The 115,343-nt window shown below is 71.6% G+C and carries 94 protein-coding genes (2 of these 94 only partly in view); 49 read left to right on the top strand and 45 right to left on the bottom strand.

All coding sequences use genetic code 11. The features are described from left to right. Positions 1–2,083, top strand: partial view of a pullulanase-type alpha-1,6-glucosidase gene (pulA, locus tag IR212_RS15210; protein ID WP_194396696.1) — the final stretch only. Its footprint begins 3,632 nt before the window's first position; the window shows 2,083 of its 5,715 coding nt (coding positions 3,633–5,715); its start codon lies beyond the left edge, outside the window; its stop codon occupies positions 2,081–2,083. A 104-nt stretch (positions 2,084–2,187) separates the two neighbouring features. Here pulA and IR212_RS15205 read toward each other — a convergent pair whose 3' ends face one another. Further along, positions 2,188–2,367 (bottom strand): hypothetical protein, encoded by a 180-nt coding sequence (locus IR212_RS15205; RefSeq protein WP_194396695.1) that lies wholly within the window; start codon positions 2,365–2,367, stop codon positions 2,188–2,190. A 277-nt stretch (positions 2,368–2,644) separates the two neighbouring features. Here IR212_RS15205 and IR212_RS15200 point away from each other — a divergent pair, with 277 nt between their 5' ends. From IR212_RS15200 to IR212_RS15190, 3 genes are all read left to right on the top strand, one after another. Continuing rightward, on the top strand, positions 2,645–3,787 hold the full coding sequence (locus IR212_RS15200; RefSeq protein ID WP_228479361.1) for an acyl-CoA dehydrogenase family protein: 1,143 nt from the start codon (positions 2,645–2,647) through the stop codon (positions 3,785–3,787). Between the two features lie 28 nt (positions 3,788–3,815). After that, positions 3,816–4,712 (top strand): 3-hydroxyisobutyrate dehydrogenase, encoded by an 897-nt coding sequence (mmsB, locus tag IR212_RS15195; RefSeq protein ID WP_194396693.1) that lies wholly within the window; start codon positions 3,816–3,818, stop codon positions 4,710–4,712. Between the two features lie 196 nt (positions 4,713–4,908). Then, the gene (locus tag IR212_RS15190) at positions 4,909–5,685 is read left to right on the top strand and encodes an enoyl-CoA hydratase (protein WP_194396692.1); all 777 of its coding nucleotides are present in this window, start codon (positions 4,909–4,911) and stop codon (positions 5,683–5,685) included. A gap of 226 nt (positions 5,686–5,911) precedes the next feature. On the opposite strand, the gene IR212_RS15185 is transcribed toward IR212_RS15190, so the two are convergent. Next, complete coding sequence (locus IR212_RS15185) at positions 5,912–6,448, bottom strand: MarR family winged helix-turn-helix transcriptional regulator (RefSeq protein ID WP_194396691.1); 537 nt, start codon at positions 6,446–6,448, stop codon at positions 5,912–5,914. A 143-nt stretch (positions 6,449–6,591) separates the two neighbouring features. Here IR212_RS15185 and IR212_RS15180 point away from each other — a divergent pair, with 143 nt between their 5' ends. The 6 genes from IR212_RS15180 (at position 6,592) to IR212_RS15155 (ending at position 13,105) form a co-directional block, all read left to right on the top strand. Next, positions 6,592–7,368 (top strand): electron transfer flavoprotein subunit beta/FixA family protein, encoded by a 777-nt coding sequence (locus IR212_RS15180; protein WP_194396690.1) that lies wholly within the window; start codon positions 6,592–6,594, stop codon positions 7,366–7,368. 12 nt (positions 7,369–7,380) lie between these two features. Then, complete coding sequence (locus IR212_RS15175; RefSeq protein ID WP_194396689.1) at positions 7,381–8,346, top strand: electron transfer flavoprotein subunit alpha/FixB family protein; 966 nt, start codon at positions 7,381–7,383, stop codon at positions 8,344–8,346. A gap of 557 nt (positions 8,347–8,903) precedes the next feature. Then, positions 8,904–10,184 carry a cytochrome b/b6 domain-containing protein gene (locus IR212_RS15170; RefSeq protein ID WP_228479360.1) on the top strand — a complete coding sequence of 427 codons (1,281 nt, stop codon included), beginning with the start codon at positions 8,904–8,906 and terminating at the stop codon, positions 10,182–10,184. 100 nt (positions 10,185–10,284) lie between these two features. Next, complete coding sequence (locus IR212_RS15165; RefSeq protein WP_194396687.1) at positions 10,285–11,550, top strand: sensor histidine kinase; 1,266 nt, start codon at positions 10,285–10,287, stop codon at positions 11,548–11,550. Then, positions 11,538–12,242: a LuxR C-terminal-related transcriptional regulator gene (locus IR212_RS15160; RefSeq protein WP_194396686.1), complete on the top strand. Its 705-nt coding sequence runs from the start codon at positions 11,538–11,540 to the stop codon at positions 12,240–12,242. Before IR212_RS15165 ends, IR212_RS15160 begins: the two co-directional genes overlap by 13 nt. Next, on the top strand, positions 12,239–13,105 hold the full coding sequence (locus tag IR212_RS15155) for a DUF4097 family beta strand repeat-containing protein (RefSeq protein WP_194396685.1): 867 nt from the start codon (positions 12,239–12,241) through the stop codon (positions 13,103–13,105). The genes IR212_RS15160 and IR212_RS15155 overlap by 4 nt, the downstream gene beginning before the upstream one ends. An 89-nt stretch (positions 13,106–13,194) precedes the next feature. Here the strand turns inward: IR212_RS15155 and cofE are convergent, their stop codons facing one another. Together cofE and IR212_RS15145 are read right to left on the bottom strand one after the other, a co-directional pair. After that, positions 13,195–13,977 carry a coenzyme F420-0:L-glutamate ligase gene (gene cofE, locus IR212_RS15150; RefSeq protein ID WP_194396684.1) on the bottom strand — a complete coding sequence of 261 codons (783 nt, stop codon included), beginning with the start codon at positions 13,975–13,977 and terminating at the stop codon, positions 13,195–13,197. A 90-nt stretch (positions 13,978–14,067) separates the two neighbouring features. Further along, a complete protein-coding gene (locus IR212_RS15145) occupies positions 14,068–14,574 on the bottom strand; it encodes a GNAT family N-acetyltransferase (protein WP_194396683.1) in 507 nt (168 codons plus the stop codon). Positions 14,575–14,801: 227 nt separating this feature from the next. Here IR212_RS15145 and IR212_RS15140 point away from each other — a divergent pair, with 227 nt between their 5' ends. Both IR212_RS15140 and IR212_RS15135 read left to right on the top strand, forming a co-directional pair. Next, positions 14,802–16,247: an HNH endonuclease signature motif containing protein gene (locus tag IR212_RS15140; protein WP_194396682.1), complete on the top strand. Its 1,446-nt coding sequence runs from the start codon at positions 14,802–14,804 to the stop codon at positions 16,245–16,247. 84 nt (positions 16,248–16,331) lie between these two features. Then, positions 16,332–16,892, top strand: a complete 561-nt coding sequence (locus tag IR212_RS15135; RefSeq protein WP_194396681.1) for an acyl-CoA thioesterase — start codon at positions 16,332–16,334, stop codon at positions 16,890–16,892. A gap of 54 nt (positions 16,893–16,946) precedes the next feature. Here IR212_RS15135 and IR212_RS15130 read toward each other — a convergent pair whose 3' ends face one another. Then, entirely contained in the window at positions 16,947–17,261 is a 315-nt protein-coding gene (locus IR212_RS15130; protein ID WP_194396680.1) for a DUF7882 family protein, read from the bottom strand. A 135-nt stretch (positions 17,262–17,396) separates the two neighbouring features. Between IR212_RS15130 and IR212_RS15125 the strand changes: the two genes are divergently transcribed. Next, the gene (locus IR212_RS15125; RefSeq protein ID WP_194396679.1) at positions 17,397–18,182 is read left to right on the top strand and encodes an EAL domain-containing protein; all 786 of its coding nucleotides are present in this window, start codon (positions 17,397–17,399) and stop codon (positions 18,180–18,182) included. Between the two features lie 15 nt (positions 18,183–18,197). On the opposite strand, the gene IR212_RS15120 is transcribed toward IR212_RS15125, so the two are convergent. After that, the gene (locus IR212_RS15120) at positions 18,198–18,467 is read right to left on the bottom strand and encodes a hypothetical protein (protein ID WP_194396678.1); all 270 of its coding nucleotides are present in this window, start codon (positions 18,465–18,467) and stop codon (positions 18,198–18,200) included. Between the two features lie 42 nt (positions 18,468–18,509). Between IR212_RS15120 and IR212_RS15115 the strand changes: the two genes are divergently transcribed. Beyond that, positions 18,510–18,812 carry a DUF7882 family protein gene (locus IR212_RS15115; RefSeq protein ID WP_194396677.1) on the top strand — a complete coding sequence of 101 codons (303 nt, stop codon included), beginning with the start codon at positions 18,510–18,512 and terminating at the stop codon, positions 18,810–18,812. Here the strand turns inward: IR212_RS15115 and IR212_RS15110 are convergent. Continuing rightward, positions 18,804–20,756, bottom strand: coding sequence for a bifunctional diguanylate cyclase/phosphodiesterase (locus tag IR212_RS15110; protein WP_194396676.1), 1,953 nt, complete (start codon positions 20,754–20,756; stop codon positions 18,804–18,806). The genes IR212_RS15115 and IR212_RS15110 overlap by 9 nt on opposite strands. Positions 20,757–20,971: 215 nt before the next feature. Between IR212_RS15110 and IR212_RS15105 the strand changes: the two genes are divergently transcribed. Next, on the top strand, positions 20,972–21,613 hold the full coding sequence (locus IR212_RS15105; protein WP_194396675.1) for a hypothetical protein: 642 nt from the start codon (positions 20,972–20,974) through the stop codon (positions 21,611–21,613). A 59-nt stretch (positions 21,614–21,672) separates the two neighbouring features. On the opposite strand, the gene IR212_RS15100 is transcribed toward IR212_RS15105, so the two are convergent. Further along, positions 21,673–22,572: a LysR family transcriptional regulator gene (locus tag IR212_RS15100; protein ID WP_194396674.1), complete on the bottom strand. Its 900-nt coding sequence runs from the start codon at positions 22,570–22,572 to the stop codon at positions 21,673–21,675. Between the two features lie 147 nt (positions 22,573–22,719). Here IR212_RS15100 and IR212_RS15095 point away from each other — a divergent pair, with 147 nt between their 5' ends. Continuing rightward, positions 22,720–26,451 carry a proline dehydrogenase family protein gene (locus tag IR212_RS15095; protein WP_194396673.1) on the top strand — a complete coding sequence of 1,244 codons (3,732 nt, stop codon included), beginning with the start codon at positions 22,720–22,722 and terminating at the stop codon, positions 26,449–26,451. A gap of 24 nt (positions 26,452–26,475) precedes the next feature. Here IR212_RS15095 and IR212_RS15090 read toward each other — a convergent pair whose 3' ends face one another. Further along, a complete protein-coding gene (locus IR212_RS15090) occupies positions 26,476–27,525 on the bottom strand; it encodes a LacI family DNA-binding transcriptional regulator (RefSeq protein ID WP_194396672.1) in 1,050 nt (349 codons plus the stop codon). Positions 27,526–27,835: 310 nt separating this feature from the next. On the opposite strand from IR212_RS15090, the gene IR212_RS15085 reads away from it, so the two are divergent. The 5 genes from IR212_RS15085 to IR212_RS15065 all read left to right on the top strand — a co-directional run bounded on the left by IR212_RS15085 (position 27,836) and on the right by IR212_RS15065 (position 33,748). After that, on the top strand, positions 27,836–29,200 hold the full coding sequence (locus tag IR212_RS15085; RefSeq protein WP_194396671.1) for an ABC transporter substrate-binding protein: 1,365 nt from the start codon (positions 27,836–27,838) through the stop codon (positions 29,198–29,200). Positions 29,201–29,269: 69 nt separating this feature from the next. Next, on the top strand, positions 29,270–30,214 hold the full coding sequence (locus IR212_RS15080; RefSeq protein WP_194396670.1) for a carbohydrate ABC transporter permease: 945 nt from the start codon (positions 29,270–29,272) through the stop codon (positions 30,212–30,214). Then, positions 30,211–31,137: a carbohydrate ABC transporter permease gene (locus tag IR212_RS15075; protein WP_194396669.1), complete on the top strand. Its 927-nt coding sequence runs from the start codon at positions 30,211–30,213 to the stop codon at positions 31,135–31,137. The genes IR212_RS15080 and IR212_RS15075 overlap by 4 nt, the downstream gene beginning before the upstream one ends. Before the next feature lie 52 nt (positions 31,138–31,189). Further along, on the top strand, positions 31,190–32,701 hold the full coding sequence (gene arfA / locus IR212_RS15070) for an arabinosylfuranosidase ArfA (RefSeq protein WP_194396668.1): 1,512 nt from the start codon (positions 31,190–31,192) through the stop codon (positions 32,699–32,701). A gap of 39 nt (positions 32,702–32,740) precedes the next feature. Continuing rightward, complete coding sequence (locus tag IR212_RS15065) at positions 32,741–33,748, top strand: LacI family DNA-binding transcriptional regulator (protein WP_194396667.1); 1,008 nt, start codon at positions 32,741–32,743, stop codon at positions 33,746–33,748. 101 nt (positions 33,749–33,849) lie between these two features. On the opposite strand, the gene IR212_RS15060 is transcribed toward IR212_RS15065, so the two are convergent. Both IR212_RS15060 and IR212_RS15055 read right to left on the bottom strand, forming a co-directional pair. Continuing rightward, entirely contained in the window at positions 33,850–35,421 is a 1,572-nt protein-coding gene (locus IR212_RS15060; protein WP_194396666.1) for an alpha/beta hydrolase, read from the bottom strand. A 223-nt stretch (positions 35,422–35,644) separates the two neighbouring features. Continuing rightward, on the bottom strand, positions 35,645–36,313 hold the full coding sequence (locus tag IR212_RS15055) for a DUF4386 domain-containing protein (RefSeq protein WP_194396665.1): 669 nt from the start codon (positions 36,311–36,313) through the stop codon (positions 35,645–35,647). A gap of 99 nt (positions 36,314–36,412) precedes the next feature. On the opposite strand from IR212_RS15055, the gene IR212_RS15050 reads away from it, so the two are divergent. The 5 genes from IR212_RS15050 (at position 36,413) to rocD (ending at position 40,408) form a co-directional block, all read left to right on the top strand. Then, complete coding sequence (locus IR212_RS15050) at positions 36,413–36,847, top strand: hypothetical protein (protein ID WP_194396664.1); 435 nt, start codon at positions 36,413–36,415, stop codon at positions 36,845–36,847. Next, positions 36,847–37,062: a helix-turn-helix transcriptional regulator gene (locus IR212_RS15045; RefSeq protein WP_194396663.1), complete on the top strand. Its 216-nt coding sequence runs from the start codon at positions 36,847–36,849 to the stop codon at positions 37,060–37,062. The genes IR212_RS15050 and IR212_RS15045 overlap by 1 nt, the downstream gene beginning before the upstream one ends. Position 37,063: 1 nt before the next feature. Next, entirely contained in the window at positions 37,064–38,092 is a 1,029-nt protein-coding gene (locus IR212_RS15040; RefSeq protein WP_194396662.1) for an NAD(P)-dependent alcohol dehydrogenase, read from the top strand. Positions 38,093–38,303: 211 nt separating this feature from the next. After that, positions 38,304–39,158: a dimethylargininase gene (ddaH, locus tag IR212_RS15035; protein ID WP_194398716.1), complete on the top strand. Its 855-nt coding sequence runs from the start codon at positions 38,304–38,306 to the stop codon at positions 39,156–39,158. A gap of 23 nt (positions 39,159–39,181) precedes the next feature. Continuing rightward, positions 39,182–40,408: an ornithine--oxo-acid transaminase gene (gene rocD / locus IR212_RS15030; RefSeq protein ID WP_273542103.1), complete on the top strand. Its 1,227-nt coding sequence runs from the start codon at positions 39,182–39,184 to the stop codon at positions 40,406–40,408. Positions 40,409–40,484: 76 nt separating this feature from the next. Here rocD and IR212_RS15025 read toward each other — a convergent pair whose 3' ends face one another. Continuing rightward, the gene (locus IR212_RS15025; RefSeq protein ID WP_194396661.1) at positions 40,485–42,059 is read right to left on the bottom strand and encodes a molybdopterin-dependent oxidoreductase; all 1,575 of its coding nucleotides are present in this window, start codon (positions 42,057–42,059) and stop codon (positions 40,485–40,487) included. 85 nt (positions 42,060–42,144) lie between these two features. Here IR212_RS15025 and IR212_RS15020 point away from each other — a divergent pair, with 85 nt between their 5' ends. The 3 genes from IR212_RS15020 to IR212_RS15010 are packed head-to-tail and all read left to right on the top strand — an operon-like array spanning position 42,145 to position 45,685. Then, the gene (locus tag IR212_RS15020) at positions 42,145–43,917 is read left to right on the top strand and encodes a circularly permuted type 2 ATP-grasp protein (RefSeq protein ID WP_228479359.1); all 1,773 of its coding nucleotides are present in this window, start codon (positions 42,145–42,147) and stop codon (positions 43,915–43,917) included. Next, a complete protein-coding gene (locus tag IR212_RS15015) occupies positions 43,911–44,843 on the top strand; it encodes an alpha-E domain-containing protein (RefSeq protein WP_194396660.1) in 933 nt (310 codons plus the stop codon). The genes IR212_RS15020 and IR212_RS15015 overlap by 7 nt, the downstream gene beginning before the upstream one ends. Continuing rightward, complete coding sequence (locus tag IR212_RS15010) at positions 44,840–45,685, top strand: transglutaminase family protein (RefSeq protein WP_194396659.1); 846 nt, start codon at positions 44,840–44,842, stop codon at positions 45,683–45,685. The genes IR212_RS15015 and IR212_RS15010 overlap by 4 nt, the downstream gene beginning before the upstream one ends. Before the next feature lie 109 nt (positions 45,686–45,794). On the opposite strand, the gene IR212_RS15005 is transcribed toward IR212_RS15010, so the two are convergent. From IR212_RS15005 to IR212_RS14970, 8 genes are all read right to left on the bottom strand, one after another. Then, positions 45,795–47,408, bottom strand: coding sequence for an MFS transporter (locus IR212_RS15005; protein ID WP_194396658.1), 1,614 nt, complete (start codon positions 47,406–47,408; stop codon positions 45,795–45,797). A gap of 59 nt (positions 47,409–47,467) precedes the next feature. Further along, positions 47,468–47,614 carry a hypothetical protein gene (locus tag IR212_RS15000; protein ID WP_194396657.1) on the bottom strand — a complete coding sequence of 49 codons (147 nt, stop codon included), beginning with the start codon at positions 47,612–47,614 and terminating at the stop codon, positions 47,468–47,470. A gap of 58 nt (positions 47,615–47,672) precedes the next feature. Further along, on the bottom strand, positions 47,673–48,662 hold the full coding sequence (locus IR212_RS14995) for a serine hydrolase domain-containing protein (RefSeq protein ID WP_194396656.1): 990 nt from the start codon (positions 48,660–48,662) through the stop codon (positions 47,673–47,675). Between the two features lie 112 nt (positions 48,663–48,774). Further along, on the bottom strand, positions 48,775–50,199 hold the full coding sequence (locus IR212_RS14990; RefSeq protein ID WP_194396655.1) for a rhamnulokinase: 1,425 nt from the start codon (positions 50,197–50,199) through the stop codon (positions 48,775–48,777). A gap of 118 nt (positions 50,200–50,317) precedes the next feature. After that, the gene (locus tag IR212_RS14985) at positions 50,318–52,354 is read right to left on the bottom strand and encodes a bifunctional aldolase/short-chain dehydrogenase (protein ID WP_194396654.1); all 2,037 of its coding nucleotides are present in this window, start codon (positions 52,352–52,354) and stop codon (positions 50,318–50,320) included. A 54-nt stretch (positions 52,355–52,408) separates the two neighbouring features. Next, positions 52,409–53,302: an alpha/beta hydrolase fold domain-containing protein gene (locus IR212_RS14980; RefSeq protein ID WP_194396653.1), complete on the bottom strand. Its 894-nt coding sequence runs from the start codon at positions 53,300–53,302 to the stop codon at positions 52,409–52,411. A 103-nt stretch (positions 53,303–53,405) separates the two neighbouring features. After that, positions 53,406–54,572 (bottom strand): L-rhamnose isomerase, encoded by a 1,167-nt coding sequence (gene rhaI / locus IR212_RS14975; RefSeq protein WP_194396652.1) that lies wholly within the window; start codon positions 54,570–54,572, stop codon positions 53,406–53,408. Beyond that, positions 54,569–54,982 (bottom strand): L-rhamnose mutarotase, encoded by a 414-nt coding sequence (locus IR212_RS14970; RefSeq protein ID WP_194396651.1) that lies wholly within the window; start codon positions 54,980–54,982, stop codon positions 54,569–54,571. Before IR212_RS14970 ends, rhaI begins: the two co-directional genes overlap by 4 nt. A gap of 187 nt (positions 54,983–55,169) precedes the next feature. Between IR212_RS14970 and IR212_RS14965 the strand changes: the two genes are divergently transcribed. Then, positions 55,170–56,177, top strand: coding sequence for a LacI family DNA-binding transcriptional regulator (locus IR212_RS14965; RefSeq protein ID WP_194396650.1), 1,008 nt, complete (start codon positions 55,170–55,172; stop codon positions 56,175–56,177). 103 nt (positions 56,178–56,280) lie between these two features. Here IR212_RS14965 and IR212_RS14960 read toward each other — a convergent pair whose 3' ends face one another. Further along, positions 56,281–59,136: an FAD-binding and (Fe-S)-binding domain-containing protein gene (locus IR212_RS14960; RefSeq protein WP_194396649.1), complete on the bottom strand. Its 2,856-nt coding sequence runs from the start codon at positions 59,134–59,136 to the stop codon at positions 56,281–56,283. Positions 59,137–59,198: 62 nt separating this feature from the next. Between IR212_RS14960 and IR212_RS14955 the strand changes: the two genes are divergently transcribed. Further along, complete coding sequence (locus IR212_RS14955) at positions 59,199–62,345, top strand: glycoside hydrolase family 2 TIM barrel-domain containing protein (protein WP_228479358.1); 3,147 nt, start codon at positions 59,199–59,201, stop codon at positions 62,343–62,345. A gap of 18 nt (positions 62,346–62,363) precedes the next feature. Here IR212_RS14955 and IR212_RS14950 read toward each other — a convergent pair whose 3' ends face one another. From IR212_RS14950 to IR212_RS14935, 4 genes are all read right to left on the bottom strand, one after another. Then, positions 62,364–64,670 (bottom strand): transglycosylase domain-containing protein, encoded by a 2,307-nt coding sequence (locus IR212_RS14950; RefSeq protein WP_228479357.1) that lies wholly within the window; start codon positions 64,668–64,670, stop codon positions 62,364–62,366. 140 nt (positions 64,671–64,810) lie between these two features. Then, positions 64,811–66,073, bottom strand: coding sequence for a four-carbon acid sugar kinase family protein (locus IR212_RS14945; RefSeq protein ID WP_194396648.1), 1,263 nt, complete (start codon positions 66,071–66,073; stop codon positions 64,811–64,813). Next, positions 66,066–67,337 carry a RuBisCO large subunit C-terminal-like domain-containing protein gene (locus tag IR212_RS14940; protein ID WP_194396647.1) on the bottom strand — a complete coding sequence of 424 codons (1,272 nt, stop codon included), beginning with the start codon at positions 67,335–67,337 and terminating at the stop codon, positions 66,066–66,068. The genes IR212_RS14945 and IR212_RS14940 overlap by 8 nt, the downstream gene beginning before the upstream one ends. A gap of 5 nt (positions 67,338–67,342) precedes the next feature. Then, a complete protein-coding gene (locus tag IR212_RS14935) occupies positions 67,343–69,334 on the bottom strand; it encodes a glycoside hydrolase family 127 protein (protein ID WP_194396646.1) in 1,992 nt (663 codons plus the stop codon). A gap of 242 nt (positions 69,335–69,576) precedes the next feature. Between IR212_RS14935 and IR212_RS14930 the strand changes: the two genes are divergently transcribed. The 4 genes from IR212_RS14930 (at position 69,577) to IR212_RS14915 (ending at position 73,464) form a co-directional block, all read left to right on the top strand. Then, positions 69,577–70,920 (top strand): ABC transporter substrate-binding protein, encoded by a 1,344-nt coding sequence (locus IR212_RS14930; RefSeq protein ID WP_194396645.1) that lies wholly within the window; start codon positions 69,577–69,579, stop codon positions 70,918–70,920. 66 nt (positions 70,921–70,986) lie between these two features. Next, positions 70,987–71,868: a carbohydrate ABC transporter permease gene (locus IR212_RS14925; RefSeq protein ID WP_194396644.1), complete on the top strand. Its 882-nt coding sequence runs from the start codon at positions 70,987–70,989 to the stop codon at positions 71,866–71,868. A 1-nt stretch (position 71,869) separates the two neighbouring features. Next, complete coding sequence (locus tag IR212_RS14920) at positions 71,870–72,784, top strand: carbohydrate ABC transporter permease (RefSeq protein WP_194396643.1); 915 nt, start codon at positions 71,870–71,872, stop codon at positions 72,782–72,784. 20 nt (positions 72,785–72,804) lie between these two features. Next, positions 72,805–73,464 (top strand): aspartate/glutamate racemase family protein, encoded by a 660-nt coding sequence (locus IR212_RS14915; protein ID WP_194396642.1) that lies wholly within the window; start codon positions 72,805–72,807, stop codon positions 73,462–73,464. A gap of 30 nt (positions 73,465–73,494) precedes the next feature. On the opposite strand, the gene IR212_RS14910 is transcribed toward IR212_RS14915, so the two are convergent. Then, positions 73,495–74,472, bottom strand: coding sequence for a sugar-binding transcriptional regulator (locus tag IR212_RS14910; RefSeq protein ID WP_194396641.1), 978 nt, complete (start codon positions 74,470–74,472; stop codon positions 73,495–73,497). A 188-nt stretch (positions 74,473–74,660) separates the two neighbouring features. After that, positions 74,661–77,255 (bottom strand): alpha-L-rhamnosidase, encoded by a 2,595-nt coding sequence (locus tag IR212_RS14905; protein ID WP_194396640.1) that lies wholly within the window; start codon positions 77,253–77,255, stop codon positions 74,661–74,663. A gap of 110 nt (positions 77,256–77,365) precedes the next feature. Here IR212_RS14905 and IR212_RS14900 point away from each other — a divergent pair, with 110 nt between their 5' ends. From IR212_RS14900 to IR212_RS14885, 4 genes are read left to right on the top strand one after another with little or no spacing between them, the layout of a single operon-like run. Continuing rightward, positions 77,366–78,196 carry an NAD-dependent epimerase/dehydratase family protein gene (locus IR212_RS14900; protein WP_194396639.1) on the top strand — a complete coding sequence of 277 codons (831 nt, stop codon included), beginning with the start codon at positions 77,366–77,368 and terminating at the stop codon, positions 78,194–78,196. A 1-nt stretch (position 78,197) separates the two neighbouring features. After that, positions 78,198–79,229: a LacI family DNA-binding transcriptional regulator gene (locus IR212_RS14895; protein ID WP_194396638.1), complete on the top strand. Its 1,032-nt coding sequence runs from the start codon at positions 78,198–78,200 to the stop codon at positions 79,227–79,229. Between the two features lie 37 nt (positions 79,230–79,266). Then, entirely contained in the window at positions 79,267–80,784 is a 1,518-nt protein-coding gene (locus IR212_RS14890; RefSeq protein WP_194396637.1) for an apiosidase-like domain-containing protein, read from the top strand. Between the two features lie 5 nt (positions 80,785–80,789). Further along, complete coding sequence (locus tag IR212_RS14885) at positions 80,790–82,904, top strand: beta-galactosidase (protein ID WP_228479356.1); 2,115 nt, start codon at positions 80,790–80,792, stop codon at positions 82,902–82,904. A gap of 94 nt (positions 82,905–82,998) precedes the next feature. Here the strand turns inward: IR212_RS14885 and IR212_RS14880 are convergent, their stop codons facing one another. From IR212_RS14880 to IR212_RS14845, 8 genes are all read right to left on the bottom strand, one after another. Next, complete coding sequence (locus IR212_RS14880; protein ID WP_194396636.1) at positions 82,999–84,732, bottom strand: D-apionate lactonase family protein; 1,734 nt, start codon at positions 84,730–84,732, stop codon at positions 82,999–83,001. A gap of 63 nt (positions 84,733–84,795) precedes the next feature. Continuing rightward, the gene (locus tag IR212_RS14875) at positions 84,796–85,551 is read right to left on the bottom strand and encodes an SDR family NAD(P)-dependent oxidoreductase (RefSeq protein ID WP_194396635.1); all 756 of its coding nucleotides are present in this window, start codon (positions 85,549–85,551) and stop codon (positions 84,796–84,798) included. A 32-nt stretch (positions 85,552–85,583) separates the two neighbouring features. After that, positions 85,584–86,483: a phosphogluconate dehydrogenase C-terminal domain-containing protein gene (locus IR212_RS14870; RefSeq protein ID WP_194396634.1), complete on the bottom strand. Its 900-nt coding sequence runs from the start codon at positions 86,481–86,483 to the stop codon at positions 85,584–85,586. Beyond that, a complete protein-coding gene (locus tag IR212_RS14865; protein ID WP_194396633.1) occupies positions 86,480–87,274 on the bottom strand; it encodes a sugar phosphate isomerase/epimerase family protein in 795 nt (264 codons plus the stop codon). Before IR212_RS14865 ends, IR212_RS14870 begins: the two co-directional genes overlap by 4 nt. Beyond that, entirely contained in the window at positions 87,271–88,170 is a 900-nt protein-coding gene (locus IR212_RS14860; RefSeq protein WP_194396632.1) for a triose-phosphate isomerase family protein, read from the bottom strand. Before IR212_RS14860 ends, IR212_RS14865 begins: the two co-directional genes overlap by 4 nt. After that, positions 88,170–88,640 (bottom strand): ribose-5-phosphate isomerase, encoded by a 471-nt coding sequence (locus tag IR212_RS14855; RefSeq protein WP_194396631.1) that lies wholly within the window; start codon positions 88,638–88,640, stop codon positions 88,170–88,172. Before IR212_RS14855 ends, IR212_RS14860 begins: the two co-directional genes overlap by 1 nt. After that, positions 88,633–90,381: a dihydroxyacetone kinase family protein gene (locus IR212_RS14850; RefSeq protein ID WP_194396630.1), complete on the bottom strand. Its 1,749-nt coding sequence runs from the start codon at positions 90,379–90,381 to the stop codon at positions 88,633–88,635. The genes IR212_RS14855 and IR212_RS14850 overlap by 8 nt, the downstream gene beginning before the upstream one ends. After that, on the bottom strand, positions 90,378–91,796 hold the full coding sequence (locus IR212_RS14845; protein WP_194396629.1) for an MFS transporter: 1,419 nt from the start codon (positions 91,794–91,796) through the stop codon (positions 90,378–90,380). The genes IR212_RS14850 and IR212_RS14845 overlap by 4 nt, the downstream gene beginning before the upstream one ends. A 154-nt stretch (positions 91,797–91,950) precedes the next feature. On the opposite strand from IR212_RS14845, the gene IR212_RS14840 reads away from it, so the two are divergent. Further along, positions 91,951–92,688, top strand: coding sequence for a FadR/GntR family transcriptional regulator (locus IR212_RS14840; RefSeq protein ID WP_194396628.1), 738 nt, complete (start codon positions 91,951–91,953; stop codon positions 92,686–92,688). A gap of 24 nt (positions 92,689–92,712) precedes the next feature. Beyond that, entirely contained in the window at positions 92,713–93,966 is a 1,254-nt protein-coding gene (locus IR212_RS14835; protein WP_228479355.1) for a D-arabinono-1,4-lactone oxidase, read from the top strand. Positions 93,967–93,978: 12 nt separating this feature from the next. Here the strand turns inward: IR212_RS14835 and IR212_RS14830 are convergent, their stop codons facing one another. Further along, positions 93,979–95,748 carry a sulfatase gene (locus IR212_RS14830; RefSeq protein WP_194396626.1) on the bottom strand — a complete coding sequence of 590 codons (1,770 nt, stop codon included), beginning with the start codon at positions 95,746–95,748 and terminating at the stop codon, positions 93,979–93,981. Beyond that, a complete protein-coding gene (locus IR212_RS14825; protein ID WP_194396625.1) occupies positions 95,748–96,017 on the bottom strand; it encodes a hypothetical protein in 270 nt (89 codons plus the stop codon). Before IR212_RS14825 ends, IR212_RS14830 begins: the two co-directional genes overlap by 1 nt. A gap of 181 nt (positions 96,018–96,198) precedes the next feature. Between IR212_RS14825 and IR212_RS17170 the strand changes: the two genes are divergently transcribed. The 6 genes from IR212_RS17170 to IR212_RS14795 all read left to right on the top strand — a co-directional run bounded on the left by IR212_RS17170 (position 96,199) and on the right by IR212_RS14795 (position 100,819). Beyond that, a complete protein-coding gene (locus tag IR212_RS17170) occupies positions 96,199–96,498 on the top strand; it encodes a sulfatase/phosphatase domain-containing protein (protein WP_228479354.1) in 300 nt (99 codons plus the stop codon). Between the two features lie 17 nt (positions 96,499–96,515). After that, positions 96,516–97,490 carry a formylglycine-generating enzyme family protein gene (locus IR212_RS14815; RefSeq protein WP_194396624.1) on the top strand — a complete coding sequence of 325 codons (975 nt, stop codon included), beginning with the start codon at positions 96,516–96,518 and terminating at the stop codon, positions 97,488–97,490. Further along, on the top strand, positions 97,487–97,852 hold the full coding sequence (locus IR212_RS14810) for a YidH family protein (RefSeq protein WP_194396623.1): 366 nt from the start codon (positions 97,487–97,489) through the stop codon (positions 97,850–97,852). Before IR212_RS14815 ends, IR212_RS14810 begins: the two co-directional genes overlap by 4 nt. Next, a complete protein-coding gene (locus tag IR212_RS14805) occupies positions 97,849–98,190 on the top strand; it encodes a DUF202 domain-containing protein (RefSeq protein WP_194396622.1) in 342 nt (113 codons plus the stop codon). The genes IR212_RS14810 and IR212_RS14805 overlap by 4 nt, the downstream gene beginning before the upstream one ends. A 77-nt stretch (positions 98,191–98,267) precedes the next feature. Beyond that, positions 98,268–99,332, top strand: a complete 1,065-nt coding sequence (locus tag IR212_RS14800; protein WP_194396621.1) for a nucleoside hydrolase — start codon at positions 98,268–98,270, stop codon at positions 99,330–99,332. Next, on the top strand, positions 99,329–100,819 hold the full coding sequence (locus IR212_RS14795; protein WP_228479352.1) for a DUF1593 domain-containing protein: 1,491 nt from the start codon (positions 99,329–99,331) through the stop codon (positions 100,817–100,819). Before IR212_RS14800 ends, IR212_RS14795 begins: the two co-directional genes overlap by 4 nt. 58 nt (positions 100,820–100,877) lie before the next feature. On the opposite strand, the gene IR212_RS14790 is transcribed toward IR212_RS14795, so the two are convergent. The 8 genes from IR212_RS14790 to IR212_RS14755 all read right to left on the bottom strand — a co-directional run bounded on the left by IR212_RS14790 (position 100,878) and on the right by IR212_RS14755 (position 114,122). Beyond that, positions 100,878–103,742, bottom strand: a complete 2,865-nt coding sequence (locus IR212_RS14790; RefSeq protein WP_228479351.1) for an alpha-L-rhamnosidase — start codon at positions 103,740–103,742, stop codon at positions 100,878–100,880. After that, positions 103,739–105,247, bottom strand: a complete 1,509-nt coding sequence (locus IR212_RS14785) for a glycoside hydrolase family 43 protein (RefSeq protein WP_194396620.1) — start codon at positions 105,245–105,247, stop codon at positions 103,739–103,741. The genes IR212_RS14790 and IR212_RS14785 overlap by 4 nt, the downstream gene beginning before the upstream one ends. Positions 105,248–105,267: 20 nt before the next feature. Then, the gene (locus IR212_RS14780) at positions 105,268–106,404 is read right to left on the bottom strand and encodes a serine hydrolase domain-containing protein (protein WP_228479350.1); all 1,137 of its coding nucleotides are present in this window, start codon (positions 106,402–106,404) and stop codon (positions 105,268–105,270) included. Then, positions 106,401–108,845 (bottom strand): beta-glucosidase, encoded by a 2,445-nt coding sequence (locus IR212_RS14775; RefSeq protein WP_420488625.1) that lies wholly within the window; start codon positions 108,843–108,845, stop codon positions 106,401–106,403. The genes IR212_RS14780 and IR212_RS14775 overlap by 4 nt, the downstream gene beginning before the upstream one ends. Before the next feature lie 9 nt (positions 108,846–108,854). After that, on the bottom strand, positions 108,855–109,697 hold the full coding sequence (locus IR212_RS14770) for an ATP-binding cassette domain-containing protein (RefSeq protein ID WP_194396618.1): 843 nt from the start codon (positions 109,695–109,697) through the stop codon (positions 108,855–108,857). Beyond that, positions 109,694–111,580: a dipeptide/oligopeptide/nickel ABC transporter permease/ATP-binding protein gene (locus IR212_RS14765; protein ID WP_194396617.1), complete on the bottom strand. Its 1,887-nt coding sequence runs from the start codon at positions 111,578–111,580 to the stop codon at positions 109,694–109,696. Before IR212_RS14765 ends, IR212_RS14770 begins: the two co-directional genes overlap by 4 nt. Beyond that, entirely contained in the window at positions 111,577–112,518 is a 942-nt protein-coding gene (locus tag IR212_RS14760; protein WP_194396616.1) for an ABC transporter permease, read from the bottom strand. The genes IR212_RS14765 and IR212_RS14760 overlap by 4 nt, the downstream gene beginning before the upstream one ends. 74 nt (positions 112,519–112,592) lie before the next feature. Further along, a complete protein-coding gene (locus tag IR212_RS14755; protein WP_194396615.1) occupies positions 112,593–114,122 on the bottom strand; it encodes an ABC transporter substrate-binding protein in 1,530 nt (509 codons plus the stop codon). A 195-nt stretch (positions 114,123–114,317) separates the two neighbouring features. On the opposite strand from IR212_RS14755, the gene IR212_RS14750 reads away from it, so the two are divergent. Together IR212_RS14750 and IR212_RS14745 are read left to right on the top strand one after the other, a co-directional pair. Continuing rightward, positions 114,318–115,070 (top strand): TetR/AcrR family transcriptional regulator, encoded by a 753-nt coding sequence (locus IR212_RS14750; protein WP_194396614.1) that lies wholly within the window; start codon positions 114,318–114,320, stop codon positions 115,068–115,070. Then, on the top strand, positions 115,067–115,343 hold the 5' portion of the coding sequence (locus IR212_RS14745) for a glycoside hydrolase family 2 TIM barrel-domain containing protein (protein ID WP_194396613.1). 2,156 nt of this gene lie beyond the right edge of the window; 277 of the gene's 2,433 nt are visible here — the first part of the coding sequence; its start codon is at positions 115,067–115,069; its stop codon lies off the right edge, out of view. Before IR212_RS14750 ends, IR212_RS14745 begins: the two co-directional genes overlap by 4 nt.

The following is a 115,343-nucleotide window of genomic DNA, read 5'->3' as shown; positions in this document are numbered from 1 at the left end:
GAAGGGCGACGAGTACCTGTGGGAGGTCGTCGTCTACGCCCCCACCACGGGCGCGGTCGAGACCAACCGGGTCACCGATCCGTACTCCGTCGCACTCACGATCAACTCCGAACGCTCGGTCGCGGTCGACCTCGACGACAAGGCGTGGCGCCCGAAGGCGTGGGAGAAGACGAAGTCCCCGGTCATCGACCGTCCGGTGGACCGCGCGATCTACGAGCTGCACGTGCGCGACTTCTCGGTCACCGACGAGTCGGTGCCCGAGGCCGAGCGCGGCACCTACGCGGCGTTCTCACGCAAGAGCGCGGGCACGGCCCAGCTGCGCGAGCTCGCCGATGCGGGCATCAACACCGTGCACCTGCTGCCGACCTTCGACATCGCCACGATCGAGGAGGACCGGTCGAAGCAGGCCGTGCCCGCGTGCGACCTCGCCTCGTACGGTCCGGCCGACACCGCGCAGCAGGCGTGCATCGAGGAGGTCGTGGACGCGGACGGCTTCAACTGGGGCTACGACCCGTACCACTACACCGTCCCCGAGGGGTCGTACGCGGTCGACCCCCAGGGCGGCGCGCGTGTCGCGGAGTTCCGGTCGATGGTCGGCGCCCTGCACGGCATGGGACTGCAGGTCGTGCTCGACCAGGTCTTCAACCACACGGCCCAGTCCGGACAGGAGGCGAAGTCCGTGCTCGACCGGGTCGTGCCCGGCTACTACCACCGCCTCAACCTCGCCGGCGGCGTCGAGACCTCGACGTGCTGCCAGAACGTGGCGACCGAGCACGAGGTCGCGCAGAAGCTCATGGTCGACTCCGTCGTGACCTGGGCGCGCGACTACAAGGTCGACGGGTTCCGCTTCGACCTCATGGGCCACCACTCGAAGGCGAACATGCTCGCGATCCGCGAGGCGCTGGACGAGCTCACGCTCAAGCGCGACGGCGTCGACGGCAAGGCGATCTACCTGTACGGCGAAGGCTGGAACTTCGGGGAGGTCGCGAACAACGCCCTCTTCGAGCAGGCGACGCAGGGGCAGCTCGGCGGCACCGGCATCGGCACGTTCAGCGACCGGCTGCGCGACGCTGTGCACGGCGGGAGCCCCGTCGACGGTGACTCGAAGTTCTATCAGGGGTTCGGCACGGGCCTTGCCACCGACCCGAACGGCAGCGACCGGCCGGCGCCGGGCGATCCCTTCGCCGATCTTGCGCACAAGACCGACCTGGTCAAGCTGGGCCTGGCGGGCAACCTGCGGGACTTCTCGTTCACGGCCTCGGACGGCACGGTGAAGGCGGGCGACGAGCTGGACTACAACGGTTCGCCCGCCGGCTACGCCGATCAGCCCGACGAGATCATCACCTACGTCGACGCGCACGACAACGAGACGCTGTACGACCTGGGCGTGCTGAAGCTCCCCGCCGACACGCCGATGGCCGACCGCGTCCGCATGAACACGCTCTCGCTGGCGACGACCGCGTTCGCGCAGACCCCGTCGTTCTGGCATGCCGGCACCGAGCTGCTGCGGTCGAAGTCGCTCGACCGCAACAGCTACAACTCGGGCGACTGGTTCAACCGGATCGACTGGACCGGGCAGGAATCCACATTCGGCTCCGGTCTGCCGCGCCAGGCCGACAACGGCGGCCACTGGGACGACCTGGCTCCGCTGCTGGCCGATCCCGCGAACAAGCCCGGTGCTGCCGACATCGCCGCGGCCGAGGCATCCGCTCTCGATCTGCTCCGCGTGCGCGAGCAGGTGGGCCTGCTGCGCCTCGGGTCTGCCGCGCTCATCGAGCAGAAGGTCTCGTTCCCGAACAGCGGGACGGATGCCGCCCCCGGCGTCATCGTGATGCTGATCGACGACCTCGTGGGCAAGGACGTCGACCCGAAGCTGAAGGGCGCACTGGTGGTCTTCAACGCCGGTACCGAGGCGACGACGCAGAGCGTGACGCAGCTCGAGGGACGCGCGTTCGCGCTGGCTCCCGCCCTCGCCCAGGGCTCGGACGCGGTCTTGAAGACGACGACGTGGGATGCGGCCACCGGCACGGTGACGGTTCCGGCGCGCACCGCGGTCGTGCTGGTCGAGAACCAGCGCCGCTGAGACCGCTCCGACGCCCGCCCGCCCGCCGTCAGGCGCCAGGCGGGCGGGCATCGGTGTTTCGGCGCGGGACTCGGGGGTTCCGGCGCGGGACCCGGGCGCGCCCGTCAGAGCGCGTCGAGGACCGCCCCGCCGAACACCGCCACCGCCGCGGCCCCGACGCCGAGCACCGCGAGGGTCGCGATCGCCACGACCACGATGTTCCCGCCGATCGTGAGCAGCAGGGCTGCCGCTGGGGACAGCTCGCGGCGGGCGGAGACGGGGATCGACGAGGTGGGGAGGGCCATGACTCGACGCTACGAAGCGGGCGCCTGCCGGCGCGTCCGCCGCGAGTCCCATCCCGCTCCGTCGCGAGGATGATCCGTCGTCGGCGCCGTCTCCGCCGACGCCCGGTGTGCGGCGAGGACGCCGCCTCCGCGGGACATGACTGGGTAACCTCGCAGATACATGGACGTCCATGTAAAATCAGGATCGTGCCGATGACGGCGCGATCGCGCTGATCAGGATGCCTCACGAGGGCGTCGCTGCATCACTGAAGGAGCAATGGTGTCCACGATCACCCCCATGACCCCGTCCCTGACGACCGAGGAGCGCGAGGCGATCCTCGAGGCCGTCCGCGACTTCGCCCAGACGGAGCTCGCCCCCAACGCCCTGGAGTGGGACGCCACGTCGCACTTCCCCCGCGAGGAGCTGCAGCGCGGCGGTGAGCTCGGGCTCGGCGGCATCTACGTGCGCGAGGACGTCGGAGGCTCGGGCCTGTCGCGCTCGGACGCCGCCGCCATCTTCGAGGAGCTCGCACAGGGCGACACCGCCGTCGCCGCCTTCATCTCCATCCACAACATGGTGGCGTGGATGATCGACACGTACGGCACCGACGCACAGCGGCAGGAGTGGCTCCCGCTGCTGACCTCGATGTCGGGCTTCGGCAGCTACTGCCTCACCGAGCCCGGGGCCGGGTCCGACGCCGCCGCGATCACGACCAGCGCCATCCGCGACGGCGACGAGTTCGTGCTGACGGGCGTCAAGCAGTTCATCTCGGGCGGCGGCGAGGCGTCCGTCTACATCGTCATGGCGCGCTCGGGCGAGCCGGGGGCGCGCGGCATCACGGCGTTCCTCGTGCCCGCCGGCACCGCGGGGCTGTCGTTCGGGTCGCTCGAGCACAAGATGGGGTGGAACGCCCAGCCGACGAGGCAGGTCATCCTCGACGAGGTGCGCGTTCCCGCCGCCAACGTGCTCGGCGGCGAGGGCCAGGGCTTCAAGATCGCGATGTCGGCGCTCGACGGCGGTCGCATCAACATCGCCGCGTGCTCGCTGGGCGGTGCGCAGTGGGCGCTCGACCGCGCCGTGCGCTACGTGCACGAGCGCTTCACCTTCGGCGAGCCGCTGGCCGAGAAGCAGGCCGTCGTCTTCGCCCTCGCCGACATGGCCACCGAGCTCCGCGCCGCGCGCGCGCTCGTGCGCGACGCGGCGGCGGCGCTGGACGCGAAGGCGCCCGACGCGTCGATGCAGTGCGCGATGGCCAAGCGGTTCGCGACCGACGCCGGCTTCTCGGTGGCGAACCAGGCGCTGCAGCTGCACGGCGGCTACGGCTACCTCCACGAGTACGGGATCGAGAAGGTGGTGCGCGACCTGCGCGTGCACCAGATCCTCGAGGGGACCAACGAGATCATGCGCGTGATCATCGGCCGCCAGCTGCTCGCCGGCTGATCCGCGTGCGACGAGGAGGGTGCGAACGATGAAGATCGCGTTCCTGGGCCTGGGACACATGGGCCTGCCGATGGCGAGGAACCTCGCCGCCACCGGACACGAGGTGGTGGGGTTCGATGTCGCTCCGGCCGCCGTGGCCGCCGCCGCTGACGCCGGGCTTCGCACCGCCGGGTCGGGGACGGATGCCGCCACCGGCGCTGACGTCGTCCTCACGATGTTCCAGACCGGCGCGCAGGTGCTCGACGCCTACCGCGGCGCCGACGGGCCGGGGCTGCTGGAGGTGGCGGCATCCGGAGCCCTCTTCATCGACTGCTCCACCATCGCCGTCGACGAGGCCCGGGCCGCGCATGCGCTCGCCGAAGCGGCGGGGCACCGCTCGCTGGACGCCCCCGTCTCGGGCGGGGTCGTCGGCGCCGAGAACGCCACGCTCGCCTTCATGGTGGGAGGCACCGACGAGGACTTCGAGGCCGCCCGCCCGCTGCTGGAGGCGATGGGCCGCCGCGTCGTGCACTGCGGCGGGGCCGGTCTCGGGCAGGCCGCCAAGGTGTGCAACAACATGATCCTGGCGGTGTCGCAGATCGCGGTTGCCGAGGCGTTCGTGCTCGGGGAGCGGCTCGGCCTCTCGCACCAGGCCCTGTTCGACGTGGCATCCAACGCGTCCGGACAGTGCTGGGCGCTGACGACGAACTGCCCGGTGCCCGGTCCCGTGCCCACGAGCCCCGCCAACCGCGACTATCAGCCGGGTTTCGCGGGGGCTCTGATGAGCAAGGACCTCGGCCTCGCCGAGCACGCGATCGCCTCCACCGGCGTGGAGGCCCGGATGGGCATGCTGGCGCGCGAGCTCTACCGCGACTTCGCCGCCGGCGAGGGCGCGGGGCAGGACTTCTCGGGCATCATCAACACCATCCGCGCCGAGTCCGCCTGACCCCTTCCCTTCACCCCCCGTTCAGCTCCCGTGTTCTCGCGGCGCCGTCGGTCGAGTCGCCAGAACACGCCGAGCGGCCGCGGGCCATCCGGCGTGTCTTGGCGAGTCGCGGGGGACCCGGGGGAGGGAGAAGCGGGCCATGAGGTCGCGCATAACATCAGAGAGGCCGCGCCGAGGCGGCCGGGACGGAGCACAGATGACCGACTACGAGACGATCCTGGTGGAGACGCGCGGTCGCGTCGGCTGGATCACCCTCAACCGGCCCCAGGCGCTCAATGCCCTGAACACCCAGGTCTGCCGCGAGGTGGTCGCGGCCGCCGAGGCCTTCGACGCCGACGAGGGGATCGGCGCGATCGTGGTCACCGGCTCGGAGCGCGCATTCGCCGCGGGCGCCGACATCAAGGAGATGGAGGCGAAGTCCGGGCTCGACATGGTGATGACAGACCACTTCGGCGGATGGGCGGACTTCGCGAAGGTGCGCACGCCCGTGATCGCCGCCGTCGCGGGCTACGCGCTGGGCGGTGGGTGTGAGCTGGCGATGATGTGCGACATCATCCTCGCCGCCGACACCGCGAAGTTCGGCCAGCCCGAGATCAACCTCGGCGTGATTCCCGGCATGGGCGGCTCGCAGCGCCTCGTGCGCGCCGTCGGCTACTACAAGGCCGCCGAGCTCATTCTCACGGGCCGGATGATGGATGCCTCCGAAGCCGAGCGCTCCGGACTCGTCTCGCGCGTCGTGCCCGCGGCCGAGTTGCTCGACGAGGCGCAGCAGACGGCCCAGGCGATCGCCGCGAAGAGCCTGCCGTCGCTGTACGCCGCGAAGGCGGTGCTCGACGCCGCGCTGGAGTCGTCCCTCGCCGAGGGCCTGCGTCTCGAGCGCCACGTGTTCGCCGGGCTCTTCGACACCGCCGACCAGAAGGAGGGCATGGCCGCCTTCCGTGAGAAGCGTGCGCCCGACTTCCACGGCCGCTGACCGGCGCCGCGGTGGCGCCGCCGGCCGCGCCGTCGCCGCCCGCCCGCGCCGTCGCAGCGCTGGCCCGCGGTGTCGCTGCGTTGAGACCGGGCGTTTCGGCCGAGGCCGGGGACGTCGCTCCTTGTCTCAGCCGCAACGCCCTGTTTCGCGGCCGGGCGGGGCGCGCGGCCGGCCTGGGACTCGGGCCGCGCGGCGCCGGGCGCTCGCGCGGGCGCTCGCGCGGGCGTCAGAGCGGGTCGGGCTGCGGCCGGGGGTCGGTGAAGTCGCCGGCGTCCTTGCGGAACCGCGCGATGATGCGCACGAGCTCGGTGGTGTCGTCGTCGCTGAGGCCCGGACTCTCGAACACCTCGGTGTTGAGGGCGGTCGTCGCCCGTTCGACGAGCTCGCGCCCCGAGTCGGTGAGCACCAGCATCGCCGCCCGCCCGTCGTCGGGGTGCGGCTCTCGCGACACCAGCCCGTCGCGGGCCAGCCGGTCGACCGTGTTCGTCACGCTGGTCGGATGCACCTGGAGGCGGGCGATGGCGCTGGCCATCGGCATCCGTCCCTCCCGCGTGAACCCCAGCAGGCGCAGCATCTCGTACCGGGCGAACGACAGCCCGAACGGCCTCAGGGTCGCGTCGATGCGCGCGAACATCAGCTGCTGCGCCCGGATGATCGAGGTCACTGCGGTCATCCCCGCCGCCGCCGGCTCCCAGCCGTGGGCGATCCACTGGCGCTTGGCCTCGGCGATCGGGTCGACCGGAAGACGCTTGGGTGCTGCCATGACGACCTCCTGCCTCCACCGTACCGGCCGGGCTCTATGTATACACACAGCGGCTGTGCGCGCGGCCCAGCGGGGCCCGCGTCCGCGGATTGGGTACATTCCGTGCCGCACCTTAGACTCGTGCCCAGCGTGAGGAGATCGTCATGAAGATCGTCGTCCTGGTCAAGGAAGTCCCGGATACGTACGGGGATCGCAAGCTGTCGCTGGAGACCGGGCTGGCCGATCGCGCGGCGAGCGACCGGGTCCTCGACGAGATCGGCGAGCGGGCGCTGGAGGTCGCGCTGTCGTACGCCGACAAGACGCCCGGGACCGAGATCGTCGTGGCGTCGATGGCGTCCGAGGCGGCCTCGGCGACGGTGCGCAAGGGCCTCGCGATGGGCGCCACGTCGGCCGTGCAGGTGATCGACGATGCGCTTCTCGGCGCCGACATGGGCCTGACGGCAGAGGTGCTCGCGGCGGTGCTGCAGCGCACCGGCTTCGACCTCGTCATCACCGGCAACCAGTCCACCGACGGTTCGGGCGGGATGATGGCGTCCATGATCGCCGAGATCCTCGACGTGCCGAGCGCTACGTCCCTCCTCTCCGTGGAGATCGGCGCCGACGCGGTGTCGGGCACGCGGGCGTCCGACGGCGCGACCATGCAGGTCTCGGCGGCGCTGCCGGCGGTCATCTCGATCACCGAGGCGCTGCCCGATGCCCGGTTCCCGAACTTCAAGGGCATCATGGCGGCCAAGAAGAAGCCGTTCGAGACGCTGTCGCTCGCCGAGCTCGAGATCGATGCCCACGACCCTGGGGTGTCGCGATCGATCGTGATCGCGCTCAGCGAGAAGCCGGCCCGTGAAGCCGGCGTGAAGATCGTCGACGAGGGCGACGCGGGCGAGAAGCTCGCGGAGTTCCTCATCCAGAACCGGCTCGCGTGAGGGTGGCGTGTGATGACGTTTGCAGATGACTCGATCCTGGTCCTCCTCGACACCACGCCGTCGGGGGGTCTGGCCAAGTCCGCCGCCGAGGTGCTCGGCGCAGCCGCCTCGGTGGGCACTCCCGTCGCGGTGGTCGTGGGCGACCAGGCGCTGGCGACGGATGCCGCAGCCCTCGGCGCGACCCAGGTGCTGGTCGCCCCTCCGGGCGACGGGCTGACGGTTCCGGTCGTCGACGCCCTCACCGCTGCGGCCGATCTCGTCCGTCCGGACGCGGTCCTGATCTCGCACTCGATCGAGGGGCGCGATGTGGCCGGTCGCTTCGCGGTCCGCACCCGCTCGGGCGTCGCCGTCGATGCCGTCGGCGTCTCGCGCGATGCGGAGGGCGTGGTCGCGCACCACTCGGTCTACGGCGGCGCGTACAACGTCGACTCCGCCGTGACCTGGGGCGCGCCGGTGATCACGATCCGGCAGGGATCGGTGGATGCCCGCGCCGAGGCGGTCTCCGGCGTCGAGGCCGAGCCGCTCGAGGTGCGACCGTCCGGCCGCAAGGCGGCCACGGTGACCTCTGTCGACGAGGCCGTGGTGTCGTCCTCGCGCCCCGAGCTGCGCGGGGCGGTGAAGGTCGTCTCGGGCGGGCGGGGACTCGGATCGGGCGAGAAGTTCGCGCTCGTCGAGCAGCTCGCCGACACGCTCGGCGCCGCTGTGGGCGCCTCCCGCGCCGCAGTCGATGCGGGCTATGTGCCCCAGACGTACCAGGTCGGCCAGACCGGCGTGTCGGTGTCTCCTCAGCTGTACGTCGCGCTCGGAATCTCGGGAGCGATCCAGCACAAGGCCGGCATGCAGACCGCGAAGACGATCGTCGCGATCAACAAGGACGCCGATGCCCCGATCTTCGAGATCGCCGACTTCGGCGTGGTCGGCGACGTGTTCCAGGTCGTGCCGCAGCTGATCTCCGCGCTCGAGGCGAAGAAGGCGTAGCCCGGATGGCGACGTACGGTTCTGCGGTGCGGCGCGGCCTGCCGCGCGTGCCCGGTGGCGAGCCCTGGCCCCCGGCCGGCGCCGCGCCGGTCTCGAACGGACATGGGGCAGCCGACACGGTGACCACCGCGTCCGCCTCGCCGTCTGCGCCGTCCATGACCCCCGAACCCGCCGGTCCCGAGGTCCACATGGCGCAGACGGCGGGAACGGATGCCTCGACTCCGCCGATCGTGACACCTGAAGCGCCGGCCGGGGCGGCCGCGCCGGCCGCGCCGGCCGCGCCGGGCGCGCCGGTCCGGGCGATACGTCGGGGGCTGCCGCGCGTGCCCGGCGGGGAGCCGTGGCCACCGGCATCCGTCCTCCCCACCGTGGCAGCCGCACCCGAGCCCGCGCCCGAGCCCGAGCCCGAGCCCGCGCAGAATCTGGCACCTGCGGCCGCATCGACCGGAGCGAAGCGGCCACAAGTGACAGATTTGGCGGCGCCCGTGGCAGCGGGGACCCCGATCCGCCGCGGTCTTCCCCGGGTTCCCGGTGGCGAACCGTGGCCGCCAGCCGGCATGGCGCCCGCCGCGCGGCCGGCGACGGTGACGGATGCCGCGACCCGGCCGCTCCCCGGGGCCTCGACCGCGCCCGCCGCGGGGCCGGCGACCCCGGCCACGCCCACGCCCGCCGCGCGGCCGACCGCCGCGACCACGCCCGCCGCGGGGCCGGCGACACCGACCACGCCGGCCCATCCCGCCGGCGCGCCGGCGGGCACGCAGGTGGCGGCATCCGTCGCCGCCGTTGCCGAGGCGGCCCCCGCGGTCGCTGCCACCCCGAGCGGGGTGCCGCTGGCGCAGCCCCTGCCGTTCACGAAGACGGTGTGGGAGGGCGCAGCCGCACGCACCCGGCCGGCGCCCGCAGCCGAGCCGCAGCGGATCGGCCCTTTCACCAAGCTGCAGTGGGCGGGTGCCGTGGTCATCGGCGGCGCCGGACTGCTGTTCGCCGCGGGCCTGGCCGTCGCCTTCGTGCGCTTCCTGCTGTCGACGCCGTGGGGCGTGGACTTCCTCGCCGCGTATCCCGGCGAGTACCACCTGCCCGAAGGGGCTCCCGTCGGCTTCCCGGCGTGGCTGGCGTGGCAGCACTTCTTCAACGTCTTCCTGATCGTGTTCATCATCCGCACCGGCCTGCGGGTGCGCACCGAGAAGAGGCCGAGCGTCTTCTGGTCGCCGCGCGGCAACGGGCGCCGCAAGATCAGCCTGAACCTGTGGTTCCACCAGTCGCTGGACATCCTGTGGCTGGTCAACGGCGTGATCTTCGTGGTGCTGCTGCTGGTCACCGGGCAGTGGATGCGCGTCGTGCCGACCTCGTGGGAAGTCTTCCCCAACGCGCTGTCGGCGGCGCTGCAGTACGTGTCGCTGGACTGGCCGACCGAGAACGGGTGGGTCAACTACAACTCGCTGCAGCAGCTGGCCTACTTCGCGACGGTGTTCATCGCCGCGCCGCTGGCCGCGCTCACCGGGGTGCGGATGTCGGGCGTCTGGCCGAAGAACGCGACCGGGCTCAACAGGGCGTATCCGGTGGAGTGGGCGCGCGCGGTGCACTTCCCGGTGATGCTGTACTTCGTCGCGTTCATCGCGGTGCACGTCTTCCTCGTGTTCGCGACGGGCGCGCTGCGCAACCTGAACCACATGTACGCCGCGCAGGGCAGCGTCGACCCGAACGCCTACGCCGACAACTGGACCGGGTTCTGGTTCTTCGCCGCCTCCCTCGCCGTGATCGCCGTCGCGTGGGTCGCGGCCCGTCCGCTGGTGCTCGCGCCCATCGCGCGCCTCTTCGGCACGGTCTCCGGCCGCTGAGCCGCCGACGGCGGACGCCTCCGCCCTGGGGGATAACCCGAAGCCAGGTCTCCGGCCACCTCGGGCGCGCCGCGCGCCGCGCGCGCCTACCGTAAGGGGCATGACCTCCTCCGACACAGCCCACCCTCGCCCGGTGACCAGGCCCGCACAGGTGGCGGGCGCGATCGCCCAGCTCGCCGCCGTCGGCATCATCGGCGCCGCGGTGTTCTCCCTTCTCTTCTCGATGCTCGGACTCGGCATCGGCCTCCTGTTCGTGCTCGGCCTCGGCCTCGTCGTGCTCTTCGCCCTCGTCTACGTGCTCTACGCCGTCGGCTGGCTCGAGACCCAGCGCGTCGACGGGCTGTACCGGTTCGGCCTCGCGGCCCCGCGCCCGCGGTCCAGCGGGCGCCCCGGCTTCGGCGGCTTCGTCCGCACCGTGTGGATGCAGGCGATCGACCTCTCCACCTGGCGCGCCATCGCGAACCTCGCGATCGCGACCATCCTCGGCTGGGTCGTCGTGGCCCTCGCGGGGCTCCTCGCATCGGGCGTCGTGCTCGCCTTCGCGCCGCTGTTCGGCGACGCCAGCGCGGTGCGCCTGGCGCGCACCGGCATCGACGTGCCGCTGTCGTGGGCGGTGCCGGTCGGCATCCTCGCGGTACTCGTGTCGGCTGCGGGCCTCGTCGGGCTCGGGATCCTCCACGGCATCATCGCGCGGGCGGTCATGGTGCCCTCGCGCGAGGCGCAGCTGGCGGCCGCCGCCCGCGCCTCCAGCCTCCAGCACGCCGGCGCCGTGCGCGCCGCCGATGTCGAGCGCACCCGCATCGAGCGCGACCTGCACGACGGCGTCCAGCCGCGGCTGGTGTCGGTCGGCATGACGCTGGGGCTCGCGCAGCAGAAGATCGACGCCGACCCCGAGGCGGCGAAGGCGCTGATCAGCGAGGCCCACACCTCCACGAAGGCCGCCATCACCGAGCTGCGACAGCTCGCACGCGGCATCCACACGTCCGTCCTCGACGATCGCGGCCTCGACGCCGCGCTCTCGGCCCTGGTCGCGCGCTCGGTCGTGCCGGTGCAGACCGATGTGCGACTCGACGGCCGCTGCAGCCGCGACACCGAGGCGGCGGCGTACTTCGTGATCGCCGAGGCCCTCACGAACGCCGCGAAGCACTCCCGTGCGACCGAGGTGCGCGTCGTCGTGCGGCTGCGCGAGCCCGGCGTCCTGTGGGCGCGCGTCGAGGACAACGGCGTGGGCGGCGCGCAGGTCGTGCCGGGCGGTGGCCTCGACGGCATCGTCAACCGCGTCCTCGCGGCCGGCGGCGAGGCCCGCATCGACAGCCCCGCGGGCGGTCCCACCAGCGTGGAGGTGAGCATCCCGTGCGCATCGTGATCTGCGAGGACTCCGCGCTGCTGCGCGCCGGCCTGGTGCGGGTGCTCGAGGACGCCGGCCACGAGGTGGTCGCCGCCCTCCCCGACGCCTCGCACCTCGACGAGACGGTCGACCGGACCGCGCCCGAGCTCTGCATCCTCGACGTGCGGCTGCCGCCGAGCTGGACCGACGAGGGCATCCGCGCCGCGCTCTCGCTGCGCGCACGCCTCCCCGAGCTCGCGGTGCTCGTGCTGTCGCAGTACGTCGAGGAGCGGTACGCCGCCGACCTCATCGCGTCCAGCGGCGGTGCGCTCGGCTACCTCCTCAAGGACCGGGTGGCCGACGTCACCGACTTCCTCGAGGCGATCGACCGCATCGCGGCCGGGGCCACCGTGCTCGATCCCGAGGTCGTCGCGCAGCTGCTCAGCCGGCGCAAGCGGGATGAGCGGATGCTGCGACTCACCGAGCGCGAGGCATCCGTGCTCGCTCTCATCGCCGAGGGGCGCTCCAACCAGGCCATCGCCAGGACCCTCCACGTCAGCGAGGGCAGCGTCGAGAAGCACATCACCGCGGTCTTCCAGAAGCTGGACCTCGAACCCGACGAATCCGGCAACCGCCGCGTCCTCGCGGCGCTCGCCCACCTCGAGCACGGCGGCGCCACGCCGCCCCCGACCCCGAGCGGCCGCACGCCGCAGACAGGAACGAACCGATGAGCACCACCATGACCCCTCCTCCGCCGCCCTCCGCAGCGCTTCCGGACCGGCCGGCCGATGCCCCGCCGCCTTCGAGCGGGTCGCGCGTCGTCGCGATCCTCGTCATCGTGTTCGGCGGCCTCGTGCTGCTCGGAGCAATGGTCTCAGCCGCCGTCGGCACGATCGCCTCGGCATCGGTCTCGACGTCGACGCGGACGGCCGACGCCGCCGGCGTCGAGCAGCTGGACGTCGACGCCGCCGCCGGAACGCTCCGCGTGGAGTTCACCGACGTGACCGAGGCCGAGCTCGAGGTCACGAGCTCGTGGGGCGCCGACGTCTGGCGCCTCGACCGGCAGGGCGACACCCTCGCGGTCGCGTCACCGGACCGGTTCGGCTGGTTCGGCTGGCGCGGGTGGTTCGGAGACCAGCGGGCGGATGCCGTGCTGCGCCTGCCCGCCGAGCTCGCGGGTCTCGACGCCGACGTGTCGCTGTCGGCCGGCGAGTTCATCACGGACGGCGAGTTCGGCACGCTCGGCATCTCGCTGGCGGCCGGATCGTTCGACGTGACCGGGTCGGCCGAGTCCCTGACCGCCGACATGAGCGCGGGACGCGGCACCCTCGAACTCGAGGATGTGCGCACCGCCGAGCTCACGGTGAGCGCGGGTTCGATGGACGCGCGGCTGACCGGCGCCCAGCCCGATGCGATCGACATGGACGTCAGCGCCGGCTCGCTGCGGCTCACCGTTCCCGACGGCGAGTACGACGTCACCTCCGACGTGTCGGCGGGCGGCTTCGACAACGCCGTCGGCTCGACGCCCGGCGCGTCCAGCACGGTGAGCGTGCAGGTCTCGGCGGGTGAGGCGGTGCTGCGCTCCGAGCGCTGAGTGCGCGGGGTGAGGCGGGGCGGGGTTCTCCCGTCCCGTTTCGCCATGTCACAAGGGGCGGTTGCGCGCTGTTCGCGGCGGGGTGCGGCCTATCCGGCGCTGTTCGATCCGGATGCCGCGCCCGCGGCGAAGCCCTCGGCGTAGGCCTCGTCGGCGCCCAGCCGGAACATGTCGCGCTCCGGCGGCCGGACGATCGAGCGGGCGCCCGGGAGGTCCAGGGGCCCGACGAGGTCGGCGCGGCCGCGCACGACCGCGACCGGGAGACGGGCCGCCTTGCCCTTCACGAGATCAGCCGCCGCCGCGAGCTCGTCGCCGACGCACGGCATGGTGACGACGAGGGGCCGGCCCTCGGCATCCGTCTCTCCGCGCAGATCCTCGAATACCAGCACGCCCCCGGCGCCGATCGCGTGGTCCGTCTGACCTTCGCGCCACGCCCTTCCCAGGGTGTCCGAGACGATGACGCCCACCGCGACGCCCAGCCGCTCGCGCAGCCCGCCGGCGATGGCGCGCGCAGAGGCGTCGGGGTCGACGGGCAGCAGCAGGACGGTTCCCTCGGGGGTGTTCGACGCGTCGACACCGGCGGCCGCCGACACCATGCCGAGGCGGTTCTCGACGATGCGGGTCGTCGAGCCGGTGGGGGAGGTGCGGGATGCCACGACCCGCACGGTCTCGGAGGTGATCGCGTCCTCGCGGTCCTCGGCGACGACGAAGCGCCCCTCGGCCTTCGAGACGATCTTCGAGGTCACGATGAGGATGTCCCCATCGGCGAGCTCGCCCGCGGCGGCCGTCGCGATGACGTCGACGAGGTCGGTTCCCGCGGTGATCTCGGGGATGCCGTGCAACGGCCAGACGGTGAGGGCGGCGCGGGGCATGGGTCCAGTCTTCCCGATCCTGAGGGGGAGAACGCGACGGGGGCGTGACCGGCGGACCGGGCACGCCCCCGCGACGCGGGCTGCGACGGCTCAGCGCACGAAGCGCACCTCGGTGAGCGTCTCGCCGAGGAAGGGCTCGGTGTGCGTCGCACCGTCGAGCGTGAACCCGTTGCGCGTGTAGAACCGGTGCGCGCGGGGGTTGTCGTCGGCGACCCACAGGTACAGGCCCTCGCCGGACTCGACGACCGAGTCGAAGAGCTTCTGGCCGATGCCGGTGCCGTGGTAGGCGTCGAGCAGGTAGATGAAGTAGAGCTCGCGGAAGCGCGGGGCGTCCTTGTCACGTGCCGGGCCGGAGCCGGCGAATCCGACGATCTCACCGTTCACGAGGGCGGCGAACATCTTGAACTCGGGGCCCTGGACGGCCCAGTGGGTCCACAGTTCGGCGAGACGCTTGGGCGAGACCGCCTCGAGGGCGGCGCGGCTGATCAGGTGGTCGTACGTCTCGTGCCAGCACGTCGCGTGGACGCGGCCGAGGGCCTCCGCGTCGACGTCGCGCACCGGACGGACGACGATGTCGGTCTGGGTGTCGGCTTCCATGGGCCAGACTCTACGCGGCCGGGGGCGAGAGCCGAAATCGAGTGGACCCGTGGCGGGCGGGGCGGGAATGTCGGGCGGCGTCGGATGCCCCGGTCGCCGAACCCGTGCCGGCTCTTCCCTCCTCCACAAAGCGCCCCAGCCGGGTCTCATGAACCAGTTCTCCACCAGGCGGTTTCCGATACTGGCCAGGCGATTTCGATGTCGGAGGTCCCCGCCAGAATGGGTGCATGACGAACCTCGCCGATGCCCTTCTCGGGCTCGGCGATGCGCTCGCCGAGGTCACCGCGACAGCGTTCGGTGACAGTGGCATGGCGGCGTCGACCGACGCCGGCGTGCTCTCGGCTCTTGCGGCAGCGGGACGCGTTCAGCGCCTGGCCGAGGCGATGATGATCGCGGCGGTGGCTGAGATCACCGACCGTGATGCCGCCGTCCCGCACGCCGATCGCATCACGACGCGATACGGCTGTCGCAGCGCCGGTGAGCTGGTGCAGCGGGCGACGCGAGCCTCGGGACGAACGGCGGCCGAGGTCTCGAGGGCCGCGAAAGCGACCGCGCGGCGCCGTTCGCTCTCGACGGGTGAGGCGCTGCCGGCCGAGTTCCCCCGGCTGCGCGATGCGGTGGCCGGGGGACACCTCGGTGTCGAGGGCGTCGTGGCCGTGGTCGGTGCCTTCCGCAGCAGCGTCGGCCGGGCCGAGCTGCTCGCCGCCGACGAGGAGCTGGCGGCCGCGGCGCGAGGCGAGGGAACGGACGCCGCGCCCCCCGCCTCGGCGGACGAGCTGCGCGCCCTCGCGCAGGTGTGGGCGGCGTACCTCGACCAGGACGGCTCCGAGCCCGTGGAGTCGCGGGCGATGCGCCGGCGCGGATTCACGCTCGGGCGCCGCGCTGAGGATGGGCTGGTGCCGGTTCGCGGGCGTCTCCTGCCCGAGGTCGCCGCGCAGCTGCAGCTGGGGTTCGACAGCGTGCTGAACCCGAAGGGCGAAGGGGCGCCGCCCCTTGGCCCGTGTTTCGCCGAGACGGAAGACGAGGACCCTCGCCGCCGATTCGCAGACGAGGAGCCGGTCGGGGCGGCAGCTGACCAGCGCACGCACGAGCAGAAGCAGCATGACGCGCTCGCGGCGCTGCTCACGGTGGCGGCGGCCTCGGGTGAGCTTCCGATTCTGGGCGGTGCAGCGCCGACCCTTGTCGTGTCGGTGCGCGAAGAGGATCTCGCCGGCGGTCGCGGCTACGCACACCTTCCCGGCGGTGACGAGCCCATCTCGATCGCGGCAGCCCGGCACGTGGCGTGCGCCGGCGCGGTGCAGCGCGTGGTGCTCGCAGACAACGGCCGGATCGTCTCGATCCAGACCCTCGACCGCGTCTTCAATCACCACCAGCGCAAGGCGATCACGCTTCGCGACGGTCAGTGCGTCATCCCCGGTTGCCATGTGCGCCCGCAGTGGTGCGAGATCCACCACGTCGAGGAGCACTCGCGAGGCGGGCCGACGCGCACCGACAACGGGGTGCTGCTGTGCTGGTTCCATCACCGCACGATCGATTCCGGCGGGTGGCAGATCCGCATGATCGACGGCGTGCCGTATGTCAAGGGCCCGTACTGGTGGGACGCGCACGTCAAGTGGAGACCCGTCACGACGTCGCCGACACGACGACGAGATCTGATCGCGCTTCGCACCTGACGGCGGCGTCGGTCGGATGCTCGGGCTGTGCCGATCCCACAAGCGAATCTGCGGATCGGTCCCGGATCGCTACCATCGCTCGTCGTGAACGTTCTGTGGCGAACCCTCATCGTGATGCTCACCGCCCGGCGGCGCCTGCGCCGCAGCGGACGGCTCGGACCCGCCGAGATCGGGCGCATCCGGGTGACGACGCTCCCCACCGACATCGATCTGCTGCGCCACATGAACAACGGGCGCTACCTGTCGCTGTTCGACCTCGGCCGATGGGACCTGCTCGTCCGCACGGGGCTGCTCGACGTCATGAAGCGCTACGGCTGGTACGCGGTCGTCTCGAGCGAGACGGTGACCTTCCGCAAGTCCCTCAACCTGTGGCAGCGGTTCGACATCGAGTCGCGCATGATCGGGCATGACGACAAGGCCGTGTACCTCGAGCATCGTGCGGTCGTCGACGGAGAGGTCTACGCCCGTGCCATCATCCGCGCCCGCATGATGAAGCGGACCGGCGGCACGCTGTCGCACGAGGAGCTCTTCGCCGCGGTCGGCCGGCCCGAGGGCATCCCGGAAGTCGAGGCGTGGGTGCACGACTGGGCCGCGGCATCCGCTCTCCCGCCGACGCGCGCGGAGGCGCCGAGCGTCTGGAACTGACCCCGCTGTCGGCCGACGACAGACGGAGGGGTCGACGGCGCAGGCCGTGACCGGCTACGTGGTGCCTGCCGGCGCTTCCGGTTCGGGCACGATCGTCAGGCCCGCGGGCGAGTTCGCCGCCTTCGTGAGCGCTTCGACCCACCCGGGATTCAGGCGCGGCTGTCGCCCGCCGAAGTACTCGAACGAGAGCGACACGTGCGGGCTGAGCCAGACCGAGGTGCGCCCCAGGCCGCTGCGCATCGGGTCCGTCCACGTGAACGGGAAGGACTCACCCCGACGCAGCTTGGCCCAGATCACGGTCTGCAGGTGCGCGAGGATGCGGTCATCGAACGAAGCGGTGACCCTGGAGTCATAGGTGAGCGTGCCCATCGGATATACAGTAGCCTCCGATCGGCTCCCTCGGGCGTGGCACGGAGCCGGAGGGGCTTGGGCGTGCATTATAGCGATTCACCGGATCCGTGTCTGGTGTTGCGTCAGAAGGCGCACCTCCCTGACCCTGGTGAGATGGTCAGCACGCCTCAGCTCACTCGGGATCTGCGGACGGCTCTGTCGGCCGGTGCCCTGACGCTCGCGTTTCAGGGTCAGTTCGATCTGCAGACGGGTGGTCCCGCGCCGTCGGAGACCTCCGTGCCCGTCGGCGTGGAGGCGCTTTGCCGCTGGAACCACGTCACGCTGGGGGCGGTCCCCCCCGACAGATTCATCCCACTCGCCGAGCGCGGCGCGTTCCTCGAGGAGGTCGACACCCAGGTGTTCGCCCTGGCGAGCGGACATGTCTCCCGGTGGCGGAAGGCCGGGCACGCCATCGCCCTGGCGGTGAACGCCTCTCCCGCGCACTTCTCCGCGCGCTACGCGCACACGGTCCTGCGCCGCCTGGAAGAGCTGCAGCTCGATCCCGACGGCGTGACGGTCGAGATCACGGAGGCACCGCTCCCCCAGCTGCGCCCGGGCATGCTGTCGGCCATCGAGGCGCTGCGTGCGGAGGGTGTGGCGATCTCTGTCGACGACTTCGTCGCCGACGGCGACGTCCGGATGCTGGAGACACTCCCGATCGACGAGGTGAAGATCGATCGATCGCTCACCCAGCGCCGCGACGCCGCCGCAGAGGACGCGATCGCCGCCGTGGTGCAGAGCAGCGTCGCCCACGGCTGGCGCGTCGTCGCGGAGGGCATCGAGACGCTCGACGACTTCGAGCGGTCTCGCAACCGCGGCTGCCACCGTGGCCAGGGCTACCTGTGGGGGCTGCCGCTGCCGGCGGAGCAGATGGACGCCGTGCTGGCCGGCGACGCCTGAGCGCGGACCGTCCGGTCAGAGGCCGTAGTCGGCCACGTCGTCGGAGATCTCGTCGACCGGTGCACCGGCACTGGGCGCGGTGTCGCCGACCTCGAACTGCGACCAGGTCACGGGCATCCCCGGCGAGAAGAGGATGTCGACCCCGGGGCCGCCGCGCAGGGGAGGAACGTTGACGTAGCCGCCGCCCGCCTTGATCGCCTCGAGGATGCTGTTCTTGAGCTCCGTGACGGGGTCGGGGAGGAAGTAGTCGCGTCCATCGACAGTCAGCCGGTTCACGATCGCCATGGGCCCAGCGTACCTGCTGGCCGTGCCACGTAGGATCGTGGGGTGGGCACACTTCACTACGGCTCCCCGCCGGCGTCCTTCACCATCGACGACCGGGCGCTCGCGCATGTCGAGCTCGTCATCATGGCCAAGCTGCGTCGACGCGAGAACCTGTCGTTCGCCATCGTCGACGACAAGACATCCGTGCGTCAGGCGATGTGGATCTCGCCGGTGACGACCCTGCGCTTCGAGTACGAGGCGCCGATGCCCGAGATCAACCGTCTGTGGCTGCAGGAGCTCGTCGACACCGCGAACTCATCGGGGGGTCTGCGCATCGTGCCCGAGCCGGAGCTTCCCTCACGCTGAGACGCGGCCGCCGCCTCCGCGCTTTGCGCGGTACATCGCGGCGTCCGCGGCGTCCAGCAGCTCGCTCGCCGTTGCGCCGCGCTCGGCGGCGACGACGCCGGCCGACGCATGCACACGGATCTCGACGTCGCGCAGCACGATCGGCTCGGTGATCGCGGCCAGCGCCCGGCTCGCGACCGCGGCGGCCTCGGCAGGTCCCGCGTCGACGCACACGATCACGAACTCGTCGCCTCCCAGTCGCACGACCACGTCGGTCGTCCGGGCGACGCCGCTCAGGCGCCGGCCGATCGCGGCCAGCACCGCATCGCCCATCTCGTGCCCGTGGGTGTCGTTGACGATCTTGAAGTCGTCGAGGTCGAGGAAGACGAGCGCGACCGCCTTCTCGGTGCCGCTGAGGAGGCCGTCGAGGCGATCGTCGAGGTATCGGCGGTTGTGCAGCCCGGTGAGCGCGTCGCGCAGCGCCAGCTCGGCCAGCTCCGCCTGGGTGCGGGCCGCCATCGCGGAGCGGATGTCTTCGCCGAGGTCGTACGCGTCCTGGGCGTGGTCGCCCCACGGGAGGCTCCGGCCCATCACGCTCTCCTGCCACGCGGAGAACGATCGCCGCGGGGAGAGGGGGCCGTCGCGGTTCTCGGGTCGCTGATCGCCCAGCCACTCCACGGTGCGCGCGACCTCGCTGCGGACGAACACCAGCCGGTCGCCGTCGCTGCCGAGCGGAACGACCAGGAGCCCCGTGACCCCGGGGATCTCCACGGCCAGCTCCGGGCGCTCGATGGGCAGCGCCTCCCAGCGGAAGCGGCCCGGACCGAGCTCGTCCACGACGGCGAACAGACGCTCGGGAGGGGGGACGACGCCGACCGTCTCGACCGCATCGCCCAGCCGGAGCACCGCGCCGTCGGCGGGCACCACGTCCAGCACGGTGCGCTCCCCGCTCATGAGCACCGTCCCGGCATCGGCACGGCCGTAGAGCGGCGCGGTGAGGGCGATCCGCCGCTCCCGCGACTCGAGCTGGCGGCGCAGCTTGCGGATCTGCTCGGCCGAGGCGAGCTGAGAGGCCACCTGGGAGGCCAGCACCTCGAGAGCGCGGCGCAGGAGAACCGGAATGCGCCGAGGGGTGCGGTGGGCGCAGGTGAACATGCCGACCAGCTGGTCGTTCATCACGATGCCGAACGAGACCGTCGAGGCCTGGCCCATGTTGCGCATGAACTGAAGGTGGTGCGGCGACACAGCCCGGAGTTCGGTGAGGCCGAGGTCGAGCGGGCTCTCCTCCGGCAGCAGCGTGTGGATCGGTGTCCCGGCGTCCTCGGTGTCGGCGATGACGCGGGAGCGCTTCTCGATGTACAGCGACCGGGCCTGGACCGGGATGTCGGATGCCGGGAAGTGGAGGCCGAAGTAGGGCTCCATGTCGGGCTCGCGCTCGTCCGCGACGACCTGGCCGTGCGCGTCGTCGTGGAAGTGGTAGCACATCACCCGGTCGTAGCCGGTGATCCTCTTGATCTCCCGGGCGGCCTCACGGCGCAGCTCGTCCGGGTCGCTGATGCCTGCGAGCCGCTGGATGGCGCCGACGACGCCGGTGCGGACGTACTCTAGCTCGGGGACCACCGGCTCGAGTTCGAGCAGCAGCGGCGAGGTGCCGCGATGGGCGATGACGTCGTAGAGCGTGCCCTCGAACTCCGCCCGGACCGGGTCCACGGCGACGCCGTGGCCGATCGACCACGTGACCATCTCGCTCCCCGCCTCGCGCAGGTCGCGCCCCAGCCACGACTCGGCGTTCGCGCTCGCGGCCACGACGACGCCGGTGACCTCGTCGATCGCGAACAGGATGCCGTGCGACTGGATCGCGCCGATGGTGCGGATGGGCTCCGTCGAGCATTCCCGCAGGCGGAGCACCTCGGCGTCGTCGCCGGGAAGGTCACCGTTGAAGGTGAGAGCGGGTACGTCGGTCAACGCGAGGCCCTTCATGCTGCAATCGTGGGCGGACGGGGGGACTGCGCCGGCGAGTCTTCCCATCTTAGGCGGGCCGCTCCGACAGGCCAAAGGTCTCATCCCCGTGATAGCGCAGGCTCCTCGACGACGCAATGGGTTTGCGCGGACCCGCGCCCGCGCGCTTCGCTGACGGTGGTGGCGTCGGCACCCCGCCGGCGCCGGAGGGAGAAGGGGCCGTGGATACGACCACCCTGATCTGGATCATCGTCGCCGTCGTGGTCGTCGCTGCGATCGTCGTCGTGGCGCTGCTGCTGTCGTCGCGGGGCCGCCGGCAGAAGCGCGAGCAGGCCCAGCACGAGAAGGCGGAGAAGCTGCGTGCCGAGGCGCGTGAGACGGAGCTGAAGGCGCGGGAGCACGAGGCCGAGGTGGCGCAGGCCCGCGCGGACGCGGCGGCGGCGACGGCGGCCGCCGAGCAGGCGCGCGCACGCGCCGCGCAGGCGTCGATCGACGTGGAGAAGCGCCAGAGCACCATCGACGAGCACGAGGCCGACGCCGCCAAGCTCCGCGCCGAGCAGGCCGAGCGGCTGCGCAAGGCGGACGACGTCGACCCGTACGTCTCAGACGCCGGCCACAGCGCTCCTGCGGTCGATGCCGGTGACCGGCACACGACGACCGCCGCACGGGACATGCGCACGGACGAGCACGCCGATGCCCGAACCGCTGACACGCACTCCGGTGAGCGGTCGGGAACGCCCGTGGGCGTGTCGGACGACGGCATGCGGCGGGAGTACCGCGACGACGCGGTCGACGACACGACCGCCGCCCGCGGGACCGCTGCCGACGATGATCCTCGCACGAGGCGTCCAGACCGCGCCTGACGAGACCTCCGAGCGCCCGGGCGTGGCTCCCGGGCGCTCGCCGCGTCCGCAGCGCTCCGTCAGCCGGCGGTGCTGCGTCCCTGCGCCGGGAACGCGTCGCGCAGCGCGCCGCGCACCTCGGTGATCCCCGCCCGGCCCTGTGACGACGCCCGCTGGGCGAGGAAGATCTCACGCGCCGGACGGCCGGGGAGCTCGACGGAGGAGACCGGCGCCGGGGCGCCTCCCCATAAGAGGTCGGGCAGCACTCCCACGGCCTGGCCGGCGGCGATCAGGCGGGCGTGAGCCGACAGATCGGCCAGCTCGAAGCGGATATCCGGCTCGAATCCGACGGCCCGGCACTGCTGGACGGCCCACAGCCGGGCGGCGGTGCCCGCCGGCTCCATGACCCACACGCGGTCGCGTAGCTCGGCCAGCGACGCGGCGGGATCCCCGGCAGGGACCGCCACGCGCACGGGGTCGGTGCCCAGGCTCTCGCGGTCGATGCCCTCCGCAAGCGGGCGGGTGTGGCCGGGGTACTGCTCGGCGATCACGAGGTCGACGCTGCGGGCGGCCAGCTCGAAGAGTCCCTGCTCGGGCGGCATCTCGACCAGTTCGATGCGGAGGTGCCCGGCTCGGTCTGCCAGCAGCGCGAGCGCGGCCGGGACGATGGTCAGCGCCGCCGTCTGCATCACGGCGACGCGCACCGGAGCCAGTCCCGGATGGAGGGACTCGAGCTCGCCGCGTGCGCGCTCATCGAGGTCGAGGGCGCGCGCCGCGTGCGCCGCCAGGACCTCGCCGTGCTCGGTGAGCCGCACCCGCCGGCCCTCCGGAGCGAGCAGCGGCACGCCCGCCTCCTTCTCGAGCTGCGCGAGCTGCTGGGAGATCGTCGACGGGCTGTACGACAGCGCCGCCGCCACCGCGGCCAGCGTGCCGCGCAGCGAGAGCTCGTGCAGCAGGCGGAGCCGGCGGAGTTCGAACACGGGGCATCCCATCGAAGAAAACGAACGGTGAGAATCATAGTTGATCGCTTTTCACGAACGAATGGATGCCGCAGGCTGGGGGTCATGCAGCACATCGAGGTGCAGTCTGGAAGCGCACGCCGTGACGACCTGACAGCGGGAGAGCGAATGGAAGAGGCAGCCGGCCGGAAGCTGGCGGAGGATGCCGTCGCCCTCGCGGAGCGCTGGATCGCCGAGAGCGCCCAGGCCGACGTCGACCCCGCGGCCGAGCGGCTCGCCGGGGTGCTGAAGGACCCGCGGGGATTGCCGTTCACGATCGGCTTCGTGGACGGCGTCATGCGACCGGAGAGCCTGTCGGCGGCGGCATCCCATCTCCACCGCGTCGCGCCGCTGGTCCCGGGATTCCTTCCCTGGTATCTGCGCTCCGCCGTGCGGGTGGGCGGTGTCGTCGCGCCGGTGCTGCCGACACCCGTCGTGCCGATCGCGCGGCGGGTGCTGCGTGAGATGGTCGGGCACCTGGTCGTCGACGCGCGACCCGAGAAGCTCGGCCCGGCGATCGCGCGCCTGCGCGAGACCGGGGCGCGGCTGAACCTGAACCTCCTCGGAGAGGCCGTGCTCGGCGAGGACGAGGCGCTGCGGCGCCTCGAGGGGATCCACGAGCTGATACGCCGCCCCGATGTGGACTACGTGTCGGTGAAGGTCTCGGCGATCGCGAGCCACATCTCGATGTGGGCCTTCGACGAGGTCGTCGACAAGGTCGTCGAGCGGCTCCTGCCCCTGTACCTGAGCGCCGCGGGCGACCGCACCTTCATCAACCTCGACATGGAGGAGTACCGCGACCTCGACCTCACGATCGCGGTCTTCATGCGGCTCCTCGAGGATCCCCGGCTGCACCCGCTGGAGGCCGGCATCGTGCTGCAGGCGTACCTGCCCGATGCGCTGCCCGCACTGCAGCGCCTGACGGACTGGGCGCGCAAGCGCGTCGGCGACGGGGGTGCGCGCATCAAGATCCGGCTGGTCAAGGGTGCCAACCTCGCGATGGAGCGCGTGGACGCCGTCATGCACGGCTGGCCGCTGGCCACCTACGACACCAAGGTGGACTCGGACGCGAACTACATCCGCTGCCTCCGCTACGCCCTGCAGCCCGAGCACACCGCCGCGGTGCGGATCGGCGTCGCCGGCCACAACCTCTTCGACATCGCGTACGCGTGGCTGCTCGCAGGGGAGACCGGCGTCCGCGATGCTCTCGAATTCGAGATGCTGCTGGGCATGGCGCAGGGCCAGGTCGACGCGGTGGCTCGCGACGTCGGCCACGTTCTCCTGTACGTGCCGGTGGTCCGTCCCGACGAGTTCGACGTCGCCATCAGCTACCTCGTGCGGCGCCTCGAGGAGAACGCGTCGAGCGACAACTTCCTCTCGGCCGCGTTCGACCTCGCCGATGATCCGGCGATGTTCGCGCGGGAGCGGGACCGATTCCTCTCCTCCCTCGCGCGGGCCGACGACCCCCGACTCCTCACGGGTCCCCGCCGTCAGCAGGACCGGACCGCTGCGGAGGCCGTCGACGATTCGCCGGATGCCGCCCCGCTGACCGGATCGCGGGTGCGCCGCCCCGCCGAGCCGGAGGGTGACCTCGCACTGACGCAGGCGGTGCTGGGCATCGCGCGGACGGTGGCGGCGGACGGCGACACGGTGCCGATGGAGCGCGTCGTCCCCGAGCAGGTGTTCGGCGCGGACGCGTTCGTCGAGACCGCCGTGTTCGCGCCGCGCGAGTCCGGTGCCGCCGTCGCCGGCGCGCCCGGATTCGGCAACACGCCCGACAGCGACCCCGCCCTGCCGGCCAACCGCACGTGGGCGCGCGGCATCCTGACCCGGATCGCAACCTCGCGTGCCGGCGACGAGACGCTCGCGGCGGCCGCGGTCACCGACGAGGCCGCACTCCAGACGATCGTCGCCCGCGTCCGCGACGGCGCGGCCTCGTGGGGCGCCACCCCGGCTGTCGAGCGCGGTGCGGTGCTCGCGGCCGCGGCGCGTGCGCTGGAGGCCCGCCGCGGCGAGCTCATCGAGGTGGCCGCGTCCGAGACGGGCAAGGTGTTCGCCGAGGCCGACGTCGAGGTGAGCGAGGCCGTGGACTTCGCCGGCTATTACGCCGCGACCGCGCGCGAGCTCGACCGCGTGAGCGGCGCCGTGTTCGAGCCGGCGCGGCTGACGCTGGTCACCCCGCCGTGGAACTTCCCGATCGCGATCCCCGCCGGCGGCGTGCTCGCCGCGCTCGCCGCAGGATCGGGCGTCGTCTTCAAGCCCGCGCCGCAGGCCCGTCGCTGTGCGGCCGTCGTCGCGGAGGCGCTGTGGGAGGCCGGCGTGCCGCGCGACGTCTTGGCGCTGGTCGACATCGACGAGGGCGCGCTCGGCCAGGCGCTGGTGTCGCACCCGGACGTCGACCGGGTCATCCTCACCGGTTCGTGGGAGACCGCCGCACTGTTCCGCTCGTGGCGGCCCGACCTGCCGCTCCTCGCCGAGACGAGCGGCAAGAACGCGATGATCGTCATGCCGACGGCGGACCTCGACCTCGCGGCATCCGACCTCGTCAAGAGCGCGTTCGGGCACGCCGGGCAGAAGTGCTCGGCCGCGTCGCTGGCGATCCTCGTCGGCCCGGTCGGGCACTCGCAGCGCTTCGCGCGGCAGTTGGTGGATGCCGCCGCCTCGCTCCGCGTCGGACCGCCGTCCGATCCGCTCAGCGAGGTCGGGCCGGTCGTGGAAGCTCCGAGCGGGAAGCTCGAGTGGGCCCTGACGACCCTCGAGGAGGGGGAGAGCTGGCTGGTCGAGCCGCAGCCCGTGGACGGGGGCCCCGAGTACGCCGGAAGGCTGTGGCGCCCCGGCATCCGTACCGGTGTGCAGCCGGGCTCGCGATTCCACCGCGAGGAGTTCTTCGGACCCGTGCTCGGGATCATGCACGCGACGTCGCTGTCGCACGCGATCGAGCTGCAGAACGCCGTCGCGTACGGGCTCACCGCCGGCCTGTACACGCAGCACCCCGACGACCTGGCGATGTGGCTCGACCGCGTCGAGGCCGGCAACCTCTACGTCAACCGCGGCATCACCGGTGCCATCGTGCAGCGTCAGCCGTTCGGCGGCTGGAAGCGGTCGTCGGTCGGAGCGGGCGCGAAGGCCGGTGGGCCGAACTACCTCATCGGCCTGGGACGCTGGCGGCCGACCTCGGGGTCCCCGGTCTCGGGAACCCTCCACCTCCGCGGCCTGGACACCCGCATCGTGTCGCTCATCGAGGCGGCGCAGCCGTCGCTGGGCTACGAGGCGTTCGAGTGGCTCCGCCGCGGCGCGCTGTCGGATGCGATCGCGTGGGACCGCGAGTTCGGCCAGGTCAAGGACGTCTCGGGGCTCGGCATCGAGCGCAACCTGTTCCGCTACCGGCCGATCCCCTCGGTGGCCGTGCGCGCGACGGCGGATGCCTCGTGGCAGGCCGTGCTCCGTGTCGCCGTCGCCGGGCTCCGGGCCGGGTCCGCGCTGACCCTCAGTGCGCCCGTCGGCCTGCCGGCCGCGGTGCGGCGCGTGCTGGCCGACGAGGGCGTGGGCGTGTTCGTCGAGACCGAGGACCAGTGGCTGGAGCGCCTCACCCGAAGCGAGGACATCGTCGCGGCGGCCGCCGACGCCGATCCGGCGCCGCGGCCGTCACGGGTGCGCCTGATCGGACCGCAGGGCTCCGTCGCCGCGCTCCAGCGGCGACTGGCCGAGGCGACCGGCGGCGACCCCGACCTCGCAGTGTACGACAACGAGGTGACCACGGCGGGGCGCCTCGAGCTGCTGCCGTTCCTGCACGAGCAGTCCGTGACCATCACGGCGCATCGCTTCGGCAACCCCGACCCGTGGTCGGAAGGCGTCATCTGACGCGGCGCGCCGTCGGACGGGCCGTCACGCGCCGTCTGGGTCGTCGGCGTCGGGGAAGCCCGTGGACTCGCGCGCGATGATGCGGAAGGGCGGCTTGAACGTCTCGGGCTTGCGCCGCTCTCCCTTCTCGGTGATGCGCTCGAGGAGGCGGTCGACGGCGATCGACGCGATCTGGGCACGGCCGGTGTCGACGGTCGACATCGAAGGGACCGAGTACTTGCTCTCGTCGATGTTGTCGAAGCCGATCACGGCGACGTCGTCGGGCACGCGCAGGCCCTCCTCCCGCAGCGCGCGGAGCACGCCGAGGCCGAGGGTGTCGTTGAGCGTGAAGACGGCGTCGAACTCCACGCCGTCCCGTACCATCTCGTGGGTCGCCGACGCGCCGCCGGCGCGGTTCCACTGCTTCATCGACATGTGCCGGACGAGAGCCGGATCCTGCTCGATCCCAGCCTGCTCGAGGGCCCGCCGGTAGCCTTTGAGGCGCAGGCTCGCCGAGCTCGCCTCGTCGTCGTCCTCGTGGTCGGCGCCGATCAGCGCGATGCGACGGCGGCCGATCGAGAGCAGATGCTCGACGGCCGCCTGCGCCGAAGAGGTGTTGTGCATGGTGACGTGGTCGGTCGGGCCGTCGAAGATGCGCTCGCCGAGGAGCACGAGCGGTGCGTCCACACTCAGCGCGTCGGCATCCTCCTGACCGAGGCTCACCGGGCTGAACAGCATGCCGTCGAGGAATCGGGGACGGCTGCGCGACACGGCCCGCAGCTCCGTCTCCCGGTCGCCGCTGGTCTGCTCCACCATCACGCCCAGCCCGCGCTTCTCGGCCGCCCTGATCACCTCGTCGGCGAGCTCGGCGAAGTAGTTCTCGCGCAGGGACGGCACCGCGAGCCCGATGACGCCGGTGCGACCGGATCTCAGGCCCCGCGCCGAGAGATTGGGCCGGTAGTCCAGCTGCACGATCGCCTCGTTCACCCGGTCCCGGGTGCCGGGTCGCACGTGCGGATAGTCGTTGATGACGTTCGACACCGTCTTGATCGAGACGCCGGCCACCCGGGCGACATCGTGCATCGTCGGTCCCATGGACCCTCCGCCTTCCGTGCGAGCTGTGCACTCTCAGTGTGACGCAGATGCACGGCCGGCGTGAGCGGGCCGATCCGGGTTTCTGTGACGTCCTGACGCAATGCTCAGCTCAGCGTAGGCGTGCGAAGAAGTTTCGTCGCCGTCTCGGAAAATTGCGCCGCACCCTTGACACTCCCGACCACCGGTGGGAAAGTGACTACAACGTTGCTCTACAACGTTGTAGACCCGAGCGACATGTGCCGATCCTGCCGGCGCATCCGTAGCGGTCGTGCACCGACGAAGAAGTCAGCAATACCGAAAGGAATGTCCAGTGAAGACGAAGCCAGTCCTTGCTGCGGTCACAGCGTTCGCCCTGGTCGGCGCGCTGGCCGCGTGCAGCGCCGGAGGCGGCGACAACGCAGACGGCGGCGGCGGTAACAGCGGCGCGAACTGCACCAACGAGATCAAGAACCCCGACGCGCCCGTCGTCACGCTGTGGGCGTGGTATCCGAACTCGGAGACCGTCGTCGACAACTTCAACGAGGCGAACGACGACGTCCAGGTCTGCTGGACGAACGCCGGAGCCGGCGGCGACGCGTACGACAAGTTCCAGACCGCCATCTCGGCGGGCAGCGGCGCTCCCGACGTGATGATGGTCGAAGCCGACCGCATCGCGGTCTTCCAGGCGCAGGACGCCCTGGTGGACCTCTCCGACCTCGGCTACGAAGACGTCAAGGACAACTTCAGCGAGGGCGCCTGGAAGGACGTCTCGGTCGGTGACGGCGTCTACGGCGCCCCGATCGACGGCGGCCCGATGGGGATGATCTACCGCAACGACATCTTCGAGGAGTTCGGCATCACCCCGCCCACCACGTGGGAGGAGTTCGAGGCGACCGCGCAGGCCGTCAAGGACGCCGGAGGCCCGTACATGGCGAGCTTCGCCGCGAACCAGCCCGCCGCGGTCACGGCGCTGATGTACCAGAACGGCGCTCAGCCGTTCGAGTACGACCCCGCCAACGAGGGCGAGATCGGGATCAACCTCAACAGCGACGAGATCAAGGAGGTCCTGGACTACTGGGCCGGTCTCGTCGAGAAGGACCTCGTCGGCACGGAGGACCAGTTCACCCCCGAGTACATCGCGGGCGTGATCGGCGGCAACTACGCCACGTATCTCTCGGCGGCATGGGCGCCGGGTTACCTGCAGGGCGCGGGCGTGGGCGAGGGTGCTGACGAGGGCGTGTGGTCGGTGGCTCCGATGCCGCAGTGGGATGCGTCGAACCCGATCGCGATCAACTGGGGAGGATCGGCGTTCTCGGTCTCGAGCCAGGCCGACGACCCCGAGCTGGCCGCGAAGGTCGCCTTCGGCGTCTACGCCGACCAGGCGTCGCTCGATCAGGGCTGGCAGGAGCAGATCATCTTCCCGCTGAACGTCAGCGTCCTGGACTCGTCGGAGTTCCAGGACTACGAGGTGCCGTTCTTCAGCGGCCAGCAGGCGAACAAGGAGGTGTACGTGCCCGCGGCCAACGCGTACGAGGGCATGACGTACACGCCGCTCGGCCAGTTCTACTACTCCGAGCTGACCAAGCAGATCGCCGCCATCCATGACGGCGCGGCGACCGGTTCCGAGGCGGCCGATGCCCTCCAGGAGGCCGTCGTGGCCTACGCGGAGGAGCAGGGGTTCACCGTCACGCAGTGACCTGACCGTGGGTCGGTCCGCGTTCGCGCGGACCGGCCCTCGGGCACCCCTCACAGACCCGGAGACACCATGACCGCCTCAACCGAAGCCGCCGTCAAGGCCGAAGCGCCGCTCTCATCGAAGCGCCGCAAGTCGACCGCCGCGAGGCAGAACCTGTTCGGCTGGCTGTTCGTCAGCCCCTTCGCCGTCATCTTCCTCGCGCTGCTCGTGCTCCCCATCGGGTACGCGCTCTACCTCAGCCTGTTCCAGAAGTCGCTGATCGGGGGGACGCGCTTCGTCCTCTTCGGCAACTACGCCAAGGCCTTCACCGACCCGTCGTTCCTGGACGGCGTCTGGTTCGTGATCCGCTTCTCGATCGTGCTCATCCCGCTGCAGATGGCCGTCTCGCTGGCCATCGCCCTGATCCTCGACATCATCGTCACGCGCTTCGCGCGGTTCTCGCGGCTCATGATCTTCATGCCGTACGCGATCCCGACCGTCATCGGCGCGCTGATGTGGGGGTTCCTCTACAGCGACAACTTCGGCCCTCTCGCGGAGCTTTTCGGAATTTTCGGAGCTCAGGCCCCTGATTTCCTGAGCCGCAGCCTGATCTTCTACGGCTTGCTCAACATCGTGACGTGGCAGTGGGCGGGCTACTACATGATCATCCTGTACGCGGCCCTCCAGGGCATCGACCCGACCCTCTACGAGGCGGCACGCATCGACGGGGCGTCGCAGTGGCAGATCATCTGGCGGATCAAGATCCCGCTCGTCGCGCCGGCGCTGCTGCTCATCCTCGTGTTCGCGCTGATCGGGACGCTGCAGTTCTTCAACGAGCCGAAGATCCTGCAGGATCTCGCGGCCGGGGCGATCCCCAACGACTTCACGCCCAACATGTACGCCTACCAGCAGGCGTTCTCGCTGGCGAACTACAACTACGGCGCGGCCATCTCGTTCGCGCTCGGAGCCGTCGTGTTCGTCTGCGTCTACGTCTTCCTGTTCGCCACCCGCAAGCGAGGGAGCTTCTTCTCATGAGCGTCACGCCTGTCGAGGTCACCGGGACGAAAGCGGCCCGCCGGCCCGCCATCGAGCGCCGGCGCGCGCCGCGGGAGCGCGGACGGATCCCGCTCAGCATCGTGCTGGGCCTTCTGATGGTCTACTTCCTGGTCCCCTTCTGGTGGCTCATCGTCAACAGCTCCAAGACGGCGGCCGGGCTCTTCGGCGGCGACAGCGCGCTGTGGTTCGCCGACGACATCAACTATGTGGGCAACTTGGTCGACCTGTTCACCTACGGAGGCGGCATCTACGCGCGGTGGCTCGCCAACTCGGCGCTCTACGCGATCGTGGGAGGCCTCGGTGCGACGGTGCTCGCCGTGCTCGCCGGCTACGGCTTCGCGAAGTACCAGTTCGCCGGCCGGCGGCTCTCGTTCGCGATCCTCCTCGGCGCGGTGATGGTGCCCACGACGGCGCTGGTCATCCCCACGTTCGTGCTGTTCGCGCAGGTGGGCTGGACGAACACGATCTGGGCGGTGATCTTCCCGACGCTGCTGAACCCGTTCGGGGTGTACCTCATGAACGTGTACGCGCGGGATGCCGTGCCCGATGAGCTCCTCGATGCGGCGCGCGTGGACGGCGCGGGCGAGTTCCGGTCGTTCTTCACGGTGGCGCTGCCGCTGCTGCGTCCGGCCATCGTCACCGTGCTCCTGCTGTCTGTCGTGGCCTCGTGGAACAACTACTTCTTGCCGCTGGTGATGCTGTCGGACAACCGCCTCTTCCCCGTGACCGTCGGCATCGGACTCTGGCAGTCCACCGCGTCGACGTACGGTGCGGCCGGCGGCCAGACGCTGTGGAGCATCATCATCCTCGGCTCGCTGGTGTCGGTGATCCCGCTCATCATCGCCTTCCTGACGCTGCAGAAGTACTGGAGGGGCGGCCTGGCCATCGGGAGCCTCAAGTGATCCGCGGATCACGTCGCCTCGCCTTGATCCCCTCCGTCCTGGAAAGAGAAGAATGATTCGCGCACACCTCACCGTCGACCCGCACTTCACGGTCGGCCCCGTCAACCGCCGGCTGTTCGGCTCCTTCGTGGAGCACCTCGGGCGCTGCGTCTACGACGGCATCTACGAACCCGGGCACGTACGTGCCGACGAGGACGGATTCCGCACCGACGTCATCGAGCTCGTGCGGGAGCTCGGCGTCTCGACGATCCGCTACCCCGGCGGCAACTTCGTCTCGGGGTATCGCTGGGAGGACGGCGTGGGACCGCGCGAGTCGCGGCCCCGCCGGCTCGACCTCGCGTGGCACTCCACCGAGACGAACGAGATCGGCCTGGACGAGTTCGCGGGATGGCTCAAGAAGGTCGACAGCGAGCTGATGTACGCCGTCAACCTCGGAACCCGCGGCGTGCTCGAGGCGCTGGACGTGCTGGAGTACGCCAACCTCCGCTCGGGCACGCACTGGTCCGACCAGCGGGTGGCCAACGGCCACCCCGAGCCGCACGGCATCCGCATGTGGTGCCTGGGCAACGAGATGGACGGACCCTGGCAGCTCGGCCACTCGACGGCAGAGGAGTACGCGCAGATCGCGTCGAAGACCGCCAGCGCCATGCGTCAGATCGACCCCGATCTCGAGCTGGTGGTGTGCGGCAGCTCGAGCGCCCAGATGCCGACGTTCGGCGACTGGGAGCGCGTCGTGCTCGGCAAGACGTACGACGACGTGGACTACATCTCGTGCCACGCCTACTACGAGCCCAAGGGCGACGACTACGGCAGCTTCCTCGCCTCGGGGGTGAACATGGACCGCTTCATCGATGCGGTCATCGCCACCGCCGACCACGTCAAGGCGATCCGGCACAGCGACAAGACCATCAACATCTCGTTCGACGAGTGGAACGTCTGGTATCAGACCCGATTCAACGAGGTCGACAAGATCACCGACGTGTCGGAGTGGCCGGTGGCTCCGCGCCTTCTCGAGGACTCCTACTCGGTGCTCGACGCCGTCGTCTTCGGCAGCCTTCTCATCTCACTGCTCCGGCACGCGGACCGCGTGACGGCGGCGAGCCTCGCCCAGCTGGTGAACGTCATCGCGCCGATCATGACCGAGCCCGGCGGGCCGGCGTGGCGGCAGACGACCTTCTACCCGTTCTCGCTCACGTCGCGGCTCGCGCGCGGGGTGGCGCTCGAGCTGAAGCTCGACAGCCCCACCTACCCGACGGCGGAGTACGGCGACGTGCCGATCGTGGATGCGGTCGCCACGCGCGACGAGAACGGCGGCAGCACCACGGTCTTCCTCGTCAACCGGAGCCTCGACGACGCCGTCTCCCTCGAGATCGACGTGCTCGCCCTCGGCGGGGTCGCCGGGGCCACCGCGCTCTCGCTGTTCGACGACGACATCCATGCCGCCAACACGCTCGACGACCCCGAGCGGGTCGCCCCGCGCGAGAACTCATCTGTGGACGTGGGGGAGGGCAGGGTCACCGTCACGCTGCCGCCGGTCTCGTGGACCGTCCTGACGCTCGACTGACCTGAGACCAGACCGCGACGAAGCCGGCCGGGTGGTGAGATGGCACGAACCCAGCGCGTGACGCTCAAGCAGATCGCCGCGCAGACCGGGGTGTCGCTGACGACCATCTCGAAGGTGCTCAACGGCGGCGCCGACGTCTCGTCGACCACCCGCGCGCTCGTCGAGGAGCAGCTCCGGACGAGCGGCTACCGGCGTCGCAAGAGCAGGCAGCGGCGGGATTACATCGAGGTCGTCCTCCACGAGCTCGAGGGGGAGTGGGCGCTCGGCATCCTCGAGGGGGTGCGCGAGAGCGCCGCCGCGGCGGGGATGGCCGTCTCGATCTCCGTCAGCGGCGACCGCCGTGCGCCCGGCCCCGAGTGGCTCGATGCGGTCGTCCGCCGGGCCCCGACGGGCATCATCCTCCTGTTCGCGGGCATACCGCCCGCGGGGCGCGAGAGGCTCAGCGCGCGCGGCATCCCGTACGTCGTCATCGACCCGGCCGGCGACCCCGAGGCCGACATCCCGTCCGTCGGCGCCGCCAACTGGTCGGGTGGCCTCGCGGCCACCAGGCATCTGCTGGAGCTCGGGCATCGCCGGATCGCGGCGATCACCGGTCCCGAATCGGTGATGGGCGCGCTCGCGCGACTCGACGGCTATCGCGCCGCGATGGCGTCCGCCCGCCTCCCCGTCCATCCGGAATGGATCCGCTTCGGCGACTTCCGCCGCGAGGGCGGGGAGAGGCACGCGTCCGAGCTGCTGCGGCTGCCGGAGCGGCCGACGGCCATCTTCGCCGGCAACGACGTGCAGGCCGTCGGCGTCCTCCACGCGGCCGCGGCCCTGGGGCTCTCGGTGCCGGGCGACCTTTCGGTGGTGGGCTATGACGACCTCGCGATCGCCGAGCTCGCGCACCCCAGGCTCACGACGATCCACCAGCCCCTCCGCGAGATGGCGGAGCAGGCCACGCGGCTCGTGCTCCAGCTGCTGGACGGACCCCGCCCCGAGGTCACGCGGGTGGAGCTCGCGACGTCGCTGGTGATCCGGGACTCGACCGCGCCGCCCCCCGCCTGACGCGCCGGGGCGGCGTCCACCGTCGTCCGTCCCGCGGACGCGTGAGAAAGGCCGCCGGCGGGAAGCGCGATCCGCCGGCGGCCTTCGGTCTCAGCCGGGACTCACTGCTGCCAGTAGCCCAGGTTGAAGGTCACCTTCTGCCCGATCGTCGTGAGGCCGGCAGCCTGCTCGGCCGTCAGCTTGCCGGCGCTCTGGAACTCGGCGACCTGGGTGAGGAACCCTCCGAGCACCTCCAGCGCGCCGTCGGTGTCGTCCTTGGTGACGAGCTTCAGCGCCTGGTCGAGCTTCACGGTGAGGGCGGTGGTGTTGCCCTTGTTGAGGCCGGCGGCCGCGACGCCGGACTTCAGCGTGTCGATCTCGTCCTTCAGGAACGCCTCCGGGTGCCAGAGGTAGTCCCGCGCGAAGATGCTGAACAGCTGGTTCCACGCGTTGAAGTCGTGGGCGCCCGCGACCACGGTGTTCTCGATGAACCCGACGTTGTCGAGGGCCGCGACCGTGTTCGCGTTGGGAAGACCGAAGTCCCACGCTCCACCGCCATAGTGGATGTACGGCGCTGCGAGGTTCGCCGTCGACAGCGGCACGCTCACGCCGCCGCTCCAGGGACCCCAGTAGGCGAACAGGTCGACGTCATCCCTGATGAGGTTCTGCGTCACGATCGAACCCGCCGACAGGCCTGCGAAGGCACGGTCGATCGGCTCGGTCGAGACGTTGTAGTTCGCTTCGACGAAGGGGATCACGACGTTGCGCAGGTTGGGATACGCGTCGCCCAGGACGGCCTGGTTCCCGACGGGACCGAGGTAGTTGGTGTTCGTCATGATGACGACCGCTGGCTCGGTGGTGCCGTCGTCGAGCAGGTTGTCCATGATGACCGGGACGTTGCCCATGTTCAGCCAGTCGGACTGATCCTGACCGCCGCCGTGCTGCATGTAGATGGTCTTGTACGGCTCCGCGCGGTCCGGGTCGTAGTCCGGCGGGAGGTACACCCCGAGCGTGCGCCCGGTCTGGTTGGGGATGTCGATCGGGACGTAGCTCCACGTGCCCTTCTCCGAGTCCTCGCGCGGGAGCTCGATCTGCCGGGCTGCGAGCGGAGCGAAGTTCTGCTTCGCCTCGTCGTAGGGCACGAACACCTTGTTGAACGCACGCCGCTGGGGGAAGGCGATGCCGTCGGGAGCGAAGATCGGCGAGTTCGCCGGGTCGGCGAGCCAGGCGTTCGTGTTGTTGTTCACGTAGAACCAGTACTGGTTCGCGCCTGCTGCCAGCGGCACCTCGGTGACCCAGTAGCCGCCGCCGGCATCGGTCATCTGGACGTCGTACCCGCCGCCGCCGCGCATGAGGCCCGGCTTGTACTGCGACGGCTGGTAGACCGTCGTGTCGCTAGGGTCGGCCCAGTTGCGCAGCAGGATGTCGGCGACGAAGCGCACGCTCGTCGCGTCGGGGTTGTAGTAGACGAAGCGACCCGTGTATCCCGTGGGGGAGTTCGGATCGGCGTAGACGGTGGGCCCGGGCGTGAGGGGGGAATCCTCTGCCTGCGCGGCCAGCGGGACCGTGCTCAGCACCAGCGCTGCGGACAGGCCCAGGGCGGCGAATGGGCGGACGAGCCGGGCATGCCGGCCGCGGCCGCTGCCGCCCTGAGAACCTTCGACGGCGCGGTCGCGCCGGGTCAATACGCTCATTACTGTTCCTCCTCGAATAGTTGCCGAGCGGCCGGATGGGGCTCCGACGCGGTCAGGCTAGCCGCACATTTACGACGTTGTAAAGACTTTTTTTACGACGTTGTAAATTCCTGGGAGGAAGAGCGCCGGAGATGCTTGACCCGCGCCGACGCCGTCTGCCAGAGTGTGACCGCGTCGCGAACAGATGCGAGAGGACGGATGCCGCGGGTCGCGGCATCCGTGGTCATCCCGCGCTCGTCTGCAGCGTCACCGCGGGCGAGACCGAGCGGGGACGGATGCCGCGGATCAGCAGGTAGCCGATCATCCACAGCTCGCCGATCGTGGCCGGAATCGCCAGGATGTCCGCGATCGCGCCCAGGGTCGCCGGAAGAGCGGAGGACAGCACGGCGTCGAGGACGTAGCCGACCCCGCCCGCAACGAGGATCCATCCGAGCACGCGCGGCAGGCGCCGGGTGGCGATGGCGAACCAGCCCATCGGGATGAGCCAGAGACCGAAGAAGACGGCGCCGACGGTCCAGAACGCGTCGGCGGTCATGCGCAGCAGCGGGACGGCATCAGCTCCCGCGGCGTCCGCGCCCTGCGGGTCGAACGTCACGGCCAGAGCCGCGGTGAGCATCGCCGCGCTGCCCAGCACCGCCAGGGCGTTGCCCATGCCGAACGCGGCGACCGCGAAAGCCGCCACCGGTCGATCCCGGTGGAACAGCGCGAAGAAGCCGACCGCCGCCAGCGCCTGGGTGAGGACGATCGCCAACTCGAGTGCGACGCCCAGCTGCGCCAAGCCGGTGCTCTCCGCAGCGAGCGGACGTACGGCCAGGAAGCCGGCCATGCCGAAAGCCGCAAGGCCGAGGTACGCGGCGCCGGTCCAGCGTCCGGTGCGGGTGTGGTCATCCATGTCGATCCCCGTTCCACGATGTAAAGGATTCTTGACACGGACGGTAGACCCGGCCTATCGTAGGTGTCAAGAATTTTGGACATCCGGGAGGGTGGAGCCATGGTCTACCAAGAGCGCAATGTGTGGTCGAGCCTCATCGTGAGCGTGATCGGCGTCGTCGTGTACGTGGCCCTCGTGCTGCAGCAGTCCGGCGGCGGTCCCCTCAGCGATGTCGACTGGGTGCCGCTGATGCTGTGGACGATCGGCCTGAGCATCCTCGCCGCGATCCTCGTGAGCATCGTGTGGGGGATCCTGGCCGGCATGCGGGATCCCGAGGGCGTGGGCAAGAGCGACCAGCGCGATCGCGACATCGCGGCCATGGCGACCAATGTGGGCCAGGCTTTCCTGGTCATCGCCGGACTCGGGGTCATCCTCCTCTGCGCGTTCGAGGCCGACTGGTTCTGGATCGCCAATGCGATGTTCTTCGGCTTCGCGCTGTCTTCGATCGCCGGCGGCGTGGCCAGCGTCGTCGCCTACCGGCGAGGGCTCGTCTGATGGTCAAGCCCACTCGAGTCACCAACTCCATCCGCGCGGTGCGGGAGGCGGCCGGCATGACGCAGGCCGAGCTCGCCCGGCGCGTGGGTGTCACGCGGCAGACCCTCATCGCCATCGAGCAGGGGCGGTACTCGCCGACGCTCGAGCTCGCGTTCCAGCTGGCCCGCGCCTTCGGCGTCGGGCTCGACGACCTCTTCGACTACCCGGAGGCATGACATGTCCGACCGAACGCTCCCCTCACCGCAATCCCTGCGCACCGACTCGATGCCCGCATGGCGCCAGCACCGCTACGGCGAGGCCGACGACGTCGTCCTCGAGAGGGCCGATGTCCCCGCCCCGCGCCGCGGGCACGTGCTGCTGCGGCTGCGCGCGACCGGGCTCAACAACGGCGACGTCCGCGTCATGCGCGGCAAGCCGCTGCTGGTGCGCCTGGCATTCGGACTGCGACGACCCCGCCAGGCCGTGCGCGGGATCGACGCCGCCGGAACCGTCGTCGCGCTCGGCGAGGGCGTCGAGGGCATCGCGGTCGGCGACGAGGTGGTCGCCGAGCTCCCGAGCGGAGGCGGCCTCGCCCGATACGCCGTCTGCCCGGCGTCGCGCCTGGTGCCGCGACCTGCCGGCGTCGACGCGCTCCCTGCAGCGGCGCTCCCCGTGGCCGGCGGCACCGCGTGGCAGGCGCTGGAGCGCGGGGGAGTGGCATCCGGTCATCGCGTCCTCGTGATCGGCGCCTCGGGCGGAGTGGGCACGTTCGCCGTGCAGCTGGCCGCCGCGCGGGGCGCGGAGGTGTGGGCGCTCTGCGGGGAGCGCAACCGGGCGCTCGTCGAGCAGCTGGGCGCGGCGCGCACGTTCGACTACCGAGCCGTCGCGCCCGACGCGCCGGAGCTGGCCGCCCAGCCGTTCGACGTCGTCATCGACATCGCCGGCACGACGCGCCTGCGCACCCTGCAGGGACTCGTGCGCGACGGCGGCGCGGTGGTGCTCGTCTCAGGAGAGGGTGGGCGCGTGCTCGGCCCGATCGGGCGCATTGCCGCGGCATCCGTCCTCTCCCTCGGCTCGAAGCGTCCGCTGCGTCCGCTCGCCGCCGTGGCCAAGCCCGACGTCCTGGCGCAGCTCCTGGCGCTGACGGTCGCGGGCTCCGTGCGACCCGTGATCGAGCGGACGTTCGCCTTCACCGAAGCCCGTGGCGCGCTCGCGCACGTCGCTGCCGGCCACACGGTGGGCAAGGTCGTGGTGCTCGCGGACTGACGGGCGCGGCATCCGCCCTGCCCATTCCCAGGCCGCACGCATCGTCCGTGAGACAATGGACGCGGCGTGCCCGGTTGCATCCCTTCACGGCTGCGGCTCCTGAGCGAGCACAGCGAGTCGAAGGGCCGCCGGGCCTCTGGACAGCGTCCGCCGCCCCTCGTACAGGAGCATGATGTCCACGCAGAACACCGCGCCCGCCGCCGCCGCCCCGATGACCGAGTCGTCCGCCGCCGGACTGCGCATCCAGCAGCACCGTCGCTACCTGATGTGCCGGCCCGAGCACTTCACGGTGAGCTACACGATCAACCCCTGGATGGAGCCGGCCAATCCCACCGACACCGCCCTCGCGGTGCGGCAGTGGCAGGCGCTTTACGACACGTACCTCGAGCTCGGCCACGAGGTGCAGCTGATCGACCCCATCCCGGGGCTGCCGGACATGGTCTACACGGCCAACGGCGGTTTCGTGATCGACGGCATCGCCTACGGCGCCAAGTTCCGCTTCCCGGAGCGCGTGCCCGAGGGCCCGGCCTTCATGGACTGGTTCGGCGCCAACGGCTTCGAGGTCGTCGTGCCGCAGGAGGTCAACGAGGGCGAGGGCGACTTCCTCCTCGTCGGCCAGACCATCCTCGCCGGCACCGGATTCCGTTCGACCGGCGACAGCCACCGCGAGCTCGCCGACGTGTTCGGCAGGGAGGTCGTGAGCCTCACCCTCGTCGACCCGCGGTTCTACCACCTCGACACCGCCATCTCGGTGCTCGACCCCGTCGAGGGTCCGGGCGGCGTCGAGCGCGCGAACATCGCCTACCTGCCGGGCGCGTTCGACGAGCGCAGCCAGGCGGTCCTCGCCGAGCGCTACCCCGACGCGATCCGCGTCGCCGACGCCGATGGCGCGGTGTTCGGCCTCAACTCGGCCAGCGACGGCCGCAACGTCATCATCTCGCCGCGCGCCAAGGGCTTCGAGGCTCAGCTGCGCGAGCGCGGCTACCACCCGGTGCTCGTCGACCTGTCGGAGCTCCTGCTCGGCGGCGGCGGCATCAAGTGCTGCACGCTCGAGCTGCGGCGCTGACAGTCCGGAAAGAGGACGCACTCATGACCGCCACCTCGCCCTCGCTCGACACGGCCATGATCCGGATCATCGCCGGTGAAGAGGAGCACGTCGCCCACAACTACCACCCGCTCCCTGTCGTCATCGCCCGCGGCGAGGGGGCGTGGGTCACCGACGTCGAGGGCAAGCGCTACCTCGACCTGCTCTCGGCCTACTCGGCGCTCAACTTCGGTCACGGGCACCCCGCGATCGTCGCCGCCGCGCAGGAGCAGCTGAATCGGCTGACCCTCACCAGCCGCGCGTATCACAACGACCGGCTCGGGCCGTTCGCCGCGGCGCTGGCCGAGCTGTGCGGCAAGGACCTGGTGCTGCCGATGAATACGGGCGCCGAGGCCGTCGAGACCGGCATCAAGGTCGCGCGGGCATGGGGCTACCGCGTGAAGGGAATCGGCGCCGACCGCGCACAGATCGTGGTCGCGCACGGCAACTTCCACGGCCGGACGACGACGATCGTCGGCTTCAGCGACGACCCGGGCGCGCGTGCGGACTTCGGTCCGTTCGCACCGGGTTTCGTCCCCGTCCCGTACGGCGACGCCGCGGCGATCGAGGCCGCGATCACGCCCGAGATCGCCGCGGTGCTCATCGAGCCCATCCAAGGCGAGGCCGGTGTCGTGCCGCCGCCCGAGGGCTACCTCCGGGCGGTCCGCGAGATCTGCACCGCCCACGACGTGCTGCTCATCGCCGACGAGATCCAGTCGGGCCTCGCCCGCGTCGGTGAGACCTTCGCGTGCGACCGTGAGGGCGTGGTGCCCGATGTCTACCTCCTCGGCAAGGCGCTGGGCGGAGGCATCCTTCCCCTGTCGGCTGTCGTGGCGGACCGCGACGTGCTGGGCGTGATCCGTCCCGGCGAGCACGGCTCGACGTTCGGGGGCAACCCGCTCGCGGCGGCCGTGGGGCTGCGGGTCGTCGAGATGCTGCAGACCGGCGAGTTCCAGCGACGGGCCGAGCTGCTCGGTGAGCACCTCGAGCTCAAGCTCCGCGAGCTCCTCGGCCACGGCGTCACGGGCGTGCGCGTCGTCGGGCTCTGGGCGGGCGTCGACATCGACCCCGCCGTCGGCACCGGCCGCGAGATCGCCGAGAAGCTCATCGCGCGCGGCGTCCTGGTCAAGGACACGCACGGCCAGACGATCCGCATCGCGCCGCCGCTCGTCGTGCGTGCGACTGAGCTCGACTGGGCGATCGAGCAGCTGCGGGTGGTCCTGGCCGGCTGACGCCGGAGCGTGCCTGCGGTCCTTCGGGCCGACGCCGCCGGCGGGGCGCCCCGAGCGGGCGGACTCGGCGGGCCCCTCAGAACACCTCGACGAACCGCTCGTGCCACCCGGTGGCGCCGTCGGGTGCGGGCGGGGCGCGGTCAGGCGTCTGCTGCTCGCCGTCCTTGCCGATGGCGCGGCACCGCAGCAGGTGGTCGCCGGCGGTCGCCGTCCACGGCAGGCTCCACTGCACCCAGGTGTCGTCCGAGATGGCCGGCGCGAGCGTCGCCTCCTGCCACGGGCCGTCGTCGACCTGCACCTCGACACCGGCGATGCCGACGCCCTGATGCCACGCCACGCCGGCGATGACGACCTCGCCCGCCTTCAGTCCCTGCGCCCTGCGCGGCACGTCGATGCGCGACTGCAGCTTGATGGGCCCCCGCTCCGACCAGCCGCGATCCGTCCAGTAGGCGCGTGCACGGTCGAACCGCGTCACCTCGAGCTCGGTCACCCACTTGGTCGCCGACACGTAGCCGTACAGCCCCGGCACCACCATCCGCACCGGGAAGCCGTGCTCCAGCGGCAGCGGCTCGCCGTTCATGCCGACGGCGAGGATCGCGTTGCGGCCGTCGGTGAGCGCCTCGAGCGGCGTCGAGGCGGTGAACCCGTCGATCGACCGCGACAGCACCATGTCGGCGTCGGCGGCGGGCCGCGCGAGCGCGAGCATCTCGCGGATCGGGTGGCCGAGCCACCGGGCGTTGCCGACGAGCGTGCCGCCCACCTCGTTCGACACGCACGTGAGGGTGGTCCACGATTCCTCGAGCGGCAGCGCGAGCAGTTCGTCCCAGGTCAGCTCGACCTCTTCGGCGACCATGCCGTGGATCCGCAGCCGCCAGTCCGCCGGGTCCACCTCCGGCACGATGAGCGCGGTGTCGATGCGGTAGAACCGGTCGTTCGGCGTGACGACGCCGGCAAGTCCCGGCAGGTCCAGCTCCGCACCCTGCGGGACAGCGGATGCCGCCACCGCCGGCTCCGGAAGCCGCAGCGCCCGCCGCGCCGCCGCCACACCCGCCGACGCCGCGCTCCGCAGGTTCCCGGCGATCACCGCGAGGATACCGACGCCGGCCGCCGCGCCCGCCCACGCGAAGAACGCCCGCCGGCTCGGCTGTGGCGCCCCGCTCTCCGCCGTCGCCTCGGGGACCGAGGGAGTGGGGGCTGCGGCAGGGCGCAGCATCCGGAGCAGCAGCCACAGTGCTGCGGCGCCGACGGTGCCCGCGACGACGGCGGGGAGCCATGCCACCGGGCCCGCCCCGGGACGCGTCGCGGCGACCACGGCGCCGGCTACGCCGAACGCCGCCACCAGCACGACGCCCCACGGCGGGAACCGCGCCTGCAGCCACCCCGCGAGGGCGGCGAGAGCCAGCATGACGATCGCGATCCCGATGAGGAGCGCGAGCTTGTCGGCGGTGCCGAACCAGGCGATCGCGGTGTCCTTCGCCCAGGGCGGAGCGCTGTCGATCAGCGCCGACCCGATCGCGGCGACCGGGCTCGACGCCGGCGCCAGCACACCGGCGACGAGCTCGCCCAGGCCCGCGCCGAGCACGACGGCGGCCACGCCGGCCACCCACGCGAGGGGGGCCGCGATGCCGCGGCCAGAGGCGTCGCCCGCCATGCAGCAAGGGTACGTCCGCGGGAGGCGCCCGGGACGGCAGAACCGGAAACACGAGCGCAACGCACCCCGCATTAGGCTCGTGGGCATGGGTGACCTGTTCGACGGCTACGGCTCCACGCTGGCGCCTCGCAAGACGCCCTCGGGAGTCCCCGCATTCGACGAGATGTTCGGCAGCCCGGACCATCCGGGCGCGCCCGCCGAGTCCCGCGCGGCCTACCGGGAGCTGTACCAGGCGCTGGCGCAGATGACCCAGGAGGAGCTGCGCGGCCGTACGGATTCGCTGGCGAGCTCGTATCTCGCGCAGGGCGTGACGTTCGACTTCGCCGGCGAGGAGCGCCCGTTCCCGCTCGACGCCGTGCCCCGCGTCATCACCTACGACGAGTGGTCGCGCATCGAGGCCGGGGTGAAGCAGCGGGTGCGGGCCCTCGAGGCCTTTCTCGACGATGCCTACGGCCACCAGCACTGCGTGCGCGACGAGGTGCTCCCGGCCGGGCTGATCGCGAGCTCGCAGTACTTCTACCGCCAGGCGGCCGGCATCCACTCGGCCAACGGCGTGCGCATCCAGGTGTCGGGCATCGACCTGATCCGAGACGAGCACGGCGAGATGCGCGTGCTCGAAGACAACGTGCGCGTGCCGTCGGGCGTGAGCTACGTCATCTCCAACCGCCGCGTCATGGCGCAGACGCTCCCCGAGCTCTTCGTCTCGATGCGGGTGCGCCCCGTCGGCGACTACCCCAATAAGCTGCTCGCGGCCCTGCGCGCGTCGGCGCCCGCCGGCATCGAGGACCCCAACGTCGTCGTGCTGACCCCCGGCGTCTACAACTCGGCCTACTTCGAGCACACGCTGCTGGCGCGCCTGATGGGTGTCGAGCTCGTCGAGGGGCGCGACCTGCTCTGCATCGGCGGCAAGGTCTTCATGCGCACGACGCGCGGTCCCAAGCGCGTGGACGTCATCTACCGCCGCGTCGACGACGACTTCCTCGACCCGCTGCAGTTCCGCGCGGACTCCATGCTCGGCGCGCCGGGCCTCATGCTCGCGGCCCGTCTCGGGAACGTCACCATCGCCAACGCGGTGGGCAACGGCGTCGCCGACGACAAGCTGCTCTACACGTACGTGCCCGACCTCATCCGCTACTACCTGGCGGAGGAGCCCATCCTCAAGAACGTCGACACCTGGCGCCTGGAGGACCCGAACGCGCTCGAGGAGGTGCTGGACCGCCTCGACGAGCTGGTGGTGAAGCCCGTGGACGGCTCCGGCGGCAAGGGACTGGTGGTGGGGCCGGATGCCTCGCCGGCAGAGCTCGAGCGGCTCCGGCAGCGTCTGCTCGCCGACCCGCGAGGGTGGATCGCGCAGCCCGTCGTCATGCTGTCGACCATCCCGACGCTCGTGGAGGATGGCATGCGTCCGCGCCACGCCGACCTGAGGCCGTTCGCGGTCAACGACGGCGAAGACGTGTGGGTGCTCCCCGGCGGCCTCACCCGCGTGGCGCTGCCGGAGGGCCAGCTCGTGGTGAACTCCAGTCAGGGCGGCGGCTCGAAGGACACCTGGATCGTGGGCGGCTCCGCCCCGACCGGGAGCGAGTACGGCCCCGGCAAGGTGCCCGAGCTCGTCGCCGATCAGGCCACCGTGACCGCCGCGATCCCCATCATCTACGACCCGCAGACCGAACCCGCCCACTCGCCGCGCGATCCGGTGCGCGGCAACCGCGAGCAGCAGGAGCAGCAGCAGCAGGCGGCATCCGTTCTCGCTCCCGAGTCGACAGCTTCTGATCGACTCGACGCGTTCCGTGCGCGCGAGACATCTCGACCCGATCGGAACGCATCGACTCGCGACTTCGGAGGTGATGCAGCGTGCTGAGCCGCATCGCCGAGTCGCTGTTCTGGATCGGTCGCTACATCGAGCGCTCCGACGGCACCGCGCGCATCCTCGACGTGCACCTGCAGCTGCTCCTCGAGGATCCGTGGATCGACGAGGACACCGCCTGCCGGTCGCTGCTGAGCGTCATGGGCTCGGTCGCGCCCGACGGCGTCGACCAGGTCCGCCGCGAAGACGTGCTGGCGCGCCTCGCCGTCGACCGCATGAACCCCTCGAGCATCGCCTACGCCCTCACCGCCGCGCGCGAGAACGCCCGGCGGGCCCGCGAGATCGTCTCGACCGAGCTGTGGGAGACGCTCAACACCACGAGCGCACGGATGCCGCGACGACTGCAGAACGATCGCGTGCACGAGTTCTTCCAGTGGGTGCGCGAACGCGCCGCCCTCGCGATCGGCATCGTGGACTCGTCGACCAGTCGCGACGAGGCCTGGCAGTTCTTCACACTCGGACGCAGCATCGAGCGGACCGACATGACGGCGCGCCTGCTGGCGACCAGGTCGCTGACCGAGGCATCCGGTCCGTCGTGGACGACGATCCTGCGCTCGTGCGGCGCGTACGAGGCGTACCTGCGCACGTACCGCGGCATGCCGAGCGCGCGCAACGCCGCCGAGTTCCTGCTGCTGGACCGCCTCTTCCCCCGCTCGATCATCTACTCGATCCAGCGCGCCGAGGAGTGCATGAGCGCCATCGACCCTCGCGCGGACCGCGTCGGACACTCCAACACGGTGCTGCGAGCGCTCGGCCAGATCCGCAACGACCTGGAGTATCGGCCGATCTCCGAGATCCTCGGCGAGCTGCCCGGGCACATGGACCGCGTGCAGAAGGTCACGCGCGAGGCATCCGAGGCGATCCGCGGCCGCTTCTTCCCGACGCAGGCGGAGCCCAGCTGGATCGGAGAGATCTCATGAAAAGACTCCGCATCGAGCACCAGACCGGGTTCAGCTACCACGGCGACGTGACGGCCTCGTACAACGAGGCCCGCATGCTGCCCGGCTCCACCGACAGCCAGTTCGTGCTGAACTCGTCGCTGGACATCGAGCCCCAGGCATCCGTCAACCAGTACGTGGACTACTTCGGCACGCGGGTCTCGGCGTTCGACGTGCTGTCACCGCACTCATCGCTGACGATCACCGCGCGCTCGCTCGTCGAGGTGCGTCCACGGCCGCTCGAGCACGTCGACGTCACGTGGGACGCCCTCGCCCGCGAGTCCGAGCGCTCGATCGAGATCGTGGAGCAGCTGTCGCAGACGGGACGCACGCGCCCCCACGCCGAGGTCGCCGAGCTCGCGCGCTCGATCGCCGCCCAGCACGACCATCCGGGGCGCGCGGCGCACGCGATCGCCGTGGCCATCGGCGACGCCGTCGAGTACATGCACGGGATCACCGGGGTGCACTCGACCGCGAGCGAGGCGTGGGATGCGCGCAAGGGCGTGTGCCAGGACATCGCCCACATCACGCTGGGCGCCCTCCGCGAGGTCGGCATCCCGGCCCGCTACGTGTCGGGCTATCTGCACCCGCGACCCTCGGCCGAGGTCGGGGTGCCGGTGACGGGCGAATCTCACGCGTGGGTGGAGTGGTTCGCGGGCGAGTGGCAGGGATTCGATCCCACGAACAACATCGAGATCGGCGACCGGCACGTGCTGGTCGGGCGCGGCCGCGACTACGGCGACGTCCCGCCGCTGCGCGGCGTGTACGCCGGCCCCTTCAAGTCGAGCCTGCACGTCAAGGTGACGATCACGCGCGAGGTGTAGCGCCGGCGCCGCGCCGCCGGATCGGAGATCGCCACCTGGTCGGATCCACCCCGGCGAGAGGCCCGAGTGGCGGGAGATCTCCGACCGGATGGTGGGGGGATGCCGCCCCTCACGCCGGCTCGGCCGCCTCGGCGTCGCGCGCGCGGTCGTCGTCGGGCTGCCGCCCCGAACCGAGCGAGAGCGTGGCGAGGAGCCCGACCGCGAGGAACCCCGCCGCGGTGAAGCTCGCATACTTCGTCCCGGCCGAGAAAGCCGCCCGGGCGTCCTCGGCGAGCGGCGCGGTCTGCGGCGACCCGGCGAGGCCGGCGATCGCCCCGCCCGCGCTGTCGACGACGGCCGTGACGACCTGGTCGCGCTGCGCCGCCGGGATGCCCCGCTCGTCGAGGCTCGCCGTCAGCACGGCGGACGTCGTCGAGAACAGGACGGTCCCGAGGACCGCGATGCCCAGCGCCGCGCCGAGCTGGCGGGCCGTCGACTGCGTCCCCGACGCCTGGCCGCCTTCGGCGGCGGGCACGTCGGCCAGCACCACACCGGTGAGCTGCGCTGTGGCCAGGCCCACGCCGAGACCGTAGACGAAGAGGGCGGGGACGAGGGGCACCCACGAGGCATCCGGCGCGATGACCAGGCCGACCGCGGCGACGCCGATGATCTCGGCGACGATGCCGGCCCGCACGATCCACACCGGGGCGACGCGCCCGCTCAGGGCACCCGCGAGCCCGCTCGCGACGAAAGACCCGATCGCGAGCGCGAGGAGGATGAGTCCGGTCTGGACGGCCTCGAACCCGAGCACGAACTGCAGCCAGAGGGGGAGCGCCAGGATGAGCCCGAACTCGCCGAGCGAGACGACCAGGGCCGCGATGTTGCCGTTGCGGAACGAGGGGATGCGGAAGAGCCCGAAGGCGATGACCGTGGACCTGCCGGCCCGTCGCCGCTGCCGGCCCCACGCGATGAACGCCGCGAGGCCCGCGGCGGCGATGACGAATGCGACAGCGACCGGGGACACGGACCACGGCCATGTCCAGTCGCCGATGGTCGGCGCCCGGTCGGTGAGGAGCCATCCGTAGGTGCGGCCCTCGATCAGGCCGAAGACCAGCGCGCCGACCGTGACGACCGACAGCACCGCGCCCACCACGTCGATCGGCTCGGCCGCGCCGCGCGATTCGTCGACCGTCAGCAGCACGCCGACCACGATGGCGATGCCCAGCGGCACGTTGATGAGGAACGCCCAGTGCCACGAGAACGCGGTGGTCAGCCAGCCGCCCAGGAGCGGCCCGACCGCGGCCATCCCGCCGATGGTGGAGCCCCACACCGCGAAGGCGGTCGCGCGCTCGCGGCCCCGGAAGGTCGCGTTGAGCAGCGAGAGGGTGGTGGGAAGCATCATCGCGCCGCCGACGCCCTGCACCAGGCGCGCCGCGATCAGGGCGCCGCCGCTGGATGCGATCGCCGCGCCGATCGAGGCCAGGGTGAAGATGACGACGCCGATGAGCAGCATCCGTCGTCGTCCCCAGCGGTCGGCGAGGCTGCCGAACACGAGCAGCAGCGAGGCGAACACGAGCGTGTAGGCCTCTTGGACCCACTGCACCTCGCTCGAGGTGATGCCGAGATCGTCGACGATCGCCGGGGTCGACACGTTGACGATCGTGGAGTCGACGATGATCAGCGCGACGGCGACGCTGATGAAGACCAGGCCGGCCCAGCGGCGGCGCGACGCTTGCTGCAGCATTTCGCTAGCTTATCTAGCGAAATAGTTGCGAAGCTACACCGGGTGTGCCGGTCCGGCGATCAGGCGGGAGGGCTGTCGGGGTCCAGCGTCTTCAGCGTGTCCTCCTCGACCGGGTTGTCGGCCTCCAGCTGGTCCTCGGTCGCCTGGTCGCCGCCCGTCGGGTCGTCCTGCTCGACGGGCTGATTCTCCGCGCGCTTGTCTGCCATGGCGTCCACGCTAAAGGCCGGGGAGCGCGCGGGACAGGGATTGACAGCGGCGCCTGCGTCAGACGCCGGTGATCACCGCGTTGTCGAGCTCATCGAGATCGACCCCGGGACGCTCGGCCTGGTTCGTCAACAGCACGTACGCGACTCCCGCCGAGGGATGCACCCAGAACTCGGTGCCCGCCCAGCCGCCGTGGCCGTAGACGTCTCGATCGATGAGGCCGGGGGCGCGCGTGCGCAGGTTCCACGTGAAGCCCCAGTCCTGCCCGCGCTCGGCCGGGTACGGCTCCAGGCGCGGGATGTCGCCGGTGAGGGGTCGCCGCATCATCGCCAGGGTCGCCGGCTGCACGATACCGTCCGTCTCGCCCCGTCCGATGCGCAGCAGCGCCGCGCCGAGCGCCAGCAGGTCGCCCGCCGTGCCGATGAACCCGGCGCCGGGGTTGCGGTGGCGCGCGAAGCCGCGCATGTCGAGGCCGAGCCGTGCGGCGTCGACCACGGGATGCGGGTCGGCGGCGGGGTCGAGCGTGAGCCCGTGTGCGCCGAGCGTCGCGGCCCACGCCGCGATGTCGGCATCCCACTCCCATCCCGCCGTGGCGCGGACGAGCTCGGCGATGCCGTCGAACGCCACCGTCGAGTAGCGCGAGGCGGTGCCCGCGGCGAAGTCGCGCCCCGGGGTGAGGAGCGCGGCGCGGAGACCCTCGGCGGGATCGAGACCCGGCTCGGGGATGCCGGAGGTGTGGCTCACGAGGTGCCCCAGCCGCACGACGTCGTCGCGCCCCGCGCCGAACTCGGGCAGGGCCGCCGACAGCGGCGTTCCGGTCGTGAGGAAGCCCCGCTCGACCGCCCGGGCGGCCGTCAGGCCGGTGAGCACCTTGGTGATCGAGAACAGCCAGTACGGGTCGTCGGTGCGCGCCGTGCGGCCGTCGGTGGCCCCGAACGCGTCGAGCGCCGCGACGCCGTCGGCGGTCGCGACGCCGAGCACCGCGGTGGGGAGCCGCCCGGCGCCGACGTGCCGCCTGGCCCAGTCGAAGGCCGCCGCGTATGCCGTCATGCTCCCTCTCCATGGTGCCGTCGCCGCCACCGGGTCGGTCGCGAGCGCACGCCGTGCCGCCCGGTGCACGACGAAGCCGCGACGACAGGCCGTGCCCTCGGCGCCGAGTCGTTCACTCGACAGGCCGCGGCTCGTAGCGGACGGGCGAGACGGATGCCGCGACCACCTGCCGCAGGTCCTCCAGGGTCGCATCGGGCCCGAACCAGCCGTGCGCGCGGGCCTGCACCAGCACATTCCCCAGCGCCGTCGCCTCGACGGGCCCTGCGAGCACCGGAAGCCCGGAGCGATCCGCGGTCGCCTGGCACAGGAGACGGTTGAGGGCGCCGCCGCCGACGATGTGGATGACGTCGACGGTGCGCCCGCTCAGCCGTGCGGCGGTGGCGACCGCGTCGGCGAAGGCCTGGGCGATGCTCTCGACGATCGAGCGCGCGAACGCCTGCCGCGTCGTCGGCACGGCGGCTCCCGACTCGGCGAGCACGGCGGCGATGCGCGCCGGCATGTCGCCGGGGGCCGACAGGCGCGGATCGTTCGCGTCGAACAGCGGGACGTCGCCGTCGACGGATGCCGCAGCCTCCAGCAAGCCCGGAAGGTCGATCCCGACGCCGTCCTCGGCCTCCCACGTGCGCACGGCCTCGCTCAGCAGCCACAGCCCTGTGACGTTGTGAAGAAAGCGCACGCGCCCGTCGACACCGCCCTCGTTGGTGAAGTTCGCCGCACGGGCGGCGTCGCTCACGACGGGGGCGTCCAGCTCCACACCGACGAGGCCCCACGTGCCGCACGAGATGTAGGCCGCGTCGGGGGTGCTCAGCGGCACGGCGACGACCGCCGAGGCGGTGTCGTGCGAGCCGACCGCGATGACCTCGAGCGGGGCGCCGATGCGCTGCCGCGCCTCGCCGTGCAGCGTGCCGATCACCGCGCCGGGCTCGACGAGCGGCGGGAGGACGGATGCCGGAATCCCGAGGCGCGCGGCGAGCTCGAGGTCCCACGCGCCGGTGCGGACGTCGACGAGCCCTGTGGTCGACGCGTTCGTGCGCTCGGCGACGCGCGCGCCGGTGAGGAGGAACGCGACGAGGTCGGGAATCAGCAGCGCGGCCTCGGCCTCGGTCAGCGCCGGCTCGACGGCGTACTGGTAGAGGGTGTTGAAGGGGAGGAACTGCAGGCCGTTGCGGCGGTACAGCTCGTGAAACGGCGCGCTGCGGTGCACGATGTCGACGCCACGCGCGGTGCGCTCGTCGCGGTAGTGGAACGGCTCGCCGAGCAGCTCGTCGCCGTGCACGAGCCCGTAGTCCACCGCCCATGAGTCGATGCCGATGCTCGCGATGCCGGGCTCGCGCCGGAACGCCTCGGCGAGCCCGTCCAGGATGCGGCGGTGCAGCCCCGTGAAGTCCCAGTGCAGTCCGCCGTCGAGGCCGGACACGGGCCCGTTGGGGAAGCGCGCGACCTGCTCGAGGCGCAGCATCCCGTCGTCCACGTATCCGAGCATGACGCGGCCGCTCGTCGCCCCGAGGTCGACCGCCGCAACGACGCCGCCGGTCACCGGCCGGCCTTCCGCTCCGAGCGCACGACCTGCCGTCGAGCGCACGGCGTCTGGCCGTCGCGAACCGGTGCGCTCGGCGCGAACCCGTGCGCTCGGTGACGCGCCTCCCGCACGGCGGTCATCGCAGGAAGGCGGCGGCGACGCCGGAGTCGACGGGAATGTGCAGGCCGGTCGTGCGGGAGAGCTCGGGGCCGGTGAGCACGTACACGGCGTCGGCGACGTTCTCGGGCACGACCTCGCGCTTGAGGATCGTGCGGTTGGCGTAGAACTGGCCGAGGTCCTCTTCCTTGACGCCGTACGTCGCGGCGCGGTTCGCGCCCCAGCCGGCGGCGAAGATGCCCGAGCCGCGCACGACCCCGTCGGGGTTGATGCCGTTCACGCGCACGCCGTGCTCGCCGAGCTCGACCGCGAGCAGGCGCACCTGGTGGGCCTGATCGGCCTTCGTCGCCGAGTACGCGATGTTGTTGGGGCCGGCGAAGACGGAGTTCTTCGACGAGATGTAGATCACGTCGCCGCCGAGCTTCTGCTCGATGAGGATCTTCGCGGCCGCCTTCGACACCAGGAACGAGCCCTTGGCCATGACGTCGTGCTGCAGGTCCCAGTCCTGCTCGGTGGTCTCGAGCAGGGGCTTGGACAGCGACAGCCCGGCGTTGTTGACGACGAGGTCGACGCCGCCGAACGCGAGAACCGCGGCGTCGAACGCGGCCTGGATCGCCTCGGCGTCGGCGACGTTCGCGGCCACGCCGATCGCGACATCCGTGTTTCCCAGCTCTGCCGCGGCGGCCCGGGCCTTCTCGAGGTCGAGGTCGGCGACGACGACGCAGGCACCCTCCGCGGCGAGGCGCGTCGCGATCGCCTTGCCGATTCCGGATGCCGCGCCCGTGACGAGCGCGACGCGACCCTGGTGCGTCTTGGGCTTGGGCATCCGCTGCAGCTTCGCCTCTTCGAGGGCCCAGTACTCGATGCGGAACTTCTCGGCGTCCGAGATCGGCGTGTAGGTCGACAGCGCCTCGGCGCCGCGCATCACGTTGATCGCGTTGACGTAGAACTCGCCGGCGACGCGAGCGGTCTGCTTGTTCGCGCCGTAAGAGAACATGCCCACGCCCGGGATCAGCACGATCAGCGGGTCCGCGCCGCGGATCGCGGGCGAGTCGGCGGTGGCGTGCGCGTCGTAGTACGCCTGATAGTCGGCGCGGTACTCCTGGTGCAGCTCGTGCAGGCGGGCGATGGACTCCTCGACGCTCGCGGCCGCCGGCAGGTCGAGGATCAGCGGCTTGACCTTGGTGCGCAGGAAGTGGTCGGGGCAGCTGGTGCCGAGGGCGGCGAGCTGGGGGGCGCGCTCCGAGGCGAGGAAGTCCAGCACGACGTCGGAGTCGGTGAAGTGGCCGACCATCGGCTTGTCGGTCGAGGCGAGCCCTCGGATGGTCGGGGCGAGGGCGGCGGCCTTCGCGCGGCGCTGGGTCTCGGGGAGCGCCTCGAAGCCCGGCCGAACTCCACCGAACGCGTCGGCCTTGCCGTGGATCTCGATGTACTCGGCGGCGCGGGCGATGATCTCCGTGGAGTTCTGCTCGGCCTCCTCCGACGTCTCGCCCCACGCCGTGATGCCGTGACCGCCGAGGATGCACCCGATCGCCTGCGGGTTCTGCTCCTTGATCGCCGCGATGTCCAGGCCCAGCTGAAAGCCGGGCCGGCGCCAGGGCACCCACACCACCTTCTCGCCGAAGATCTTCGCGGTGAGCTGCTCGCCGTCGGCGGCGGTGGCGATCGCGATGCCGGAGTCGGGGTGCAGATGGTCCACGTGCGCGGCGTCGACGAGGCCGTGCATCGCCGTGTCGATCGACGGCGCGGCGCCGCCCTTGCCGTGCAGGCAGTAGTCGAACGCGGCGACCATCTCGTCTTCGCGATCGACGCCCGGGTAGACGCCGACCAGGGCGCGCAGCCGGTCCAGGCGCAGCACCGCGAGGCCCGACTCGGTCAGCGTGCCCAGGTCGCCGCCGGAGCCCTTGACCCACAGCAGCTCGACGGGCTCGCCGGTGACCGGGTCGGTCTCGGTGCCCTTGGCCGACGTGTTGCCGCCGGCGTAGTTGGTGTTCTTCGGGTCGGCGCCGAGGCGGTTCGACCGGGCGATCAGCTCGGCCGCTGTCGGGTTCGTCATGTTGCGTTCCTTTGCGGTTCGGTCGGCGAGTCGCCAAGACACGCCGGCTGCGGGTCAGGCGACCGGCGTGTCCTGGCGAGTCGCGGAGGGGGCGTGCGCGATGGGCGGGGTGAGGCTCGAGAGCCCCGCGAGGCGGGCGGCGAAGCGGTCCAGGGTGACGGATGCCGCCGCCTCATGCGGTCGGTTGAGGTGGCCGTGCTGCGTGCCGGCCTCGGTGACGACGTCGACCGGGCGTCTCGCGGCGCGCAGCGACGCCGCGAACACCTCGCCCGAGAGGCGGAGCTCGTCGACGTCGCCGTTGACGATGAAGGTCGGTGGGAACTCCGCGAGGTCGACCGGGCGGGCCAGGCCCGGGATCGCGCCCACCGGTGCCGCGTCGACCGGTCCGCCGAGGTAGTTCTCGTACATCCCCCGCACGGCCTCCGGTCCGAAGGTGTCGGCGTCGGGCTGGGCGTCGAGGGCGGCGCGCAGTGCGGCATCCGGTGCCGGCTGCACCGCCAGCAGCGTCGGATAGGCGAGCAGCACCAGGGCGGGCAGCGCCTCCGCACGCCGCTCGATGAGGCGCAGCGTCGCCCCGGCAGCGAGGTTCCCCCCGGCGCTGGTGCCGCCGATCGCGAGGCGATCGAGCGCGATCCGCAGCCGGCCGGCGTTCGCCACCACCCACGACCACGCCGCGAGCATGTCGTCGGAGGCTGCGGGGTAGTGGTGCCCGGCGCGCGGGGTGGCGGCATCCGTCCACTCCGCCGGCACGGGCGCGAGGCGGTAGTCGACCGACACGACGGTGGTGCCGCGTGCGGCGAGACTGCTCGCCACCCAGTCCGACTCGGGCATGTCGAGGTCGCCGAAGGCGAAGCCGCCGCCGTGCGCCCACACCAGGCCGGTGCCGTTCGGCTCGCGAGCGGGGTACACGCGCACGAGTCCGTCGGCGGCGGAGTAGGGGTCGCTCATCTGGATCCTTCGGGAGTCGTGGTCCGGCGGCGGTGCCGGGATCAGGGTGTGCACCGGGGACGCGGGGATCGGCATCCCGCGCCCCCGGTGGGTCTGGTGGTCGTCAGGCGCCCCAGCCGGCCTGCGTGCCGCCGACGCGGTCGGCGGCGATCTGCTGCTGGTAGCCGGATGCCGCATACGCGGCCATCGGGTCGGCCGCGAGGCCCCGCGACTCGCGCCACTCGGCGAGGGCGGGACGCACGTCGGTGTAGAACGCGTCCATGAGGACGGCATTGGCGCCGAGCACGTCGTTCTGCTGCTGCGCCGTCGCGAGTGCGTCGCGGTCGACGAGGAGGGCGCGGGCCGTCATCTCCTGGACGTTCAGCACCGAGCGGATCTGGCCGGGGATCTTGTCCTCGACGTTGTGACACTGGTCCAGCATGAACGCGACCTCGGGGTTGTTCAGGCCGCCCCCGCGCACCACCTCGAAGATGATGCGGAACAGCTGGAACGGATCGGCGGCGCCCACGATGAGGTCGTCGTCGGCGTAGAACCGCGAGTTGAAGTCGAACGAGCCGAGCTTGCCCAGGCGCAGCAGCTGCATCACGATGAACTCGATGTTCGTGCCGGGCGCGTGGTGGCCGGTGTCGAGGCACACCATCGCGCGGTCGCCGAGCGCGGCGACCTGCGCGTATGACGTGCCCCAGTCCGGAACGTCGGTGTGATAGAACGCCGGCTCGAAGAACTTGTACTCCAGCACGAGGCGCTGCTCGTCGCCCAGACGCGCGTAGATCTGCTGCAGCGAGTCCGCGAGGCGATCCTGACGCGCGCGCAGGTCGGCCTGGCCGGGGTAGTTCGACCCCTCGGCGAGCCAGATCTTCAGGTCGCGCGAGCCGGTGGCGTCCATGATGTCGATGCACTCGAGGTGGTGATCAATCGCCTTCCGGCGGATGCGGTCGTCGTGGTGGGTGAGCGCCCCGAACTTGTAGTCCTCGTCCTGGAACGTGTTCGAGTTGATGGTGCCGAGGCTCACCCCGAGGTCCTCGGCGTGGCGGCGCAGGTCGGCGTAGTCGTCGACCTTGTCCCACGGGATGTGCAGGGCCACGCTCGGCGCGAGCTTCGTGTAGGCGTGGACCTGCGCGGCATCCGCGATCTTCTCGTACGGGTCCCGAGGCGTGCCGGGCGTCGTGAACACGCGGAAGCGCGTGCCGGAGTTGCCGAACGCCCAGCTGGGCAGCTCGATGCCCTGGCCTTCGAGCTGGGTGAGGATGTCTGGGGACAGCGTCGTCATGATGCGGTGCCTTCTTCGTCGGCGGGGTCCGTCTGGGGCTGCTCGGTCGCCGCACCCCGGGCGGCGGCGAGCTGGTCGTGCAGGTTGAAGATCTCGGTGAGGGGTGTCGCCGCCTGGTCGGGCCGGCCGTCGAGCCCGACGAAGAAGCGGCCCATCTCGGCTTCCCAGAGCGCGGCGACCTCGGACTGCGCCAGGTAGGCCTGCGCCGCCTCGTCGTCGTCGGTCTCGTAGTAGCCGATGAGGCGGCCGCCGTCGCCGAGGAACAGCGAATAGTTGCGTCGGCCGGCGGCCGCGATCTCCTCGAGCATCTCGGGCCACACCGGCGCGTGCCGGGCGAGGTACTCGTCCAGCAGCTCCGGCCGCACCTGCAGCAGGAAGCACACGCGCTTCGTCGCGGTCGGGCTGGGCATGGGGGCTGGCTCCTTCGGATGCAGACGGTCGCGGTCCCCGGCTTGCGGGGCTCGCGCGCCTCCGGCGATGAATCGTTTCAACGATCGTAGACCATGTGGAAGGCGTTCGCAACGGACAGCGTTTACCATCCCCGCTGGCCGACGATACTCCGAAGCAGGTAGCGTTTCGGCCGAGGAGGTTCGTTCGATGGTGGTGAGCGTGCGCGACGTCGCGGCGGCGGCATCCGTCTCCGTCGGCACCGTCTCGAACGTGCTGAACCGGCCGGAGAAGGTGGCGCCGGCGACAGTCGAGCGCGTCACGCAGGCGATCGAGGAGCTCGGGTTCGTGCGCAACGATGCGGCGCGCCAGCTGCGCGCCGGTCGCAGCCGCAGCATCGCGCTGATCGTGCTCGACGCGGGCAACCCGTTCTTCGCGGAGGTCGCCCGCGGCGCCGAGGACCGGGCCGCGGAGTCCGGCATGAGCGTGCTGCTGGGCAACAGCGACGAGCGCGCCGACCGCGAGGATGCCTACCTCGAGCTGTTCCGCGAGCAGCGGGTCAACGGGGTGCTGGTCACCCCGGTCGACGGCCATCCGAGCCGCCTGGACCGGCTGCGCACCGCAGGGGTGCCGGTGGTGCTCGTCGACCACGAGGACGCCGAGCGCGGGTTCGCGTCGGTGTCGGTGGACGACGTGGAGGGCGGCTACCTCGCGGTGTCCCATCTGCTCTCGCTGGGCCGCCGTCGCATCGCCTACGTCGCCGGTCCGACGACGATCCGCCAAGTCGCCGACCGCCTCGACGGTGCGCGCCGGGCGATCGCCGAGGCGGACGACGCGACGCTCGAGGTCGTCGAGATGTCGGCGCTGACCGTGCTGCAGGGGCGAGAGGCCGGAGAGCTGCTGCGCGCGCGGCCGGCAGACGAGCGGCCCGACGCCGTGTTCGCCGCGAACGACCTCCTCGCCGTCGGCGCGCTGCAGGCCTTCACGCTGATGGCCGACCTGCAGGTGCCCCGCGACATCGCGCTCATCGGCTACGACGACATCGACTTCGCGTCGGCCACCGTCGTGCCGCTGAGCTCGATCCGGCAGCCCGCCCACCTGATCGGGTACACCGCGGTGGATCTACTGCTGAAGGAGCAGGAGGACCCGGGCGGCGCGCACGACCGCCGCGTGCGGTTCCAGCCCGAGCTCGTGGTCAGGGAGTCGACCGCCGGCTGACGACCGGGGGGCTTGAGAAACCGCGATCCGGTCGAGAAACCGCCGATCCGGTGGTTTCTCAACCTCCGCGTGATTTGTCGACCTCCGTGCGGCTCGGCACGCGTCAGCGCGAGGCTGGGCGGGTAGCCTCCTCGAGCAGCTCGAGCACGTGCCGGTAGTCCGATCCGGTGGCCCGCGTCAGGCCCAGCTCGCACGTGCGGTTGCACGACGCATGCGCGTCGGCGCCGAGGGCGCGCACCTCGGCGGCCTCGGCGGCGGTGGCCGACGCGGTGAGCTCGGGGTGCAGCATCCCGCGGTCGCCGGCGAACCCGCAGCACCCCCACGCGTCGGGCACCACGACCTCGGCGGCGACGGCTTCCGCCACTCTCCGCAGCGACGGGTCGAGGCCGAGCTGCGCCGAGGAGCAGGTCGGGTGAAGCGCCAGCGTCCCGACCCGCGGCGTCACCGGGCCCAGGCGCGGGAGCAGCACGCGATCGGTGAACGACACGGCGTCCTCGACCCCGACTGCGACGCCGGCGTCGGCGAGCAGGCGGACGAAGCCTTCGGTGCAGCTGGAAGCATCCGTCACGATGGTGAGCTCGTCGGACCGGGAGGCCTTCCCGAGCTCGGCGACCACGCGCTGCGCGATCACTTCGCGCCCGCCCGCATATCCCTTGGAGGTCCAGGGAGTGCTGCAGCACAGCGCGTCCACCCGCTCGGGCACCGCAAGCCGCACGCCGGCGCGTTCCGCCAGGCGACGGAATGCCTCGGTGACGCCGATGCCGTCCGCGGCCGGCCCGAACATGGTGTTGACGCAGGCCGGGAGGAAGACCCCGACCGTGGCCGCGTCCTGCGCGCCGATCGACGATCCCAGCCGCGAGCGGCGCGGGCCGCCGGGCGGCAGGTCGTCGGTGTACCGCGGGACGGCGTCGGCGCCCAGCACCGCGCGCCCGACGTCGGTGGCCGCGGTGACCAATCCGCCCGGGAGCTTGTCGGCGAGGGTCAGGCCCGTGCTCGCTGCGCGGGTGGCGGCGCCCCAGGAGCGGGCAGCGCCCGACCATGCCCCGCTCGCGACGCGCCCGGCTTCCTCCCGCCGCAGCCGCTTGACGAGCGACCCCGTATCGATGAGAACGGGGCAGGCTGTCTGGCACATGCCGTCCACGGCGCAGGTGTCGACGCCCGCGTAGTCGAAGTCGCGTTCCAGCTCGCGCATGAGGGCGTCGTCGCCGGATGCCTCGGCCCGGGCGATCGCCCGCCGCGTGACGATCCGCTGGCGCGGGGTGAGCGTCAGGTCCTTGCTCGGGCACACCGGCTCGCAGTAGCCGCACTCGACGCAGCGATCGGCCTCGGGCTCGATCGGGTCGGCCAGCTTGATGTTCTTCAGGTGCGCGTCGGGATCGTCGTCGATGATGACACCCGGGTTGAGGATGCCGGCCGGGTCGCACAGTCGCTTCAGCTCACGCATGACCTCGTAGAGCTCGTCGCCGTACTGCCGCCGCACATACGGCGCCATCACACGCCCGGTGCCGTGCTCGGCCTTGAGGTTGCCGCCGGCCCCGAGCACGAGATCGACCATGTCCTCGGTGAAGGCGGTGTAGCGCGACAGCTGCTCGGCCGACTCGAAGCGGTCGGTGAGGAGGAAGTGGATGTTGCCGTCCTTCGCGTGGCCGAAGATGACGCTGTCGCGGTACTCGTAGCGGTCGAAGAGCGTCTGGAGGCTCTCGCATGCGGCGGCGAGGCGCTCGACGGGCACCACCACGTCCTCCAGGAGCGCCGTGGTCCCGCTCGGGCGGGCGCCCGCCACCGACGCGTACAGGCCCTTGCGGAGCTTCCACGCGGCTGCGCGCTCCGCGGCGTCGGACGAGAAGACGGCGGCGGCCTCCAGCGGCTCGGTTGCGAGCGCCCGCCCGCCGCGGGCGACGAGGTCGGCGAGCTCCTCGCCGTCGTCTGCCTGGTACTCGATCAGCAGCGCGGCCTGGTCGCAGACGGAGAGCCCCTGGATCTGCCGGGGGGCGCCCGCGAGCGACTGGCCCACGCGCAGGGAAGTGGCATCCATCAACTCGAGGGTCACGGCCCCGGTCGCGACCAGGTCGGGGAGGGCGCGCGTGGCCGCTTCGAGGTTGGGGAACACGGTCAGGGCCGTCGCGATCTGCGGGCGCAGCGGCACCGTGCGGTAGGTCGCCTCGGCGACGAACGCGAGCGTCCCCTCGCTGCCCACGAGGAGGTGGGCGAGTAGCTCCGCGGGGGTGTGGAAGTCGAGGAAGGCATTGACGCCGTAGCCCATCGTGTTCTTCACCGCGAACTGCCTGCGGATGATTTCCACCGAGCGGGGGTTCGACACGACGCGCTCCCGCAGCCGGAGCAGCCGGTCGACGAGCGCGGGCTCCGCCGCGCGCAGCGCGGCGTCGGCGTCGGGGGCGCCGGAGTCGACCACGGTGCCCGACGGCAGGACGAAGACGAGGGACTCGAGGGTGCGGTAGCTGTTCTCGGTGACGCCGCACGCCATGCCGCTGGAGTTGTTGTTGACGACCCCGCCGATCGTGCACGCCAGCTCACTGGCCGGGTCGGGGCCGAGCCGGTGACCGTGGCGGGCGAGACGGGCGTTGACCTGCCGCACCGTCGCGCCCGGCTGTACCCGCACGCGGCGGCCGTCGTCGAGCACGTCGATGCGGCGGAAGCGCTGTCGCACATCGACCATCAGCCCGTCGGTCGACGCCTGTCCCGAGAGGCTCGTGCCGCCGGAGCGGAAGGTGAGCTTCGAGCCGCTCGCGCTCGCCGCGCGCATGACGGCTCCCACCTCGGCGGCGTCGGCGGCGATGAGGACCGCCCGCGGCGTCAGGAGGAAGTGCGAGGCGTCGCTCGCGTAGGCAACCCGGTCGATGGCGCGATCACGGATGCGTGAGGCATCCGTCACGGCGCGTCTGACGGCGTCGGGCACGTGCGCGCGCGGAAGCGTCGACGGGGCCGCCGTCCTTGCCATGGGAACTCCTCGCTGGACTAGACTGCAATCACATTCATAAGAGAATGGATATGCACCCACTGATGCACATGCAGACTAGCGGATCTTCGACGGCCGTCTCCAGCCGCAGCGACGCGGCGAACGGTGCCGACGTCGGGGAGCGGTACTGGGAAAGCACGGCACCCGGGTCGGGCAGGCGCGCGCCCCGCGCCGATGCCCAGACCGACGCGAGGGTGCTCCGCCTGAACGGGACGTGGCGCTTCCGGCTCTCGCCGACGGCGCACGGCACCGGCGACGCGTTCCTCGAACCGGACTTCGACGACTCCGCGTGGGACGCGATGCCGGTCCCCTCCCACTGGGTGCTCGAGGAGTTCACCCCGCTCGCGGGCGGGCCGGCTCGGCGCATGATCGGCACGGAGGAGGGGCCGCTCTACACGAACACCGCCTACCCGATCCCGCTGGACCCGCCCCGCGTGCCCACCGAGAACCCGACCGGGGACTACCGCCTCGCATTCGACGTCCCCGCGCACTTCGGGCGTGCGGTGCTGCGGTTCCAGGGAGTCGACTCCTGCGCGAAAGTGTGGCTCAACGGCCGCGAGCTGGGCTGGTCCAGCGGCAGCCGCCTGCCGTTCGAGTTCGACGCGCCGGCGTGTGAGGGTCGCAACGTGCTGTGCGTGCGCGTGCACCGCTGGTCCGCGGGAACGTATCTCGAGGACCAGGACATGTGGTGGCTCCCGGGCATCTTCCGCGACGTCGAGCTGCTCTCCCGGCCGGACGACGGGATCGATGATCATTTCGTGCACGCCGACTACGACGCGTCGACGGGACTCGGCACGCTGCGGGTGGATGCCGGCACCCCGGCGACGGTCGAGATCCCCGAGCTCGGCATCCGCATGACCGCCGGTGAGACCGCGATCGAGCCCGTCGAGCCGTGGAGCGCCGACCGGCCCCGGTTGTACCGGGGGACGCTCCGCTCGCCGGGGGAGACGGTGGAGCTCGCCGTCGGCTTCCGGCGCATCGACATCGTCGACGGGATCCTCCGCGCAAACGGGCGTCCGTTGACCTTCCGCGGCGTGAACCGGCACGAGCACCACCCCGACTCCGGTCGCGCCCTCGACCACGACACGATGGTCCGCGACATCGTGATGATGAAGCGGGCGAACATCGACGCGGTGCGGACCAGTCACTACCCGCCCCATCCCGAGTTCCTCCGCCTCTGCGACGAGTACGGGCTCTGGGTGGTCGTCGAGGTCGACCTCGAGACGCACGGCTTCATCTACGAGGGATGGGCTCACAACCCGCCGGCGCTGCCGGAGTGGCGCGACGCCGTCATGGACCGCCTCCGGCGGACGGTGGAGCGCGACAAGAACCGTCCGAGCGTCGTGGTGTGGTCGCTGGCGAACGAGAGCATGACGGGTGAGGGTTTCGCCGAGATGCGGCGCTGGCTGCACGAACGCGATCCGTCGCGACCCGTGCTCTACGAACGCGACCCGAGCTACCGCGACTCGGACTTCTACTCGCTCATGTATCCGTCGCTCGAGCTCCTCGAGCAGATCGGGCGGCGCGCGGAGCCGCGCGGCGGGCGGCTCGGAATGCACGGCATGGTGATGGGGGAGCAGGGGGCGGAGAGCCCCCTCCCCGACGGGGTCACCGAGGCGGACGAGGAGCGCCGCCGCACCCTGCCGTTCCTCCTCGTCGAGTACGCCCACGCGATGGGGAACGGCCCGGGGTCGCTGCAGGACTACTGGCGCATCATCCGCGCGCACGACCGCCTCTGCGGCGCCTTCGTGTGGGAGTGGATCGATCACGGGTTCCACGCGACGACCGACGACGGGATCCCGTTCGTCATGCACGGCGACGACGTGGACTACGAACCGCGCGGGGGCCGCTTCGGCCTGCACGGCCTGGTGTTCAGCGACCGGACCCCGACGCCGGGACTCGTCGAGCTGTGCAAGGCCCATGAGCCGGTCGAGATCCGGGTCGCAGAAGCGTCGGTCGCCATCGCCAACCGTCGTCATGCGGCCGACACGTCCGACCTCGTGTTCCGCTGGACCATCGAAGCCGGCGGCGCGATGGCGGCGACCGGCGTACTGCACGTCCCGCCGGTGGCAGCCGGCGAGGCGGTCGAGCTCGCGCTGCCGGATGCCGCCCTCCGCGCCCTTCGCCCGGGCGAGGGATCGGAGGATGCGGTGGACGCGGCATCCGTCGCCGATGCCGTGCTGACGCTCGAGGCGGCGCTCGCCGCGGACGAATCCTGGGCACCGGCCGGGCACGTCCTGGCGTGGGGGCAGCACGTCGTTCCGCGCCCTGCCGTGCCCGACGCGCCGCGATCCGCGCGCGGCCCGGGTGCGACGTCGCGCCGAAGCGCTGCGCCGACCGCGCACCGCCGGGACGACGGCTCGATCGTGCTGGGTCCCGCCGTGTTCGACGGGTCGACCGGACGACTCGTGCGGCTCGGCGACCTCGAGATCGACGGGCCGGTGCTCGACCTGCATCGCGCGCCCACCGAGAACGACCACGGCCAGGGGGAGTTGAACAACCTGGCGGCGGTCTGGCGCAAGACGCAGCTGCACCGGCTGCTGCACCGCGTGGACGAGGTCGCCGTCCTCGACGGCGTGCTGCGGCTGTCGGGGCGTACGGCGCCCCGAACCCACCCTCACGCGGTCGAGTGGGCCATGGCCTGGTCGGCGGACGGCGACGAGCTGGTGCTCGACGTCGCCGTCGACTTCGTGGGCCCGTGGACCGACACCCCCTACCTGCACCGCGACATCCCGGTGCCGAGGCTCGGACTCCTCTTCGGCCTCCCCGGCAGGACCGAGGACGTGACGTGGTTCGGGCGGGGGCCGGGGGAGACGTACATCGACTCGTACGAGGGCTCGCGCGTCGGCCGGTTCTCCCGGACCGTCGACGAGCTGCAGGTTGCGTACCCGGTGCCGCAGGAGAACGGGAACCACGTGCAGACCCGCTGGCTGGAGATCGGCGGCCATCGGATGCCGTCGCTCCTGGTGACCGGGAGGCCCGAGTTCGGCTTCACGGCGCGCCGGTGGACCTCGCACGCGCTCGACGAGGCCGCCAAGCCGCACCAGCTGGTGGACTCAGGACGCGTGTGGCTCAACATCGACCACGCGCAGCAGGGTCTCGGGTCGGCCTCGGTGGGTCCGGCGCTCCCCGAGCGCTACCGCATCCCACGCGAGCGAACGGCGTGGAGTGTGGGGATGCATGCACGTTGAGCGGGACGGGACGGGACGTCAGTCGTCGCCGCCCCGATCGCGCAGCGGCGCGCGCCCGAGCAGGTGTCCCGGCGGAGGGGCGAACGCGCCGCCGGGGTACAGCTGATTCGCCGTCGCCTGGATGTCGCGCGCGAGCGGAAGCCGCGCCTGCGACAGCGGGCGGCCGTCGTGGAACACCCGGAATACATCGCCGACCCCGATCGCGTTCCCGACCCATACGGCTGTGGTGACCCGCGTGCTGGACTCGACCAGCCACGTCTGGATCTGCTCGTGGGTCCCTGTCTTGCCCAGGAGCGGCGTGCCGTCGTTGGGGTTGCCGCCGTAGCCGGTGCCGCCCGGCACCATCACGCCCTGCAGCGCGAACGCCGTGGCCGCCGCCACCTCGGGGCTGATGGCCTGCGAGCAACGGTCGCCCGGAACGGGGAGTTCTGTGCCCTCCGCGTTGGTCACCCTCTCGATGGCCCGCGGAACGCAGCGCACCCCGTTGTTGGCCACCGTCGCGAACGCGGACGCCATCGCGGCGGGCGCGATGTTGTTGGTGCCGATGATCGAGGCGGCACCGTCGAGGTCGACCGGGTCGCCCGTGCCGCGCGTCACGCCCATGCGCGCGGTCACCTCCTCGATGTCGCACAGGTCGAGCCGTTCCGCCATCCCGAGGAAGCCGCTGTTGAGCGACTGCGCCGTGAACTGCATCGGCGTTCCGACGTAGCCGGGCGTGCCGCCGAAGTTGCGCACCACGTGGTTCTCGCGGTTCACCCAGGTCCCCTCGCAGCGATCCTGCAGGCGCGGGATCGCCCGCAGGGTGCCGTTGACCGTCTCGAACAGCGAGTGCCCCTTCTCGAGCCAGTCGACGAGGGTGAAGAGCTTGAACGTCGATCCCGTGGGGAACCCGTCGGACACGCCGTGCACGCCGTCGCCGGCGTACACGAGCGAGGTGTAGACGGGGTCGGTGGCGGCGAGGTCGGCGTCCTCGGTGAACCGGTTGTTCTGGCTGATCGCCAGGATGCGCCCGGTGCCGGCGTCGATGCTCACCGACGCCGCGCCGAAGGCCATGCCCGGAACCGCCTCCGGAGCGTACCGTCGCATCGCGTCCTGCGAAGCGGCCTGCAGGCGCCAGTCCATCGTCGTGTAGATGTGCAGACCCTCTCGGGTCAGCGACTGACGGCGCTGCTGTGCCGTCTCGCCGAACGCGCCGGCGTAGTCGGGGTCGTAGCGCACGGTGTTGACGACGTACTGGCAGAAGAACGGCGCCCACGTCGCGGCGCACCCGGTGCGCGCGGGCTGCACGGCCGGCGAGATCGGCTCGATGGCTGCGGCGACGTACTGCTCGTCGGTGATGCGGCCGTCCTCGCGCATCCGGTCCAGCACATAGAGCTGCCGGCCCTTGGTCGCGCTGTAGGCGTCGCCGGCCGCGAGGTACTGCTCGGGCGTGATCCTTCCCTCGTCCAGCAGCGTGTCCAGGCCCGCGAGCGTTCCCGGCGTGACGTCCTCGATCGAGCCGTCGGCCGCCTTGTTGTAGCCGGTGCCGTCGGACCCGATGATCGAGCCGCCGGGCCTGTCTATGCGGAACGTGTTCGGGTTCTGCACGATGCCGGCGAGCGTCGCGGCCTGTCCCAGCGCGAGCGCCGCCGCGGTCGTGCTGAAGTAGTAGCGCGCCGCTGCCTCGATGCCGTAGGTTGTTCCGCCGAAGTTCGCGATGTTCAGGTAGCCGAGCAGGATGTCGTTCTTGGAGTATTCCTGCTCGAGCTGCACGGCGTAGCGGATCTCCTGCAGCTTGCGCTCATACCCCTCGACACCGCTTGCCCGGGTGGCATCGAGCCAGCACGCCCGGAGCACCTCGTCGCGGGTCTGGGTGTCGGAGGCGACCGCGTCCCGCTCGCACCGCTGCACCAGGACGTTCTTGACGTACTGCTGGCTGATCGACGAGCCGCCCTGGATGCTGCCGCCCTGGGCGTTCCTGATGAGCGCGCGAGTCGTGCCCATCAGGTCGATGCCGCCATGCTCGTAGAAGCGGGGGTCTTCCGACGCCAGGATCGCGTCGTACATGACCGGAGCGATCTGGTCGAACTTGACGGGGACGCGGTTCTGGTCGTAGAACGAGGTGAGCTCCACGTCCTGTCCGGTGTGGGGATCCCGGGCGTAGATCGTGGTCGGCAGCATGAGCCGGTCGATGGCGAGGTAGCTGGGCATGCCGTCGAACAGCGAGACCGCCCGGCTGGCGGCGTGCCCCGAGATCGCCAGGACCGGAGTGATCGGAGCGACGGCGAGCAGGCCCGCGATCACGCTCAGCGCGAGGAGTCCGATGAGGCCGCCGAGCACGCCCACGACCGTGCGGTGATAAGGCCCTATGGGCGCAAGCGGAGAAACCTCAGGTGACGGCTTCACGACAGCTTCCAATCGCGGTGGGAGAAAGCATGACAGACCGCCCGGCAATCCGCGACAGGTCTCGCGCGAATGCGTCTCGGCTACCGCGGGCCGAGCGTCGCGACATCGATGAAGAGGCTGTCGGCGCCGACCTGACCGCCCTTGAGCAGGAGCTCCACCCCATCGACGGCCGGGTCGGCCGCGTGGGCGCGCAGCAGCACCACGTTGCCCCACGGGTTGGCCGCGATCGAGAGCGCCTGCACCCCGAGTAGCCGCGTCACGCGGCTCGACGTGTCGCCGCCGCACACGATGACGCGGCGCGAGGCTCCCTCCCTCGCGACGGCCGAGATGACGGATGCCGCGGCGGCCGCGATCGCCTCCAGCAGCCGGGTGCCGTCCCCGGCGCCGGTGGCGGCGTCGTCGGACGTCAGCACGACGCCGCGGTCGGAGCGGAGCGCCGAGACGATCTCGGGAAGTGCTTCCGCGACGCCCGTCGCATCGAGGGGGAGCGGGCGCACCAGCCAGCCCGCGGCGGCTGCGGCATCCGCCTGCCGGCGTGTCTGCGCGGAGCGGCTTCCCGACACCGCGAGCACCGGCCCAGACGCGCCCGTCGACGTCGGCGGGCTCGGCGCGTCCCCGGGGGACGCGGCCGCGATCCCGTGCGACAGGCCACCAGAGCCGATCGCGAACACGGGCGACGGCAGCCGGGTGACGGCCGAGCCGATCGCGACCAGGTGCTCGTCGGTGAGGGCGTCGAGCACGACAGCGGCCTCGGGTGCGCGGCGCAGGAGGGCTTCGAGCTCGTCGTAAGCGACCAGCGGGATCGCGCCGACCGGAAGGTCGGTCTGCCGCCCGATGTGCACGGCGAGGTCGGCCTCGGTCATCGGCGTCGACGGATGCTGCGACATCGTGGGCTGGCGGTCGAGGCGGTACACCGTGCCGCGCTCCGCGGCGAAGTGCTGGCCGAAGAGCGTGTAGCGGCCGAAGTCCGGCTGTGCGAACAGCATCGGCACGGTCCGGTCGCCGAAGACCTCCCTCGCGAGCTCCACCACCCGGCCGAGGCTCCCGACGCCCGGCGCCGAGTCCGCCGTCGAGCAGGCCTTGTACTGGACGACGTCAGGCCTGAGCTCGGCGAACGCCGCGAAGACCGGCCGCAGTTCGCCGTCCATGTCTGCCGGCGCGAGGGACCGCGAGATCCCCGCGACGCCCACCACGTCCACCTCCTCGGCGGCCGCTCGCAGGGCCGCGGCATCCGGCAGCCTCGTGAAGAGCCGACCCGTCCATCCCCGCCGGGCGAACTGCAGCAGCGCGTCGACGCTGCCGGTGAAGTCGTCGCCGTAGAAGGCGACGCGGGCTCTAGGCACGGACGGGCCCGAACAGCTCCGCCGCGCGACGCAGGGCGGGCGAGCTCTCGTACGCGTCGTCGATGGTCTCGCCGCGTGCCGCCGACGCCCACGCGTCGCGCATGCTCGCCACACCCGCGGCCGCCCCGTCCGGATGACCGTGGATGCCGCCGCCGGCGAGCACGAGCAGGTCGGTGGTGCCCACGGCGGAGTACGTCGCGTGGGCGAGGCCGCCCCACTGCCCCGACGACAGCACGGGCACCGTGGGGGTGAGCCCCAGCAGCGACTCACGCACCGCCGCGATCGAGTCGAGCACCTGGTCGTCCGTCTCGTAGAACTTGTTGCTGATGCCGTTGGTGTGCAGGTGATCGGCGCCGGCCAGGCGCGCGAGCTTCTGCCACGCACGGAACCCTATCCCGACCTGCTCCGAGCGTCCGAACGCCCCGAACATCGCGCGGTGCCCGTGAATCGGGACGGCGCTGTGGCGCCGCAGGAACTCCAGTCCCGGCAGCCCGACGAGGTTGATGCACGCCATGACGCAGGTGCCGCCGGCGGCGACGACGAGGTCGTGGTTGGCCTCGAGCCGACCGATGTCGTCGGTGATGTTGAAGGCGTACATCGGCTTGCGGCCGTAGCGATCGGCGTAGCGCTCGAGCACCGGCATCACCGCGGCGACGCGCTCGGCGAGCGGCGCGCTCGGGCCGTTGCCCTGCAGTTCGTCGTCCTTGATGAAGTCGATGCCCGACTCGGCGAGCTGCGCCACCACCTCGGCGAGCTCCGCCGGGGCGAGCCCGATGCTGGGCTTCACGATCGTCCCGATCATGGCTCCGTCGGGGCGCCCGACGAGCCGCCGCGTGCCCTGGACGCCGAACGCCGGGCCGGCATAGCGCTCGGCGAACGCCGCCGGCAGCTCGAGGTCGACCAGACGGATCGCGGCGAGCTCCTTGATCTCGAACAGATTCCCCGCGACGGCGGCGAGCAGGTTCGGCAGCGACGGGCCGAAGTTGTCGAGCGGGAACCGCAGCCGCAGCCGGGCCCGCCGGCGCAGGGCGGGGTCGCCGACGGCGCCGGGGAGGGGGGAGGCGCCGGTGAGCGGCAGCTCCTCGATCGCGACGACCTGCGCGGCGAAGCGCGCTCGCAGGTCGTCCGACTCGCGCTCGACGCGCACGAAGGTGCCCGTGGACTGCTCGCCGGCGAGCACTTCCGCCGCCTGCTGAAGCGGAAGGGACGTCTCGATGATGTACGTCGCGGTGACGGATGCCGCGACCGGGTGCTGAGAGTTCATGCGCGTCACCAGACCAGCGGGAGCCAGACCGACATCTCGCCGGCACCGCGGTTGCCCCACGCGTAGTACGGGACGAGCCGCACGGTCGCCTCGCGCAGGTCCGCGTCGGCCACGTCGTCGTAGAGGGCGTCCTCGTCCGACGCCGGGAGCACGAGGGCCCGGGTCTCGAGCGCCACGACGCGCCGGCCGGCGACCTCGGTCTCGACGGGCCGGAACGCCGCCCCGCGGCGCAGGGCGACCTGCTCGAGCACGACGCCCTCGGGCAGATCCGCGCTCTCGACGCAGTACACGACCGGTCCCCGGCGCACCGCGACCTGGTTCGTCGCCTCCTCAGCCAGCCGGTGCGCCCGCAGCACGCGCACCGGCATCGGCAGCGTGAGCTCGACGACGTCGCCCGTCCGCCACTGCCGATCGATCCGGGCGTACGTGCCCGGCTCGCCCGTCGCCACGGCCTCGCCGTTGACCGCGAGCGTCGCGCCCGACGACCAGCCGGGGATGCGCAGGTGCAGCGGGATGCCGCCCGCCGCGGCATCCGTCACTGTGAAGGTCAGCCGCTCCGACCACGGATAGTCCCCGTCCTCGCGGAGGGCGAGACGCCGCCCGTCCTCGGCGGTCACGTCGACCGTGCTGCCCCCGTAGAGGTGGACGAACAGCCCGTCGTCGCCGACGGACGCGGCGCGCTCGTGGAATCGCGCGAGCGTGCGGGCGATGTTGGGCGGGCAGCAGAAGCACGAGAGGTACGGCTCGCGCAGGCGCTCGTCCGACGGCGGCGGCGGCGGAGTCGGATGCAGCGCGGTGTCACCCGGCCTGCGGAGCGCATAGGGGAGGTCGCGCACCTGACGCAGCGGGTTCGTATAGAAGTACTCCGATCCCGCGAGGCTGATGCTCGAGAGCAGGCTGTTGAAGGCCACCTGCTCGATCACGTCGGCGTACTGCGCGTCACCCGTGAGCGACAGCATCCGCTCACCCCACAGGATCAGCCCGATGTTCGCGCACGACTCATTGTGCGCCGTGGTGTGCGGAAGCTGGTACGCGCGCCCGTACGCCTGGTGCACGCGGCTGATCTGGTGCTGCCAGGGCGAGCCGTCCGGCGAGGCCCCGTCGTACAGCGCGCCCGCGCCGCCGGTGATGTAGAGCTTGGTGTCGACCACATCGCGCCACAGACGCTCGAGCACCGCCTCGAGCTCCTCGTCGCCCGTCTCGGCCACGAGGTCGGCGAGCCCGGCATACAGGTAGTTCGCGCGAACCGCGTGGCCCGCAACGACCGTCTGCTCCCGCACCGGAACGCGGTCCTGGTTGTCGTCGCCGCCCTCGAAATCGTCCCGCACGCGGACGAACGCCTCGGAGAGCCGCAGGTACTGCTCGTCGCCGGTGGCCCGGTAGAGGTCGACGACAGCCATGTAGTGGGACGGGCAGATCGCACTGCGCGCGAGCTCGAGCGGCTTGTTCGTCGCCAGGTTCTCGAGGAACGAGGCGGCCCTGCGGGCGGCCTCGAGCAGCGTGGTCGACCCGGTCACCTCGTAGTGGCGCACCCCGGCCGTGATGAGGTGGCCGAGGTTGTACGTCTCGAAGTTGAACCGGTCGGCGAGGGCGATGACGTCCTCGTGGTTGCGGGACGAGATGATCGTGGGGGTGTGCAGGTAGCCGTCCTCGCGCTGCACCGACGCGATGAGGCGGGCGATCTCCTCGATGCGGGCGGCGAGCTCGGGGTCGGGGTCGGTCTCGAGCCGGGCGATCGCGGCTTCGAGCCACTTGTAGAAGTCGCCGTCCATGAACGGCGGACCGGAGTGCTCCCCGGCGTCGAGGCCGGCCGCGATGCGGAAGTTGGCGAGGCCCGGGCTGACGGACGGATCGCTCAGGGAGGACCAGATCTGCGGGATCGTCACGTCGCGCGTGCGATCGTGGACATCTCCCCAGAAGCCGCTCGCCCAGCGCGCGCTCTCGGCGCCGAGGGGTCGCAGCCGGGCGTGGGCCCTGGTCGCGGTCGTGGCGGTCATGACGGTTCCTTCCGAGTGGCGTTCAGTCTCGTGCCGGTCGCTGCGTCGCGGCAAGCACGGGCCGATGCGGGTCAGACTAAGCGTGGCTGAAAGTTCTCGCAACGCTGCATGGAAATGCAGTCTAACCCCTGAATCGTCTCAAAGTGAATAGAATTTCAGTACTGACTGTTGACACACGTCGAAATCCTGCCTACTGTCGTGTCGTACCTTTCACCCGCATGGTCGTCGTCAAGGAGGACGCTATGAATACACGCAGCAACCGTCGCCGCATCGCGGTGCTCGGCATCGCACTGGCAGCGGTGCTGCCGCTGGCCGCATGCGCCGGAGGCAACGGCGACGCCGACTCCGGCTCGTCGGACGGCGGCAGCGGGGCCGGGGGCACCGACCCCGACACTTTCACCGTCATGACCGCCAACGAGAACCCCGTTCTCGAGGAGCAGCTGACCGCTCTCTCGGAGGGCGCGTGCAAGGCCGAGAACGAGGCGCTCCCGCTGGAGCACCAGAAGGTCGCGCAGGCCGACACCGTGCAGAAGGTCACGCTGCTGGCCAGCCAGGGCGCGCTCCCGGCTCACACGATCGCGGGCACCGCGCTCATCCGCCCGGACGGCGACCTCAACGCCGCCGGTCTCGTGGGCGACCTGAAGGCGGCGCTCGAAGGAGCCGACGCGTGGGACAACGTCCTGCCGGCCGCCGCCTCGACCGTCGAGCAGGTGTACGGCGGCATGTACTCGATGCCGTACCAGTACAACATCGAGGGCATCTTCTACAACAAGGAGATCCTGGCCGACAACGGCATCGAGGAGCCCCAGACCTGGGACGAGCTCGTCGACGCAGCCGACACCCTGGCCGGCGCGGGCGTCGTCCCCATGACCGAGGCGGGCGCCAACGGCTGGCCGCTCACGCGCATCATGGGCATGTACATCTTCCGCAACGTCGGGCCCGAGGCCATGGCCGCCGTGCGCGACGGCGACGCCAAGCTCACCGACCCCGAGTACGTCGAGGGCGCGCAGGCGCTCGCCGACTTCGCGGCCGCCGGCTACTTCGGCGAGGGCTTCTCGACCCGCGACGGCGACACCTCGTCGAACATGTTCCTCACCGGCCAGGCCGCGATGACCTACGACGGCTCGTGGCTGCTGAGCGCCATCAACGACCCCGAGCGCAACCAGATCGGCGGCGAGAACGTCGGGTTCATGCCGTTCCCCGAGGTCGAGGGCGGCAAGGGTTCGATCGACCAGTACGCGGCCAACGCCGGTGCCCCGATGATCATCAACGCCGAGCAGTTCGGGCCCAAGGTCGTCGACTGGGTGAGCTGCATCGCCGAGAACTACGGCCAGCAGGCGCTGCAGGACGCCGGCGTCATCTCGGGCTTCAAGGTCAACGGCGAGGTCACCGACCTCTCGGCGAACACGGCCGAGATGCAGGAGCGGATCGCGGGCATCGACGAGACCGTACTGTGGTTCGAGGCTCTGATGGACTCGAAGAGCAACTCGCTCGCATCGACGAACGCGACGCTGCTCACGACCGGTCAGATGAGCGCGGAGGACTACATGGCCGAGCTCCAGGCGAGCATCGACGCCAACGGCTGACATCCCGCACCGGCTCCCCGGGCGCTCCCCCGGGGAGCCGGTTCCACACGAGAAAGCAGTTCGCAGATGAACTCGATCTTCGGAGATCGGAAGACGATCTTCATCCTGCTGGCACCGGCCCTGGTGCTGTACACGCTGCTGAAGGTCGTCCCGGTCGGCTGGTCGCTCGGCCTCTCGTTCTTCGAGGGCAACTCGCTCCGCGGCTTCGAGTGGGTGGGGCTGCAGAACTTCGCCACCTTCTTCACCGACCCCGCCGCCCTGCAGTCGATGTGGGTGAGCGTCTTCTTCGCGGTCGTCGCGACCGCCCTTCAGGTGGCCCTCGGCTATGCCCTGGCGCTGCTGTACGTCTTCGTCCTGCGCAAGGGCTCGACCCTCGTGCGGACGCTGGTCTTCTTCCCGACCGTCCTTCCGACGGTGGCCGTGGCCCTGCTCTTCCGCAGCTTCGTCGCCGTCGGTGAGAACCAGGGCCCTGTCAACGACATCATCAACTTCTTCGGCGGCGAGAGCGTGGAGGTGCTCGCCTCGACGGTGGGGACCATGACCACCGCCATCGTGATGACGCTGTGGAGCTCGATGGGCTTCTATGCCGTGCTCCTGTACGCAGGACTCCTCGACATCCCCGAGGAGGTCATCGAGTCGGCCCGGCTCGACGGGGCGAACGGTCTCAAGCTCGTCCGCCACATCGTCGTGCCGCTGTCGCTGCCGATCCTGCTCTCCTCCATCATCTTCAGCCTGAACGCGACCCTGAAGGTGTTCGACAGCCTCCTCGCCCTCAACGGCGGCGGCCCCGGCACGTCCACCGCGCCGATGACGCTGTACATGTACCGCACCGCGTTCGAGTACGCCGAGTACGGCTACGGCTCCACCATCGCCGTCCTCCTCACCGCTCTCTGCCTGGTGTTCACCCTCGCGATCTTCCGATCGTCGCGTCGCAAGGCGGAGGCCTGACATGACCCTGACGCAGCCCGAGACCGCCGCCACGGTCGCCACGCCCACCGTCCACCGGCCCGCGCCCAACCGCACCCGCCGTGGTCTCCTGCGCGCGGTCCGCCGGCTCCCGGTGTGGATCATCGTCGCGGTGCTGATGATCGTGGTGCTCTACCCGCAGGTCTGGATGGTGCTGGGCTCGTTCAAGACCCAGTCCGAGTTCCTCTCCAATCCGGCGCTCTCGCTCCCCGAGACGTGGCAGTTCGACAACTACGTCACCGCCCTGACGAACGGCAACGTCGCCCGCAACTGGCTCAACAGCGTGCTCGTGACGATCCCGTCGGTGCTGCTGATCGTCTTCATCGGTGTCGCGGCGGGGTACGCCCTCGAGGTGATGATCTGGAAGGGCCGCAACGGCGTCCTGCTCTACATCCTCGCCGGCATCATGGTGCCGGGTCAGATGATCCTCGTCCCGCTGTTCATCACCTACTTCCGCATCGGCATCACCGACACGCTGTGGCCGCTCATCATCACGTACACCGTGATGGGCCTGCCGCTCACGACGTTCCTCATGGCGACGTACTTCCGATCGGTTCCCCGAGAGATCTTCGAGGCGGCCACGGTCGACGGCTCGGGGCCGCTGCGGTCGTTCTTCGTGATCGGCATCCCGATGATGAAGAACGCGATCCTGACGATCGGCCTCGTGCAGTTCTTCAGCGTGTGGAACGACCTGCTGATCGCCCTGACGTTCACGACCAGGCCCGACCTCGCCACCATCCAGGTGGGGCTGCTGAGTCTCAGCGACGAGTATGGGTCGACGCAGTACGGACCGCTGTTCGCGGCGGTCAGCATCAACATCCTCGTGCTGCTCATCCTGTTCCTGACGCTCAACAAGAAGATCATGGCCGGCATGTCCGGCGGCGCCCTCAAGGGCTGAGAAGCTGAGAGGCTGACTGCATGGGCTCTGCACAGCGGATCGCGTTCCTCCACACCGGTGCCGTGAACATCGCTCCGTTCGGGGCGCTGGCGGCCGAGTATCTGCCCGGCGCGACGGTGGTGAACTACCTCGACGACAAGATCGTCGCCGACCTCGGCGACGATGAGCGCGCGGCATCCGTCCGCGAGCGGATCGACGACCTGGTGCGGGCCGCGGCGGCCGGGGGAGCGGACGCCGTCATGTTCACCTGCTCCTCGATCTCGGAGCTCGCGGCCCCCGCCGCGGCCGCCGCCGGGGTTCCCGTGCTGCGCGTGGACGAGGCGATGGCGGATGCCGCGGTGCGCGCGGGGAGCCGCATCCGCGTGCTCGCGACCCTGCCGACCACCTGCCGGCCCACCCTGGGACTGCTCCGGGAACGGGCCGCGCTCGCCGGCGTCGAGCCGGAGTTCTCCAGCGAGGTCATCGAAGGGGCCTTCGCAGCCGTTGCCGGGGGCGACCGCACCACCCACGACCGTCTGGTCGCCGCGGCGATCGAGCGCGGCGCGGCCGAGGCGGACGTCATCGTGCTGGCGCAGGCGTCCATGGCCTCCGCCGCCGAGGCCGTCTCGGTCGAGGTGCCGGTGCTCACCAGCCCGCGGCTCGGCGTCGAGCGCCTGGCGGAGTCGCTCTCGCAGCGCTGAGAGTCGCGGCCAGCGGTCGGCGGCCAGCGGTCAGCGGTCGGCGAGCGCCTCCGCCGACCGGAGGTCGGTGACCAGCGTCGTGACCCAGCTGCCCGCGAGGGCGCCGTGAATGGCCTCGAGCTTGCGGTCGCCGCCGGCGATCCCCACGCGGCGGGGGATGCGCATCAGGTTCTCGACGGGGATCGCGATGATCCGGTCGTCGATCGCGCCGCGCACCAGTGAGCCGTCGGCGCGGAAGATGCGGTGGCAGATGTCGCCGACGGCGCCCTCGTCCAGGAGCGCCTGCCGCTCCTCGGGCGGAAATGCGTTGCCGCTGGTGGCGAGCACGTCCGACGGCTCGATGCTGCCCACGCCCATGATCGCCATGGTGAGGTCCCTCCAGTGCCGGGCGACCTCCTGCATCGAGGGGTCCCGCAGCAGGCTGTCGCGGATGGCCGGATCGCCGACGACGCCCGGCGCCTGCACGTACACCGGCTCGGCGCCGAGCGTGCGGGCGAGCTCGCCGAGGATGCGGTTGGAGTGGCTCTGCGCCTCGGGTGCGCCCACTCCGCCGAGCAGCTGCACGACCTCGGTCGCGCCACGCACCGTGAACGGCCGCATGCGGTCGACCATGGCGAGGATCGTCTGGCTCCACGACGAGACGCCGATCCGGTCGGCTCCCGAGAGCGTGGCCTCGAGGTAGCCGGCGGCGCCCGCGCCCAGCGACGCCAGGAGCTCCTTCTCGTCGGCGTCCGGGTCGACGTCGACCACCACGGCCTCCGCGAGGCCGTACTTCTCCTCGAGCCGCTCCTCGAGCTCGGCGTGCACGCCGGGGGCGACGGTCACGATCGTCCGCACGATGCCGACGGATTCCGCGCGCTTGAGCAGCCGCGACACCTTGGCCTGTGAGATATTGAGCGCGGTGGCGATGTCGGCCTGCCGGACGCCGCGCTCGTGGTACATGCGGGCCACTTTCGTGAGCAGACGCACCTGGCCGTCCGCTTGCCGGGTGTATGGCGTGAGGGGCACGGCGTCTCCGATCGTGGCGAATCGATTGACGATTCGCTAACGAAAGGATATTCACTATCTGCGCAGAACGCTAGACATTCGTCCACGCAGCACGCGCATGCGAATCGCCAAGACGCGCCGGGCGAGGATGCGGTGTACGGCGTGTCTTGGCGACTCAGGCCCGCCTCGGGACGGGGCGTCCCGGAGGGTCAGGCGGTCTGGGCGACGTCGCGGGTGTGCGTGCCGGGCGGAAGCGTCTCCTCGCGGGCGCCGGCCAGGTCGAGCACGGCCTCGGCGCCGATCGGCACCGTCGCCTCGACGTGCAGGCGCCCGTCGGCCATGCGCCAGGCGATCGCCGCCTCGCCGTACGCGGTGAGCTGGCGCGCCGAGGCCGACGTGAGTCCGCCGCCGGGCCGGGGTGCGAAGCGGATGCGGCGGTAGCCCGGGGCATCCGGCGCGAGGCCGGCGATGACGCGGTGCATCCAGTCGGCGACCGCACCCAGGGCGTAGTGGTTGAAGGACGTCATCTGGCCCGGGTTGACCGTTCCGTCCGGCAGCAGCGAGTCCCACCGCTCCCACACCGTCGTCGCCCCCTGCTCGACCTGGTACAGCCACGAGGGGCACTCGCGCTCGAGGATCAGGTCGTACGCCGTCTCCACCTGCCCGCCCGAGCTCAGCGCATCCGAGACCAGGGGCGTGCCGACGAAGCCGGTCGAGATGCGGTTCCCCGCCTCGTGCACGAGCTGCGCGAGACGGGCGGCCGCGGCATCCCTCCGCCCCGGGTCGGTGATGAGGTCGAATCGCAGCCCGAGCGCGTACGCCGTCTGCGCGTCGCTGGTCATGGTGCCGTCGTCGTTCACGTACGCCTCGGCGAACGCGGCGACGACCTCGCCGGCGAGCGCGTCGTAGTGCGTCCGCTCCTCGGCGAGCCCGAGCACGTCGGCCATGCGGGCGACCGTGCGTGCCGACTTGGCGAAGTAGGCGGTCGCCACGAGGTACCGGTCGGTGCGGGCGTCGGCGGGATCGTGCGGCGGCGCGGCCGGGTCGAGCCAGTCCCCGAGCTGGAAGCCGGTGTCCCACAGGCGGGACGGGCCGGCGAGCCGCTCGAGCAGATCCACCCACCGGCGGGCGCTGTCGAACTGCGCCTCGAGCACCGCGACGTCGCCGAAGCGCTCGTACAGCGTCCACGGCAGCAACGTTGCCACATCGCCCCAGGCAGCCCCCGGCCGCATCGGCGTCCACTTGTCGACGGCGGGGATCACCGGGACGTACCACGGGACGGTCCCGTCGGGAAGCTGCTCGATGGCGACGTCCCGCAGCCAGCCCGAGAGCATGCCCGACACGTCGAACAGCGTCGAGGCGGTCGGGCCGAACACCTGGATGTCGCCCGTCCAGCCGATCCGCTCGTCGCGCTGCGGGCAGTCCGTGGGGATGTCGACGAAGTTGCCGCGCATCCCCCACACGACGTTCTCGTGCAGGCGGTTCAGCGCCGGATCAGAGGACTCGAACCAGCCGGTGCGCTCGAGATCGGTGTGGTAGACCCGCGCCACCAGGGCGCCCGCGGCGGCATCGGCATCCAGATCTCCCGGCCATCCCCCGACCTCGACATAGCGGAACCCATGGAAAGTGAACCGCGGCTCCCATTCCTCGGCGTCACGGCCGGCGAAAGTGTAGCTGTCGGCCGCGCGCGCCGCGCGCAGCGGCCGGGTGTAGATCTCGCCGTCCTGCATGACCTCGGCGGTACGCAGCGTCACGGTCGCTCCCGCGGGGCCCGACACGCGGATCCGCACCCGCCCGACCAGGTTCTGGCCGAAGTCGAGGATGCGCGAGCCGCTCGGACCCGTGAGCACCTCGACGGGACGCAGCTCCTCGGTGGCCCGCACCGGGGGCGCGGTGGGGGCGACGAGCGTGGCCGGGTCGCGGTGGCGCTCCTGCACGCCCTCCCACGCGGAGTCGTCGAACGCGGGTGCGGACCACCCGGGCTGCTCCTCGCGCGCGTCGTAGTCCTCGCCGTCGTAGATGCCGCTCTGCAGGATCGGGCTCGGCGCCGACCGCCACGAGTGGTCGGTGGCGATCACCTCGCGGGTCCCGTCGGCGTACGTCAGCTCCAGCTGTCCGAGGAAGGACTGGTCGTACCCGTAGACGTTGCGGAACCCGCCGCGCCAGCCGAGGCGGCCGCGATACCAGCCGTCGCCCAGCCACGCGCCGATGGCGTTGTGGCCGGGGCGCACGAGTGCGGTCACGTCGTACGTGTAGTACCGCAGCCGCGTGCCGTAGACCGTCCACCCGGGAGAGAGCGTGTCGTCGCCCACGCGCTCGCCGTTGAGCTCAGCCTCGTAGACGCCGTGCGCCGTCGCGTACAGCCGTGCCCGCACAACGCCCTCTCGCGCCTCGAAGCCCCGGCGCACGAGGGACGGCCGCCGGTCGTCGGTGTTGGGGTTCTCGTTGCGCGTGGCGCCGACGGGGCGTGCGGTCCAATCCCCGGGCTCGAGGAGCCCCGCCTCCAGGGAGGTGGGGGCGGATGCCTCGGACCACGCGTCGTCGGCTCCGCGCACGGCGATGCGCACGGTGACCCGTTCGCGGGACTGCAGGGGCTCGCCGGGCCAGGCCACCAGCACCTGGTCGGGGCTCTGCACCTCGAACGAGGTCGCGGCGCCGCGCTGCTCGAGCTCCACGCGGTAGGCGGCCTGGCGCCAGCCCGACGGTGCGGAGGCGACGCGCCACGAGAGTCGCGGCATCCGCTCTCCGATGCCGAGCGGCTCGCGGTGGTGTTCGATGCGGGGAGCCTCGACGGTGACGGACATCGGTGTCCTCTCTCAGTACTCCGAAACGTTTCATTTAGCGTGTACAGTGAGTGTCGCATCGAAAACGAAACGTTTCAAGTTTCGCGAGGTGTCGGACGAGGAGGTACGGCATGCAGATCGGCGTCACCGGGAGCGGGGGCAAGCTCGGCCGGGCGACGGTGGAGCGGCTGCGCGCCGACGGCCACGACGTCATCGGCTTCGACCTGACCGGCACTCCCGGTCCCGGCTTCACCCGCGTCGACCTCACGGACTTCGGCCAGACGCTCGACGCGTTCCTGTCGGTGACCGCGCGTCACGACGGCCTGGACGCGCTCGTGCACCTGGCCGCCATCCCTGTCAACGGACTCGTCCCGGATGCCGCGACCTTCCACAACAACGTCGCGGTGTCGTTCAACGCGCTGTTCGCGGCCCACCGCGCCTCCATCCGCACCGTCGTGCTCGCCTCGAGCATCACGGCGATGGGATTCCCGTTCGACGACGCCCCGCCCTCGCTGCCGGTAGACGAGACGTACACCAGCGCGAACAACACCTACGGGCTCGGCAAGGTCGCCGAGGAGGCGATCGCCGCGCAGCTCGTCCACTGGGCACCCGAGACCTCGATCACCGCGCTGCGCTTCACGAACGTCGTCGCCGCCGACGAGTACGGCACCTTCGCCCGTGCCGCCGAGCCCGGCTACCGCCGCGACCTGCTGGGCTCGTGGGTGGACTCGCGCGATGGCGCGCTCGCCGTCTCCCTCGCGCTCGCGGCCGCGCAGCCGGGGTTCGAGGTGTACAACGTCGCGGCGCCCGAGTCGGGGAACGCGGCCCCGTCGCGCGAGGTCGCGCAGCGGTGGTTCCCCGGCACGCCGGTGGCCGACGACCTCGGCGAGTTCGAGTCGCTCATGTCGACCCGCAAGATCCGCGAACGCCTCGGCTTCGCCGCCGAGCACGACTGGCGCTGACGTGGCGGCGACCGAGGAGCGAGCAGGACACCGGCCCGGCATCCGCCAGGTGGCGGCCCGCGCCGGCGTGGCCGTCGGCACCGTGTCGGCGTACCTCAATCATCCCGACCGCGTGTCGGCGGAGCGGGCGCGACGGATCGCGATCGCGATCGACGAGCTGGGCTTCGTCCCCTCCATCGCCGGCCGGCAGCTGCGACTGGGTGTCAGCACCCTCATCGGCTACCTGTCGCCCGACGTCAGCAACCCCCACTTCAGCGAGATCGCCCAGGAGGTCGAGTACCGCGCCGAGCGGCTCGGTCTCACCGTCTTCTTCGCGCACTCCCACGGCGACCGCAAGCGGGAGGACGCCTACCTCGAGGCGTTCGAGCAGCGCCAGGTCCGCGGCCTGCTCGTGTCGTCCTTCGAGCCGATCGAGACCCGCCTGGCGGCCATGCGCGAGCGCGGCACGCCGTCGGTCCTGGTCGGTCGACGCGCCTGCGATGAGCGCCAGCCCTCCATCTCGATCGACGACGTGTCGGGCGGGCGCCAGGCGGCAGAGCACCTGCTGGCGAACGGATGCCGCCGCCTGGCCTTCGTCGGCGGGCCGCTGCCAGTGCAGCAGGTGGCGGATCGGCTCGACGGCGCGCGGCAGGCCGTCGAGAGAGCGGCCGACGGTGTCGTCGAGGTCGTCGAGGTGACCGAGCGGTCGATCGCCGCCGGCCGGGCGATCGGCGCCGCACTCGCCGCGCGACCGGCGGCCGACCGGCCCGACGGCGTGTTCGCCGCCAACGACGTGCTCGCCCTCGGCGTGCTGCAGGCGCTCATCGCCGGCGGTGTCGCGGTGCCGCGCGACATCGCCGTCGTCGGGTACGACGACAACGAGTTCGCCGAAGCGTCGCTCATCCCGCTGACCAGCGTGCGCGCGCAGCACGCCGACTTCGGCGCGACGGCGGTCGACCTGCTCTTCGACGCGATCGAGCACGGCACGGTGGCGCAGCGCGTCTTCGAGCCGGAGCTGACCGTGCGCCAGAGCTCGCGCCGCTCGCCCGCCTGAGCAGTACCGCCCGGATACGCAATCGAAGGAGAATCCCGTGTCCCACCCGCAGCCGAACGCGCTGTACCGACCGACCGAGCTGACGTTCGAGGGCGCGGAAGTCATCCCCGCCGACCGCACGCCGCTCACGCTGCACGCCCAGCACGCTCCTTCGGGCGAGGAGCGCGTCGTGCCGGGCTTCTGGGACGGCGACACCACCTATCGCGTCCGGTTCGCCCCCGACCTGGCGGGCGAGTGGACGTGGCGGACCGAGAGCGGCGACCCTGCGCTCGACGGACGGTCCGGCTCGTTCGACGTCACCGCCGGGGATGACCGCGGCCCGGTGCGGGTCGCTCATCGCTTCCACTTCGCCCACGCCGACGGCACGCCGTTCCGGCCCGTGGGGGCCACGGCGTACAACTGGCTCCACCAGGACGAGCCGCTGTTCTCGTCGACGGTCGGCGCGATCGCCGAGGCGGGCTTCAACAAGCTCCGGTTCATGGTGTTCCCCCAGGGCGGCGGCTACATCGAGCACGTCCCGGCCCTCATGCCATTCGAGAAGACGGACGGACGTTGGGACGTCACCCGCCCGGTGCCGGAGTTCTTCCAGCGGCTGGACCGCGCGGTCGAGGTGCTCGGGGAGCGCGGCATCCAGGCGGACGTGCTCATCTACAACGCCTACGACCGCGGTCAGTTCGGGCTGAACGAGCTGACCGAGGAGGAGGACGCGGTCTACCTCCGCTACCTCGTCGCGCGGCTGGCCGCGTACCCGCACGTCTGGTGGTCGCTGTGCAACGAGTTCGACCAACTCGAGCGACCCGACGACCGGTGGGATCGGACCGGCGCGCTCCTGGCGAAGATCGACCCGTACGACCACCTGCGCTCGATCCACAACTGGATCGAGCTCTACGACAACAACCAGCCGTGGGTGACCCACGCGTCGATCCAGAACGGATCGGTCACCACGGACTTCGGCCGCGCCAACCTGTACCGCGATGTCTACGGCAAGCCCGTCGTGCTCGACGAGATCAAGTACGAGGGCGACATCCCCGACCGGTGGGGCCACCTCGACGCCGAGCAGCTGGTGCACCAGTTCTGGGTCGCGACCGTCGCCGGCACCTACGCCTCCCACGGCGAGAGCTTCGTGACGCCGTCGGGCAGCCTCCACATGGTCGAGGGCGGCCCGCTGATCGGCGACTCGCCGGCACGCCTCGCGTTCCTCCGGCGCCTCCTCGAGGAAGTCGACGGCCCAGGCCTCGACCCGATCGACAAGTGGGACGACCCCGCGTACGTCGCCGGCATCCCGCGCCGCCTGTACGTGCAGTACCTCGGCCGCTCCGCGCCGGCGAGCTGGAGCTTCCGCCTACCGATCGGCTTCCCGGGGGAACGTCCGGAGGAGGGGGACCGGTTCCGGGTCGACGTCATCGACACGTGGAACATGACGGTGAGCCCCGTGGACGGCGTCTTCACGCTCGACGACGTGCAGCGCAACGACGCCTACGACCGCACGTCGCCCGCCGTGGACCTGCCCGAGGGCGAGGCGCTGGCGCTGCGCATCACCCGCATCGAGGCCTGACCCCGATGGTGGAGTCGAGCGCAATGGGTGCAGGCGCGGCATCCGATCGTCTCCGCGCCTGGCGGAACGGGCCGCGCCTCGGCACGGCGTACTACAACGAGTACCTGCCGGACCCCGGGCGCCTGGAGACCGACCTGCGGCTGATGACGGATGCCGGCGTCAGCTGCATCCGCGTCGGCGAGTCGGTGTGGTCGTCCTGGGAGCCGCGGGACGGCGAGTTCGACCTCGAGTGGATGGCCCCGGTCCTCGAGGCCGCCCACCGCCACGGCGTCGGCGTGATCCTCGGCACGCCCACGTATGCGGTGCCGCCGTGGCTGTCGCGGGCGCACCCCGAGCTCGCCGTCGTGCGCGGCGACGGCTCTCCCGTGGCCTGGGGCCAGCGGCAGGAGGTCGACTACACGTCCGGGCTCTTCCGCCGCTACGCCGAGCGTGTGATCCGCGCCGTCGTCGGCCGTCACGGGCGGCACCCCGCCGTCATCGGCGTGCAGCTCGACAACGAGGCCGGCCTCCACCTCATCCACAACGCCGAGGTCGTCCAGCGGTTCCGGGAATGGGTCGCCGACCGCTACGGCGACGTCGAGACGCTGAACCGGGAGTGGGGGCTGACCTACTGGTCGCACCGCATCGCCGCGTGGGACGAGCTCTGGGCTCCCTCCGGCAATACGACGCCGGCGTACGACCTCGCATGGCGGCGGTTCCAGGCCGAGCTCACGGCGGACTTCATCGGCTGGCAGGCCGGCATCGTGCGGGAGCTCGTCGACGACGCCACGTTCCTCACGACGTGCATCGCGTACAACCGGCCCGCGATGGACGATGTCGCCGTCGGCGCACTGCTCGACATCGCCAGCGGCAACGCCTACTACCTGCCGCAGGACGCGCTCGACCACGACCGCGAGGGGGCCGGAGGGCAGTGGTACGCCGACGACGTGCCGCAGCTCGTGCTCATGGCCGACCGCATGCGCGGCACGCGGCAGGACCCGTTCCTCGTCACCGAGACGGGAGCCGCGTCGATCGGCCCCGCGTGGCTGACGCGTCCGCCCTACGACGGCCAGCTCGCGCAGGCGGCGTGGCTGCTCGTGGCCCGCGGTGCGCGCCTGGTGTCGTACTGGCACTGGCACACGCTCCACTCGGGCGCGGAGGTGCACTGGGGCGGCATCCTCGGCCACGACCTCGAGCCCGGCCGGATCCACACGGAGATCGCGGGGATCGGCCGGCAGTTCGCGGCGGCCGCGGAGTGGCTGGCGGATGCCGAGCCCGACGCCGACGTCGGCCTCGTCTTCGCGCACGACAGCGAGTGGATGATGGCGTTCGAGCCTTGCCTGCCGGCCGGCGAGCAGGGCGACCGGGCGTCGTACGCGCGGATCGTGGGCGCGTTCGGCCGGGCCGCGGTCGACGCGGGGCTCCAGGTCGGCCACGTGAACGAGCGCCAGCTGCCCGAGGCCGACGAGCTGCGGCGGCGGTACCCCGTGCTGATCGTGGCGGGGCTGGTGGCGGCATCCGATCCCACTCTCGAGACGCTGGTGGAATACGCGCGTCTCGGAGGCCGCCTCGTCATCGGGCCGCGCACCGGGTTCGGCGACGACGAGGGACGCATGCGGGCGACGCTCGCTCCGGCCGTCGTCGGAGCGGCCGCGGGCGTCGGATACCGGGAGTTCGCGGCGCTCGGCGCGCCGGTCGACGTCGTGCGCGAGGGCGAACCGGTGGGCACGGCGCGCGGCTGGATCGACGGCTTCGAGCCCTCGGACGCCGACGTCCTGCTGGGGTATCGCCACGAGCTGTTCGGCCGGTGGGCCGCGGTGACCCGGCGCGAGGTCGGAGCAGGCGCGATCACCATGGTCGGCACGCTCCTCGACCGCGGGCTGCTGGCCCAGGTGGTCGCGGACGCCGCCGGTCCGCCGCGGACGCCGTCGCTCCTCGCCGGGCGCCCGAGCACAGTGACCGCCCACTCGCTCACCGGCCCGCGCGGACGGGTGTGGGTCGTGCACAACTGGTCGCCCGAGCCTCGCACCGTCGAGCTCGCGCGGGGCGCGGCATCCGTCCTCGACGGGAGTGGCGAGCTCGCCGGCGGTGCCGAGGTCGCGCTCGGGCCCTGGGACGTGCGCGTCTGGCGCGAGGCCTGACGGGGTGTCGGCTCGAGTCGGTCCCGTGTCGTCGGGTCCGGAGCGGGTGGCGACACGTGGGGCCAGCTGAGCGCTGTCGCGCACCCGGCCGGAGTCAGAGGCGGACGAACCCGCCGGCGGGCACCTCGGCGGCGCGGACCTCGCCTCCGGGGAGCTCGACCTCGACCTCGCGGACGCGCGTGCCGAGGTTCGCGACCAGCACGACGGTGCCCGCGTCGGTGCGCGCTCCGAGCGCCCACACCAGGCCGTCGGCGGAGTCGCCGCGCAGGCCGGGCCGCCCCGCGACGCCGGTGAGCTGCGTCACCGCGTCGAGCACCGGGAAGGCGGTGCCGTCGGAGGCCCGGACGCCGCGCGGGCCCCACTCCTCGAAGTACGCCAGCGTCGCCACACCCGGCACCGCGAGGGCGGCGGCGCTCGCCACGGTCCACGCCGCGAGCTCGGGCGCGGCCTGACGCGGGTCGGCCGCGTCGATCAGCGCCGAGCCGTAGCCGTCCCGCAGGTCGTCGTGCTCGGGCATCGGCGGAGGCGTCGTGGCGACGTCGTTGAAGTGCGGGCGCAGCGAGACCGGGCCGATGTGCACGGGGGGTCCGCCCGCCAGGTCGACCGCCTGGGCAGCGACCAGCCGCTGCATCGGCAGCGCCTCGACCAGCTGCGCCGTGCTCAGGCTGTGGAAGAGCGGCGTGGTGCTGAACACCAGCCCGTCGAGTCGTCGCGGCAGGCGGTGGTGCTCGCGGTTGAGCTCGGTGAAGTGCGAGCGGACGCCGCCGACGATGAGCGCGTCGACACCCGCCTGGGTGAGGGCGTGACGCAGCAGCCCGATCGCCTCGAGATCCGAGACATGCCGTGCGGGTCCGGTGGGCCAGAAGGCGGTCACCCGCACGAGAGGAAGGTCGCGCAGCGCGAGGACCGCCTCGTCGATCCCGCTCGGGTCGTCGTCGGCGAGCACGAACCGCACATCCAGCGGGAGAGCGGATGCCGCAGCCCGGCCGAGTGCGGCGCGCCAGTTGCGGGTCGCGAGGTCGAGCTCGACGATCACCGCCGACCACGGCACCGGCGCGAGGCCGGCGGGGGCAGGGTCAGGTGCGGTGGCGGCCGAGACCGCGATCGCGGGAAGCGCGGGGCCGTCCTCGAGCCGGACGCGGGCGGGACCGGCTGCCGCGACCGGAGCGGGCGTCCCCGACACCGAGACGTCGATCGACTGGACCACGCGCTCACCGGCCTCGAGCGCATAGGGGAACGGCAGCGCCAGCGGACGGCTGTACGTCTTGTACGAGGCATCCGTCCAATTGCGCTGGTCCTCCATCTCGAACACGTCACCCGCGAAGCGGAGTTCCACGTCGAGGCCCTGGTGCGACCACGAGAGGCCGGCGATGTCGAACGCCGGCTGGTGCGGGCTGACAGCCACGGGATACTGCGAGTGCTCGACGGTCCCTCCGGAGTGGCGCACCTCGAGCGTGGCTCCCGCCAGTCCGGGAGGGTGCAGCACCACGAGCCCCGTCCGGTTGGTCTCGAAGGCGGTGGCCGACTCCAGGTCGGTCAGGAGCCGCAGGCGGCCGGGCCCGCGGACCTCCGCGCGCACCACACCGCGCAGCTCGGCGCCGAGTCCCTCCGAGTGCACGTGCAGCGTGAGGGCGAGGCCGGACTCATCCACCCTGTCGACGACGAGGGCTGCCGTGTCCCAGTTGCGGTCGCGGACGACGGCGCGCACCGAGCGCAGCACGACGCGGCCGTCGTAGGCGATGTCGGCGAACTCGTCGCCGCGGCGCTCGATCGACCATGCGCCGCTGCGCCACGGGGCGGCCACGCCGGCGTTCCAGGTGTCGGTCATGCATCCATCCTTGCGTCGCAGGGTGATCCGGGGGAGTGCCCCGGGCGAGCCCGGCGGCCGAGGTCAGAGCGAGGTCATCCCGCCGTCGACCTGGAAGGTCGCCCCGGTGGCGAACGCGCCGTCGTCGCTGGCGAGGTACACCATGATGCCCGCGACGTCGTCCGGCGTGCCGGCGCGCCCGATCGGGATGCGGCTGATGATCGCGGCCCGCGACGCGGGGTCCTCGCTGATCGCGGCCACCAGCGGCGTCTCGGTGTACGCCGGCTGGACCGTGTTCACGCGGATGCCGCGGTCGGCGTAGGCGGCTGCCACGGTGCGCGCGAGGCCGTGCATGCCGGCCTTGGAGGCGCTGTAGGCGGTGAAGTCCTTGCCCTCGCCGTTGACGGCGGTGGGGCTTCCCGTGAGGATGATCGACCCGCCGCCGTGGCGGAGCATCGAGCGCACCGCGTGCTTGACGGTCAGGAACGCCCCCGTGAGGTTGATGTCGATCGTCCGCCGCCACACGTCGAGGTCGAGGTCGGCCGCCGGCGCGTCCTGACCGAAGAGCTGGACCCCGGCGTTGGCCACGACGACGTCGGGGACCCAGCCGGCCGCCTCCACCTCGGCGAAGGCGGCCGCGACCGCGTCCTCGTCCGAGATGTCCATCGTCACGGCGCGGGCGTTCTCGCCGATGTCGGCGGCCGCCGCGGCAGCACCCTCGCCGTTGCGGTCGGCGAGGATGACGCGCGCGCCCTCACGGGCGAAGCGCTGCGCCACGGCCAGGCCGATCCCCAGTGCGCCGCCGGTGATGAGCGCGGTCTTGCCCTCGAGCTGTCCCACGGTGTGTGCTCCTCTCCCTGCCGCTCGCGACGTCAGCGCTCGATGTGGTCGAGGTGCAGCATGCGGGCGAGGTTCTTGTCGAGCTCGTCGTCGCGGAAGATCTTCTTCCAGTCTTCCTTGATGATCGACTCGCGCCCGTAGTCCATCGCGATGAGGCAGGCGTCCGAGAACGGATTGTCGCCGCGCAGGCCGTTGGCGAGAGCCACCTGGGTGTGGCCGTACAGGATGCTGCGGGCCGCCGCCTCGGGAACGCCCATCGTGTGGATGGCCTCGTCGAGCGCCTCGTTCAGGAGTGCGCCGATCATGCACGCGACGGTCTCGACGAGGGTGGGCTCGAGCTGGGCGAGCTGCTTGACGGTGACGAAGTGCACGTCGATGACGGGAGCGTAGATCGCGCGGACCGTGGCCTCGACGATCGCCTTGTGGGCGGGGTCGTCGCTCTCGACCGCGGCGATGGCGTCCTGCGGGGCGGCGATGCCGCCGAAGGTGTCGGCCCACTCCTCCTTGGTGGTGCGCTCGAGGAACACCGAGGGGTGGCAGGGGTGCGCGACGGCCTGGATGACGTCCTCACGGGTGGTGAGGAGGCCCGCGTAGGCGGCGGCCGGGTCGAGCGTGAGGACGATCGCGCCGGACTTCAGCTGCGGGACGAGGTCGGCGGTGACCGGGCCGAGGGCCAGGTCGGGCACCGCGAGCACGACGATGTCGGCGTCGGCGACGGCGGTCGCGGCATCCGTCAGCTCACGGCCGGCGTCGATCGTGCGCTGCTGGCCGGCGGGCGAGTTCTCGACGTACCAGATGGTGTGGTCGGTCTTCACGAGGTTGTTGGACACGCGCATGCCCATCTTCCCGCCCGCGCCGACGACGGCGATCTTGTACGCGGCGCCAGCCGCGGCCTGCCCTGAGCTTGTCGAAGGGTCGGTGGTGGTGCTCATGTCGTGCTCCTCAGGTATTCGATGGTTCGGCGGGTCCATTCCCGCTCGGTGCGGATGGTGGTCTCGGCGTCTCCCTGCCAGGAGAGCCAGTGCTCGACGATCTCGTTGACCCGGTTCTCACGGGGCTTCACGGTCTCGAGCAGGTGGGGGTAGTCGTGCAGGCCGTCGCCCATGGGCGCGCCGCCGTAGGTGAAGCCGACCCAGCCGGGCTGGCGGGCGAACGCGAAGTCCTTGACGTGCACGTTCTTGACGTGCGCGGCGGTGGCCTCGACGCACTCGCGCGGCAGCTCGAGGCGCGCCACGACGTTGGCGGGGTCGAGGCAGATCCCGAGGCGCTCGCTGTCGATGCGGGCGACGAGGTCTGTGAGGTCGGCGGTCGAGACCTGCTCGTACGTCTCGAGGGCGAGGTCGACTCCGGATGCCTCGTACGCCGGCAGCGACCCGCGCAGCCACTGCTCGGCCGCGGTCAGCGTCGGTCGGGTGTCGGGGGAGTACAGCATGCTGCGGACGAGCTTCGCGCCGAAGACGCCCGCGAGATCGAGGAAGCGGGCGAGGCGGTCGGGCTCGATGCCCTTGGTGCCGAGCTCGATCTCGAGGCCCAGGTCTCGCGCCGCGACGGCGGCATCGGTCAGCTCCGCGTCGTCCATACCGTCGAGCGGTGCGTAGTCGCAGATCTGGAACAGGCCGACATCCAGGGCCCGGGTCGCCTCGAACGCGTCGATGAGCGTCAGCGGCTCGGGGACCTGGTCGGAGTGCTGCCAGAAGAACGCGTAGGTGCCGAGGCCGATCATGCGTCCGCCTCCACTCCCGGTCGCCGGCCTTCGCCCGGACGCTGTGCCTCAGCCGGGCGTGATGTCGCGAGGACGGATGCCTCGTCGAGCACGGCGTGGAGTGCGTCGGGGTCGTGGGCGAAGCGGCCGAGGAAGAGGCCGTCGACGGTGTGGCCGAGGCGGGTGAGGAGTCCGGGGCCGGCGGATCCGCCGTAGATGACGACGCTGCCGGCGCGGGCGGGGTCGGCGTCGAGTGCGGCGCGGAGGGCGCGGGCGACGGTGGTGATGTGGTCGTCGGGGGCGGGCTCGGCGGCGCCGATGGCCCAGACCGGCTCGTAGGCGACGATCACGGGTCCGGCGGGGACGCCGTCGAGGTTCGTGGCGAGCTGCTCGACGTTCGCCCGCGCGGCGGCGGGGGCGCCGAGGCGCTCGGCCTCGCCGATGCACAGCACCGGGGTGATGCCGTGGCTCAGGGCGGCGGCGGCCTTGGCGGCGGTGACGGCGTCGGTCTCGTCGAAGAGGCGGCGGCGTTCGGCGTGGCCGATCTCGGCGACCTGGACGCCGACCTCGGCGAGCTCTTGCGCGGTGACCTCGCCGGTGTAGGCGCCGGGGGCGAACTCCGACACGTCCTGCGCGCCGACCAGCACCGGGGTGCCGGCGAACGCCTGGAGGGCGGCGGGGATCTGCAGATAGGTGGGGATGACGAAGAACCGGACCGTGCCGTCGGCCACGGCGGGGTGCGCGGCGGCGCGCTGGGCGACGTCGGCGAACCATGCGCGCGCCTGCGCGTTGCCGAAGTAGGTCTTCAGGCTGACCCCGATGGTGACGGGGGCGTGCACGAACTCCGCCGGGACTCGCGGATCCGGGGCGGGATCGTGCGAGGTCGGTGCGGCGGGGCGGAGTTCGTGCTCGCTCATCAGCAGGATCCGGTGTTCTCGAACTGGTCGATGACGGCGACCTTGTCGGCCGAGGCGGAGGTGGTCTCGAACCGGTAGGTGAGCCACTCGCGGACCAGGCGGCGGGCGAGTTCGATGCCGACCACGCGCTGGCCCATGGTGAGCACCTGGGCGTTGTTGGACAGCACGCCGCGTTCGACCGAGTACGAGTCGTGGGCGGTGACGGCGCGGATGCCGGGGACCTTGTTGGCGGCGATGGCGACGCCCAGGCCCGTCCCGCAGATCAGCAGCGCCCGGTCGGCGGTGCCGTTCGCGACCTGCTGGGCGGCTTCGATGGCGACCTTCGGGTAGGGGGTGTGGCCGTCGGCATCCACGCCCACGTCGATCACCTCGGCCACGCCGGGGTTGTCCTGAAGGTCCTTCTTGAGGATCTCCTTGTAGTCGTAACCGGCGTCGTCGCAGCCGATCACGATGCGCAGCGGCTCAGCCATCGGCGCGTCCCTTCTGGTTCTCGCCGCCGGTGAGCGTGTGGCCCACGGCGGTCACGATGAGCGCGAGTGAGATCGCGCCCGGGTCGGGGGTGCCCACGCTGTTCTGGCCGTGCGTGCGGGCACGGCCCATGCGGGGGAGGAGGTCGGCGGTGGCGGCGGCGGCGCGGGTGGCGGCGTGTGCGGCGGTGCGCCAGGCGTCGGTCAGCGAGGCGCCGGCGTCGACGGCGCCGGTCAGCGTGGTGCTGAACGGCACGAGCGCGTCGACGAGGGTCTTGTCGCCGACCTCGGCCTTGCCGTAGTCGGTGACCCCGCGGGAGCCGGCCGCGACGCCGGCGGCGACCGCGGCGGCGTCCGGGCGGCCCTGGTCGCCGAGCTTCGCGGCGACGGCGTTGAGGATGACCCCCCACAGCGCGCCGGATGTGCCGCCGGCCTTGTCGCTCCAGGCGTCGGCCGCGCGGGCGAGGGTGGTCTGCGCGCCGGCGCCGGCTTCAGCCGCGGTGGTCGCGGCGTGAAGGGCGGCGTGCGAGCCGCGCTGCATGCCGATGCCGTGGTCGCCGTCACCGGCGACCTGGTCGATCCGGCCCAGCTCGTCCACATGCGCGTCGACGGTCTCCACGATGGTGCGCACCGCGGCGAGCACCGTCCGCGCGGCATCCCGGGACGCCTCGTCGGCGTCGGGGATCTCCGCCGCGGCGTCGGCGGCGGCATCCGTCACCGTCACCCGCTCCCGGGCGCCCACCACACCGCGACGGTACGCGGGGGTGTCCACCGGGGCCTCCCAGAGGCTCGCCAGTTCGTCGTCGAGCCAGAACAGCGTCAGCGAGGTGCCGGCCATGTCGAAGCTCGTGCAGTACTCGCCCACGTGCGGGTCCACGACCTCGATCCCCGCGTCTTCGAGCAGCCGGGCGATGCGCCGGTAGACGACGAACATCTCCTCGTACTTCAGCGACCCCAGGCCGTTCAGGATCGGCACGACGCGCGCCCCCGCGACCTCGATGCCGTCGGGCACCTCGGCCAGCAGCTTCCCGACCAGCAGCTCGGCCAGCCCATCGGCGGTGGGGATGTCGGTCTCGTCGATCCCCGGCTCGCCGTGGATGCCGAGCCCGATCGCCATCCGCCCCTCGGGCACCGTGAACAGCGGCTGCTCCGCACCGGGCAGCGTGCAGCCGGTGAACGCGACCCCGAACGACCGGGTGCGCTCGTTCGCCAGCCGCGCCAGCCGCGTGACCTCACCCAGATCCCCGCCCGACTCCGCGGCCGCCGCCGCGATGCGGAACACCGTCAGATCGCCCGCGATGCCCCGGCGCCGGTGCTTCTCATCGGCCGACGCCGACACGATGTCGTCGGTGACCGTGACCGTCTCGCACGCGATGCCCTCCGCGCGCAGCCGCTCCTGCGCCGCGTCGAAGTTCAGCACGTCGCCGGCGTAGTTGCCGTAGGAGAAGAACACCCCGCCGCCGCCCTCGGCGGCTTTGGCCACCGAGTACACCTGCTGGGTCGACGGCGACGCGAACAGGTTGCCCATCGCCGCGCCGTGCGCCAGCCCGGGACCGACGAGCCCGCCGAAGGCGGGATAGTGGCCCGAGCCGCCGCCGACCACGACCGCGACCTGACCGGCCGGGGAGGTGGTGCTGCGCACCAAGCCGCCCGGCACCCGGCGGACGTAGCGGCCGTTGGCCGCCACGAACCCCTCGATCATCTCGTCGGCGAAGTCCGCCGGCTCGTTCCACAGACGCGTCATCGCACGTCGCCCTTGGGGTCGGCCGCGGCGCTCAGGGCCTCCGCGTCTACGACGGGCTCATCGGTCGTCGCCTCATCCACGACCGCCGGGTTGATCCGGTTGCTGCGGGCGAGCAGCACCATGAGCACGGCCGACACGAGCATGACCGCGCCCACGATGAACATCGGGATCTCGTAGCCGCCGGTCCAGTCGTGCACGGCCCCGGTGATGAACGGCGCCGAGAACCCGGCGAGGTTGCCGATCGTGTTGATCAGAGCGACGCCGGCGGCCGCTGCGGCTCCCGTGAGGAACCGCGTCGGCAGGGTCCAGAAGTTCGGCAGGGCGGCGAAGATCGCGCACGCCGTGACCGTGATGACGGCGATGGTGGCGGCGGGCGATCCCATGAACAGCGCGAGCGGGATGCTGACGGCGCCGGCGATCGCAGGGCCGGCGATGTGCCAGGTCTTCAGGCCGCGGCGGGAGGCGTCGCGCGACCAGAAGTACATGACGATGGCGGCCGGCAGGTAGGGGATCGCGGTGATGAGGCCCTTCTGCAGCGTGTCGAAGGTCTGACCGGTCTGCGACTGGAAGCCCTCGATGATCGTGGGCAGGAAGAAGGCCAGCGCGTACAGGCCGTAGATGAAGCCGAAGTAGATGAAGGACAGCACCCACACGCGACCGCTCTTGAAGGCGAAGCGCGCCGACACGTGGCCGTGCTCCTTCTTCTGCGTGGCGGCCTTCTCGCGGTCGAGCGCGTCGGTCAGCCAGACCTGCTCCTCCGCGGTGAGCCACTTCGCGTCGGCCGGCTTGTCCTTGAGGTAGAACCACGCGATGACGCCGACCACGATCGCGGGGATCGCGACGCCGAAGAACATGAAGCGCCAGCCCTCGAGGCCGAAGAAGACCTCGTGCTGCTGGATGAGCCAGCCGGCCAGCGGGGCGCCGATGACGGTCGTGAGCGGCTGCGCCAGGTAGAAGAGCATGAGGACGCGGCCGCGGTACTGCGCGGGCACCCACAGGCTCAGGAACAGGATGGCGCCGGGGAAGAAGCCGGCCTCGGCGACGCCGAGGAGGAAGCGGAGCACGACGAGCTGCTCGAAGTTCTGCACCCACGTGAACAGGAGTGCCACGACGCCCCAGCTGACCATGATGCGCGAGAGCCAGCGACGCGCGCCGAACCGGTGCAGCGCGAGGTTGGAGGGCACCTCGAGCAGGATGTAGCCGATGAAGAAGACGCCCGACGCGAATCCGAACTGGGCGGCGGAGAGGGCCAGGTCCTCGTTCATGCCGTTGGGAGCGGCGAAGCCGATCGCCGTGCGGTCGAGGTAGTTGATGAAGAACATCAGCGCCACGAACGGCACGAGCCGGATCGACACCTTCCGGATGGCCGAGCGCGCCACGGGCGGCGCATCGGTGATGGTCTTGCTCTGGTCCACAGTGACTCCTGCTATCGACGGCGATCGAGGTGATTGCCGTCCATTGTGGCAAACCGGTTGACCAATTGCAAACGCGGCACCGTTTCGTCGATTCCAACAAACCGGTTGACCGAATGCAATGCCCGAGCGGCGTCGACTGCCGTAAGTTGTTCGCATGCCCGCGTACCCCGACGACCGCTCCGCCGAGATCACGGCCGCGCTCGGTGCGCTGCCGAGCGGCACCCCGGTGTCGGAGGTCGCCCGCCGGCTCATGGATCTCTTCACGACCGGCGACCTGGAGGCCGGCACCCGGCTGCCTCCGGAGCGCCAGCTCGCAGCGACCCTCGGCGTCGGACGGTCCGCGGTGCGCGAGGCGCTGGCCGCGCTCGAGATCCTCGGCATCGTCGACGTGCGCCCGGGCTCCGGCACCTACCTCCGCGGCACGGCGAGCGAGCTGCTCCCGCAGACGCTGCGGTGGGGGCTCCTCATCGGGAGCAAGAACACCGCCGAGCTGCTGGAGCTGCGCTCCGGCCTGGAGATCTACGTCGCGCGGCTCGCGGCGGGCCGAGCCGCGGCATCCGATCTGCGTGCCCTGTCGGTCTCCCTCGACCGCATGCGCGCGGGTGTCTCGGACCTCAAGGCGTTCGCGCGGGCCGATCTGGACTTCCACAACGCCCTGGCGACGGCGGCCGGCAACGACACCCTCGTCGACCTCCTGCACGTCGTGCGCTCGCTGCTGCAGGTCTACGCCGACCGCGCCGTCCACGACGACGCCGAAGCCCGCATCGCGATCGACGAGCACGGCACGGTCTTCCGTGCGATCGAAGCGGGGGACGAGGATGCCGCGGCCTCGGCCATGGCCGCCCACATGGCGACGGCATCCCAGCGCCTCGCGGCCGAGGCCTCCGGCTGAGGCGGCCCGGCTAGGTTGGGACGCGTGGAACGCAACTGGGCCGGAACCTACGAGTACACCGCACCGCGGATCGTCACGGCGACCTCCGTCGACGACGTCCGGCGCGTGCTCGCCGAACCGGGTCGCGTCCGGGCGCTCGGCACACGCCATTCGTTCACCGACCTCCCCGACACGACCGGCACGCTCGTCGACGTGACGGGCTTCGCGCCCGAGTTCGAGCTGGACGAGGCCGCGCAGACCGTCACCGTGCCGGCCGGTATCCGCTACGGCGTGCTCGCCGTGTGGCTCGACGAGCGCGGCTGGGCGCTGCGGAACATGGGCTCCCTCCCGCACATCAACGTCGGTGGCGCCACTGCGACCGGCACCCACGGCTCGGGCGACCGCAACCAGGTCCTGTCGGCGTCGGTCCGCGCCCTGCGGTACGTCGGCGCAGACGCCGAGGTGCACGACGTGCGCCGCGGCGATCCCGACTTCGACGCGCTGGTGGTCGGGCTCGGGGCCTTCGGCATCGTCGTGGCGCTCACCCTCGACGTGCAGCCCGCCTTCCGGGTCCGGCAGGACATCTACACCGGCGTGACGTGGGACCGAGCGCTCGCCGAGTACGACGCGCTGACCTCCCTCGCCTACAGCGTGTCGGTGTTCTCCCGCTGGGAGGAGCCGTCGGTGGGCTACGTCTGGGTCAAGACGCGCCTCGACGCCGACGACGACCCCGTCCCCGACACCCTGCTGGACGGAGCCCGCGCGCTCAGCGGCGAGTCCCCACTCGGGCCGGAGGACAACGTCACCGAGCTCGCGGGCGTGCCGGGACCGTGGATGCTGCGCCTCCCGCACTTCCGCCTCGATGCGCAGCCGTCCTTCGGCGACGAGATCCAGAGCGAATACTTCGTCGACCGGGCCGCCGCCGTCGCGGCGCTGAACGCGATCCGCCCGCTCGGCGACGGCCTCCGCCCGGATCTCTACTGGACGGAGCTGCGCACCGCCGCCGCCGACGACCTGTGGCTGAGCCCGGCGTACGGGCGCGACGTCGTGATCATCCACTTCACGTTCTTCCGTCACCGCCCGCAAGCCGTGGCGGAATCGATCGCCCGCATCGAGGCGGCGCTCCAGCCGTTCGGTGCCCGCCCGCACTGGGGCAAGGTGCACGGCTTCGACCGCGCGGCGATCGAGCGCGTGCACCCGCGGCTCGGCGACGCCCGGGTGGTGTTCGAGCGGCTCGACCCGGAGGGGCGGTTCAGCAACGCCCACCTCGAGCGTCTGGGCGTCCGCGAGGCGCGCTGACCGGGCCCCTGGTCACGTCGCTGCGGAGACGCGCCCAGCGATCACCCCGGCCAGCTCGGCTTCGAGCGCTCGAAGCGTCTGGGCGTCGATGGCCGCCCGTGCCGCCATCGACAGCAGGTCCGCTCCGCGCGGGAGTCCGACCATCTCGGTGTTCACCACGTCCGGCGCGTGCCGGGCCACGACCGCGCCGAGCTGAGCGTCCGCCAGCAGCTGGCCGAGGGGGCGGCTCAGCAGCTCGGCCGCCCGCAGCTCGTGTCGACGAGGGATCGGCTCGCCGGTGCGCAGCGCACGCTCGCGGTGCGCGCCGGCGCGCAGGTGCTCCGGACCGACGTCGCCCTCCGCGGGAAGCCCGAGGCGCGTGAACTGGCCGGCCGGCGCGTCGCTGCGATGCATCAGCTCCACGAGGAGCTGCGCCATCCGCAGTTCCACCGTGTCGTCGGCGATCGGCTGCAGCTGCTCCGGGTCCGTCGACAGGTCGAAGAGCATCGTTCCGTGCTGCCACGAGTTCAGCCACATCGCCGTCGACGCCATGCGCATGGTGCGCAGGCCCTTGGTGAAGGTGAACGGCTCGGCCGGCTCCCATGACGCCAACTCCCCGACCGAGAACCGCGCGCGCATATGCGTGGGCATGAGCGTGAACTCCTCGAGCGGGGAGTTGGCGGGCGAGTCCGCGGCTCGCATGTAGACGTGGCGTCCGTCCGTGACGTTCACATGGCCGCCGTGGATGCCGAACAGCGCGCCCTCGTGCGCCGCGTCCGCGTCCCCGGCGAGCGGGATGCCGGTCATGTCGTCCGTGCGCTCCACGCCGAAGAAGTCCAGCAGCGTGGTCGGGATGTCGATGGTCTGCGCCAGACGGTCATCACGGATGCCGCGGCGTCCCGAGCGGGGATCCCACAGGTACATCGGGAGGTGCACGAGCTCGTTGAACCACGGCTGCATCGACTTCGCCCACCAGCCGTGCTCGCCGAGCAGGAAGCCGTGATCGGTGTTGACGATCAGCATCGTGTCGTCCCAGAGCCCGTGCTCGTCCATGGCGTCCAGCACGCGGCCGACGGAGTGGTCGCACATGTCCAGCAGCGCGAGGTACTCGCCGCGGGCCTTGTCGACGTCGCCGTCGTCTTCGAGCACCCGCCGGTACGCCGGCCAGTCGAAGGATGCCTCGGAGTCCAGTCCGCGAGCCTGCCGGAATCGCTCGGCGGCGAAGAACGGCTCATGCGGGTCGAAGAGCTCGATCTGGAGCATCCAGTCGTCCGCCTCGGCGTTGGTGCGGATGAACTCGAGACCGGCGTCGACGGTGCGGGTCTGGGAGTGCGTCTCCTCCGTCGACATGTGCTCTCGGTTCACGGCGTCCTGCATGCGCGCGCGCAGGGGAGCGGGGAGGCGCACGTCGCCGCGCCCCACGACGCCCTTCCAAGGATCGCCCTCCTGGCCGCGGAAGAACTCCCACGTCGAGTAACGCGTGTGGTAGGTCGCGCCGCCGTCCTCCCAGTAGTGCAGATGGTCGGAGACGAGATGGGTGTGGATGCCGTTCGCGCCGAGCATGGCCGGCACCGAATCGTCGAACGGCTCCAGCGGTCCCCAGCTGCGGTGGAGGAAGTTGTGGCGGCCCGTGTGGAGCTCGCGTCGCGCCGGCATGCACGGCATCGAGCCGGCGTAGAAGTTGCCGAACGCGACGGTCCGCTCGGCGAGCCGACGGAAGCCCGGGAGCGGCGGCACGTCGTCCACGAACGGAGGCACCATATGCCGGTTGAGGCTGTCGAACATCAGCATGACGGCGCGCATCAGACGATCGTCTCCGGCTCGGCCACGACCGCGGTCGCAGCGCTTTGCGCCAGGAGCACCTGCTCGCTCGGCGCATGGCCGAGCCGCCAGGCACCGAACCACACCGGCTCGGAGGGACGTGGGATGGGCGACGAGTAGAGCCGCCAGCGTCGGCCGTCGGGAACGGGCGATCCGGTCTGGCGCTCCAGCTCTCCGAGCTCGCCCAGGGGCCCCGGCGGATCGGATGTCCACGCGATCGACGCTCCGGGCGTCGCGCAGGTCGCGGTCACACGTCCCCCCTCGAGGCGAACGTCCGGCGCCGCCGTGGGCCTGGGCTCACCGCCCGGCCGCCATCTTTCGCTGAGCTCGCGCTCGGGGACCACTCCCAGGTCGCCGTACTCCGCGCGCCACGCCTCGAGCGCGTTGCGCAGGCGGCCCTTGATCTCGCCGTACGCCGGGTCGTCTGCGAGGTTGCGCGTCTCGTGCGGGATCCGCTACTACGGCGCCGGGCTCGGCGTGCCGGGCGCCTCCGACCGCGTCTTCGAGCCGGAGTGGGAGCTGTACGACCTGAGAGACGACCCCGTCGAGGTGCGCAACGTCGCCGACGACCCTGCGTACGCCGAGGTCCGCGCCGATCTCGAGGCAAAGCTCGAGCAGTACCAGCGGCACTATCGTGACGAGCCGTATCGAGGTCCGGACACGCCGCACCCCGCATGGGGCCCCCATGACGAGGAGACGCTCGAGCGGGTCCGGCGCGTCTTCGCCCGGTGATCGGGGAGGATTGGGTCATGGAGGACGACCGGACCGACTGCGGGCCGTCTTGTGCGTGCGGGGCGCCGCAGCGGTCGCAATTCGTGCAGATCGGGCGAGCGGATGCCGCGCCTGCGGCCTCCCCGGCGAACGCAGCGCGGCACGTCATGGAGCAGGTCGCCGTCCCGGCGGGCGAGTTCACGATGGGCGACTCGTCGGGGGATCGCAACCCCGGCGACGGCGAGTCGCCGCTCCACCGTGTCACGCTCCAGGCGTTCACCATCGACGCGACGACGGTCACCAACGACGACTTCGCCCGGTTCGTCGCCGACACCGGGTACCGCACCGAGGCGGAGACGTTCGGCTTCAGCGCGGTGTTCCACCTCGCGGTGCGGGCGCCGGCATCGGATGTGATGGGGCAGGCGGCGGGAACGCCGTGGTGGCTCGGCGTGCGCGGTGCCGACTGGGCGCACCCGGGCGGCAGCGGCTCGACGCTCGACGGCCTCGGCGATCACCCCGTGGTCCATGTCAGCTGGAACGACGCGCAGGCGTATTGCGCGTGGGCCGGGCGCCGGCTTCCCACCGAGGCGGAGTGGGAGTACGCCGCGCGCGGTGGCGTCGACGGCGCGAAGTATCCCTGGGGAGACGACGACGTGGATGCCGGCGGCTGGCGCGCGAACATCTGGCAGGGCGACTTCCCCCGGACGAACACGCTCGAGGACGGCTACCTCACCACGGCGCCCGCGAGAGCCTTCGACCGGAACGGCTACGGGCTGTGGCAGCCGGTGGGGAACGTCTGGGAGTGGTGCGCCGACTGGTTCTCGCCCCGCACGTACACGGAGGAGCCGGTGACCGATCCGCGCGGCCCCGAGCGGGGCGGCGCCCGGGTGCTCCGAGGCGGCAGCTATCTCTGTCACATCTCGTACTGCAACCGCTACCGCAACTCGGCGCGCTCGCAGAACACGCCCGATTCCTCCATGGGCAACGCCGGATTCCGGACGGTCGCCGCGTGAGCGGGGAGCGCCGGTTCCCGGCATCCGTCTTCGGTCAGGGCTCCGAACCCGACGCCCGGTTCACCCTCGCGAACGAGCGCACGTTCCTGGCGTGGATCCGCACGGCGCTCGCCCTCATCGCGGGCGGCGTCGCGCTCGAGCTCCTCGGGCTCGAGCTGCACCCCGCGCTCCGCCTGGCCGCCTCGCTCGTGCTCGTGGTCGCCGGCGTGCTCACTCCTGCACTCGCCTGGGTGGGCTGGTCGCGCGCCGAGCGGGCGCTGCGCACGGGCCGCGCGCTCCCCGCCTCTCTGCTCGGCATCGTTCTGGCGGTCGCCGTGACCGCCGCCGGGGTGCTCGTGCTGCTCGCGATCCTGCTGCGATGACGGAGCTCTTCGATCCCGGCCTGCAGCCCGAGCGCACCGAGCTCGCCTGGCGGCGGACCGCCCTCGCCGTCGGGGTGGGCTCGCTCGTCGCGATGCGGCTGCTTCCCGTCGCCTTCGCCGACCCGTGGTGGATCCTCGTGGGCGTCGCTGGCCTCGTCGTCGCGGGAGTGCTCTGGGTGATCTCCCGGCGACGGGGCCGACGAACCGTCGACATCCTGCTCACGCGCGGCGATCGCGCGCCGCTCCCGGGTGCGGGACCGCTCGCGTTCCTGGCCGGCTTCGTCGCGCTGTCCGGTGTCGTGGCGGTGGCTGTCGTCGTAGCGATCGCCGTCGTCTGACCGCCCACCCTTCGAGAGAAATTGGTCAACCGGTGGTACAATCCGGGAGGCGATGAACGCCGCAGAAGGAGTCGAAGATGACGACCGTGCCGACACCGGCCGACACCGAGGCCGCACGCGCCGGCCGCACCTGGCAGCTGGGCGAGACGCCGTGGCAGGACCTCCCGCCGCTCGGCGCTCCCCGCGCCCGCGTGATCATCGACAACGACTTCTCGGGCGATCCGGACGACCTCTACCAGCTGGTGCACCATCTGCTGTCGCCGAGCGTCGACATCCGGCTCGTCGTGGCCTCGCACCTGCGACCGGGGGATCCGTTCGACCCGAGTGACTCCCAGGCGGGCCACGCCGCCGCCGTCGCCCGCGACGTCTTCGCTCGGATGGGACTGCAGTCCGTCGGCGTGATCGTCGAGGGCGCGAACTCGCCGCTCGCCGATGCCGCGACCCCCCGGCCGGCGCCCGCCGTCGACGCCATCATCGCCGAGGCGCTCCGCGACGACGTCGAGACGCCGCTGTTCTACCTCGCCGGCGGGGGACTGACCGACCTCGCCTCGGCATGGCTGCAGGAGCCCCGGGTGGCCGAGCGCCTCACGCTGGTGTGGATCGGGGGCGCCGAGCACGAGGGACTCGCCGTGCCGCCGCCGAACGCCATGCCGATCGAGTACAACCTGCTCATCGACGTGACCGCCGCGCAGGTCGTCTTCGGCGACTCCCGGATCCCGGTCTGGCAGGTGCCGCGCGACGTGTACCGCCAGTGCCTGGTGTCCGACGCCGAGCTGCGGCTCCGGGTCGCGGCCACGGGCCCGCTCGGCCGTCATCTCTACGATGAGGTCGCGCAGGTGATGCGGATGGTGAGCACCTTCTCCGGCGGCGCCGCCGAGACGTACGCGCTGGGCGACTCGCCGCTCGTGCTGCTGAGCGCGCTGCAGTCGGTCTTCGAGCCCGACCCCACCTCGAGCCGCTACGTCGCTCGGCCGACCCCGGCGATCGGCGACGACGGCGCCTACATCGAGGTGCCCGACGCCCGTCCGATCCGCGTGTACACGTGGGTGGACACCCGCCTCATGTTCGAGGACTTCTATCTGAAGCTCGCCGAGTTCGACAGCTGGCAGGCCGGTGCGGATGCCGCGGAGGTGACCGCGTGAGCGCCCTCGAGCCCGTCGTCTCGAGGATCCCCCGTCCGCGCACCATCGTGACGGCCGACCCGGAGCTCGACGACCTCAACTCGATGATCCGCTTCCTCCTGTACAGCAACGAGGTGGAGGTCGAGGGGCTCGTCTACGCCTCCAGTCGCTTCCACTGGCGAGGGGACGGGAGGGGGACCGAGTTCTTCCTCCCCGAGCGCGAGTACGACAAGCCGCAGACGTCCTGGCGCTGGGCGCCGAGCGAGCGCTTCATCCACGACGCGGTCGAGGCGTACGCGGAGGTCCACGAGAACCTCCGCCGCCACGATCCGCGGTATCCCGAGCCCGACGCCCTCCGCGCCGTGATCCGCGACGGGAACATCGACTTCGAGGGCGACACCTCCGCTGAGTCGCCGGGGTCCCGGCTCATCGCCGACGTGCTCCTGGACGACCGCCCGGGGCCCGTGTTCCTCCAGCTGTGGGCGGGCCCGAGCACGGTGGCGCGGGCGCTCATGTCGATCGAGGAGCGGTTCCGCGGCACCGACGAGTGGGACGCCGTGCACGCCGCGGTGTCCGCGAAGGCCGTCATCACGAAGTTCGCCTCGCAGGACGGCACCTACGACGACTACATCGCGCCCGTCTGGCCCGGCATCCGGACCATCGAGGTCGCCACGCTCGCGTGGGGCTACATGGCTCGGCGCACGGTGCGGGCCGAGGACCAGCACCTGCTCAGCGCCGAGTGGACGCGGGAGAACGTGACGGAGGTCGGGCCCCTGGGTGCGCTCTATCGGGTGTGGGGCGATGGCCGGCAGATGGTGCCCGGTGACATGACGGACTACTTCCACCTCTCCGGTCTCTCCGCCGACGAGCTGCGGGCCCAGGGCTACCAGGTCTGGATGGACCCGCAGCGGGCCGGCGAGTGGATCTCGGAGGGCGACACCACCAACATGCTGAACCTGCTGGTGCCGGGCCTGCGCGGCCACGAGCATCCGTCCTACGGCGGCTGGGGCGGGCGTTATCGGCCCACCGAGCCGGGCGCCGACACGTGGGGCCTCGTGGACGCCGCGTTCCACCCGGGCGGCGCGGAGTGGGCGACCGGCGGTCCGACCGGCGATGAGGGGTCGGTTGCGCGGTGGTTCGCCGATGCGCAGGCGGACTTCGCCGCGCGGCTTCGCTGGACCGTCACCGGCTGGGACGAGGCCAACCACCACCCCCGCCTGTCGATCGCGGGCGGGATCGACCGGGAGGCCGCGCCCGGCGACCGCGTGGCGCTGGAGGCATCCGTCACCGATCCCGACGGCGATGCGGTGACCCTGCGCTGGTGGGTCTACGCCGAGGCGGGATCGTACGTGGGCGAGGTCGCGCTCGCAGCGGACGGCGCACAGGCCGCGATCGAGATCCCCGCCGACGCCCGTCCGGGCGACACCATCCACGTGATCGCCGAGGCCCTCGACGATGCGGCGCTGCCGCTGAAGGCCTACCAGCGCGTGATCATCACGGTCCGCTGAGACGACGGCGCCGCGGCCCCCGGGTGGGAGCCGCGGCGCCGCTGTCTCAGCCGTCGGGTCAGCCGGCGGTCGCGGCGCGGATCGCCGCGTCGACGCGGTCGAGCAGATCGGGCGGCGTGAACATCAGCGCCGTCGAGGCCGAGCGGCCCGACGCCCAGACCGTCTCGGTGCGCACCGACTCCGCCCGGGCCTCGTCGGACTCCGCCAGGGTGTCCAGCAGCGCCCGGTAGGCGCGCGGGTCGTCGATGACGTCGGCGAGGGATGCCCGGAGCCCGGGCAGCTGGGGCCGCGGGGACGCCGGCTCGGCGGCGATGCGCCATTCGTGCTCCCCGGAGCCGACCTCCAGCGCACCGGTGCCGTCGTGCCCGGGCAGGTCGACCTCGGCGGTCGTGTTCGGGGGAACCACCGCGCGCACGACGATCGCATCGCCGTCACGGTGCCATGAGACGGATGCCTCGCCGTAGGGCGTGAGGTGGCGCGCCGTCGCCCGGTCGAGCGCCGGGAGCGGACGCGGGGCGATGCGCAGGCGCCGGTACCCGGGAGCCGCCGGTGCGAGACCTGCCACGCTGCGGTGCAGCCAGTCGGCGACGGCGCCGAGCGCGTAGTGGTTGAACGACGTCATCTCTCCGGGGTTCACCGTGCCGTCCGGGAGCAGGCTGTCCCAGCGCTCCCACACCGTCGTCGCGCCCATGGTCACCGGGTAGAGCCACGACGGGCACTCCGTCTGCAGCAGCAGGCGCTCGGCGGCCGCCAGATGGCCGGCTGCCGTCAGCGCGTCGGTGACGAGCGGCGTGCCGACGAAGCCCGTGCCGATGCGATATCCGCCCTCGCGCACCAGGGACGCCAGGCGGTCGGCGAGACCGGCGCGGGCGACCGGATCGGTCACGAGGTCGAACTCGAGGGCCAGTGCGTACGCCGTCGGCGCGTCGCTCATCATGCGCCCGGCGGGTGTGACGTACTCGGCGGCGAAGGCTACGCGGCTCCGCTCGGCGAGCGCCGCATAGGCGCCGGCATCCGCGTCCTTCCCGAGCAGGGCCGCCGCGTCGGCGACCTGGCGAAGCGACCGGGCGAGGTAGGCCGTCGCCACGATGTCACCGTCGACCTTGGCCCGTCCGGGCTTGTCGGGCGGTGCCGCCGGGTCGAGCCAGTCGCCGAGCTGCATGCGCCCGGCCCACAAGCCGCTGTCTCCGGCGTCGCGCAGCACCGCGTCGACCCACGACCTCATGCTCTCGTACTGGTCGCGCACCACGCCGAGGTCGCCGTAGCGCTCATGGAGGACGGTCGGGACCACGGTGGCGGCGTCGCCCCACGCGGCGGTCGGGCCGAGGCCGTCGCCGAAGGCAGGAAGCGCCGACGGCACGACCAGCGGCACGTTCCCGTTCTGCCGCGACTGCTCGAGCGCGAGGTCGCGCAGCCACGACGCGAGGAAGCCGTCGCAGTCGTAGAGGAACGCGGCCGTCGGAGAGAAGACCTGGATGTCTCCCGTCCAGCCCAGCCGCTCGTCGCGCTGAGGGCAGTCGGTCGGGATCGACAGGAAATTCCCCCGCATGCCCCACACCACGTTCTCGTGCAGGCGGTCCAGCATCTCGTGCGACGACGAGAACCAGCCGGTGCGGCGCATGTCGGTGTGCAGCACGACGGCCTCGACGTCGGCGGGGTCGACGTCGGCGCCCGTGATCTGCGCGTACCGGAAGCCGTAGAACGAGAAGCGGGACTCCAGGATGTCGTCCCCGCCGGAGAGATCGAAGGTGGCGGTGGCCCGCGCGTTGCGGAGGGGACGGAGGCCGAGCTCGCCGTCTTCCAGGACCTCCGCGTGGCGCACGACGACCCGGGTGCCGCGCTCGCCACGCACTCGCAGACGGATCCGCCCGACGAGGTTCTGCCCGAAGTCGAGGATCGTCCCGCCCGATGGGGTGGTCAGCACGCCGGCGACCGGGATCTCCTGGGTGCGACGGACCGGGGGAGCGATGCGCGCCTCGGGCGTCGGCACGGCTTCGAAGCCCGCGAGCGCGGCGGCGCCGACGCGCGCCGGCGCCCAGCCGTCGTCGTCGGTGGGGGTGCGACCGGGCTCGGACCAGCCGGGCAGCGCGCGGCGCAGGTCCTGGTGCTCGCCGGCGTAGATGCCGCTGTCGACGACCGGGCCGCCGCCCGCGGCGGTCCAGCCGTCGCCGGTGGCGGCCAGCGTCTCGACGACGCCGTCCTCGTAGGTGACGCGCAGCTGGGCGAGGAAGGACGGCTGCGTGCCGTAGACCCGGTTCGTGAAGGCGAAGAAGCCGTACTTCTCGGTGTACCAGGCGCCGGCGATCGTCGCGCCGAGGACGTTCTCCCCGGTGCGCAGCAGAGCGGTGACGTCGACCGTCTCGTGCACCAGGCGGTCGCGGTACGCGGTCCAGCCCGGCGAGAGCACGTCATCTGACACCGCGGCGCCGTTGAGCTCGGGCTCCGCGACCCCGAGCGCGGTCCAGAACAGCAGCGCCCTGGCGACGGGCCGGTCGACCGTGAAGCGGGTGCGCACGAGCGCCGGCTGAGCCTCGCGCGCCGCGTCGTCCAGGCCGATCGGCTGCGCGGTCCATTCGCCCGGAGCGAGGAAGCCCGCCTCCACGCGGAGCGGCTCGCTCCACGCCGTGCGGTCGCCCGCTGTCGACCGCGCGCGCACGCGGACCTCGCGGATCTCGTCCGGCGCGAGGGGGTCGAAAGGCCAGGCGACGAGCGCCGACTCCCCGTCGTCGAGGGGAACCGTCCGCCGGCCGTCCGTCGCCTCCGCGCTCGCCTGCAGCCACGGCTGCGCAGACGTGACCGTCCAGGTCAGGCGGGGCGTCGGCGTGGCGACGAACGGGGTGTCGTCGCGCAGCTCGGCGCGCAGCGAGGCCACGCGGGCGTCGGCCGGGTCATGGGTGCGGCGCGGGGCCGCGGCATCCGTCACTCGTCGTTCCCTTCGCTGATCCAGCGCTCCACGGCGATCCGGCCCCGCACGGCGTAGACGCCGATGACCCGTCCGGTGAAGGACTCGGTGACCTCCGACGACAGGAAGCGGCCGTCGATCTGCGCGAGCTCGACGCGCTCGCCGTCGACCGTCGCGCCCAGATGGAAGACGTCGCTGGTCGACACCAGGCCGCCGCCGGCCGCGGGCTTGCGTGAAGCGAGGTGCAGCTCGACGCGGTCGCCCGCGAGCGGATGGCGCCACTCCTGGTGCAGCCCGCCGATCCACGCGCGCGCGGTGAGCGTTCCGTCGCCCGCCTCCAACTCGATGCGGAACTGCTCGTCGTAGCGCACCGCGAGGCCTCCGACGCCGACGGCGACGTCCAGTCGCACCGTCACCTCGTTCGTCAGATGCTCCTGACGACGGCCGACGAACACGGGCTGCGCGTCGCCGAGGGTGCTGCCGTCGGCGGTCAGCACGAGGCGGCCGTCCTCGAGGGCCGCGATCTCGGAGGGCAGCCGGCGCACGCCGATCCACTCGCCGTCCAGGGCCTCCGAGAAGTCGATCTCCACGCGGGTTCCGGGCCGCGGTGCGAGCTCCACCGGCGCCACAGCCGGCCAGCCGTCGGACCAGGTGACGGGCGTCACGAACGTCTCACGCCCGAGCGCCGAGAAGGCGCGGGTTCCGCTGCGGGGGCGGACGCCGAGCAGCACGCACAGCCACTGCCCGTCCGGTCCCCGCACGAGGTCGCCGTGGCCGGTGTTCTGGACGGGGCGCGGCGTCGACCGCGCCGAGACGAGCGGGTTGCCCGGAGCGCCGGTGAACGGGCCCTCCGGGGAGTCTCCGCGCGCGACCGAGATCGCGTGGCCACGCTCGGTGCCGCCCTCCGCGATCATCAGGTACCAGTTGCCGTCCACCTCGTACAGATGGGGCGCCTCGGGGAACATCAGGCCGGTGCCCGACCACAGCGACCGCGGCTCCTCCGTGGCCCGGTGGGCGTTCAGGTCCACCTTCACCTGCTGGATGCCGAGGTGCGCGGGCTGGTTGGGGTCCAGCGCGCCGCTCAGCTGAAGCCCCGAGAAGGTGATGTAGCACGTGCCGTCGGCATCCCACGCGATGTCGGGGTCGATGCCCTCGATCGTGCCCGAGCCGTCGGCCTTGCGCAGCAGCTCGCCGTCGCTCCAGGGGCCTTCCGCATCGGTCGCGGTGAAGTGCAGCATGCCGCGCCCCATCGCATCCGTGATGACGAGGTGGAACAGCCCGCCGTGGTGGCGGATCGTCGGCGCCCACGCGCCGCCGCCGGTCGGCACACCGTCGACGCCGAGCTGGCCGGCGCGGGTGGCGACGTGCCCGATGAGCTCCCACGTCCGGAAGTCCGTCGAGCGGTGGATCGGGATGCCCGGCAGGTACTCGAACGTCGAGGTCGCCAGATAGAAGACGCCGTCCACCTCGACCACGCTGGGGTCGGGGTGGAAGCCGTTGAGCAGCGGATTGGGGAGGGCGGTCACGGGGTCCCTTCGGGAGGAGATCAGGAGGAGAGGAGGATGCCCAGCTCGCGCGCGAGCGTCACGGCGCGCGGGTCCGCACCGCCGGGCCACGGGCCGCGTGCGACAGTCCACGCGAAGGCGACGCCGCTGTCGGGGTCGACGCAGGCCAGCGCGCCGGCGGCGCCGTCGTGGCCGAACGAGCGGGGGCCGCCGAACGCCAGCTGCTGGGAGGGCTTCTGGAACACGATCGCGTGGGCGCGGTCGTGCTGGTGGAGCACCTCGTCGTAGCCGCGGATCTGCTGCTGACCGATCTCTTCGACGGTGTCGGCGCCGAGGAACGGGTCGCGGCCCTCGACGCCGGTGACGGCTGCCGCCATGAGGCGCGCGAGCCCCCGGGCGCTGCCCGCGCCCGACCCGGCGGGATGCCCGTAGCGCCAGCTGCGCGGGGAGTTGGCGAGGTCCACGTCCGCGCTCATCGAGCTGAACACGACGGGGCCGAGGGCGGAGTACTCGCGAGAGGGGGTGTCGGACACCGGCTGGATCATCGGCAGCACGTCCACCCGGCGCCGCTCGTGCTCGGCGGGGAGACCCAGGAAGAAGTCGATGCCGTGCGGCGCGCGGATCTCCTCCTCGTAGAACGCGTGCAGCGTGCGGCCGGTCACCCGGAACACCAGCTCGTCGCCCAGGCTCCCGATCGTGATGGCGTGGTACCCGAACGCGCTGCCGGGGTGCCAGAACGGGCGGCTCCCTGCAAGACGCTCGGCGGCGGCGTGGTGGTCGAGCAGCTCGTCCCAGCCGACCGGCGGAGTGGCCTGCGGGAGGCCCCCTTGGTGCGACAGCAGCTGCCGCACCGTGACGTGCTTCTTGCCCTTCGCGGCGAACTCCGGCCAGTAGTGCGCGACCGGCTCGTCGAGGTCGAGCTCGCCGCGCTCGACGAGCAGGCCGACCGCGAGACCGATGGTGTTCTTGGTCACCGAGTAGGGCACGATCACCGAGTCCTCGCTGAGGTGCGGCCCGCCCCACGCGTCGAGCACGGGCTCTCCGCGGTGGAACGCCGCGACTTGGAACGACAGGTCGGGGTCGCTCCGCAGGTAGCCGTCCAGGCGTGCCACGACCTCCGTCAGCCGGCTGTCGGCGGCGCCGTGCAGCAGGTCGGCGGTGATAGGAGCCGGGCTCACGCGGCACCGCCCGCGACGTGCCACTCGAGCGTCAGGGGCAGGTCGGCGACCGACGCTCCCGCGCGCAGCGTGTACGCGCCCGGCTCGACGACCCATTCGCCGTCCCAGTGGGCGAGCCGACGTGACGGAACCGGAACGGTCGCGGTGACCGTCTCACCCGCGTCCGCGTGCACCGTCGCGAAGCCGACGAGCCAGCGCTCGGGGCGCTCGACCTCGGACTGCGGCCGCTCGGCGTAGACCTGCACGATCTGCTTCCCGGCGCGGTCGCCGGTGTTGGCGAGGGTGATCTCCAGCGCGTCGCCGATGCGCTGCGCGGCGCCCCACGACCACGTCGTGTAGCCCAGCCCGTGGCCGAACGGGAAGGCAGGCTCGGCGCCGGAGCGCAGCCACGCGCGGTAGCCGATGTGGATGCCCTCGCGGTACTCCAGTCGTCCGTCCGTCGGGATCACCTCGGTCACGGGCACGTCCTCCAGCGCCGCCGGCCACGTGGTGGGCAGGCGGCCGCCGGGCTCGGCGGCGCCGGTGAGCACATCCGCGATCGCGTGGCCGAACTCCTGTCCCCCGAAGTAGCCCTGCACGACCGCGCCGACCTCTCCCGCCCACGGCAGCACGACCGGCGAGCCGGCGTTCACCACGACGATCGTCGGCGTCCCGGTGGCGGCGACCGCGCGGACCAGGTCGTCCTGGCGTCCCGGCAGATCGAGATCGGTGCGGTCGTAGCCCTCCGACTCGACCTTCGAGTTCGTGCCCACGACGACGATCGCGACCTCGGATGCCTCCGCCTCCGCGACCGCCCGGGCGATGAGCTCGTCGGGGTCGGTGCGCTCGGGGGCGATGCCGAGCGTGGCGCTGAGCGCGCCGGACAGAGCGCCCTCGCCCTCACGGGTGAACTCGACGCGGACGGCGATCTCCCGGCCGGCCTCGACGGGGACGGTGGCGGTGAGCGACGGCGGGTTGAGGAACGCCGCACCGAGGTCGGTGCCCTCGATCACCGGTGCGTCGTCGAGCAGCAGGCGGCCGTCGACGTACAGGCGTCCGGCGTTGGCGCCGGCGAAGCCCAGCTCGATGTCGCCGGTCTGGGTCGGCGTGTAGATCGTCTCGAAGACCACGGTGGTGCTCGCCGCGATGGGCGCGTCGCCGCCGAACCACACCAGCGCGGTCGCGCGGCGGTTCTCGGCGAAGAGCTCGGTGCCGTCGGCGTCGTAGAAGGCCACGCGCAGGCCGGCCTCTCCGGTCGCCGGGTTGCGCAGCTGGCTGAGGGGGATCTCGGCGACGCCCTCCTGCACGACGGCGCCGATCTCGTACCGGACCTCGGCGCCGGGAACGGCCGAGCGGATGGCATCGAGGGGCGACACCACCGCCTCGGGCAGGACGGTCGCGCTGCCGCCGCCCTGGGTCCGGGCCTCGAGCGCGTTGTGGCCGATGACGGCGATGCGACGGAGGGAGGCGGCATCCAACGGCAGCACGCCGTCGTTGCGAAGCAGCACCGTACCCTCGATGGCCGCCTGCCGGGCGAACGCCGGCCCGTCCAGCGGGGCCGGTTCGATCGGAGCGGCGTCGCCCAGCGCACCCACGCGCTCGGCGAGGAGCAGCAGGCGCAGCACCTTTCGGTCGAGGTCGGCCTCTGCCACGCGGCCGTCGCGGACCGCCTCGACGAGATCGGCCCATGCGGGGGCGGGACCCGGCATCGCGAGGTCCTGGGCGGCGGGCACCGCGTCGAGCGATCGCACGGCCGTCCAGTCGCTGACGACGACCCCGTCGAAGCCCCACTCCGAGTTGAGCGGCGTCTCGAGCAGGTCGTTCTCGGTCATGGTCACGCCGTCGACGGCGTTGTACGCGCTCATGATCGACCAGGCGCCCGCCTCGACGGCGCGCTCGAAGGGGGCGAGGTACAGCTCGCGCAGCGCACGGTCGTCGACCCGGATGTCGACGGTGAAGCGGTCGGTCTCGGAGTCGTTCGCGACGTAGTGCTTGGGAGTGGCGGCGACGCCGTTGTCCTGCAGACCGCGGACGTACGCGGCGGCGAGCTCCGCCGACAGCTCGGGGTCCTCGCTGAAGCACTCGAAGTGCCGGCCGCCCAGGGGCGAGCGGTGCAGGTTGATGGTCGGGCCGAGCACCACGTCGACGCCCTTGCGGCGTGCTTCGGATGCCGCCGCCGCGCCGTACCGGTAGGCGAGGCCGACGTCCCATGACGCGGCCAGGGCCGACCCCGACGGCAGGTTGAGTGACGGCTCGCGCTCATCCCACCGGGGTCCGCGGACGCCGGCGGGGCCGTCGGACAGCGTCATCGCGCGCAGGCCGATCTCGGGGAGCGGGACGGTGGTCCAGAAGTCGGCGCCCTGCACGAGGGATGCCTTCTGCTCGAGCGTGAGGCGCTCGAGCAGCGGGACCAGGTGGTCGACGGAGGCTGGTGAGGAGGTGAGGTCGGTCGTCACGGTGATTCCTTCTTGTCAGGCGGCGTCGGCGGCGGCCTGGGCGGCCAGCAGCTCCCGGCGTGCGGCGCGGCGCTGCTGCTGGTGGTCGGGGTCGGGGACGGGCGCGGCCAGGAAGAGCCGCTGCGTGTACGGATGCTGCGGACGCGACGTCACCTGGTCGCCGTCGCCGGTCTCGACCAGTTCGCCGCGGTACATGACGGCCACGCGGTGACTGATGTGGCGCACCACGGCGAGGTCGTGCGAGATGAAGAGGTAAGCGACCCCGGTGCGCTCCTGGATCTCGATGAAGAGGTCCAGCACGCGCGCCTGCGTCGACAGGTCCAGCGCCGACACGGGCTCGTCGCACACGATGAGCTTCGGGTCCAGCGCGAGGGCGCGGGCGATCGCGATGCGCTGACGCTGGCCGCCCGAGAACTCGCGCGGGAGCCGGCCGGCCGCGTTGGAGGGCAGTCCCACGCGGTCGAGCAGGTCCCTCACGCGCGACTTGGCCTCCTTCGACCCCACGCCGCGCGCGGTGAGCGGCTCGGCGAGGATCTGCTCGATGGTCAGCGACGGGTTGAGCGACGAGTAGGGGTCCTGGAAGACCACCTGGATCTCGCTCGCCAGTCCGCGGCGATCCCGCCGCGAGAGATGCCCGATGTCGCGCCCGTCGTAGACGATCGAGCCGCCCGTGACCGGCGCGAGACCCAGCACCGCCCGGCCGAGGGTCGTCTTGCCGGATCCGGACTCGCCGACCAGCCCCACCGTCTCGCCGGGGAGGATGTCGAGTGACACGCCCTTGAGCGCCTGGAACGGCTTGGCGCGGAAGCCCTTGCCGGGGTAGGCGACCTCGAGGTCCGTGATCGTGAGAAGGCTCATCGCCGTCCTCCTTCGGAGAGCGCGCCGGCGGCTGCCAGCGGGGGCCGGGCCGGACCCTCGTCGAGGATCGCGCCCAGCAGGGACTTCGTGTACGGGTGAGAAGGGTCGCCCAGGATGGTGCGGACGGGGCCCTGCTCGACGAACAGGCCCTGCTGCATGACGGTGACGCGGTCGCACAGGTCGGCGACGACGCCGAAGTTGTGCGTCACCAGCAGCATCGCCATGTGGCGCTCACGCTGCAGGTCCCGCAGCAGGTCCAGCACCTCCGCCTGCACCGTCACGTCCAAGGCGGTCGTGGGCTCGTCGGCGATGATGAGGTCGGGATCGGTCGAGACGGCTCCGGCGATCAGCACGCGCTGGGCCATGCCGCCCGACACCTCGAACGGGTAGGCGTCGAAGGTGCGCTTCGGGTTGGGGATGCCGACCCGCTCGAGCAGCGCGAGCGACTTGTCGGTGGCGTCCTTCCTGCTGAGGCCGAGGTGCTTGCGCAGCGGCTCGACCAGCTGGAAGCCGATCTTGAACGACGGGTCGAGGTTCGACATCGGCTCCTGCGGGATGTAGCCGATCCGCTTGCCGCGGATGCCCGCGTAGGTGCGCTCCGAAGCGTCCGCGAGCTGCGTGCCCTCGTAATCGATCGAACCCTGCGAGACGTGCCCGCCGCGGGGGAGCAGCCCCAGCACGGCGAAGGCGGTCTGCGTCTTGCCCGACCCGGATTCTCCGATGAGCCCGTGGATCTCGCCCTTGCGCACATCGAGCGAGACGCCGTGGACGACCTCGATGTCGGCGCCTTCGGGCTGCTGGTACGCCACGCGCAGGTCGCGGATCGACAGCACCGGCTGCGTGGGCTTCTCCGCGGTGTTCACGTCGTCGGGGTGGACGATCGTCTCGGCGACGACGGGGAGCTCGGCGGAGTCCTCGAGGGGCATCGCGTCGGCGCCTCCGGTCGCGAGCGACGTGGTGACGGCCGCGATCGAGCCCGTGGCGGTGGCGACCGCGCGGCGACGGCGACGGCGCACCGTAGCGGTGCGCTCGAGCACATCGCGCATCGCGTTGGCGAGCAGCGTCAGCGCGATGCAGGTGGTCGCGATCGCGAGGGACGGCCACACCATGAGGAGCGGAGCGCGGTAGATGTTGGCGAAGCCGTCGCTCAGCATGGAGCCCCAGGTGGGCACCGTCATGTCGCCCAGCCCGAGGAACTCCAGACCCGACTGGATGCCGATGGCGATGCCGGCGATGATCGCGGTCTGGATGATGATCGGGGCGCGGACGACCGACAGGATGTGCCGGCCGATGATCCGCATGTCGGACAGTCCCGACACGCGGGCCGCGTCGACGTACAGCTCGCTGCGCACGCCGACGACGGCGGCGTAGACGAGCCGGTAGTAGGCGGTGGAGAGGAGGATGCCGAAGATCAGCATCGACCACCACACGGAAGGGCCGAGGACGGCGCGCGCGGCGATCAGGATGACGATGCCGGGCAGCGCCATGACGAGGGACGTGAGCCACGAGGCCGCGGAGTCGAACCAGCCCTTGAAGTAGCCGGCGATCAGGCCGCCGATGACGCCGATGAGGAGCGCGGTGACGACGGCGACGGATGCCGCGGCCAGCGTCGTGGACGTCGCCCACAGCAGCCGGGACAGGACGTCACGACCGGCGCTGTCGTTGCCGAGCGGGTGCTCCGCGCTCGGCGGTGCGAGCACGAGCTGGAGCGAGGCCTGGTTCGGGTCGTACGGTGCGATGAGCGGGCCGATGAACGCGAGGAGCACGACGACGCCGAGGAAGACGAGCGCGATCAGCCCGACGGGCTTGCGCAGAAGGCGCCGGAAGAGCGACGCCTTGACGTGGGGGGTCGGGATCGCGGGCGGGACTTCGATGGCGGTCATGACAGTCGCACCTTCGGGTTGAGCGCAGCCTGCGCGAGGTCGATGAGGAGGTTGACGAGGATCACGATCACGGCGATCGCCACGACGAGGCCCATCATCACGGGGATGTCGCCCTGCAGGCCCGCCTGAACGGTGAGCTGTCCCATACCGGGGAGCGCGAAGACCTGCTCGACGATGACGGCACCTCCGAGAAGACCGATGAACTGGACGGCGAGGATCGCCAGGGCGGGACCACCGGCGTTGCGGAGCGCGTGCCGGTAGACCACGCTCCGGGTATCGAGGCCCCGGGCGCGCAGCGTGCGCACGTAGTCGCGCGACATCGCGTCGATCATGGAGCCGCGGATCTGCTGAGTGACCGCGGCGATGGCGCCGATCGACAGCGCCGCGATGGGGAGGGTCACGGAGGAGAGCCACCCCGCGAACGACTCGCTGAGGGGGACGTATCCGGTCGCCTTGAACCAGTGCAGGTTGATGGCGAAGATCAGCACGAGGTACAGCGCGATGAGGAATCCCGGGATCGCGAAGCCGAGGACCGAGATGAACTGCACGGTGCCGTCGACCGCGCCGCCGCGGCGGGCAGCCAGGACGCCGAGGATGACCGACACGATCGCCGTGACGATGGTGGTGCCGATGACGATGGACAGCGTGACGGCGAGGCGCCCGGAGAGGCTCACCGAGACCAGCTGTCCGTTGAACCAGGAGCGGCCGAGGTCGCCGGTGAGGGCGTTCGTGAGCCAGTCCAGGTACTGCACCGGGAGCGGCCGGTCCAGGCCCAGTTCCTGCGTCTTCTGGGCGACCAGCTCGGGGGTCGCATTCTGCCCGAGGATGCGCCGGGCGATGTTGGCGCTGTCGAGGTAGAGCAGGCTGAACGCGAGTGCGGAGATGACGAAGAGGAGGACGACGCCGGCGAGTACGCGTCGGACGATGAAGGTGAGCATGCTGCTGCGCTCCTGATCTCGAGAAGAGAGTGGACCGGCCCGCCCGTCGGGTCGACGGGCGGGCCGGAGGCCTGCTACTGCTTCGGCTTGAAGTCGTAGATGGCCGGGTAGGCGTTCGTCGGAAGCATCTCGACGGTGGTGTCGGCATCCGTCGCGACGCTGCCCTGCACGCGGAAGAACGGGGCGAACCACGCCTGCTCCACGATGTAGGTGTTCAGCTCCTTCGCGACCGAGGCCTGCGTCGCCTCGTCGCCGTACTGGATCTGCTTCATGTACTCGTCGACCTTGGGATCGCTGTACTTGAACGGGTTGAACACGGCGGTCGGCGCGATCATGAACTGGATAAGCTGCCAGTCGGGGTTCTGCTCGAGTGCCATGAACGACACCGGGTACTTAGGAGCCAGCAGGTCCGCGATGAAGTTGTTCGGCGCCACCTCGGTGTACTCCACCGTGATGCCCACGTCGGCCAGCTGCTGCTGGATCAGCGTCGGGGCGGCCGTTCCGAACACGCCCACGGAGGGCAGGCTGAGGGTGAAGCCGTCGGCGAGGCCGGCTTCGGCCAGCAGCTCCTTGGCCTTGTCGGGGTCATACGTGTAGTACTCGTCGAGCTCGGGGTCGTATGCGTCGCTCGCGGCCGAGAACACCTGCGTCGTGACCGTTCCCTTGTCAGCGCCGATCGCCTTGAGCAGGCCTTCGCGGTCGAACGCGAAGTTGATGGCCTGGCGCACCTTCGGGTCGGCGAGCTCGGGGGCCATGGTGCCCGCTCGGTCGAGCAGGAGCAGGCCCTGGAAGTCGAGCTCGTTCGCGTTGACCGTCCACCCCGCGCCCTCGACCTCGGCGAGGTTGTCGTTGTTCGACAGCTTGACGCCGTTCGCCTCGCCTGCCTTGATCGCGTTCAGCGCCGCGGTCGGGTCGCTGAGGACGTTGATGACCAGCTCGTCGTAGTGCTGGGCGTCGGGGTTCCAGTAGTCCTCGTTCTTCGTGTAGACGTAGCTGGTGCCCGTGACGGTCGCCGCGGTGTCGAGGACGTACGGGCCCGAGCCGACGGGGTTCGTGTCGACATCGGCGCTCTCGAACGAGGCCTCGGCACCGATGAGGCCCGGGTCGCGCGTGAGGTAGTTGAGGAATGCGGGGTCGGGCGCGCTCAGCGTGATCACGACGGTCTGGTCGTCAGGGGCTTCCATGCTCGCGATCGAGCCGAGGTAGCCGGCATCCGGCGACGTGCCGTCCTTGAACCGCTGCAGGTTCTTGACCACGACGTCGGCGGTGAGCTCCGAGCCGTCCGAGAACGTCACGTCGTCGCGGAGGGTGAGCGTGAGCACGGTGTTGTCCTCGTTGTACGCCCACTCGCTCGCGAGCCACGGCTCGATCGTGCCTTCGGGGGTCGCGAGGAGAAGCGTGTCGAAGACCGCCTGGTAGAACGGCGCGCGGTTGCCCCACTCGGCTCCCGCCGGGTCGAGGGTCGTCGGCGCGAGGATCGCCCCGAGTGTCAGCGTGTCGCCACCCGAGCCGTCGCCGGATCCGGAGTCGCCACCTGCGGCGCAACCGGTGAGGGCGAGAGCGGCGATCGCGATGGTGGCTGCTGTGGCCTTCCAACGGAACATCCTTGGTCCCTTCATCTGTGGCGATTCCCCTGCGGATCGCCTACTGCCCGGAGACGCTAACAAGAAAAACGAGTGAGCGCTAGGTTTTTGACACAAAAATCTAGCGAATACTAGAAATTCGTTATAGAACGGTCATGAAGGACCCGGCGGGCGCCGACAGAAGGTGCGCGAGACGACCCGGGATACGGTGAGACGATGACCGAGACGACCTCCGCACGGACGCGGAAGGCGACCCCCGCCGCGACGCCGCGGAAGCCCCGCGGCGAGTACGCGAAATCCAAGGAGACCCGCACGGCGATCCTCGACGCCGCACTGGAGGTGTTCGCGCAGTCGGGGTACCGCGCGGGCTCCCTCCGCGAGGTGGCCGAGCGCGTGGGCATGAGCGAGGCGGGGCTGCTCCACCATTTCCGCAGCAAGAGCGCCCTGCTGCTCGCGCTCCTCGATCACCGCGACGACCTCTCCCGCGCGAGGGTCGACTTCGACCTGCCCGACGGCGTGGAGTCGCTCCGCGCGCTCGCCGAGCTCGCCCGGTTCAATGCCGCGCAGCCGGGCATCGTCGAGCTCTACTGCACGCTCTCGGCAGAGGCGACCTCGCCGACCCACCCCGCCCACGAGTACTTCGTCAACCGGTACCGCTTCGTGCGCGACAGCATCACCGGCGCGTTCCGGCGAGTGGCCGCCGCCGGCCGGCTCGCCGAGGGCATCGACCCCGATCGCGCGGCGGTCAACACGATCGCCCTGATGGACGGTCTTCAGGTGCAGTGGCTGCTCGACCCGGCGTCGACCGACATGGCCGAGGCGCTGCACGACGTGTTCCGCAGCATGATCCGCGGCTACGACCTCGTCTCGATCGAGCAGGCGCTGGACGGCCTCGACGGCACGGCGGATGCCTCCGCGGACGGCCTCCCGGCTGCCGCAGAGACCGGCGCAGAGGAGGCGCAGGCATGATCCGGCAGCCGTTCCTCGACGGATGGACCGCCGGCCCGAAGCTCGGCGCGTTCGAGGCGCCGACGCCGGAGTCCGCGCCCCGGCCCGTGCGCCTGCCGCACGACGCGCTGCGCGACCTCCCGCGATCAGCCGACAGCGACCAGGGCGTGCACACCGGATACACGCCGGGCGGCGTCTTCGAGTACGCCCGGACGCTCGAGGTGCCCGCGGCCTGGCGCGACAGGACGGTGCGCCTGGAGTTCGAGGGCGTGTACCGCGACGCGGCGGTGTTCG

The organism is Microbacterium atlanticum (assembly GCF_015277815.1).
Lineage (GTDB): Bacteria > Actinomycetota > Actinomycetes > Actinomycetales > Microbacteriaceae > Microbacterium > Microbacterium atlanticum.
Note: the sequence above shows the minus strand (reverse complement) of the source record. Positions and strands in the feature narration are given on the sequence as shown.

What these genes read in the sequence shown, in the direction of transcription:
- IR212_RS14885 (WP_228479356.1), top strand. Translation starts at nt 80,790, where the DNA reads ATGGTGGAGTCGAGCGCAATGGGTGCAGGCGCGGCATCCGATCGTCTC.
- IR212_RS15065 (WP_194396667.1), top strand. Translation starts at nt 32,741, where the DNA reads ATGGCACGAACCCAGCGCGTGACGCTCAAGCAGATCGCCGCGCAGACC.
- IR212_RS14860 (WP_194396632.1), bottom strand. Translation starts at nt 88,170, where the DNA reads ATGAGCGAGCACGAACTCCGCCCCGCCGCACCGACCTCGCACGATCCC.
- IR212_RS14940 (WP_194396647.1), bottom strand. Translation starts at nt 67,337, where the DNA reads ATGAACTCTCAGCACCCGGTCGCGGCATCCGTCACCGCGACGTACATC.
- IR212_RS14995 (WP_194396656.1), bottom strand. Translation starts at nt 48,662, where the DNA reads ATGACGGCATACGCGGCGGCCTTCGACTGGGCCAGGCGGCACGTCGGC.
- IR212_RS14855 (WP_194396631.1), bottom strand. Translation starts at nt 88,640, where the DNA reads ATGGCTGAGCCGCTGCGCATCGTGATCGGCTGCGACGACGCCGGTTAC.
- IR212_RS15145 (WP_194396683.1), bottom strand. Translation starts at nt 14,574, where the DNA reads ATGGAAGCCGACACCCAGACCGACATCGTCGTCCGTCCGGTGCGCGAC.
- IR212_RS15120 (WP_194396678.1), bottom strand. Translation starts at nt 18,467, where the DNA reads ATGGCGATCGTGAACCGGCTGACTGTCGATGGACGCGACTACTTCCTC.
- IR212_RS14805 (WP_194396622.1), top strand. Translation starts at nt 97,849, where the DNA reads ATGACGGAGCTCTTCGATCCCGGCCTGCAGCCCGAGCGCACCGAGCTC.
- IR212_RS15090 (WP_194396672.1), bottom strand. Translation starts at nt 27,525, where the DNA reads ATGGGACCGACGATGCACGATGTCGCCCGGGTGGCCGGCGTCTCGATC.
- IR212_RS15165 (WP_194396687.1), top strand. Translation starts at nt 10,285, where the DNA reads ATGACCTCCTCCGACACAGCCCACCCTCGCCCGGTGACCAGGCCCGCA.
- IR212_RS14850 (WP_194396630.1), bottom strand. Translation starts at nt 90,381, where the DNA reads ATGACGCGTCTGTGGAACGAGCCGGCGGACTTCGCCGACGAGATGATC.
- IR212_RS14770 (WP_194396618.1), bottom strand. Translation starts at nt 109,697, where the DNA reads ATGAGCCTTCTCACGATCACGGACCTCGAGGTCGCCTACCCCGGCAAG.
- ddaH (WP_194398716.1), top strand. Translation starts at nt 38,304, where the DNA reads ATGACCGAGTCGTCCGCCGCCGGACTGCGCATCCAGCAGCACCGTCGC.
- IR212_RS15005 (WP_194396658.1), bottom strand. Translation starts at nt 47,408, where the DNA reads ATGCTGCAGCAAGCGTCGCGCCGCCGCTGGGCCGGCCTGGTCTTCATC.
- IR212_RS14955 (WP_228479358.1), top strand. Translation starts at nt 59,199, where the DNA reads ATGCACATGCAGACTAGCGGATCTTCGACGGCCGTCTCCAGCCGCAGC.
- IR212_RS15170 (WP_228479360.1), top strand. Translation starts at nt 8,904, where the DNA reads ATGGCGCCCGCCGCGCGGCCGGCGACGGTGACGGATGCCGCGACCCGG.
- mmsB (WP_194396693.1), top strand. Translation starts at nt 3,816, where the DNA reads ATGAAGATCGCGTTCCTGGGCCTGGGACACATGGGCCTGCCGATGGCG.
- IR212_RS14760 (WP_194396616.1), bottom strand. Translation starts at nt 112,518, where the DNA reads ATGCTCACCTTCATCGTCCGACGCGTACTCGCCGGCGTCGTCCTCCTC.
- IR212_RS14905 (WP_194396640.1), bottom strand. Translation starts at nt 77,255, where the DNA reads ATGTCCGTCACCGTCGAGGCTCCCCGCATCGAACACCACCGCGAGCCG.
- IR212_RS15175 (WP_194396689.1), top strand. Translation starts at nt 7,381, where the DNA reads ATGACGTTTGCAGATGACTCGATCCTGGTCCTCCTCGACACCACGCCG.
- IR212_RS15055 (WP_194396665.1), bottom strand. Translation starts at nt 36,313, where the DNA reads ATGGATGACCACACCCGCACCGGACGCTGGACCGGCGCCGCGTACCTC.
- IR212_RS14755 (WP_194396615.1), bottom strand. Translation starts at nt 114,122, where the DNA reads ATGTTCCGTTGGAAGGCCACAGCAGCCACCATCGCGATCGCCGCTCTC.
- IR212_RS15080 (WP_194396670.1), top strand. Translation starts at nt 29,270, where the DNA reads ATGACCGCCTCAACCGAAGCCGCCGTCAAGGCCGAAGCGCCGCTCTCA.
- IR212_RS14920 (WP_194396643.1), top strand. Translation starts at nt 71,870, where the DNA reads ATGACCCTGACGCAGCCCGAGACCGCCGCCACGGTCGCCACGCCCACC.
- IR212_RS14765 (WP_194396617.1), bottom strand. Translation starts at nt 111,580, where the DNA reads ATGACCGCCATCGAAGTCCCGCCCGCGATCCCGACCCCCCACGTCAAG.
- IR212_RS15050 (WP_194396664.1), top strand. Translation starts at nt 36,413, where the DNA reads ATGGTCTACCAAGAGCGCAATGTGTGGTCGAGCCTCATCGTGAGCGTG.
- IR212_RS15125 (WP_194396679.1), top strand. Translation starts at nt 17,397, where the DNA reads ATGGTCAGCACGCCTCAGCTCACTCGGGATCTGCGGACGGCTCTGTCG.
- IR212_RS14800 (WP_194396621.1), top strand. Translation starts at nt 98,268, where the DNA reads ATGACGACCGTGCCGACACCGGCCGACACCGAGGCCGCACGCGCCGGC.
- IR212_RS14870 (WP_194396634.1), bottom strand. Translation starts at nt 86,483, where the DNA reads ATGAGCACCACCACCGACCCTTCGACAAGCTCAGGGCAGGCCGCGGCT.
- arfA (WP_194396668.1), top strand. Translation starts at nt 31,190, where the DNA reads ATGATTCGCGCACACCTCACCGTCGACCCGCACTTCACGGTCGGCCCC.
- IR212_RS14985 (WP_194396654.1), bottom strand. Translation starts at nt 52,354, where the DNA reads ATGACGAACCCGACAGCGGCCGAGCTGATCGCCCGGTCGAACCGCCTC.
- IR212_RS15155 (WP_194396685.1), top strand. Translation starts at nt 12,239, where the DNA reads ATGAGCACCACCATGACCCCTCCTCCGCCGCCCTCCGCAGCGCTTCCG.
- rocD (WP_273542103.1), top strand. Translation starts at nt 39,182, where the DNA reads ATGACCGCCACCTCGCCCTCGCTCGACACGGCCATGATCCGGATCATC.
- IR212_RS14925 (WP_194396644.1), top strand. Translation starts at nt 70,987, where the DNA reads ATGAACTCGATCTTCGGAGATCGGAAGACGATCTTCATCCTGCTGGCA.
- IR212_RS14965 (WP_194396650.1), top strand. Translation starts at nt 55,170, where the DNA reads ATGGTGGTGAGCGTGCGCGACGTCGCGGCGGCGGCATCCGTCTCCGTC.
- IR212_RS14960 (WP_194396649.1), bottom strand. Translation starts at nt 59,136, where the DNA reads ATGGCAAGGACGGCGGCCCCGTCGACGCTTCCGCGCGCGCACGTGCCC.
- IR212_RS14900 (WP_194396639.1), top strand. Translation starts at nt 77,366, where the DNA reads ATGCAGATCGGCGTCACCGGGAGCGGGGGCAAGCTCGGCCGGGCGACG.
- IR212_RS14915 (WP_194396642.1), top strand. Translation starts at nt 72,805, where the DNA reads ATGGGCTCTGCACAGCGGATCGCGTTCCTCCACACCGGTGCCGTGAAC.
- IR212_RS14970 (WP_194396651.1), bottom strand. Translation starts at nt 54,982, where the DNA reads ATGCCCAGCCCGACCGCGACGAAGCGCGTGTGCTTCCTGCTGCAGGTG.
- IR212_RS14840 (WP_194396628.1), top strand. Translation starts at nt 91,951, where the DNA reads ATGCCCGCGTACCCCGACGACCGCTCCGCCGAGATCACGGCCGCGCTC.
- IR212_RS15020 (WP_228479359.1), top strand. Translation starts at nt 42,145, where the DNA reads ATGGGTGACCTGTTCGACGGCTACGGCTCCACGCTGGCGCCTCGCAAG.
- IR212_RS15190 (WP_194396692.1), top strand. Translation starts at nt 4,909, where the DNA reads ATGACCGACTACGAGACGATCCTGGTGGAGACGCGCGGTCGCGTCGGC.
- IR212_RS15140 (WP_194396682.1), top strand. Translation starts at nt 14,802, where the DNA reads ATGACGAACCTCGCCGATGCCCTTCTCGGGCTCGGCGATGCGCTCGCC.
- IR212_RS15045 (WP_194396663.1), top strand. Translation starts at nt 36,847, where the DNA reads ATGGTCAAGCCCACTCGAGTCACCAACTCCATCCGCGCGGTGCGGGAG.
- IR212_RS14830 (WP_194396626.1), bottom strand. Translation starts at nt 95,748, where the DNA reads ATGCGCGCCGTCATGCTGATGTTCGACAGCCTCAACCGGCATATGGTG.
- IR212_RS15040 (WP_194396662.1), top strand. Translation starts at nt 37,064, where the DNA reads ATGTCCGACCGAACGCTCCCCTCACCGCAATCCCTGCGCACCGACTCG.
- IR212_RS14815 (WP_194396624.1), top strand. Translation starts at nt 96,516, where the DNA reads ATGGAGGACGACCGGACCGACTGCGGGCCGTCTTGTGCGTGCGGGGCG.
- IR212_RS15060 (WP_194396666.1), bottom strand. Translation starts at nt 35,421, where the DNA reads ATGAGCGTATTGACCCGGCGCGACCGCGCCGTCGAAGGTTCTCAGGGC.
- rhaI (WP_194396652.1), bottom strand. Translation starts at nt 54,572, where the DNA reads ATGACGACGCTGTCCCCAGACATCCTCACCCAGCTCGAAGGCCAGGGC.
- IR212_RS15025 (WP_194396661.1), bottom strand. Translation starts at nt 42,059, where the DNA reads ATGGCGGGCGACGCCTCTGGCCGCGGCATCGCGGCCCCCCTCGCGTGG.
- IR212_RS15185 (WP_194396691.1), bottom strand. Translation starts at nt 6,448, where the DNA reads ATGGCAGCACCCAAGCGTCTTCCGGTCGACCCGATCGCCGAGGCCAAG.
- IR212_RS15095 (WP_194396673.1), top strand. Translation starts at nt 22,720, where the DNA reads ATGGAAGAGGCAGCCGGCCGGAAGCTGGCGGAGGATGCCGTCGCCCTC.
- IR212_RS14935 (WP_194396646.1), bottom strand. Translation starts at nt 69,334, where the DNA reads ATGACCGCCACGACCGCGACCAGGGCCCACGCCCGGCTGCGACCCCTC.
- IR212_RS15010 (WP_194396659.1), top strand. Translation starts at nt 44,840, where the DNA reads ATGAAAAGACTCCGCATCGAGCACCAGACCGGGTTCAGCTACCACGGC.
- IR212_RS14980 (WP_194396653.1), bottom strand. Translation starts at nt 53,302, where the DNA reads ATGAGCGACCCCTACTCCGCCGCCGACGGACTCGTGCGCGTGTACCCC.
- IR212_RS14865 (WP_194396633.1), bottom strand. Translation starts at nt 87,274, where the DNA reads ATGATCGGCCTCGGCACCTACGCGTTCTTCTGGCAGCACTCCGACCAG.
- IR212_RS15180 (WP_194396690.1), top strand. Translation starts at nt 6,592, where the DNA reads ATGAAGATCGTCGTCCTGGTCAAGGAAGTCCCGGATACGTACGGGGAT.
- IR212_RS15205 (WP_194396695.1), bottom strand. Translation starts at nt 2,367, where the DNA reads ATGGCCCTCCCCACCTCGTCGATCCCCGTCTCCGCCCGCCGCGAGCTG.
- IR212_RS15200 (WP_228479361.1), top strand. Translation starts at nt 2,645, where the DNA reads ATGACCCCGTCCCTGACGACCGAGGAGCGCGAGGCGATCCTCGAGGCC.
- IR212_RS14930 (WP_194396645.1), top strand. Translation starts at nt 69,577, where the DNA reads ATGAATACACGCAGCAACCGTCGCCGCATCGCGGTGCTCGGCATCGCA.
- IR212_RS15130 (WP_194396680.1), bottom strand. Translation starts at nt 17,261, where the DNA reads ATGGGCACGCTCACCTATGACTCCAGGGTCACCGCTTCGTTCGATGAC.
- IR212_RS14750 (WP_194396614.1), top strand. Translation starts at nt 114,318, where the DNA reads ATGACCGAGACGACCTCCGCACGGACGCGGAAGGCGACCCCCGCCGCG.
- IR212_RS14880 (WP_194396636.1), bottom strand. Translation starts at nt 84,732, where the DNA reads ATGACCGACACCTGGAACGCCGGCGTGGCCGCCCCGTGGCGCAGCGGC.
- cofE (WP_194396684.1), bottom strand. Translation starts at nt 13,977, where the DNA reads ATGCCCCGCGCCGCCCTCACCGTCTGGCCGTTGCACGGCATCCCCGAG.
- IR212_RS15075 (WP_194396669.1), top strand. Translation starts at nt 30,211, where the DNA reads ATGAGCGTCACGCCTGTCGAGGTCACCGGGACGAAAGCGGCCCGCCGG.
- IR212_RS15000 (WP_194396657.1), bottom strand. Translation starts at nt 47,614, where the DNA reads ATGGCAGACAAGCGCGCGGAGAATCAGCCCGTCGAGCAGGACGACCCG.